At 64.2% G+C, this 114550-nt stretch carries 93 protein-coding genes, 2 tRNA genes and 2 pseudogenes (1 of these 97 cut by a window edge); 40 read left to right on the top strand and 57 right to left on the bottom strand.

Annotation, left to right across the window (positions count from 1 at the left end; genetic code table 11):
* Together RUGAMON1_RS29040 and RUGAMON1_RS29035 are read right to left on the bottom strand one after the other, a co-directional pair.
* On the bottom strand, window positions 1–581 hold the 5' portion of the coding sequence (locus RUGAMON1_RS29040) for a putative bifunctional diguanylate cyclase/phosphodiesterase (RefSeq protein ID WP_445233772.1). 1711 nt of this gene lie to the left of the window's left edge; only the first 581 of its 2292 coding nucleotides appear in the window; its start codon is at window positions 579–581; the stop codon falls past the left edge of the window.
* Window positions 582–673: 92 nt separating this feature from the next.
* Entirely contained in the window at window positions 674–1306 is a 633-nt protein-coding gene (locus tag RUGAMON1_RS29035) for a GIN domain-containing protein (protein WP_445233771.1), read from the bottom strand.
* Between the two features lie 240 nt (window positions 1307–1546).
* Between RUGAMON1_RS29035 and RUGAMON1_RS29030 the strand changes: the two genes are divergently transcribed.
* Window positions 1547–2854: an MFS transporter gene (locus RUGAMON1_RS29030; RefSeq protein WP_445233770.1), complete on the top strand. Its 1308-nt coding sequence runs from the start codon at window positions 1547–1549 to the stop codon at window positions 2852–2854.
* Between the two features lie 95 nt (window positions 2855–2949).
* Here RUGAMON1_RS29030 and RUGAMON1_RS29025 read toward each other — a convergent pair whose 3' ends face one another.
* The 8 genes from RUGAMON1_RS29025 to RUGAMON1_RS28990 all read right to left on the bottom strand — a co-directional run bounded on the left by RUGAMON1_RS29025 (window position 2950) and on the right by RUGAMON1_RS28990 (window position 17942).
* Window positions 2950–3237 (bottom strand): PsiF family protein, encoded by a 288-nt coding sequence (locus RUGAMON1_RS29025; protein WP_445233769.1) that lies wholly within the window; start codon window positions 3235–3237, stop codon window positions 2950–2952.
* Between the two features lie 103 nt (window positions 3238–3340).
* Window positions 3341–6694 (bottom strand): DUF4214 domain-containing protein, encoded by a 3354-nt coding sequence (locus tag RUGAMON1_RS29020; protein WP_445233768.1) that lies wholly within the window; start codon window positions 6692–6694, stop codon window positions 3341–3343.
* A 92-nt stretch (window positions 6695–6786) separates the two neighbouring features.
* Complete coding sequence (locus RUGAMON1_RS29015; protein ID WP_445233767.1) at window positions 6787–9912, bottom strand: alpha-1,6-glucosidase domain-containing protein; 3126 nt, start codon at window positions 9910–9912, stop codon at window positions 6787–6789.
* A 176-nt stretch (window positions 9913–10088) separates the two neighbouring features.
* Window positions 10089–11615 (bottom strand): tryptophan halogenase family protein, encoded by a 1527-nt coding sequence (locus RUGAMON1_RS29010; protein WP_445233766.1) that lies wholly within the window; start codon window positions 11613–11615, stop codon window positions 10089–10091.
* A gap of 10 nt (window positions 11616–11625) precedes the next feature.
* Window positions 11626–12630 carry a cupin-like domain-containing protein gene (locus RUGAMON1_RS29005; protein WP_445233765.1) on the bottom strand — a complete coding sequence of 335 codons (1005 nt, stop codon included), beginning with the start codon at window positions 12628–12630 and terminating at the stop codon, window positions 11626–11628.
* A complete protein-coding gene (locus RUGAMON1_RS29000; RefSeq protein ID WP_445233764.1) occupies window positions 12623–13324 on the bottom strand; it encodes a SapC family protein in 702 nt (233 codons plus the stop codon). Before RUGAMON1_RS29000 ends, RUGAMON1_RS29005 begins: the two co-directional genes overlap by 8 nt.
* Before the next feature lie 15 nt (window positions 13325–13339).
* A complete protein-coding gene (locus RUGAMON1_RS28995; RefSeq protein WP_445233763.1) occupies window positions 13340–14863 on the bottom strand; it encodes a tryptophan halogenase family protein in 1524 nt (507 codons plus the stop codon).
* A gap of 91 nt (window positions 14864–14954) precedes the next feature.
* Window positions 14955–17942, bottom strand: a complete 2988-nt coding sequence (locus RUGAMON1_RS28990) for a TonB-dependent receptor (protein WP_445233762.1) — start codon at window positions 17940–17942, stop codon at window positions 14955–14957.
* A gap of 207 nt (window positions 17943–18149) precedes the next feature.
* On the opposite strand from RUGAMON1_RS28990, the gene RUGAMON1_RS28985 reads away from it, so the two are divergent.
* The 4 genes from RUGAMON1_RS28985 (at window position 18150) to RUGAMON1_RS28970 (ending at window position 23460) form a co-directional block, all read left to right on the top strand.
* Window positions 18150–18974, top strand: a complete 825-nt coding sequence (locus tag RUGAMON1_RS28985) for a polysaccharide deacetylase family protein (protein ID WP_445233761.1) — start codon at window positions 18150–18152, stop codon at window positions 18972–18974.
* The gene (locus RUGAMON1_RS28980) at window positions 18953–20014 is read left to right on the top strand and encodes a LacI family DNA-binding transcriptional regulator (protein WP_445233760.1); all 1062 of its coding nucleotides are present in this window, start codon (window positions 18953–18955) and stop codon (window positions 20012–20014) included. The genes RUGAMON1_RS28985 and RUGAMON1_RS28980 overlap by 22 nt, the downstream gene beginning before the upstream one ends.
* A gap of 222 nt (window positions 20015–20236) precedes the next feature.
* Entirely contained in the window at window positions 20237–22846 is a 2610-nt protein-coding gene (locus RUGAMON1_RS28975; protein ID WP_445233759.1) for a TonB-dependent receptor plug domain-containing protein, read from the top strand.
* 74 nt (window positions 22847–22920) lie between these two features.
* Entirely contained in the window at window positions 22921–23460 is a 540-nt protein-coding gene (locus RUGAMON1_RS28970) for a DUF2058 domain-containing protein (protein WP_116992614.1), read from the top strand.
* Here RUGAMON1_RS28970 and RUGAMON1_RS28965 read toward each other — a convergent pair whose 3' ends face one another.
* The 5 genes from RUGAMON1_RS28965 to RUGAMON1_RS28945 form a co-directional block, all read right to left on the bottom strand.
* Entirely contained in the window at window positions 23461–23880 is a 420-nt protein-coding gene (locus RUGAMON1_RS28965) for a YidB family protein (protein ID WP_445233758.1), read from the bottom strand.
* A 95-nt stretch (window positions 23881–23975) separates the two neighbouring features.
* Window positions 23976–24653, bottom strand: coding sequence for a type 1 glutamine amidotransferase domain-containing protein (locus tag RUGAMON1_RS28960; RefSeq protein ID WP_445233757.1), 678 nt, complete (start codon window positions 24651–24653; stop codon window positions 23976–23978).
* Between the two features lie 30 nt (window positions 24654–24683).
* A complete protein-coding gene (locus tag RUGAMON1_RS28955) occupies window positions 24684–25841 on the bottom strand; it encodes an iron-containing alcohol dehydrogenase (RefSeq protein WP_445233756.1) in 1158 nt (385 codons plus the stop codon).
* Between the two features lie 118 nt (window positions 25842–25959).
* Window positions 25960–26571 carry a TetR/AcrR family transcriptional regulator gene (locus RUGAMON1_RS28950; protein ID WP_445233755.1) on the bottom strand — a complete coding sequence of 204 codons (612 nt, stop codon included), beginning with the start codon at window positions 26569–26571 and terminating at the stop codon, window positions 25960–25962.
* Window positions 26572–26605: 34 nt separating this feature from the next.
* Window positions 26606–27172: a PEP-CTERM sorting domain-containing protein gene (locus tag RUGAMON1_RS28945; protein WP_445233754.1), complete on the bottom strand. Its 567-nt coding sequence runs from the start codon at window positions 27170–27172 to the stop codon at window positions 26606–26608.
* Between the two features lie 129 nt (window positions 27173–27301).
* Between RUGAMON1_RS28945 and RUGAMON1_RS28940 the strand changes: the two genes are divergently transcribed.
* The 5 genes from RUGAMON1_RS28940 (at window position 27302) to RUGAMON1_RS28920 (ending at window position 32226) form a co-directional block, all read left to right on the top strand.
* Window positions 27302–28396, top strand: coding sequence for a histidine kinase (locus tag RUGAMON1_RS28940; RefSeq protein WP_445233753.1), 1095 nt, complete (start codon window positions 27302–27304; stop codon window positions 28394–28396).
* Window positions 28386–29537: a sensor histidine kinase gene (locus RUGAMON1_RS28935; RefSeq protein ID WP_445233752.1), complete on the top strand. Its 1152-nt coding sequence runs from the start codon at window positions 28386–28388 to the stop codon at window positions 29535–29537. The genes RUGAMON1_RS28940 and RUGAMON1_RS28935 overlap by 11 nt, the downstream gene beginning before the upstream one ends.
* A complete protein-coding gene (locus RUGAMON1_RS28930) occupies window positions 29473–30282 on the top strand; it encodes a LytR/AlgR family response regulator transcription factor (protein ID WP_445233751.1) in 810 nt (269 codons plus the stop codon). Before RUGAMON1_RS28935 ends, RUGAMON1_RS28930 begins: the two co-directional genes overlap by 65 nt.
* A 121-nt stretch (window positions 30283–30403) precedes the next feature.
* Window positions 30404–31357 (top strand): alpha/beta fold hydrolase, encoded by a 954-nt coding sequence (locus RUGAMON1_RS28925; protein ID WP_445233750.1) that lies wholly within the window; start codon window positions 30404–30406, stop codon window positions 31355–31357.
* Window positions 31358–31401: 44 nt separating this feature from the next.
* On the top strand, window positions 31402–32226 hold the full coding sequence (locus RUGAMON1_RS28920; RefSeq protein WP_445233749.1) for an AraC family transcriptional regulator: 825 nt from the start codon (window positions 31402–31404) through the stop codon (window positions 32224–32226).
* Here RUGAMON1_RS28920 and RUGAMON1_RS28915 read toward each other — a convergent pair.
* Entirely contained in the window at window positions 32183–32806 is a 624-nt protein-coding gene (locus RUGAMON1_RS28915; RefSeq protein WP_445233748.1) for a LysE family translocator, read from the bottom strand. The two genes, RUGAMON1_RS28920 and RUGAMON1_RS28915, sit on opposite strands and share 44 nt — an antisense overlap.
* A gap of 83 nt (window positions 32807–32889) precedes the next feature.
* Window positions 32890–34494: an alpha-amylase family glycosyl hydrolase gene (locus RUGAMON1_RS28910; protein WP_445233747.1), complete on the bottom strand. Its 1605-nt coding sequence runs from the start codon at window positions 34492–34494 to the stop codon at window positions 32890–32892.
* Window positions 34495–34699: 205 nt separating this feature from the next.
* On the opposite strand from RUGAMON1_RS28910, the gene RUGAMON1_RS28905 reads away from it, so the two are divergent.
* The gene (locus RUGAMON1_RS28905; RefSeq protein WP_510167303.1) at window positions 34700–36310 is read left to right on the top strand and encodes a sensor domain-containing diguanylate cyclase; all 1611 of its coding nucleotides are present in this window, start codon (window positions 34700–34702) and stop codon (window positions 36308–36310) included.
* Between the two features lie 9 nt (window positions 36311–36319).
* Here the strand turns inward: RUGAMON1_RS28905 and RUGAMON1_RS28900 are convergent, their stop codons facing one another.
* The 4 genes from RUGAMON1_RS28900 to RUGAMON1_RS28885 form a co-directional block, all read right to left on the bottom strand.
* Entirely contained in the window at window positions 36320–37054 is a 735-nt protein-coding gene (locus RUGAMON1_RS28900; RefSeq protein ID WP_445233746.1) for a hypothetical protein, read from the bottom strand.
* 16 nt (window positions 37055–37070) lie between these two features.
* A complete protein-coding gene (locus RUGAMON1_RS28895) occupies window positions 37071–37829 on the bottom strand; it encodes a helix-turn-helix domain-containing protein (RefSeq protein WP_445233745.1) in 759 nt (252 codons plus the stop codon).
* 197 nt (window positions 37830–38026) lie between these two features.
* Entirely contained in the window at window positions 38027–38362 is a 336-nt protein-coding gene (locus RUGAMON1_RS28890) for a collagen-like triple helix repeat-containing protein (RefSeq protein ID WP_445233744.1), read from the bottom strand.
* A 101-nt stretch (window positions 38363–38463) separates the two neighbouring features.
* Entirely contained in the window at window positions 38464–39162 is a 699-nt protein-coding gene (locus RUGAMON1_RS28885) for a glutathione S-transferase family protein (RefSeq protein WP_445233743.1), read from the bottom strand.
* Window positions 39163–39254: 92 nt separating this feature from the next.
* Between RUGAMON1_RS28885 and RUGAMON1_RS28880 the strand changes: the two genes are divergently transcribed.
* Together RUGAMON1_RS28880 and RUGAMON1_RS28875 are read left to right on the top strand one after the other, a co-directional pair.
* A complete protein-coding gene (locus tag RUGAMON1_RS28880; RefSeq protein ID WP_445233742.1) occupies window positions 39255–40220 on the top strand; it encodes a GlxA family transcriptional regulator in 966 nt (321 codons plus the stop codon).
* Between the two features lie 116 nt (window positions 40221–40336).
* Window positions 40337–41500, top strand: a complete 1164-nt coding sequence (locus tag RUGAMON1_RS28875) for a sensor histidine kinase (protein ID WP_445233741.1) — start codon at window positions 40337–40339, stop codon at window positions 41498–41500.
* Here RUGAMON1_RS28875 and RUGAMON1_RS28870 read toward each other — a convergent pair.
* The gene (locus RUGAMON1_RS28870) at window positions 41439–41756 is read right to left on the bottom strand and encodes an antibiotic biosynthesis monooxygenase family protein (protein WP_445233740.1); all 318 of its coding nucleotides are present in this window, start codon (window positions 41754–41756) and stop codon (window positions 41439–41441) included. The genes RUGAMON1_RS28875 and RUGAMON1_RS28870 overlap by 62 nt on opposite strands.
* A gap of 152 nt (window positions 41757–41908) precedes the next feature.
* Between RUGAMON1_RS28870 and RUGAMON1_RS28865 the strand changes: the two genes are divergently transcribed.
* Entirely contained in the window at window positions 41909–42763 is an 855-nt protein-coding gene (locus tag RUGAMON1_RS28865) for a LysR substrate-binding domain-containing protein (protein ID WP_445233739.1), read from the top strand.
* Between the two features lie 19 nt (window positions 42764–42782).
* Here RUGAMON1_RS28865 and RUGAMON1_RS28860 read toward each other — a convergent pair.
* From RUGAMON1_RS28860 to RUGAMON1_RS28850, 3 genes and pseudogenes are all read right to left on the bottom strand, one after another.
* Window positions 42783–43175: pseudogene (locus tag RUGAMON1_RS28860) on the bottom strand (nuclear transport factor 2 family protein); the annotation flags it as partial.
* 51 nt (window positions 43176–43226) lie between these two features.
* Window positions 43227–44612: pseudogene (locus RUGAMON1_RS28855) on the bottom strand (FAD-binding oxidoreductase); the annotation flags it as partial.
* A 203-nt stretch (window positions 44613–44815) separates the two neighbouring features.
* Entirely contained in the window at window positions 44816–46237 is a 1422-nt protein-coding gene (locus RUGAMON1_RS28850) for an aspartate kinase (protein WP_445233738.1), read from the bottom strand.
* Between the two features lie 195 nt (window positions 46238–46432).
* On the opposite strand from RUGAMON1_RS28850, the gene RUGAMON1_RS28845 reads away from it, so the two are divergent.
* Window positions 46433–47389, top strand: a complete 957-nt coding sequence (locus RUGAMON1_RS28845) for an MYG1 family protein (RefSeq protein ID WP_445233737.1) — start codon at window positions 46433–46435, stop codon at window positions 47387–47389.
* Between the two features lie 42 nt (window positions 47390–47431).
* On the opposite strand, the gene RUGAMON1_RS28840 is transcribed toward RUGAMON1_RS28845, so the two are convergent.
* On the bottom strand, window positions 47432–47812 hold the full coding sequence (locus tag RUGAMON1_RS28840; protein WP_445233736.1) for a hypothetical protein: 381 nt from the start codon (window positions 47810–47812) through the stop codon (window positions 47432–47434).
* On the bottom strand, window positions 47809–48411 hold the full coding sequence (locus RUGAMON1_RS28835) for a lysozyme family protein (RefSeq protein WP_445233735.1): 603 nt from the start codon (window positions 48409–48411) through the stop codon (window positions 47809–47811). Before RUGAMON1_RS28835 ends, RUGAMON1_RS28840 begins: the two co-directional genes overlap by 4 nt.
* A 308-nt stretch (window positions 48412–48719) precedes the next feature.
* Here RUGAMON1_RS28835 and RUGAMON1_RS28830 point away from each other — a divergent pair, with 308 nt between their 5' ends.
* The gene (locus tag RUGAMON1_RS28830) at window positions 48720–49127 is read left to right on the top strand and encodes a hypothetical protein (protein ID WP_445233734.1); all 408 of its coding nucleotides are present in this window, start codon (window positions 48720–48722) and stop codon (window positions 49125–49127) included.
* 374 nt (window positions 49128–49501) lie between these two features.
* Window positions 49502–50356 carry a hypothetical protein gene (locus RUGAMON1_RS28825; RefSeq protein ID WP_445233733.1) on the top strand — a complete coding sequence of 285 codons (855 nt, stop codon included), beginning with the start codon at window positions 49502–49504 and terminating at the stop codon, window positions 50354–50356.
* Window positions 50357–50553: 197 nt separating this feature from the next.
* Here the strand turns inward: RUGAMON1_RS28825 and RUGAMON1_RS28820 are convergent, their stop codons facing one another.
* The 3 genes from RUGAMON1_RS28820 to RUGAMON1_RS28810 all read right to left on the bottom strand — a co-directional run bounded on the left by RUGAMON1_RS28820 (window position 50554) and on the right by RUGAMON1_RS28810 (window position 52491).
* Window positions 50554–51402, bottom strand: coding sequence for a hypothetical protein (locus tag RUGAMON1_RS28820; RefSeq protein WP_445233732.1), 849 nt, complete (start codon window positions 51400–51402; stop codon window positions 50554–50556).
* The gene (locus RUGAMON1_RS28815; protein WP_445233731.1) at window positions 51402–52172 is read right to left on the bottom strand and encodes a hypothetical protein; all 771 of its coding nucleotides are present in this window, start codon (window positions 52170–52172) and stop codon (window positions 51402–51404) included. Before RUGAMON1_RS28815 ends, RUGAMON1_RS28820 begins: the two co-directional genes overlap by 1 nt.
* Before the next feature lie 243 nt (window positions 52173–52415).
* A tRNA-Phe gene (locus RUGAMON1_RS28810) sits at window positions 52416–52491 on the bottom strand.
* Window positions 52492–52613: 122 nt separating this feature from the next.
* On the opposite strand from RUGAMON1_RS28810, the gene RUGAMON1_RS28805 reads away from it, so the two are divergent.
* Window positions 52614–54014, top strand: a complete 1401-nt coding sequence (locus RUGAMON1_RS28805) for a M20/M25/M40 family metallo-hydrolase (protein ID WP_445233730.1) — start codon at window positions 52614–52616, stop codon at window positions 54012–54014.
* A gap of 9 nt (window positions 54015–54023) precedes the next feature.
* Here the strand turns inward: RUGAMON1_RS28805 and RUGAMON1_RS28800 are convergent, their stop codons facing one another.
* From RUGAMON1_RS28800 to RUGAMON1_RS28775, 6 genes are all read right to left on the bottom strand, one after another.
* Window positions 54024–55343, bottom strand: a complete 1320-nt coding sequence (locus RUGAMON1_RS28800; protein ID WP_445233729.1) for an alpha-amylase family glycosyl hydrolase — start codon at window positions 55341–55343, stop codon at window positions 54024–54026.
* Window positions 55340–57706, bottom strand: a complete 2367-nt coding sequence (locus RUGAMON1_RS28795; protein WP_445233781.1) for a S9 family peptidase — start codon at window positions 57704–57706, stop codon at window positions 55340–55342. Before RUGAMON1_RS28795 ends, RUGAMON1_RS28800 begins: the two co-directional genes overlap by 4 nt.
* A gap of 142 nt (window positions 57707–57848) precedes the next feature.
* Complete coding sequence (locus RUGAMON1_RS28790; protein WP_445233728.1) at window positions 57849–59255, bottom strand: MFS transporter; 1407 nt, start codon at window positions 59253–59255, stop codon at window positions 57849–57851.
* Between the two features lie 108 nt (window positions 59256–59363).
* Complete coding sequence (locus RUGAMON1_RS28785) at window positions 59364–59936, bottom strand: hemerythrin domain-containing protein (protein ID WP_445233727.1); 573 nt, start codon at window positions 59934–59936, stop codon at window positions 59364–59366.
* A 362-nt stretch (window positions 59937–60298) separates the two neighbouring features.
* Window positions 60299–61009 carry an SDR family oxidoreductase gene (locus tag RUGAMON1_RS28780; protein ID WP_445233726.1) on the bottom strand — a complete coding sequence of 237 codons (711 nt, stop codon included), beginning with the start codon at window positions 61007–61009 and terminating at the stop codon, window positions 60299–60301.
* Between the two features lie 77 nt (window positions 61010–61086).
* Complete coding sequence (locus tag RUGAMON1_RS28775) at window positions 61087–61665, bottom strand: TetR/AcrR family transcriptional regulator (protein ID WP_445233725.1); 579 nt, start codon at window positions 61663–61665, stop codon at window positions 61087–61089.
* A 102-nt stretch (window positions 61666–61767) separates the two neighbouring features.
* Between RUGAMON1_RS28775 and RUGAMON1_RS28770 the strand changes: the two genes are divergently transcribed.
* The 3 genes from RUGAMON1_RS28770 (at window position 61768) to pepN (ending at window position 66923) form a co-directional block, all read left to right on the top strand.
* Window positions 61768–62031 carry a hypothetical protein gene (locus RUGAMON1_RS28770; RefSeq protein WP_445233724.1) on the top strand — a complete coding sequence of 88 codons (264 nt, stop codon included), beginning with the start codon at window positions 61768–61770 and terminating at the stop codon, window positions 62029–62031.
* Between the two features lie 88 nt (window positions 62032–62119).
* Window positions 62120–64186, top strand: coding sequence for a S9 family peptidase (locus tag RUGAMON1_RS28765; RefSeq protein ID WP_445233723.1), 2067 nt, complete (start codon window positions 62120–62122; stop codon window positions 64184–64186).
* 103 nt (window positions 64187–64289) lie between these two features.
* On the top strand, window positions 64290–66923 hold the full coding sequence (gene pepN, locus RUGAMON1_RS28760) for an aminopeptidase N (RefSeq protein ID WP_445233722.1): 2634 nt from the start codon (window positions 64290–64292) through the stop codon (window positions 66921–66923).
* 50 nt (window positions 66924–66973) lie between these two features.
* Here pepN and RUGAMON1_RS28755 read toward each other — a convergent pair whose 3' ends face one another.
* From RUGAMON1_RS28755 to RUGAMON1_RS28740, 4 genes are all read right to left on the bottom strand, one after another.
* Complete coding sequence (locus RUGAMON1_RS28755; RefSeq protein ID WP_445233721.1) at window positions 66974–67372, bottom strand: hypothetical protein; 399 nt, start codon at window positions 67370–67372, stop codon at window positions 66974–66976.
* Between the two features lie 29 nt (window positions 67373–67401).
* Window positions 67402–68415, bottom strand: a complete 1014-nt coding sequence (locus RUGAMON1_RS28750) for a hypothetical protein (protein ID WP_445233720.1) — start codon at window positions 68413–68415, stop codon at window positions 67402–67404.
* Window positions 68416–68483: 68 nt separating this feature from the next.
* On the bottom strand, window positions 68484–69503 hold the full coding sequence (locus RUGAMON1_RS28745) for a hypothetical protein (protein WP_445233719.1): 1020 nt from the start codon (window positions 69501–69503) through the stop codon (window positions 68484–68486).
* A 68-nt stretch (window positions 69504–69571) separates the two neighbouring features.
* Window positions 69572–70720: a TIGR04552 family protein gene (locus RUGAMON1_RS28740; RefSeq protein WP_445233718.1), complete on the bottom strand. Its 1149-nt coding sequence runs from the start codon at window positions 70718–70720 to the stop codon at window positions 69572–69574.
* 178 nt (window positions 70721–70898) lie between these two features.
* Between RUGAMON1_RS28740 and RUGAMON1_RS28735 the strand changes: the two genes are divergently transcribed.
* Window positions 70899–72305, top strand: coding sequence for a GntP family permease (locus RUGAMON1_RS28735; RefSeq protein ID WP_445233717.1), 1407 nt, complete (start codon window positions 70899–70901; stop codon window positions 72303–72305).
* On the opposite strand, the gene RUGAMON1_RS28730 is transcribed toward RUGAMON1_RS28735, so the two are convergent.
* Together RUGAMON1_RS28730 and RUGAMON1_RS28725 are read right to left on the bottom strand one after the other, a co-directional pair.
* Window positions 72247–73038 carry a DNA-formamidopyrimidine glycosylase family protein gene (locus RUGAMON1_RS28730; protein WP_445233716.1) on the bottom strand — a complete coding sequence of 264 codons (792 nt, stop codon included), beginning with the start codon at window positions 73036–73038 and terminating at the stop codon, window positions 72247–72249. The two genes, RUGAMON1_RS28735 and RUGAMON1_RS28730, sit on opposite strands and share 59 nt — an antisense overlap.
* A 66-nt stretch (window positions 73039–73104) precedes the next feature.
* A complete protein-coding gene (locus RUGAMON1_RS28725) occupies window positions 73105–73998 on the bottom strand; it encodes a DUF2167 domain-containing protein (RefSeq protein WP_445233715.1) in 894 nt (297 codons plus the stop codon).
* Between the two features lie 181 nt (window positions 73999–74179).
* Between RUGAMON1_RS28725 and RUGAMON1_RS28720 the strand changes: the two genes are divergently transcribed.
* The 7 genes from RUGAMON1_RS28720 (at window position 74180) to RUGAMON1_RS28690 (ending at window position 85004) form a co-directional block, all read left to right on the top strand.
* On the top strand, window positions 74180–75841 hold the full coding sequence (locus RUGAMON1_RS28720; protein WP_510167302.1) for a M28 family metallopeptidase: 1662 nt from the start codon (window positions 74180–74182) through the stop codon (window positions 75839–75841).
* A 100-nt stretch (window positions 75842–75941) separates the two neighbouring features.
* Window positions 75942–78716, top strand: a complete 2775-nt coding sequence (locus tag RUGAMON1_RS28715) for a M16 family metallopeptidase (RefSeq protein ID WP_445233714.1) — start codon at window positions 75942–75944, stop codon at window positions 78714–78716.
* 207 nt (window positions 78717–78923) lie between these two features.
* Window positions 78924–79553, top strand: coding sequence for an FxDxF family PEP-CTERM protein (locus RUGAMON1_RS28710; RefSeq protein WP_445233713.1), 630 nt, complete (start codon window positions 78924–78926; stop codon window positions 79551–79553).
* A 144-nt stretch (window positions 79554–79697) separates the two neighbouring features.
* Window positions 79698–80567, top strand: a complete 870-nt coding sequence (locus RUGAMON1_RS28705) for a Tll0287-like domain-containing protein (RefSeq protein ID WP_445233712.1) — start codon at window positions 79698–79700, stop codon at window positions 80565–80567.
* An 8-nt stretch (window positions 80568–80575) separates the two neighbouring features.
* Window positions 80576–81241 (top strand): toll/interleukin-1 receptor domain-containing protein, encoded by a 666-nt coding sequence (locus RUGAMON1_RS28700; protein ID WP_445233711.1) that lies wholly within the window; start codon window positions 80576–80578, stop codon window positions 81239–81241.
* Complete coding sequence (locus RUGAMON1_RS28695; protein WP_445233710.1) at window positions 81228–83363, top strand: hypothetical protein; 2136 nt, start codon at window positions 81228–81230, stop codon at window positions 83361–83363. Before RUGAMON1_RS28700 ends, RUGAMON1_RS28695 begins: the two co-directional genes overlap by 14 nt.
* A 120-nt stretch (window positions 83364–83483) precedes the next feature.
* Entirely contained in the window at window positions 83484–85004 is a 1521-nt protein-coding gene (locus RUGAMON1_RS28690) for a family 43 glycosylhydrolase (RefSeq protein WP_445233709.1), read from the top strand.
* Window positions 85005–85021: 17 nt separating this feature from the next.
* Here the strand turns inward: RUGAMON1_RS28690 and trhP are convergent, their stop codons facing one another.
* From trhP to RUGAMON1_RS28670, 4 genes are all read right to left on the bottom strand, one after another.
* Window positions 85022–86380, bottom strand: coding sequence for a prephenate-dependent tRNA uridine(34) hydroxylase TrhP (gene trhP, locus RUGAMON1_RS28685; RefSeq protein WP_445233708.1), 1359 nt, complete (start codon window positions 86378–86380; stop codon window positions 85022–85024).
* A gap of 80 nt (window positions 86381–86460) precedes the next feature.
* Window positions 86461–89139, bottom strand: a complete 2679-nt coding sequence (locus RUGAMON1_RS28680; RefSeq protein ID WP_445233707.1) for a bifunctional acetate--CoA ligase family protein/GNAT family N-acetyltransferase — start codon at window positions 89137–89139, stop codon at window positions 86461–86463.
* A gap of 18 nt (window positions 89140–89157) precedes the next feature.
* Window positions 89158–90087 carry a histone deacetylase family protein gene (locus RUGAMON1_RS28675; RefSeq protein ID WP_445233706.1) on the bottom strand — a complete coding sequence of 310 codons (930 nt, stop codon included), beginning with the start codon at window positions 90085–90087 and terminating at the stop codon, window positions 89158–89160.
* Window positions 90088–90291: 204 nt separating this feature from the next.
* Window positions 90292–91047, bottom strand: coding sequence for an SDR family NAD(P)-dependent oxidoreductase (locus tag RUGAMON1_RS28670; RefSeq protein ID WP_445233705.1), 756 nt, complete (start codon window positions 91045–91047; stop codon window positions 90292–90294).
* 142 nt (window positions 91048–91189) lie between these two features.
* Between RUGAMON1_RS28670 and RUGAMON1_RS28665 the strand changes: the two genes are divergently transcribed.
* Window positions 91190–92131 carry a LysR family transcriptional regulator gene (locus RUGAMON1_RS28665; protein ID WP_445233704.1) on the top strand — a complete coding sequence of 314 codons (942 nt, stop codon included), beginning with the start codon at window positions 91190–91192 and terminating at the stop codon, window positions 92129–92131.
* Window positions 92132–92264: 133 nt separating this feature from the next.
* On the opposite strand, the gene RUGAMON1_RS28660 is transcribed toward RUGAMON1_RS28665, so the two are convergent.
* Window positions 92265–94178: a M61 family metallopeptidase gene (locus RUGAMON1_RS28660; protein ID WP_445233703.1), complete on the bottom strand. Its 1914-nt coding sequence runs from the start codon at window positions 94176–94178 to the stop codon at window positions 92265–92267.
* Between the two features lie 389 nt (window positions 94179–94567).
* Window positions 94568–94643: transfer RNA gene (locus tag RUGAMON1_RS28655), tRNA-Phe, on the bottom strand.
* A gap of 189 nt (window positions 94644–94832) precedes the next feature.
* On the opposite strand from RUGAMON1_RS28655, the gene RUGAMON1_RS28650 reads away from it, so the two are divergent.
* The 7 genes from RUGAMON1_RS28650 to RUGAMON1_RS28620 all read left to right on the top strand — a co-directional run bounded on the left by RUGAMON1_RS28650 (window position 94833) and on the right by RUGAMON1_RS28620 (window position 103340).
* The gene (locus RUGAMON1_RS28650; RefSeq protein ID WP_445233702.1) at window positions 94833–96059 is read left to right on the top strand and encodes an FAD-dependent monooxygenase; all 1227 of its coding nucleotides are present in this window, start codon (window positions 94833–94835) and stop codon (window positions 96057–96059) included.
* Between the two features lie 40 nt (window positions 96060–96099).
* The gene (locus tag RUGAMON1_RS28645; protein WP_445233701.1) at window positions 96100–96828 is read left to right on the top strand and encodes a DsbC family protein; all 729 of its coding nucleotides are present in this window, start codon (window positions 96100–96102) and stop codon (window positions 96826–96828) included.
* 38 nt (window positions 96829–96866) lie between these two features.
* The gene (locus RUGAMON1_RS28640) at window positions 96867–97325 is read left to right on the top strand and encodes a (2Fe-2S)-binding protein (protein WP_116992558.1); all 459 of its coding nucleotides are present in this window, start codon (window positions 96867–96869) and stop codon (window positions 97323–97325) included.
* A gap of 11 nt (window positions 97326–97336) precedes the next feature.
* Window positions 97337–99556 (top strand): xanthine dehydrogenase family protein molybdopterin-binding subunit, encoded by a 2220-nt coding sequence (locus tag RUGAMON1_RS28635; protein WP_445233700.1) that lies wholly within the window; start codon window positions 97337–97339, stop codon window positions 99554–99556.
* Window positions 99557–99561: 5 nt separating this feature from the next.
* Window positions 99562–100128, top strand: coding sequence for a nucleotidyltransferase family protein (locus RUGAMON1_RS28630; protein ID WP_445233699.1), 567 nt, complete (start codon window positions 99562–99564; stop codon window positions 100126–100128).
* Window positions 100129–100141: 13 nt separating this feature from the next.
* Window positions 100142–101962 carry a M61 family metallopeptidase gene (locus tag RUGAMON1_RS28625; RefSeq protein ID WP_445233698.1) on the top strand — a complete coding sequence of 607 codons (1821 nt, stop codon included), beginning with the start codon at window positions 100142–100144 and terminating at the stop codon, window positions 101960–101962.
* Window positions 101963–102188: 226 nt separating this feature from the next.
* Entirely contained in the window at window positions 102189–103340 is a 1152-nt protein-coding gene (locus RUGAMON1_RS28620; protein WP_445233697.1) for a GGDEF domain-containing protein, read from the top strand.
* Here RUGAMON1_RS28620 and trpC read toward each other — a convergent pair.
* The 7 genes from trpC to rpe form a co-directional block, all read right to left on the bottom strand.
* The gene (gene trpC, locus RUGAMON1_RS28615; RefSeq protein ID WP_445233696.1) at window positions 103337–104137 is read right to left on the bottom strand and encodes an indole-3-glycerol phosphate synthase TrpC; all 801 of its coding nucleotides are present in this window, start codon (window positions 104135–104137) and stop codon (window positions 103337–103339) included. The two genes, RUGAMON1_RS28620 and trpC, sit on opposite strands and share 4 nt — an antisense overlap.
* A gap of 7 nt (window positions 104138–104144) precedes the next feature.
* A complete protein-coding gene (locus RUGAMON1_RS28610) occupies window positions 104145–104810 on the bottom strand; it encodes a LysE family translocator (RefSeq protein WP_445233695.1) in 666 nt (221 codons plus the stop codon).
* Window positions 104811–104821: 11 nt separating this feature from the next.
* A complete protein-coding gene (trpD, locus tag RUGAMON1_RS28605) occupies window positions 104822–105859 on the bottom strand; it encodes an anthranilate phosphoribosyltransferase (protein ID WP_445233694.1) in 1038 nt (345 codons plus the stop codon).
* Between the two features lie 66 nt (window positions 105860–105925).
* The gene (locus RUGAMON1_RS28600) at window positions 105926–106489 is read right to left on the bottom strand and encodes an anthranilate synthase component II (RefSeq protein ID WP_445233693.1); all 564 of its coding nucleotides are present in this window, start codon (window positions 106487–106489) and stop codon (window positions 105926–105928) included.
* A 1-nt stretch (window position 106490) separates the two neighbouring features.
* Complete coding sequence (gene trpE / locus RUGAMON1_RS28595; RefSeq protein ID WP_445233692.1) at window positions 106491–107987, bottom strand: anthranilate synthase component I; 1497 nt, start codon at window positions 107985–107987, stop codon at window positions 106491–106493.
* A 213-nt stretch (window positions 107988–108200) separates the two neighbouring features.
* A complete protein-coding gene (locus tag RUGAMON1_RS28590) occupies window positions 108201–108884 on the bottom strand; it encodes a phosphoglycolate phosphatase (RefSeq protein ID WP_445233691.1) in 684 nt (227 codons plus the stop codon).
* A gap of 2 nt (window positions 108885–108886) precedes the next feature.
* The gene (gene rpe, locus RUGAMON1_RS28585; RefSeq protein ID WP_020704684.1) at window positions 108887–109552 is read right to left on the bottom strand and encodes a ribulose-phosphate 3-epimerase; all 666 of its coding nucleotides are present in this window, start codon (window positions 109550–109552) and stop codon (window positions 108887–108889) included.
* Window positions 109553–109743: 191 nt separating this feature from the next.
* Between rpe and apaG the strand changes: the two genes are divergently transcribed.
* On the top strand, window positions 109744–110118 hold the full coding sequence (gene apaG / locus RUGAMON1_RS28580) for a Co2+/Mg2+ efflux facilitator ApaG/CorD (RefSeq protein WP_020704685.1): 375 nt from the start codon (window positions 109744–109746) through the stop codon (window positions 110116–110118).
* Window positions 110119–110260: 142 nt separating this feature from the next.
* Window positions 110261–111490, top strand: coding sequence for a murein transglycosylase A (gene mltA, locus RUGAMON1_RS28575; protein ID WP_445233690.1), 1230 nt, complete (start codon window positions 110261–110263; stop codon window positions 111488–111490).
* Here the strand turns inward: mltA and RUGAMON1_RS28570 are convergent.
* Together RUGAMON1_RS28570 and RUGAMON1_RS28565 are read right to left on the bottom strand one after the other, a co-directional pair.
* Window positions 111487–111924, bottom strand: coding sequence for a universal stress protein (locus RUGAMON1_RS28570; protein ID WP_445233689.1), 438 nt, complete (start codon window positions 111922–111924; stop codon window positions 111487–111489). The genes mltA and RUGAMON1_RS28570 overlap by 4 nt on opposite strands.
* Window positions 111925–111987: 63 nt before the next feature.
* Window positions 111988–113226, bottom strand: coding sequence for an MFS transporter (locus RUGAMON1_RS28565; protein ID WP_445233779.1), 1239 nt, complete (start codon window positions 113224–113226; stop codon window positions 111988–111990).
* A gap of 166 nt (window positions 113227–113392) precedes the next feature.
* On the opposite strand from RUGAMON1_RS28565, the gene RUGAMON1_RS28560 reads away from it, so the two are divergent.
* Complete coding sequence (locus RUGAMON1_RS28560; protein ID WP_020704690.1) at window positions 113393–114169, top strand: enoyl-CoA hydratase; 777 nt, start codon at window positions 113393–113395, stop codon at window positions 114167–114169.
* The last annotated feature ends 381 nt before the right edge of the window (window positions 114170–114550 follow it).

The following is a 114550-nucleotide window of genomic DNA, read 5'->3' as shown; positions in this document are numbered from 1 at the left end:
AGCTCGGCGTTCAGCGCCGACAGCTCCAGCTGGTGGTCTTGCAGTTCGGTGAAGGAGCGCGCCAGGTGTTGCAGCAGCACGGCGCAGGACAGCGTCAGCACCGCCGTCATGAACATGAAGTTGAGCGTGATGATGGCGGCCTTGAGGAAGCCGTAGTCCGGCATGCCGTCGATGTGCAGCTGGGAGTTCTGTTCGAAGCCGACCACCATCACCGCCAGCCCGGCCACGCCCAGCGTCCACAGCGCCGGACGCAGGCCCAGCAGCAGCGCCGCCAGCACCGGGATGGCCATCAGGTAGATCTGGCTGACCGGCCCGACCTTGAGCAGCAGGCCGATGCCGACCACGAAGGCGACCATCAGGAAGTTGATCACGCGCACGGTGTAGGGCAGGCGGCGCAGGCGCCAGATGCCGGCCAGCCACAGCAGCGCGACGATGTCGATGACGACGATAGCCCAAATGCCTTCGCTGGCCGCCAGCAGGATGCTGGGAATGGCCGTGGCCGTGCCCAGGGCGAACACCACCAGCAGCAGCTTCGCAAAGATTTGCGCGCGCCAGTGCGCGATGTCGTTCGGCACAGCCACCGTGACAGCCTCCTAGGTGCGTTTGCGGTTCCCTATCGTCGATAGTACCCGCAATCTCCCGGCGTGTCAGTAGGGCAAGTTATGCCGCCGGCTCAGTCGCGGGCGTTGACGCTGCCGATGCCGGCCACCGATTTGTTGACGGTCTTCGGATGGCCGTAGTAGTCCAGTTCGCCCATGCCCTTGGCAACCGCGTTGAGCAGCTCGGTGGCGTGCACGCTGACGTGGCCCACGCCTTCGAAATTGACGTCGACCCGCTCGGCGACTAGCGATCTGGTATCGAGTTCGCCGACGCCCTTGGCGTTGACGCGCAGGTACTTGACCTTGCCGTTGGCCACCAGGTGGCCGGCGCCCAGGTAGCCGATGTCGAGGCGGTCGGTGTTGACCTTGTTGAGGATGGTTTCGCCCGCGCCTTCGACCTTGACCCGGCTCAGCGACGGCACCGTGATGGTGATGCGCGGCTCGTTCTTGCCGGACTTGAAGCTCTTGTCGGGCATGGTGATCAGCAGTTCATTGCCCACCACCTCGGTCTTGAGCGAGCCGACGAACTGGTCGTCGCCGCTGACCACCACCGACTGGGCCTTGCCCACTTCCACCGCCATGGCGAAGGCGCCCTTGGCGTTGATGGCGACGAAGGACGCCAGTTGGCGGGTCGATTCGGCGGCCGACGCGGCGGCGCTCAGGGCGAACAGGGCGGGGATCAGGACGGCAGCAGCGGTACGGCGCATGGAATTCCTCGGTGAGTTGTTAATTTAAACAGGATGAATTTTACTTAAGCTGGCCGCCGCTGCCGACAACTTTGCGATAAACGGTCAAAATCCGGGGATGTGTTGCATTATGGCTACGTTCAATGGTGGGCAAGAGGGGCGCGATTGAAGGCGGAATGAAAGAAAAGCGGCGTATGATCGCCAAAAGACCGGCGGACCCGATCCTCCCTGTATCAATAAAGTGACAAGCGCGAGACAGCCATGACTTCTTCTACCATCCCCCACTCCCAGCAGTCGCACTTCAGCACGGTGTTCCGCGTGGTCAGCGGCAACTTCATGGAGATGTTCGACTTCTTCCTGTTCGGCTTTTACGCCAACGCCATCGCCAAGGCCTTCTTCCCCAGCGGCGATGAAGTCGCCTCGCTGATGATGACCTTCATGACCTTCGGCGCCGGTTTCCTGATGCGTCCGCTCGGCGCCATCATCCTGGGCGCCTATGTCGACCGGGTCGGCCGCCGCCAGGGCCTGATCGTCACCTTGGCGCTGATGGCGCTGGGCACCCTGCTGATCGCCTGCGTGCCGGGCTACGCCGCGATCGGCTACCTGGCGCCGGCGCTGGTGCTGACCGGCCGCCTGCTGCAGGGCTTCTCGGCCGGCGTCGAGCTGGGCGGGGTGTCGGTCTACCTGTCGGAGATGGCGACGCCGGGCCGCAAGGGCTTTTATGTGAGCTGGCAGTCGGCCAGCCAGCAGGTGGCGGTGGTGGCCGCCGCCGCGCTGGGCTACGCGCTGAACCAGTGGCTGACGCCGGCCGAGGTGGGCGCCTGGGGCTGGCGCATTCCCTTCTTTGTCGGCTGCCTGATCGTGCCGGTGCTGTTCGTGATCCGCCGCTCGCTGCAGGAGACCGAGGAATTCAAGGCGCGCAAGCACCGCCCGGAACTGAAGGAAATCTTCCGCTCCATGCTCAACAACTGGGCGCTGGTGATCTCCGGCATGATGCTGGTGGCGATGACCACGGTGTCGTTCTACCTGATCACCGTCTACACGCCGACCTTCGGCAAGAACGTGCTGCACCTGTCGACCACCGATGCGCTGATGGTGACCTTGTTCGTCGGCGTCTCCAACTTCTTCTGGCTGCCGGTGATGGGCTCGCTGTCGGACCGCGTCGGCCGCCGTCCGCTGCTGATCTGCTTTACCGTGCTGGCGATCTGCACCGCGTATCCGGCGCTGCACTGGCTGGTGCAGTCGCCCAGCTTCGGCCGCATGCTGGGCGTGGAGTTGTGGCTGTCCTTCCTGTACGCCAGCTACAACGGCGCGATGGTGGTGGCGCTGACCGAGGTGATGCCGGTCGAGGTGCGGACGGTGGGCTTCTCGCTGGCCTACAGCCTGGCGACGGCGGTGTTCGGCGGCTTCACGCCGGCCATCGCGACCGGGCTGATCGAATACACCGGCGACAAGAGCGCGCCGGGCTGGTGGATGACGTTTGCCGCCGTCTGCGGTCTGTGCGCCACGCTGGTGCTGTATCGCCGCCAGGCGCGGCAGCAACAGCACTCGGCCGGCGCGACGGTCTAGCGTCGATTACCCCGCACCGCCAGGCGGGGTCAGACCCCGTGCGGGGTCTGACCCCTAAGTGGTGGGGCTAGCCTGCCGCGTAAAGCATGCGGGGTTTATTTGCTGCTCAGGCATTCCTTCATGAAGCCCTTGCGCTCGTCGCCTTTTTTGCCGGTGGCGTCGGCATTACATTTTTTCATCTTCTCCTGCTGGGTCACTTTCGGCGCCGGTGCCTCGGCCTTGGCGCTCAGGCATTCCTTCATGAAGGCTTTGCGCTCATCGCCTTTCTTGCCGGTCGCATCGGCGTTGCAGGTTTTCATCTTGCTTTGCTGGGCCGTCGGCTCGGCCGCGGAGACGGCGCCGCACAGGGAAAGGATCAGGCTGGCAACGAACAGTTTTTTCATTTTCATTTCCTTGAAAGTTGAACGGAAGGATGGACAGCGTTTGCTTGCCGCATCCAGACTATACGACAGTTGCCGCTAATCGGCCACGACCGGAGAGCGGCGCCTAGCCGGCGGCCGGAATGTATTCGAAGCCGTTGCTGATCTGTCCGATCAACGCGGCCTGGTTTTCCGCGCTGTCGCTGAAATACCCCAGGGCGTCGCCGCGGCTGGTGCCGTTGTGCAGTGCCTGCAGCCAGAACTCCTTGCCGCCGGCGTCCGGCGTCCGGTGCAGCACATTGCTGTACAGCTGGGTGAGGTAGGCGTCGTCGCTGAGGTTGCTGCCGTACAGTTGCTGGAATTCGGCGCTGTCGGCAAAGTAGCCGGCGGCGGCCATCATGCTCAGGCCTTTGTCCATCGCATTGATCCAGAAGCCCAGGCCGCCCAGGTCCGGCGCGCGATTGAAGGCGGCCTGGTACAGGCGGTAGGCCTGGCCGCCGACGCCGTTGACGTCGAGCGCGATGTTTTTATCCTGGAAAGACAGCCGCTCGACGCCGTCGAGGATGTCCTTGCCGCCGCCGAGTTTGCTGATCTCGGCGTGGCCGTCGTGCTGGACGATGTTGTACTGGGATTTGCGGTTGTTATAAATCGCAGTGTCGATGCCGGCACCGCCATGGATCGCGGCGCCGGTGGACTGGCCGAGCAGCAGATCGTTGCCATCGGTGCCTGCGCTTGCGGCGGCGACGGTGGTGAAGGTGGTGTGCAGGCCCGCAAAACTATTGCCGGCCATGTCGCGGATGGCGTTGGACGCAATATCCAGCGTGTAGCTGGCGCCGGGGGCGAGATGCCACTGCGTGGCCAGGTCCAGGTGGGTGCCGACAGTCCGGCCGGCCGAAGACTGGTCGAAGCCGACTTCCGTGCCGGCGGCGTCTCGCAGCACAATGCCGCTGGCGTCGGACACCTTGATCTGCTCGGTAAAGTCCAGCGTCAGGAAGTGATAGATGCCTGCGGCAGCACCGGTGGCGGGCGGCGTCGCCAGTTGCGGCGCGGCGTCCATCTTGCTTGCCGCCAGCGTGTAGCCGCCGGTGGCGTTGATGTCGGTGACGTTGGCATGCACGGCCAGGTAGTAGTCGCCGCTGCCGGCGGCCTTGTAGCCGAACGACCATCCAAACGCGCCGCCGCTGCGGACGAGCTCCGTACCATTGGCGCTGTACAGCGATACGCCGTAGCTGTATTTCGCATTCAAGCCCTGGCTGCCGCTGGTCAGCAAGTCAAACTGATAGGACTCGCCCTGCTGCAGGGTCACCTTGAGCATGTCGACGTCGCCGGCGAAATTGAGTGCGCCGTTCAGCCGGGCGCCGATCGCCAGGCTGGCGACATTGGCGTTGTCGCGGTAGTGGCCATAGTCGTCGCTGCCCAGCGACGTGGCGGTCAGCTTGTAGCCGTTGGCGCCATATTCCGGACGCTCGTCGACGGTCAGGTAAATGTCGCCGGTGTTTTTTGCAAGATAGACCTGGTAGGTGCTGTCGCTGTAGCTGAGGCGCAGGGTATCTACATTGAGCATAGTCTGCCGCGCGTCCGTGCCCTGCAGATTGGGCATCTTGGCGCCCGGCGCATGGTCCAGCTGGAATCCGTAGTACTGGCCCGCGACCACGGCAACCCGAAAGACGTCCTGGTCGCTGGGGACTGCCAGCATGCCGCTAAAGGCGACGCCCGGATCGAGCCGGGTCGCGTCGGCCGGCTGATTGCCGACGTCGTCGGGCGTGCCCAGTGCGGCGCTCACGATATAGCCGCCGGTTGGCTGGCCAGCCGCGACTTCGACGTAGTAGGTGCCGGCTGCGGCAGCGCGATACGACAGTTGCGGACCAGTGGCGTTGAGGTTGCTGTCCAATCTTGCCAGCACATGGCCTTGCGCGTCGACGACATTCATTTGGGTGTAGAAGGAGCCGCTCAACAATGCCGATCCCGCGGCATTTTTCAGCGACATTTCGTAGGTCGCGCCAGCCTTCATATCAATCGCGAACCAGTCGCGGTCGCCGCTGCGTTCCAGCGTCCCGCTGGCGCTGCCGTCGACGGCGAGCTTGCCGGCTGCCGTGGCGTTGGCGCCGAAATCGTCGGTCGGCGCGGTGGCGACCAGCGTGTAGGTGCTGCCTTTGTTGCCGGAGACGGTGACGTAGTAGTCGCCCGTGGCGTTCGGCGTGAAGCTGGTGTTGACCTGTTGATAGTTCGACGCGCCGATGACATGGCCGTCCTGGTCGGTGATCCTCAGCGAGGTGGAGGACAGGGCCGGTGCGGCGTTCAATGTCAGCAAGTAGGTGGTACCGGCCTGCAACGCGACTTTGACGACGTCGACATCGCTTTGGAAGTTGATCGAGCCTTCGATGGGGCTGCCCAGCGTGAGCTGCGTGGCGCTGGCCGCGGTGTCGCCATAGTCGTCCGGGACGGGATTGGATGCCTTGATGGTGTATGGACCGCGTCCGGCGTGCTGGTAGTTGTCGACCGAAACGATCACCGAATAGGTGGCGCTGGCCGTTGCGGTGAAGGTTAAGGTTTGGGCGTTGACCCCGTCAAATGAGGATTGCGAATCGGCGATCTGCTTGCCTTGATCGTCCAGGACGGAAAAGTGCAGGATATCTTCGTCGCGTGGATCACCCGATAGATCCAGCGTGTAGATTTTCCCGGCGGTCAACTGGATGTTGAAGCGGTCCTGGTCGAAAGCGTACTCCAGCTTGCCCGTGGCCTGGCCGCCAGGCGTCAGGACGCCGGCGCTGCTGTTGTTGGTGGAGTAGTCGTCGACTATGTTGACCGCGCGCAGCGAGTAGTCGCCCACGATGTTGCCGCCGACGGCGATAAAATAATCCCCGCTGGTAGTGAGTTCCAATGGGTCGTAACCATCGGCCAACTGCTTGCCGTTGACGTCATAGATCCCGAAGACAGTCGGCAGGACTGCATTTTTCGGATAGGTGAAGATGTAGTGCTGGCCTGCTTCGGCATGGAATTTGTACCAGTCTACATCGCCGGCGACGTCGAAGCGGCCGGTCACTGTGCCGCCCGGGGCCAGCACGCCGGTGGTATGGATATCCGCCGAAAGGCTGTCCGCTTGCTGGATCGCGGCGGAGACCGCGTAGTGGACATTGGCGGGCCCCAAGCCGGTGCCATACAGATAGTATTCGGCCGAAACGAAATAGTCGCCGCCTGCGGTCGGCGTGTATTGGATCGCCGGGCCGCTGTCGTTGCCGCCCATGCTCCAGTCTGTCAACATGGTGTTGTGGGCGTCGTATAGCCTCAATACCGCAGTGTTCAAATTGGCGTAGGAGCCGGGTGCCGACGTCATCGCGAATACATAGGTGGTTCCGGCATCCAGGTGGATCTTGAACCAATCGAAGTCTGGCTGGTATTCAAACGTGCCAAGTGCGGTGCCGCCGACGGCCAGCGTGCCGGTGGTGGACGGGTTGCTGCTGTAATCGTCGGTGTCGGACATGGGGTGAAGCGCGGCGCGTTGGAGAAGGTAAGCTTTTCATTTTAACATTTTTGTTACTCTGAAAACTCACCAATACCCACGCGCCGCCCGGCTTAGTCGGCGCTGGCCTCCTCCACGAACACCACGGCAGTGCGCGCGGCGACGCTGAACTTGCCGCCGGCGCTGACGTAGTTGCCCACGCGCGCGCTGCGGCCGCCGTCGGCGCCCAGCTGGATGCGGTGCACGCTCAGCTTGCGGCCCGCCAGTTCCGGCACGGCGATGCTCTTGCCGACCTTGTCGACGTTGAACAGCACCACCACCATCTTGTAGCGGGCGCCGTCGTAGCGGCTCGGATGCTGGCCGTCGATGCTCATGACGATCAGCCCCGGCACCTGCTGCGGCCCGGTGTTGTAGAAGCGCAGCCGCTCCGATACGTCCTGCGCCGTGCGCAGCCGGAACAGGCTGCTGTCCTGGCGGATCGCCAGCAAGTCGTTGACGGCGTTGCGGGCGCTGACGATGGCCACGTTGTCGGCCTTCAGCAGCGGGTTGGCCAGCAGCGGCGACATCAGCGGCCAGTTGTCCTGGTTGACGCTGGCCATCGGCAGGCCGACGCCGAAGTTGTTCGACTGGTAGCTGTAGTCGAGCTTGTTGAACCAGTCGCCGGCGTCGTAGCTGTCGCGGTCCATCGACTTCGAACGCAGGATTTCCTGGCCGGCGTGCAGGAAGGGCACGCCCTGCGCCAGCACGTTGATGGCCGCGCCCAGCGTCTGCACTTTCACGCGGTCGGCCATGCTGGTGCCGACCGGCAGCTTGTAGGCGTTCAGGTCGTACAGCGTCTGGTTGTCGTGCGCCTCGACGTAGTTGATGGTCTCGGCCGGATTGGCGGCGAAGCCCGCCTGCTGGCCGAAGTAGTCGATCTGCGAATTCTTGCGCAGCGTGCCGGTGCGGTCGACGAAGCTGTAGTCGCGCAGCGTGCCGGACAGGCCCACCTTGACCAGGTCGCCCAGGCGCAGCAGGTCGTCCTTGGTCTGCGTCGATTGCGCGTTCGGATCGGTGTAGACGCCGTTGATGAAGCCTTGCTGGCTGATCAGGCTGGAGCCGCTGTCGCAGCAGCCGCCGCCGCGCACGGTGTCGCGGATGCGGTCGTTGAACGAGCCGATGCCGCTGCCGAACATATTGGCCTGGCGCGCCTGCACGAAGCGGGCGTCGTTGCCGACCGTGCCGAAGTTCCAGGCTTCGCCGTACAGGTAGATGTCGCGCCCGGCCGCGCTGTTGACCGCCGTTTGCAGCTGCTTCATCACCGCCAGCGGCGTGAAGCCCATGATGTCGAAGCGGAAGCTGTCGACCTTGTAGTCGCGCGCCCAGGTGCTGACCGAATCGATCATCAGCTTGGCCATCATGGCGTTCTCGGACGCGGTGTCGGCGCAGCAGCTGTCGTTGGTGATGCCGCCGCCGGCGTTGAGGCGGTAGTAGTAGGCCGGCACGATCTTGTCGAGCACCGACAGCGGGCCCTGCTGCGAAGCGCTGGTGTGGTTGTAGACCACGTCCATCGTCACCCGCAGGCCTTGCTTGTGCAGGCCCTGCACCATGGCGCGGAACTCGCGCACCCGCACCGCGCCGTCGTTGGCGTTGGTCGAGTAGCTGCCTTCCGGCGCCGTGTAGTGGACCGGATCGTAGCCCCAGTTGAAGCAGTCGCCGCCGCGCGTGGCTTCCACCGCCGCCTGCTGCGCGCTGGAATCGGCGGCGGCGTTGGGGATGGCCGGCGTGGTGCAGCCGGCTTCGTTGACGCTGGCGTAGTCGAACGACGGCAGCAGGTGGATGTGGGTCAGGCCGGATTTCTGCATCAGGCGCAGGTGGCGCATGCCGTCCGAATCCTGGTCGGTGAAGGCCAGGTACTTGCCGCGGTGCGCGGCCGGCACGCTGGCGTCGTTGGCGCTGAAGTCGCGGATGTGCAGCTCGTACAGGGCGATGTCGGTCGGGCCGTCGAGGCGCGGCACAGGATGGTGGTCCCAGCCGTCCGGCTTGAGCGCGGCGCTGTCCAGGTTGGCGACGAAGCTGCGCTGGCTGTTGGCGTTCAGGCTGAACGAATACGGATCGGTGACGCTGTTGTCGACCAGCGTGTTGCCGGCCCAGCGCGACAACACCTGCACCTGGTAGGTGTAGTAGTAGCGGTTGACCCAGCTGGCGTCCGGCGCGGTGTAGCTCCAGACGCCGCTGGCGGCGTCGCCGCTCATGGCGCGGCTCAGCGTGCTGGCGCTGGTGGCGTCCGGGTACAGCTTGAGGCTGACCGACTTGGCGGTCGGCGCCCACACGCGGAAGGTCGGCACGCCGTTGCGGTCGTAGCTCAGGCCCAGCGTGGCGCTGGCGGCGGCCGGGGCGAACACGCTGTCGAGCATGCCGCTCATTTGCAGCGAGGTCACTTGCAACAGCTTGCCGTTGGCGTCCAGCTGGGCGATGGCGAACTGGTTGCTGGCCTTGGCCGCGATGCCGGCCGCGTCGGCGTCCGCCATGGTCAGCGCGGTGGCGCCGGCCAGGTGCGGATACTTTTGCTGCAAGGCTGCCGGCAAGGTTCCCGTGCTCAGCGCGATGCTGCCGTCGGCGCCGGTGACGCCGGCGCTGCTGGAGCCCAGGCCGCCATTGGCGGCGTAGTACAGCTTGTAGCTGCCGCCGGCGGCCGCGCCCGGCCAGGCCAGGGTCGAGGCCGACAGCCAGTGCGCGCTGGCGTTGTTGAGGTTGCCGTAGCTGATGGCCGGCGGCGCGTTGTAGACGGTGCAGTCGCCTTCCAGCATCCAGACTTCCTGGCCGTTGCTGGCGATGTCGGGACTGAAGTTGGCCGACTGGTCGTTGCCGCAATTCTTGTTGCCGCTGCCGTCGGTCACCAGGAACCAGATCGCCGACTTGCCGGTGTTGACGGGGATGTCGACGTAGCCGCCGAAGTCGTCGCTCTGGGTCATCATGAAGCGGCCGCTGATCCAGCCGGGGCTAGGGTTGACCGGGCCGTCCCACGAGTACACGCCCCACTGGCCGGCGTCGCCGGCGGCGCGGTGGAAGTGCATGCGAATGTTGGCCGGCGCCGGCGGCGCCGCCACGATGCCGGCGACCATCTTGCCGCCCAACAGTTTGGCGCTCGGGGCGGCGGTGCTGGCGCTGTCGCTGCCACCGCAGGCGGCCAGCAGCGCGAGTACGCCCGTGGCCGTGATAACTTTCAGATGTGAAACTAAACTACAGTGCAGTTTCATGCTGGTCTCCATATTTTTGTCGGTATTTACCTCCAATCGTCTGCGGACTGGATGGGTCTGTAATATTACTACTTAAAAAATGTGGAAATGATAAATATTCTGCGGAGTGTTGTTGGCCGTGGACAGGCAAAAAAAACGCCACCCGAAGGTGGCGTTGAGGAGCGGGGCCGGGAAGATCAGGCGGCCTTGGCCGATTCCGGGCGGCCGCAGTAGCGCTCCACATAGGCTTGGTGGGTCGGCAGTTGCACCACGATGCGGTCCACCCGCGACTTGATGCCGCCGAGGAAGTGCTTGAGTTCGGCGTCGCCCATCAGGTCGGCGGTTTGGTGGTGCGAGCGCGGCATGATGCCCTGGCCCAGCATCACCTGGATCCACGAGTTCTCGGCGAACAGCTCGTTCGGCACGCGGAACACGCGGCCGGTTTCGCGGAACAGGGCGATGCGGTGTTGCAGCGAGGCGGGGATGCTCATCTCGCGCGCATCGATCCAGAACTGCGAGTCGGTGCGGTTGTTGACGTGGTAGTGCAGGATGATGAAATCGCGGATGTGCTCGATTTCGTCGTTGCACTGCTGGTTGTATTCGTCGATGTCGGCCTGGCTGATGCCGTCGGTCGGGAAGGTCTGCATCAGCCGCACCACGGCGCGCTGGATCAGGTGGATGCTGGTCGATTCGATCGGCTCCAGGAAGCCGCTGGCCAGGCCGACCGCCACCACATTGCCTTTCCACGTGTGCTGGCGCTGGCAAGGCTTGAACTGGATCACGCGCGGCGTGACCAGCGCCTTGCCTTCGATGTTGGACATCAGCTGTTTCATCGCCGCGTCGTCGTCCAGGTGGCGGCTCGAATAGACGATGCCGTTGCCGACCCGGTGCTGCAGCGGAATGCGCCACTGCCAGCCTGCCTGGTGCGCCATCGAGCGCGTCAGCGGCACGGCGTCGCCCACCGACTCGGTCTGCACGGCGATGGCGCGGTCGCAGAACAGCCATTGCGACCAGTCTTCCATCGGCTCCTGCATGGCGTCGCCGATCAGCAGGCCGCGGAAGCCGGTGCAGTCGATGAACAGGTCGCCTTCGATTTCCTGGCCCGATTCCAGCACCACCGAGCGCACGTCGCCGTTGTCCTCGTGCTTGGTGTAGCGCACGATCTTGCCTTCGATGCGCTGCACGCCGCGCGGTTCGCTCAGGCGCCGCAGGTATTTGGCGTAGCGGCTGGCGTCCAGGTGGTAGGCGTAGTTCATGCCGTTGTCCGGCAGGTGGGCGAAGCGGTTTTCCAGCGAGGCCTTCAGCTCCAGGCAGTAGTCGCCGTAGTCGCCGGCCAGGCCGCGCTCGACGCCCTTGTGCCAGAAGTGCTGGAAGCCGGCGGTCCAGTGGTCGGTCCCGGTCATGCCGAACGAGTGGATGTAGTCCTGCTTGACGTTGCGCCAGCCTTCGAAGCTGATGCCCAGCTTGAAGGTGGCCTGGGTCTCGGCCATGAATTCCTGCTCGTTGATTTCCAGCAGATTGTGGAAATTCATCAGCGTCGGGATGGTGGCCTCGCCGACGCCGACCGTGCCGATGTCGTCGGACTCGATCAGCTTGATGTCGAGCCGTTTGCCCAGCACCTTGGCGATGCCGGCCGCCGCCATCCAGCCGGCCGTGCCGCCGCCGACGATGACGACGCGCTGTACCGGCCGGCGCTGCTTGGGGTCTCGTGTGCCTGGGTTCATCGATGTCTCCTTAGCGGTTCATTTTTTTAAGTGTCTGGGCGCGCAGCACGCGCGCGGCCTCGTCGTTGAGCGGCGCCAGCACATGGCGGGCGTGCTCGGGGATATGGGCGGCCGTGGTCTCGTCGGCTTCGAAGATGTAGTGGCGGAAGATCTCCTGCCAGGCCTTGCGCTGCGCCGCCGGCAGGTCGCGCATGGTGAGGAAGGCCAGCATCAGCGCGCTGGTCGGCGTGTCCATGTAGTCGGGCGACTGGCTCCACCAGTAGTTGACCAGGACGTTGAACGGATCCAGCGCTTCGATGTGGTGCCACCACATGCTGGGGATGAAGATGGCGTCGCCCGGTCCCAGTTCGGCGGTGCGCGCGTGCGCCAGCGCCTCGGCGAATTTCGGATATTTGTCGAAGTCCGGGTTCAGCAAGTCGACCAGGCTGACGGCCTGGCCGGCCGGCGTGAAGTCCAGCGGACCGATGTACAAATTCTTCAGCTGCGCCGGCGGGAACAGCGTGAAGCGGCGGTGGCCGGCCGCCACCACGGCCAGGTTGTCCGGCACGTCGTAGTGGGCGGCGATGCGGCTGCGGTTGCCGATCCAGATGCTGGCCAGCGCGTCGCGACCGCCCAGGTTGATGTCGTTCTGCTCGCGGAAGCCGGGCAGGCAGGTGTCCACCGTGGTCGAGCCGACGTAGACCGTGGCCGGCGTGGCGTGGTGGCGCTTGGCTTCGATCTCGTCCAGCACGGCGGTCAGCTTGGCGTGCACCGGGTAGAAGTTGAAGCCGCTCATGTCGGCGTTGTAGAAGAAGCGGCCGCCCGCTTCCGGCGGACCCAGCATGGCGCCGACCGTGGCGTCCCGGTAATGGCTGCGCAGGTAGGCGTCGCCACCGCGTTCGGACGCCAGCGCGGCGCGCACCATCGGCCAGCTGGCGGCCAGGCCGCGCAGCACCAGGGGTTCGGTGGCGGTGAGGATGTCGTCGCCCAGGTCGTTCACGCCCAGGCCGCTGATCTCGCGCAGGGCTTCAGGCATGGGCGGCATTCTTGCGGTCGATCAGCATGCGGAAGTTCGACAGCGAGGCCAGCACCATGTAGATGCTGTGCAGGTGGCCGGCCTGGTGCAGCGCGGCCACGGCGTCCGCGCCCAGCGCCGACAGCTTGTCCTCGTTGATGGTGTAGAAGCCGACCAGGCGGTTCTGCGAGCCGTCGTTCAATTCGACGTCGAGCACGAAGCTTTCCAGCAGCTCGTGCTGCAGCAGCGCGGCCAGCAGGGCCGGCGTCTGTTGCAGGCCCTGGTGGATGGCCAACAGCATCGAGCTGGCCCGTTCCAGGAACTCGCTGTTGCCGCCGTGCGGCATGAACACCGGCTCGCCCTCGGTGCGGCTGACGCGCGGGCTGTTGGCGTCGATGTGCACCATCAGCTCGCTGCCGTTGACGCCTATCATGAAGGGCTGGCGCTCTATCATCATCGGCACGTAGGGCGCGTCCCAGCGCTCGCCGTCAAGGAACAGGTTTTCCTCTTCGCGGAAGCCGAACAGCGCGATCGGTTCGAAGCCCAGGCCGTCCGTGGTCTTGCGGAAGACGATGGGGTAGCAGGCTTGCACGTCGCGGAATTCGGCCGGGAAGGTGACGACCGACATCTGGCGCTCGCCGAACTGCGCGCCGCGGCGGGTGATGACGCGCAGATCCTTGTGGTCTACGTTGTTGAGCAATACGGTATTCGACATGTGGTCTCTCATTTTTTAGATTTTCTGCAAGCCGTGGCGCTTGATGTGATTGATCAGTTCGCGGTTGTCCGGCAGTGCGCCCAGCATCTTGTGGGTCAGCGCGGCCGCCTCGCGGAAATAGCCGTCGGCCAGCGCTGCCTGCCGTGGCTGTGGGTTGATGAATTCGCTGCGGAAGCCCATGCCGTACAACACGTACTGGTAGCTGGCCGACGGGAACACTTCTTCGATGCGGTTGAAGTCGTTGCGCGACGGCGCGCGGTGGCGCCACAAGGTCAGCAAGTCGTTCAGCCGCGCGGGGATGGCGGCGGTGTTGTCGCGCCAGTAGTCGCTGTCGCGGCGCTGGCTCAGCACGTAGTGCAGCTTGAGGAAATCGATCACCCGTTCCCAGCGGTAGCTAAAGGCTTCGTTGAAACGTTGGGCGACGATGTCCATCGCCGCGCGCGTGGCCGGCAGCTCGTCGCTGACCATGGCGGCCGACATTTCCACCAGCGCCAGGGCCGATGCTTCCAGCGGCTCGATGAAGCCGGCCGACAGGCCGATGGCCACGCAGTTGCGGTGCCAGAAGCGCTGGCGGTAGCCGGGGTTGAAGCTGAGCTTGCGCGGCTGCGGTATGTCCCGCGGCCCGCCGGTGGCGGCGATGTAGCGGCGCAGCTCGGCCTCGGCCTGGTCGTCGCCGATGTGCGCGCTGGAGTACACGTGGCCGACGCCGCGCCGGGTCGGCAGGCCGATGTCCCAGATCCAGCCGGCGCTTTGCGCGGTGGACGAAGTTTGCGAGGCGATCGGGTAGTTGTCGTCGGGGTAGGGGATCTGCACCGCCAGCGCCGAGTCGTTGTACAGCACGTGTTTCTGCGACAGGAAGGGCACTTCGTAGTGTTTGCCCAGCAGCAGCGATTGCATGCCGGTGCAGTCGATGAACAGGTCGCCTTCGAGCGCGCCGTGCGTCTGCGTTTGCAGCGCGGCGATGTCGCCGTTGTCGTGGCTGTTGATGCCGACCACGTTGTCCGGCACGTACTGCACGCCCAGTTTTTCCAGGCAGTGCTGGCGCAGGAAGACGCCGAACTTGCCGGCGTCGAGGTGGTAGCCGTAGTTGGCCACCGAGGCAAATTCCGGCGTCACCACCTGCTTGGGCGCGCGGCCGTTGACGCACAGGTGCGGCTGGTAGCTGACCAGGTCGGCGAACGGAATGTTCGGATGCTGCGCTTGCCATTGCTCCGGCAGGTTCACTTCGCCATAGCCTTGCGGCAGCACGAAGGGATGGAAGTAGTAATCGTTGTCTGCGCCATTCACCCAACAATTGAAGCGCGAACCCTGCTTGAACGAGGCGTCGCATTCGCGGAAGAAATCGGCTTCGGACACGCCGATGCGGCGCAGCGTATCGCGCATGCTGGGCCAGGTGCCTTCGCCGACGCCGATGGGCGCGATGTCGGGCGATTCGATCAGGGTGACGTGCAGGGACGAGCCCTGGTGGTCGGCGGCGATCAGTCCGGCTGTGAGCCAGCCGGCGGAACCGCCCCCCACGATCACGATGCGTCGGACCATATTGCTCGCCTTGATTTGAGGATGAGATGGCTTAAAGTCTAACCGAAAAGGGCCGCTGACTGGCAGCGGCCCCGGAACGATCAACTACCGGTTAAAACTTGTAGCGGGCGCCTATCATGTAACGCGGACCCTGCTGCGTGACCGATTCCAGCTGTTGCCGGGTGCGGCTGTGCGTGCGCTGGATCGAGTTGCCGACGTTGATGCCCTCGAACTGGAAGCTCAGCTTCTCGTTGAAGTTGTAGCCGATGCTGACGTCGACCTGGCCGTATGCCTCGACGTACTGAGGATTCGGGCCGGAGCCGTCAAACGTCGACGACAGGAACTCGCCGCGCCAGTTGTAGGCCAGGCGGGCGGTGAAGTTCTTGTCCTCGTAGATGCCGACCACGTTCGAGGAGTTCGACAGGCCGACCAGCGCGAACTGCTCGCCGAGCTTGGCGTTGTCGTACTTCAGGCCCGAGTGCACATAGGTGTAGTTGGTCGACACGCCGAAGCCGCTGTTGCCGAACATGTGCTGCAAGTTCACCTCCAGGCCGTTCAGGCTGGCCGCCTTCTGGTTGGAATAGGAGTTGATCTTGAAGTTGGCGATCGGATCGCTAGGCTGGCCGACGATCACACCTGTGGTGTGGATGTCCTTATCGGTCCCGGTGTCGGGGCCGCGCGTGACGCCCGGCGCGCCGTCGTGGTTGCGGAAGATGAAGTCGCGGATGCAGGTGGTGTCGGCGCCGGCGCAACCGCTGGCCAGCGCTTCGTTCCAGTACTTGCCGCCCACCGGCGTGTGCAGGTTGAACGGCGTGGCGTCGAACTGCGACTGGCCGGCGTAGTTTTCCAGGTTCTTGCGGAAGTAGCCCAGCGAGAAGAAATTCTGCTTGCCGTAGTACCACTCGTAGGACAGGTCCAGGTTCTTGGACTTGACCGGCTTGAGCGACGGATTGCCCTGGCTGCCGGTGCCGCCGTCGGCGCGGGTCAGCGAGTTGAGCGTGGTGCCGCCCTGGATCTGGTCGTAGCGCGGACGGCCGATGGTTTCGCCCAGGCTCAGGCGTACCTTCTGGTCCTTGGTGATTTCGATGTCGGAGTCGAAGCTTGGCAGCAGGTTGTGATACTTGCCGGTCAGCGTGGTGAAGGTCGGATCGCCGAAGGTGATCGGCAACTCGTTCTGCGACACCCAGCTGATGCCGACCGCGGCCGGCACCAGCGCGGTCGAGAGGACGTCGGTGGTCTCGTAGCGCAGGCCGATCGAGGTGCGGATCGGCAGCTTGGTGTCCCAGTCGGTGTTGAACTGGATGAAGGCCGACTTCGATTTCTCAGCGGTGCGGGCGTCGTTGTCGAAGGTGGTCTTCGGCAGGTACAGCGCCGGCTTGCCGGAGGCGTCGGACGCCAACTGGCGCACCTGGGCGAAGTTGAAGGTGTAGAACTGGTTGAACAGATTGCTGTTGCCGCTGCCGTCGACATGGTCGAAGTACTGCGCCACCGACGCCGGATGGAACACGCTGGCCGGATAGTCGGACGGCTTGGTGGCGCCGCTCCAGGTGTCGCGCTGCTGGTTGGAGAAGGCCGAACGGTTCTTGACCTCGGACGCGGTGGCGCCGAATTTCAGCTCGGACGCTTCCAGCACTTTCCAGGCGCCCTTGAGCTGGGTCTGGTCGACTTCGCCCTTCATATAGCCGTTGGTGAACACCGAGCCGGTGACCTGCTGCGGCGCGGCCGTGAAGTCGGCGCCGGCGATGGTCAGGACCGGGAAGTCGCGGCTGAAGTCGGCCGTGGTGTTGGCGCGGCTGAAGCTGGCGGTGCCGAGCGTGTTGCTTGAACCGAAGGGGCTGTCGGCCTTGGACTCGGCGGTCGAGTGGTGGGTGTCGAGCTCGAAGCGCAGCTCGTTGGTCGGCTTCCAGACGGCGTTGAAGCCCAGCGATTTGTTCTGCGTCTTCGTGGCGAAGTCGGCCGCGCCCATCGCGATGTCCGACGTGCCGACCGTGCTGCCCGCGCGGGTGGCGATGATCTCCTGGTAGAGGATCGGGCTGGAAACCGGGCCCTTGGTCCAGGTGCTGGCCGACGGGCCGAAATTGAACCAGGCCGAGAGATCGTTGCGCTTGGTCTGGATCTTGTTCTCGGAGTAGGTGTAGTCCAGCGTGGTGACCAGCTTGTCGGTCGGCTTGTACTGCAAGGTCAGCTGGGCGTTGGTGCGCTGGCGTTTGACGCCGTTGAAGTTGTAGTTCAGGTTTTGCGGCACCGAGTACAGGTCGGTCGGGCCGGGCCGGTCGTTGATCAGCTTGGCGCCATCGGTTCCGGGCTGCGGGATCGTGCCCCAGTTGTTTTCATCGCCACGGAACGGACCCTTCCAGCCGTTGGAGACAGCCGCGTTGTTGTAGCCGAGGTTGCGTTCCTGGTAGCTGCCGGTCAGCGCCACGCCGAACTTGTTGTTGTCGAAGGTGTTCGAGTACAGGCCGGAGAGCTCCGGCGTGGTCGAGCGGCTGGCCTTGACGTCGCCCGGCAGGTTGCCGTTGGTGCTGTCGTACACGCCCTTGACGCCGACGCTGGAATGCATGCCGGGACGGTCGAACGGCCGCGCGGTCATCACGTTGACGGTGGCGCCGATGCCGCCGGTCGGCGTTTCGGCGCGGCTGGTCTTGTACACCTGCAGCTGGGAGATCGCTTCCGACGCCAGGTTGGCGAAGTCGAAGGCGCGGCCGTTGAGGTCGCCCAGGTTGGAGGTCGGCATCTGGCGGCCGTTCAGCAGCACCAGGTTGAAGTCGGGGCCGACGCCGCGCACGGTGATCTTCGAGCCTTCGCCGATCGAGCGGTCGATCGACACGCCGGAAATGCGCTGCAGCGATTCGGCCAGGTTGGTGTCGGGGAACTTGCCGATGTCCTCGGCCACGATGCCGTCGACGATGCCGTCGGAATTGCGCTTCAGGTTCATCGAGGACAGCAAGCTCTGGCGAAGGCCGGTGACGACCACGCTCTGGACTTCCGGTTCCGCTGCCTTGACGGACGCTTCCTGCGCCAGCGCCTGCCCGGCCGCCGCCGCGCAGGCACTGGCCACCGCCAGGCTCATGAGTTTCTGTCGTGCCTTTGGATAATGCATGTGATCTCCTGTGTTTTTATGAACAGCTCGTGTACCGCTACCCTCAACCCAGATTTGGAAAGGTTTCCATTTCATGTGGCAAATATAGCACCGAACGAATTTCAAAGTCAATTTGCAATGCCGCATAAGTCGGGGCCGGTTTTCGTTGACAGAGGAAATCAAGCCGTGCACCATGTCTGGGAACGTTTCCAAAAAGAGACACTTTGCATGCATACACTCCATTTTCTTGCGTTGGGCGCGCTCTGGCTGGGCGCGGCGACGGCGGCCCCGACCTCGAGTCCGGCCTTGGCCTGGCCGCACGGCGCCCGCGCGGCCGTCAGCCTGGCCTACGACGACGCCCTCGACTCGCAGCTCGACCACGCCATCCCGACGCTCGACAAGTACGGCCTGAAGGGCAGCTTCTACCTGCAACTGTCCAATCCCACGGTCGCGCGGCGCATGGCGGCGTGGCGCCGCGCGGCCAGGCACGGCCATGAGCTGGGCAACCACAGCCTGTTCCACCAGTGCTCGCTGGCGGCGCCCGGCCACGACTGGGTGCAGCCGCAGCGCAACCTCGACACCACCAGCGCCGCGCAGATGCGCGACCAGGTGCTGGCCGCCAACACCATGCTGTACGCCATCGACGGCAAGCGCGCGCGCACCTACACCGTGCCTTGCGGCGACACGCTGGCCAGCGGCGTCGACTACCTGCCGCTGATCGCGCCGGCGTTCGTGGCGATCAAGGTGGGCGGCGGCGACGGCGTGACGGCGTCGATGGCGGCGCTCGATCCGCATGCGGTGACGGTGCTGGCGCCGGTCGGCCTCAGCGGCAAGGAATTGATCGCCATCGTCGAGCGGGCGGGGCGGCAGGGCACCATGGTCAACTTCACCTTCCACGGCGTCGGCGGCGATTACCTGAGCACCTCGAACGCCGCCCACGAGGAGCTGGTCCGGTATTTGGCGGCACATCGCCGCTTGTACTGGACCGACACTTTTCTAACCATCATGACCTACGTGAAAAGGCAGCAGCCGTGGCCACCATCAAAGACGTAGCCCGCCTCGCGGGTGTAGGACTGGGAACCGCTTCGCGCGTGGTCAGCGGCAAGGGTTCGGTATCGCCGGCCACGCTGGCCAAGGTCAAGGCGGCCATCGAGCAGCTGGACTTCCGGCCCTCGCACGCGGCGCGCACGCTGCTGTCGGGCTCGAGCCAGATGATAGGCGTGTACATCCCGGTGCTCAGCGGCACCTTCTACACGCCCATCCTGCAGATCATCGACAACGAACTGCGCACCGCCGGCCTGCACATGGTGGTGGCCTTCGGCGCCGGCCTGGGCGGCGCGCGCCAGCAGGCGATCGAGGGCATCGCCTTCCTGATCGAGCGCGGCTGCGACGGCCTGATCCTGATGACCAATGTGCTGCAGGAGGAAGACATCGCCGCGCTGCGGTTCAAGCACGAGCGCATGGTGGTGCTCAACCACAGCTTCGACAGCATCGCCGGCCAGTGCTTCACGGTCGACCACACGCTGGGCGGACGGATGGCGGCGCGCGCCTTGCTCGATCATGGGCACCGGCAGATCGCCGTGGTGGCCGGCCCGGCCAGCCTGCCGGACAACGTGGTGCGGGTCAACGCCTTCCTCGCCGAGCTGCAGGCCAACGGCGTCGACACCGGCCAGCTGTGGATGACCGAGCGCGACTTTTCGCCGGCCGGCGGCTGGTCGGCGGCCAAGGAGTTGATGGACTCCAAGCACCCGTGCAGCGCGCTGTTCTGCGCCAACGACGAGATGGCGGTGGGCGCGCTGTCGTATTTCCAGGAGGCCGGCATCCGCGTGCCGCACGAGCTGTCGGTGATCGGCTACGACGATACGCCCAGCGCGGAATTCTCGGCGCCGCGCCTGACCACGGTGCACATGCCGTGGCGCGAGATGACGCAGAACGGCATCAACGCGCTGCTCAACAGCTGCTACGACTTGCAGCGCCCCGTCACGCGCGGCTATCCGGTGACGATGACCTTGCGCGCGTCGCTGTCATCGCTGTCATCGCTGGCGGCGCCGCCGGCGGCGGCCAAGCCGGCACGGCGCCGCAAGCCGGCCTGAGCGCGCCCGCGCCGCACCTGGAAACAATGTTCAAATGCCAATGGGAAAACGTTTTCATAGTTGTTAATTTGCCGCATGAATCTGGATTCATGGCGAAGTTTAGTGGAAACAATAGACGGTTAGTAATGATGTCTATACATTCAGCCGTAGCAACAATCATCAGCCAGCTCCCAAGTTGCTATCAACAGCTACTCAACATTACGAAAATAAAAGAGATCGCACATGAAGAAGAATTTCCCATTTGCAGCGTTGTTGTTGTCCGCCAGCCCATACGTCCTGGCTCAAGCCCAAGCCCAGGCCACCGCCGTCGCCCCAGCCGCGGCAGCGCAAACTGCCGCCGCGGCCGATGCGACGCCGGACGATATCCAGAAAGTGGTGATTGTTTCCACCGGTAGCCGCGGCGCCCAGCGCACGCTGGTCGACACCCCGGTGCCGATCGACATCATCGGCGCGCGCGATCTCGGCAAGACCGGCCAGGCCACGCTCGATAAATCCCTGCAATTCCGCGTGCCGTCCTTCAATACCGTGCAGACTCCGGTGAACGACGCCACCTCGCTGCTCGATCCTTACGAGATCCGCAACATGGGCCCGAGCCGCGTGCTGATCCTGGTGAACGGCAAGCGCAAGAATTCCAGCGCGCTGATCTACACCCAGACTTCCCCGGGCCGCGGCGAAAGCGGCGCCGACATTTCGGCGATTCCGGTCGACGCCATCAAGCGCATCGAAGTGCTGCGCGACGGCGCCTCGGCCCAGTACGGTTCCGACGCGATCGCCGGCGTGGTCAACATCATCCTCAAGGACAATGCGGAAGGCGGCTCGGCCACCCTGCGCACCGGCATGACCCACGAGAACGACGGCAAGATGGGCGGCCTGTCGCTGAACCAGGGCCTGCCGCTGGGCGGCGACCGCGGCTTCTTCAACTACACGCTCGACGTCTCCAAGGTCAACCTGTCCAACCGTCCGGGCATGGTCGACGCCCGCGGCGAGGCCAGCGACTTCAGCGACCCGGCCAACGGCGTTCCATTCTCGGCCGTGCTGCCGCAGGCGCAGGCCTTCCTCAAGACCCATCCGGACGCCGGCAACATCAACGGCTCGCCGGCGACCCGCTCCGCCAAGGCCGAGTTCAACACCCGCTACGACCTCAGCGATACCACCAGCCTGTACGCCAACGCCGCCTACGTGAACAAGAAGGTCAACTCCTTCGCCAACTACCGCACGCCGTACTGGCGCCCGACCGACTACGGCCTGCTGCACCCGGCCGGCTCCACCTATGTCGGCTATGTGCCGACCTTCGTCGGCACGCTGGACGACTACAACGCCACCGGCGGCAGCAAGTTCCTGATCGGCGACTGGAACGCCGATGTCAGCCTGACCTACGGCGGCAACAAGCAGGGCTACGCGGTCGGCAACTCGGTCAACCGCGGCATGCAGGAAGACTACCTGAACCACGTTATCAGCACGCCGTCGCCGACCAGCTTTGACGCCGGCGGCGTCAAGTTCAGCCACTGGGTGCTGAACGGCGACATCTCCAAGCAGCTGAGCAAGGACGTCAACTTCTACGCCGGCACCGAGCTGCGCCACGAGAACTATGAAACCATCGCCGGCGAGCCAGCCTCGTACTACGGCAGCGGCGCCGATTCGTACGCGGGCAACTCGGCGACGAACTCCTTCCCGTCGTCGCGCTCGAACTACGGCGCTTATGCCGGCGCCACCTGGGACATCTCGCCGGCGTTCCTGATCGACGCCACCGGCCGCTACGAGAAATACACCGACTTCGGCAGCGCCTTCGTGTGGAAAACCTCGACCCGCTACAAGATCAGCGAGCAGGTCACGCTGCGCGCATCGGCCTCGACCGGTTTCCGCGCGCCGTCGCTGGCGCAGATCTACACGCAGAAGGCGCAGTACTCCTTCGTGCCGGGCGCCGGCATCCAGGTCTCCGGCCTGGTCAACAACGTCTCGAGCGCGGCGACCGCGCTGCAGGTGCCTAAGCTGAAGGCCGAGAAGTCGAACAACATCACGCTGGGCCTGGGCTTCAAGCCGGACAACAACACCAGCCTCACGATCGACTACTACAACATCAAGGTCAAGGACCGCATCATCCTGAGCACCGAAATCAAGCCAACCGGCAATCCCGCCAATCCGCTCGACAAGCAACTGAACGCGTTCGGCATCGTCTCGGCCAGCTTCTTCGTCAACGGCCTGACCAGCCGTACCGAGGGCCTCGACTACGTGGCTTCGCGCAAGAACATTCCTTTCGCGGACGGCAAGATGACGCTGAACCTGTCGGGCAACGTGTCGCTGAAAAATGAACGTGATGGCGAAGTCAACAACCCCGGCCTGATCGCTTCCGCCGGCCAGTCGGTGCTGAACGCCACCACCGAAGCGCTGATGTTCACCTCGCGTCCGAAGTTCAAGACCATCATCGGCGCCGACTGGGACTACAAGCAGCTGAACCTGTCGCTGAACAACACCGTGTTCGGTCCTACCCACTTCCGCAACGCCGGCATGGATGAGAACCTGGAAGTGGCGTTCAAGACCAAGATGGTGACGGACTTCGCGGTCACCTACGCTCTGACGCCGAGCACCACGCTGTCGTTCAACCTCAACAATATGTTCAACACCACGCCGAGCTGGCACTTCAATGCCCGCAACGCCAAGGGCCAGGCCATCCTGGACAGCAAGGCAGCGGACGCCACCACCGGCATGACGCCGGTCGAGGCGCAGACCAACCTGGTGACCTTCAACGGCCGCTACTCGATGGTGACCTACGATGGCTCGCAGTTCAGCCAGCTGGGCCGCACCTTCGCCGCCTCGCTGAACTATCGCTTCTAAGCGGCACGCCGCAGCTATAATGAGGTCCGCAGCTCCGCAAGGGGCGGCGGACCTTTTTTTATGGAGTGGTACACATGGTTTCGTTACAAGATCAATTGCTGAAGGCCGGCCTGGTGGCCAAGAACAAGGTCAAGGTCGCCAATCAGGAAAAGAGCAAGCAGAAGAAGGAAGAACGCCGCTCCGGCACCCAGAGCGTCGACGAAGCCAAGCTGGCCGCGCAGGAGGCGCAGCGCAAGCTGGCCGAGCGCAACCGCGAACTGAACGCGCAGCGCGACGCGGCCGCGCAGCAGAAAGCCATCCTGGCGCAGATCGCGCAGATGGTGCAGCAGAACCGCCAGGACAAGGGCCGCAACGGCGACATCGCCTACAACTACACGCACGGCAGCAAGATCGAGCGCATGTTCGTGACGGCGGCGGTGCGCGAGCACCTGGTGGCCGGCCGGCTGGTGATCGTGGTGCTGAACGGCGTGGCCGAACTGGTGCCGCGCGTGATCGCCGACAAGATCGCCGAGCGCGACGCCACGCTGGTGGTGCGCGTCAACAAGAGCACCACCGCGGTGGAGGAAGACGATCCGTACGCCGCCTTCCAGATTCCCGACGACCTGATGTGGTGATCAGGCGCTCATTCGCGCCTTCAGCAGGTTCAGGCCCTGCGCCAGCAGGCCGTCGGCCGGCACTTCGCCGTGCGGCGTCAGCTGGTCGATAATCTGCGGCAGCAGGCCGGCCAGGCCGGACGACACCTGCTGCGGATCGATGCCGGCCTGGCCGGCGATCTGCTGCAACTGCTCCGGGCCCAGCGCATCCACCAGCTGGCCGCCGGAAATAGGCTGGTTGGCGCCGGTGCCGACCCACGACATGACCTGGTCGGCCAGGCCGCTTTGCTTGAGTTTTTCCAGCACGGCCGGCACGCCGCCGGCGTTATCTATCATCGCCATCACACCCGACAGCAAGTTCCCTTGCTGCGCTTCGCCTTGCTGGCCGCTACCCAGCGATCCCAGTACTTGTCCTGCCAGTTGATCCAGTAAGCTCATCATGTTCTCCCGTGGGGTAAGGCAATGGAGATATCATTTTTGCACTGAATCAATGTCGGGGCAAGCAACTTTTGCGGCGGCGCAGCATGGCGGCCGTGTCAGGCCAGCAGCTTGAGCAGGGCCGCCGCCGCCGCTTCCGACGAGGCCGGATTCTGGCCGGTGACCAGCAGGCCGTCGGTGACCGCGTACGGCTGCCAGTCGCCGACCTTGGAGTAAATGCCGCCGTGTTCCTTCAGCATGTCCTCGACCAGGAAGGGCACGACCTTGGTCAGGCCGACCGCTTCTTCCTCGGTGTTGGTGAAGCCGGTCACCTGCTTGCCGCGCACCAGCGGGCTGCCGTCGGCCGCCTTCACATGGCGCAGCACGCCGGGCGCGTGGCACACCGCCGCCACCGGCTTGCCGGCCGCCAGCATGGCTTCGATCAGCGCGATCGAGGCGCGGTCTTCGGCCAGGTCCCACAGCGGGCCGTGGCCGCCCGGATAAAACACGGCGTCGAAGTCGGCCGCCGAGACCTCGGCCAGCTTGCCGGTGTGGGCCAGCACGGCTTGCGCGTCGGCGTCGGCCTTGAAGCGGACGGTGGCCGGGGTTTGCGATTCCGGCGCGTCGCTTTTCGGGTCCAGCGGCGGCTGGCCGCCCAGCGGCGACACCACCGTCAGTTGCGCGCCGGCTTCCTTCAGCGCGTAGTACGGCGCGGCGAATTCTTCCAGCCAGAAGCCGGTCTTGTGGCCGGTGTTGCCCAGCTGGTCGTGCGAGGTGAGTACCATCAGGATGTTCATGTCGGGTCCTTGTGTGTGAAGTGGAGGGGCTTACAGTGCAGCTTCAAGAATGCGGCGGCTGCGCGCCAGGTCGATGTCGCGGTGTTCGCCCAGGCTGGTCATGCCGTGCGCGGCCAGCTGCGCCAGCACGGCGTCGACCGCTTCCTGTCCCAGCTGGTAGGCCGACAGGCGGGTCGGGATGCCGAGGCCCTCGAAGAACGCGCGGGTCTGGGCGATGGCGGCGTCGATGCGTTGCTCGTCGCTGCCGTCGCGGATGCCCCATACGCGCTCACCGTATTGCAACAGCTTCTCGCGCTTGGTGGCGCGCTGCACGTCCAGCAGCGACGGCAGCACCAGCGCCAGCGTGCGCGCGTGGTCGATGTCGTACAGCGCGGTCAGCTCGTGGCCGATCATGTGGGTGGCCCAGTCCTGCGGCACGCCCGCGCCGATCAGGCCGTTCAGCGCCAGGGTGGCGGTCCACATCAGGTTGGCGCGGGTGGCGTAGTCGTCCGGCGCGGCCAGCGCCTGCGGCGCGATCTCCACCAGCGTCTGCAGCAAGCCTTCGGCAAAGCGGTCCTGCGCCAGCGCCTGCACCGGGTAGGTCAGGTATTGCTCGACCGTGTGGACGAAGGCGTCGACCAGGCCGTTGGCCACTTGCTTGCTTGGCAGCGTGAAGGTCTTGGACGGATCGAGCACGGAGAATTGCGGGAACAGCAGCGGGCTGCGGAACGGCAGCTTGGTGTGGCTGGCCTTGTGGGTGACCACGGCGCCGTTGTTCATTTCCGAGCCGGTGGCGGGCAAGGTCAGCACGGCGCCGAAGGGCAGGGCGCGGCGCACCTTGGCGCCGCCGCTCTGGGCGATTTCCCACGGTTCGCCGTCGTACAGCGCGGCGGCGGCGACGAACTTGGTGCCGTCGATGACCGAACCGCCGCCGACGGCCAGCAGGAAGTCGATCTCGTCGCGGCGCACCTGCTCGACCGCGCGCATCAGCGTTTCGTAGCTGGGGTTGGGTTCGATGCCGCCGAATTCGCGGACGGCGCGGGCGCCCAGCGCGCGACGCACCTCGGCCAGGGTGCCGTTTTTTTCGGCGCTGGCGCCGCCGTACAGGATCAGCACGCGGGCGCTGTCCGGCACCAGCCTGGACAACTGGGCGACGGTGTCGGCGCCGAAGACGATCTTGGTCGGGTTGTGGAATTCAAAATTCTTCATGCTAACTCCTATTATTAGACTGGTCGTCTAGTGATGCAGTAAAAAAACGGGGTCAGGTCTGACATTCGGACACGTGCCCAGCCGTAGCGGCCACTACGGCTGGGCACGTGTCCGAATGTCAGATCTGACCCCCGTGGGTGTTGGCTGGCAGGTCCAGCATGGTTAGCGTGGTTTGCCAGGCGGCGTGCAGCGCGCTGGGCTCGCGCCGCAGCTTGGTCAGCAGGGCGGCACCCAGCCACAGCTGGTACAAGGCCAGCGCCGTGAGCTTGGCGTCGGCGACCTGGCGCAGCGAACCGTCGGCCTGCGCCTGCTCGACGCACACGGCCAGCCGGGCGACGATGCGGTTGGTGCCCTCCAGCAGGGTGACGCGCATGGCTTCCGACATGTCCGCCACTTCTCCGCTGAGCTTGACCACCAGGCAGCGGCAATCGCAACTGTCGGCGTCGAGGTCGTTCCAGCTGGCCCAGTAGTCCATCAGCGAGCGCGCCGCGCTTTGGCCGGGCCGGCTCAGTATGGTTTCCATCTGCGCCAGGTATTGCCCGATATAGTCGTCCAGCAGCGCCTCGCCAAACATCTCCTTGGACTTGAAGTAGTGGTAGAAGGAGCCCTTGGGTACGCCGGCCGCCGTCAGGATCTCGTTCAAGCCCACGCCGGCAAAGCCTTTGCCGGTGATGATGGTCTTGCCCGTGTCCAGGATGTGCTGGCGGACGTTGTTGTGTTCTGTGGTCATGGTGGACGCATCATAACACAATTAGACCAGTCGTCTAGTATTGTGTGTTGACGCCTGCCTGGCGGCGGCGGGCCACCGCGCCGACCACGCCCAGGCCGGCGAGCAGCATGGCGTAGGCGTCAGCTTCCGGCACGGCGCGCACCACCAGCTGTTCCGCAAAGGCGGTCGCGCCCGGCGCGCCGGCCCAGGGCCCGAACGGCTGGCCTTTGCCGTCCCGCCAGTCGCAGTTGCTGTAGCTGTTGCTGAAGTAGGGCGCGGCGCAGGCGGCGGCGCCGGTCAGCTCGCCGTTGATCGCCGAGAAGTAGGCGCCGCTCATGGGATCCGTGCCGCCCAGCGGCACGTTGGCGCCGGCGAACAGGAAGTCGGTGGCCAGCGGGGCGTCGGCCAGTTCCGCGGCGGTCGGCAGGCGCCAGCCGAATTGCGACTGGTAGGACAGGTCCAGGCCGCTCGAAGCGGGCAGCGGCGAGGCCCATGCCCAATCCAGCTTGTTGCGGGTGATGTAGGCGTTGCTGGCGACCGGCGCGTTGACCTGGGCCGCGACGGCGGCGCCGACGGTGGCGCACAAGGCGATGGCCATGGTCAGGCGTTTGACAAAAATCATGACTTCCTCAAATTAAGTGGCGGCGAAAGAAGAAAAAATGTTACATCGACAACTGCCAAAAAACAATTAGAATAATTGAATTAAAATTAAGTTTATGCCACCGCAGCAGGAATCTACACAGGAATCGCCATGCCGCAGTCCGCCGCCATGCCCAGTCTAGCCAAGCTGTACGCCTGGCTGCCGCCGTTTGCCGCGGCGGCGCTGGCCTGGAACCTGCTCGCGCTGTCCGGCGCGCTGGCCAGCTATGGCGACGCCCAGCAGCATGGCGCGCTGCACGCCTCGTTCGCGCTGACGCTGCTGCGCTTTGTGGCGCAGCACGCGCCGCTCGTGGTGCTCAGCCTGATGCTGGCGGTCGGCTTCTGCCGCGCGCAACGGCGCTCGCCGCAGCTGGCGCAGCTGCTGCCGGCCTATCTCGGCATGCTGGCGCTGGGCGTGCCCTTGCTGTGTATCTGGCAAAGCGCGATCAACGGCATTTTCAGCGGCAAGGGCCTGGCTGCGCCGCTGGACCTGCTCAGGCAGCAAAGCGCGCTCAGCTGGTGGTTCCAGACCTTGCTGCTGACGCTGGCGTTCTGCGCGCACCTGGCCTACAGCGCCTGGCGCCACGCGCACGCGCAGGCGTTGGCCTGGCAGCTGGCGCAACAAGGCAACCTGGCGCTGCGGCTGCGCTTGTTGCAGGGCCAGCTGGAACCGTATTTGCTGTCGGGCGCGCTGGCCGGCATCGCCCGGCTGAACCGCCGGGGCTTGCGCGAGCAGGCCACGCGGGCGCTGGCGCGCTTGAGCGACCTGCTGCGTTATGCGCTGCGCGCCAGCCGTTCGGACTGGCAAAGCGTGGCCGATGAAGTGCGCTTCCTGCGCGACTATGTCGACCTGCAGCGCATCTGCCGCGACGCCGGCCTGCAAGTCGACTGGCAGCTGGAGGCGATCGACTGGAGCGGCTACCGCTGCCCGCCGCTGCTGCTGTTGCCGATGCTGGAGCAGGCGCTGGAGGCGGCGCCGCAGCGGCTGACGGTGCGCATCGGCCGCCGGCAAACGAGCGCGGGCAGCCTGGTGCTTGTCGAGCTCAGCTATCCGCATGGCGCCCGCGTGGGCAAGGCGTCGGTGCTGGCCGAGCTGGAGCAGCGCCTGGCCATGCAGTACGGCGGCGCGGCCACGCTGGGCATGCAGGCCGACGGCGACCTCACCCATCTGCGCCTGGCCTATCCGGTGGCGCATCATGATGATTGACGCCATCGCCCTGCCGCCAGCCGCGCCGGCGTCCGCCTGGCCGGCGCCGCGCGTGCTGCGCCGGTGGCGGCCGTGCCTGCTGATCCTGCTGGGCTGGGAACTGCTGGCGCTGCTGGAAGCGCTGGCCAGGGCGATCGACGCCGGCCACGCCGGGCGCGCGCTGGCGCTGCCGGCCCTGTTGTCGACGCTGATGCTGCAATACCTGCCGCTGGTGTGCAACAGCTGGCTGCTGGCGCTGGTGTTCCGCCGCTGGCCGGAGCGGCTGGCGCGGCGCGCGGCATTGCTGCTGGCGCTGTTGCTGTCGATGGCGGTTTTCCTGCCACTGCTGACCGGCATCGATATCCTGGTCGAGCTGCTGCGCGACGGCCGCCCGCTGGCCGACTTCCCCGCCATGCTGGGCCAGGTCGGCCGCATGACCTGGTGGTACAACCTGTTCGTGGTGGGCCTGGCCTTCCTGGCGCAGGCCGGCTACAGCGCCTGGCGGCGCGGCCGGCAGCAGGAACTGTCGACGCAGCGCGCGCAAACGGAAAACCTGCAACTGCGCCTGGGCCTGTTGCAAGGCCAGCTCAAGCCGCACTTCCTGTTCAATGCGCTCAACAGCATCAGCGCGCTGGTGCGCACCGCCGATCCCGCGCTGGCCGGCCAGGCGCTGGGCCATCTGGCTGAACTGCTGAACTACGTGTTGGCGGTGGGCCAGGGCAAGCCAGCCAGCGTCGCCGACGAGCTGCATTTCCTGCGCGTCTACCTGGCGCTGCAAAGCCTGCGCTATGGCGACCGCATGCAGCTGGACTGGGCGATCGAGGAACGCGACTGGAGCCGCTATCCCTGTCCGCCGCTGCTGTTCCAGCCTCTGGCGGAAAACGCCGTGCATCACGGCGTGGAGGCGCACCAGCAGCCTTGCCGCATCCACATCGGGCTCGAGCATGCCGCCGGCATGCTCTGCCTGCGTATCGCCAATCCGGTGCTGGCCGCCTCGCGCGCCGGCACCGGACTGGGTTTGAGCATGACGCGTGAACGCCTGGACATCCTGTACGGGCCGCGCGCTGAACTGAACATAGACGCCGATGAACACCACTATGCTATCGAACTACGCTTCCCCGTCGACGGACCGGCCCAGGACGGTGCTGATCGTCGACGATGAACTGCCGGCCATCGCCAACCTGGAATGGCTGCTGGCCCGGCGCCCGCAATGGCGCCTGCTGGAATCGTGCCGTTCCAGCGAGCAGGCCAGGGCGCGCTTGCGCACCGCGCCGGTCGACCTGATCCTGCTCGACATCCAGATGCCGGACCAGTCCGGCCTGGAGTTCGCGCGCGAGCTGTGCCAGCGGCCGGGCGCGCCGCTGATCGTGTTCGTCACCGCCTACGACGAGCATGCGCTGAGCGCTTTCGATATCTTCGCGCTGGACTACATGCTCAAGCCCTTCGACGACGAACGCTTCGACTTGATGCTGCGGCGCGCGGCGCTGATGCTGGAGCTGAACCAGCAGGCGGCGATGAACAGCGCGGTGCACGCCTACCTGCGCGACCGCGCGGCCGACGAGGTCGGGTGCAGCGCGCCGGTCTTGCAGCAGGTGGTGGTGCGCACCGCCGCCGGCCTGGAGCGCATCGCCATCGACGATGTGATGTGGCTGGGCGCGGCCGGCAACTATGTCGAGCTGCATCTGGCCGGGCGCGTGGTCCTGCACCGCAGCACCATCACCGCCATCGTCGAACGCTTGCCGGAGCAGGAGTGGGTGCGCGTGCACCGGACCGCCGTGGTGCGGCGCAGCGCCATCGCCGGCCTGCGCAGCGACAGCGACGGCTACTACGCGGTGCGCCTGGCACAGGGCGATACGGTGCGGGTCAGCGCGCGTTATCTCAAGCAGGTGCAGGCCATGTTCGCCTGAATGCGCGGCGCCTGCGGTTCGTCCCAGAACTGGCGCGATTGATCACATAGTCGTAGCCGACGGTTTTACCTTCGTGGCAAGCTGGCCTCACCTTATGGCTTACCTCAGGAGGAACACCAGAATGAAGCAGATCGTTATGACTATGCTGGCGCGGATGGCGGCGATGATGCTCGCCTGCGCCGTGCTGGGCGCGGGCGTGCAGGCACGGGCGCAGTCGCTGGAAACGGACAAGTCGCTGGAACACAGCATCAAGATCGTGCGTGTCCACAATCTCGATTTTCCCGTACTCGACGTCGGCAAAGGGCCTGTCGTCTTGCTGTTGCATGGCTTCCCCGATTCGCACCGCGTGTGGCGCAATCAGGTGGCGCCATTGGTGCGCGCCGGCTACCGCGTGGTGGCGCCGGACCTGCGCGGCTACGGCGACGCGCCGATCCTGCCGGCGGTGTCCGACTACACCATCGGCAAGGTGCTGGGCGACGTCACCGGCCTGCTCGATGTGCTCAACATCCAGCAGGCGCGCGTGGTCGGCCATGACTGGGGCGCGGTGGTGGCCTGGTATCTGGCGGCGTTCTATCCGGACCGGGTGGAGCGGCTGATGGTGATGTCGGTGGGCGCGCCGTGGAATCCGGAGTTCAACAGCATGGCCCAGCGCGAGAAATTCTGGTACTCGCTGTACTTCCAGTTCGAGGGCGTGGCGGAAGCGCGCTTTCAGCAGAACGACTTTGCTTTCTTCCACGCGCTGAGCCGTGACGAAGGCGATGTCGACGCGGCCATCGCGCACTTCAAGCTGCCGGGGACCTTGACGGCGGCGCTCAACTGGTACCGCGCCAATTCGAAGCCGTCCATGCCGCCGCCGGACGGCACGCCGGTGCCGCCGACGCCCAAGGTGCATTGCGATGTGCTGGGCGTCTGGAGCGAGCGCGACCACTACCTGACCGAGGAGCAGATGCAAGCCTCGGCCGACGATGTCACCGGCAAGTGGCACTACCAGAAAGTGGACCGCGCCGGCCACTGGATGATGCTGGAACGGCCGCGCCAGGTCAGCGAGCTGATGCTCGACTTCCTGGCGCGTTGAGCGGGACGCCGGCGGCCAGCCGCGTCATGCGGTATGCTGGCGGGATGCCGCATTCGAACCCCAAGCCCGGTCCCCGTTTCTGGCGGGACGCCAACCTGCCCTACATCGAGGCGCGGGCGGTTGGCGATGGGCGCAAGCTGGGCTACGCCAGGCACTCGCACGAGACTTTTTCGATCGGCGTGATCCGCGACGGGCACACCAACTACCTCAACCAGGCGTCGCGCCAGCTGGTGGGGCCGGGCGCCGTGGTGCTGATGAATCCGGGCGACGTCCATGCCTGCAACCCGGTGGGCGACCAGACCTGGTCGTATCGCATGCTGTATGTCGACCGCGCCTGGCTGGCCGGCTTGCAACAGGAATGGGGCTTCAGCGCCAACGGCGATTTCCGTCCCTTCGCCGCGACCATGAGCACGGCGCCCGCGCTGTATGTGGGATTCAACCATTTTTATGAGGTGCTGACGGCCGCCGCTTCCGACCATCTGCAGCGGCAGTGCGCGGCCGTGACCTTCTTCGAACAGGTCCAGTCCGGCCTCGATCCGGCCGCCATGGTCGAACGCGAAGCCAACCGCAAGCTCGAACGCGCGGCCGACTACATCAACGACAATTGCGCCGCCGCGCTCAAGCTGGAGGACATCTGCGGCGCGGCCGGGCTTTCCCCCTCCTACCTGATCCGCGCCTTCCGCAAGCGCTACGGCATGACGCCGCACGCCTACCTGCTGAACCGCCGCATCCAGCTGGCGCGCGGCCTGCTCAAGGAGGGCAGGGCGATTGCCGAGGTCGCACTGGAGACGGGCTTTGTCGACCAGGCGCACTTCCAGCGCATCTTCAAGCAATTGCTGGCGGCGACACCGGGACAGTACCTGCGCTGAACAACAGGTAGGCGGCGCTGGCCGCCAGCAGCAGCGCCATGGCGCGGTTAAACCGGCGCATCACGGCGGGATCGCTCAGGCTGCGGCGCAGGAAGGTGCCGGCATAAGCCCAGCAGGCGATCGACAGGTAGCAGATCACGAAATACAGCGCCGCGAACTGCCACACCAGCAGCGCGTCGCCGTCGGCGGCAAACGCGCCCATGCCCGCCACGGACGCCACCCACGCTTTGGGATTGAGCCATTGCATGGCCGCGCCGGCCGCCAGCGACGGCCCCCTGGCGGCGTCCCCGGGCGAGAGCGCGCCGTCGTCGCGCGCCAGCTTCCACGCCATGTACAGCAGGAAGGCGACGCCGGCCAGTTGTATCGCCCGCGTCAGGGCCGGCAGTTGGATCAGCAATTCATGCAGGCCCAGGCCGGTCAGCAGCAGCAGTGCGGTGAAGCCGACGGTGGCGCCGGTGACGTGGCGCATGCTGGCGCGAAAGCCATGCTGCGCGCCGCTGCTGAGGGCGACGATGTTGACCGGGCCGGGGGTAATCGACGAAGCCAGGGCGAAGGCTGCCATGGAAATCAGGATGCTCATAGTTGCGGGTCTCCGGTAAGAATGAATCATGCCGGAGCGACGATACGCGGCGCGCGCATCGTCGTATTGTAGAAAACAACCCTTCAGCAGGCGCGGATCACGCAGCCATGCGCGGCCAGCCTGCCGCGCGCCAGGTCCCAGCCGTCGGCATACAGGACTTGGCCGGCCGAGTCCGCCAACGTCACCGGCTGGTCCGACAGATTGGCCAGCACGGTGATGGCGTCGCCGCCGCTGCCGCGCCGCATGCCGATCACGCCTGGCGGCAGTTTCTCGATGAACGCGGTGGCGCCCTGGCGCAAGGCCGGGTGCGCGCGCCGCAAGGCCAGCAAGGCGCGGTAGTGGCTGTGCATGGCGGGGTTGAAAGCGCTCCAGTCGAGCCGGTAGCGGTCGAACAGCACCGTCCAGTCGCGCCAGCTGGGTTCGTCGAATTCCTGGCCCATCAGGATGTGCGGTACGCCATCCATGGTCAGCACCAGCGCCGCCGCCGCGCGGTGTACACCGGCGCCGAGCACCTTGCTGGCGCGCGCTTGTTCCTTGTCTTCCAGCCAGCGCATGCGCAGCGCGCCGCGCGGGAAGCTGTAGGTCGACTCCTGCCAGTACCGGGCGAAGGCGTGGGCGTCGGCCTGCCCGCAGGCCACGCGGCGCAGCATCTCGCGGGTGCCGCCTTCGTAGGTTAGGTCGCAGCTGTGCAGGTGGTGGAATTCGTCGCAGGACTGCGAGACCAGCGCGATGTCGGGCCGCAGCGCCGCCAGCGCGGTGCGGATCTCGGCCAGGAAATCGGTGGGCGTGATGTCGGAATCGTCGAAGCGCAAGCCGTCGAAGCCGTAGCGGCCGATCCAGCGCTGCATGGCCGCGATCAGGCTGCCGCGCAGCGCGCGGTTGCTGAAGTCGAAGCCGGCGAAGTACTCGCGCTGCGGCACCGCGTAATACACCTGGCCGCCGGCGTCGCGGGTGTACCAGTCGGGATGGGCGGCGGTCCAGGGATGGTCGGCGCTGCTGCGGTTGAGCGTCCAGTCGAACAACACGCGCATGCCGCGCGCGTGGATGGCGTCGACCAGCGCGTGCAGGGCGGCCTCGTCGCCCAGTGCCGGATCGATGGCGTCGAAGTCGAGCACCGCGTACGGATCGCCCAGCGCGCCGCGCCGGCCGCGGTGGCCGATGGGATGGATGGGCATCATCCAGATCACGTCGACGCCCAGCTGCTCCAGGTAGTCGAGGCGGGCGCGCACGCCGTCGAAATCGCCGCCGAAGGCGGGCACCGACAGCTGGTAGATCACCGCCTCGTGCAGCCACGCCGGGCTGGCCAGCGCCTGATGGCGCCGGTACAGCGGGCCGGCCGCGTCGGCTTTCAGGCCGCGCCGGCGCATCAGCACGTCGCCATGCTCGTCGACCGTCAGGCAGGAGTTGTTCTGGCCGTCCTCCGAGATCCAGGGATTGGCCGGATCCGGTATCCAGTGCGCGCCATCGACCACGAGTTTGTACAAGTGGCGGCCGGCGGCGATCGGCAGCGTGCATTCCCAGTGGCCGGGCGCCACTTGCTCGAACTGGCAGGCGTCGCCCACCCAGCAGTTGAAAGTGCCGGCCAGCGCGACGCTGCGCAGCTCCGGCGCGCCCCGGTAACGAAAGCGGACGCCTTGCGCGCAGCGTTGGGGGAGTTGCTCTGGGGAGGTCTCGAATTGGATGTTCATTGTGTTATTCAACTACAAAAATGTATTTAAGTAAATATATATCCCTTGAATCCATGTAATTCAATGAACTTTCAATGTAGTTTAGGTACTTTGTGTGGATTGCTTGATATGGCGCAAATGCTGTGATTATTCGAGAGTTTCCACTGAGCAGAAAGCGCACATACTTAACGTCTTGCCCGCTAGATTATTCTTCGAGGTGACACCAATGATGTTCAGCAACATGTCGGAACGCCGCTTTGGGTCGCCGTTCGCCCGCCTTCCTCCACGATTGCCTGTCATGTACCTGGCCATTTTCTTTGTTGTCCTGGTGTGCATCTCGCTGGTAGGCGTCCAGGTATGGCTGACCGCGCACGCCCGCAGCGTGCAGCTGAACGAATCGGAAATCGCCGCCGCCAACCTCGCGGAGGCCGTGGGCCAGCATGCTTATGACACGATCAAGGAAGCCGATACGGTCCTGGTCGGGCTGGTGGAGCGGCTCGAAAACGACGGGAAACTGGAGCCTGAGCTCGACCGCTTCCATAAGCTGCTGGTGCACCGCGTTGCGGAGTTGCCGCAACTGCACGGCTTATTTGTCTACGGCGACGATGGCCGCTGGCTGGTCAATTCCCGACCCGAGCTGCTGCAGGGGAAAAACAACTCGGATCGCGAGTATTTCATCTACCACCGCGAGCATGCGGATCGGGGCGTGCATATCGGCCCGCCCTTGCGCAGCAAATCGACCGGCGATTGGATCGTCACCGTGTCGCGCCGCTACAATCAGCCGGACGGCTCTTTTGGTGGCGTAGTGCTGGCGGCCATCAATATGGACTACTTCCAGAAGTTTTTCGAGCGCTTCAAAATCGGCGAGGACGGCGCGATTCAGCTGGCGCTGGATGACGGCATCATGCTGGTGCGGCGGCCGTTCAACGAAAAATCGCTGGGCCGGGATATTTCGAAACTGCCGCTGTTCCACGATTACTTGCCCAAGGCGCCAGTCGCGACCGTGATGTTTACGTCGGCACAAGACGGCGTGACACGGATCAATAGCTACCGGCGTTTGGAACAATACCCGCTGGTGGTCTCGGCCGCGCTGTCCAAGGACGAGGTGCTGGCGCAATGGCGGGCCGATGCTTATCTCTACGGCGCCGGCGTCGTCATCCTGGTGCTGGGGATAAGCTTGCTGGGAATCCGGCTGGTGCGGCAGATTAATCTGCGGACACAGGCTGAAGCGGAACTGGTGCGTGCGCGCAATTCGCTGGTGACGCTGAATCAAACGCTGGAGCGCTTGGCGATGCAGGATGGCATGACCGGCCTGTCCAATCGCCGGCATTTCGATGCGACATTGAAGAGCGAATTCAGCCGGGCGATGCGCGGCGCCAGTTCGCTGGCGCTGGTCATGATCGATGTCGATTCCTTCAAGCAGTACAACGATATCTTCGGCCATGCGGCCGGCGACGAGTGCCTGAAGGCGATCAGCAAGGTGGTGGCCGACTGCAAGCACAGGCCGGGCGATATCGCCGCGCGCTACGGCGGCGAAGAATTGGCGGTGCTGCTGCCGGGGACGGATGTGGCGGGGGCGCTGGCGGTCGCCGAGCATATCCGCGCGGCGATCGAAGACCTGTACATCACGCATCCCGGCAGCGCCACCGGCTACGTGACGGTCAGCGCCGGGGTCGAATCGTTCGCGCCGGTGCGGTTCGAGACCGAGCCGGTCGACCTGGTCAAGGCTGCCGACCAGGCGCTGTACCGCGCCAAGTCGCTGGGGCGCAATCGCGTCCATTCGAACATCATCGAGCGGGAAGTGCGATCGGTCTCCAGCGTGGGGATGGCTGGATAGGCCGGGGCGCTATTCCCTGGAGGTCGGCGAGATCGTTTTGCTCACTTTGCCAGTCTCGTCCAGCATCTGGATTTCGGCCTTGCCATCGGCACTGACCAGCAGCTTCATGCGTGGGCGGCCCTGAGCGTCCTTCAGTTGCAAGGACGCGCCTTTGTCGCCGGTGTTGCCCAGCCAGATGCGGTTGTTGCCCAGACGGCCCTGTTCGTTCAGTTTCTGCCAATAGGCTCGCTGCTCGGACGGGGGCAACTTGCTGGCTGCCTCGTGAAAGCGGCTGTTGTCTTCCAGCGAAGTCACCGTATAAAGCGGAACGTCGTTGATCTTGATCACGGTCTGCTGATGGGTGGCGCTGTCGTTGTTCAGCAACTGCAGGGCCTGGTCCTGGCGGAAGCGGTCGAAGGTCAGCGACAAGCCGGACGAGACCTTGCCGTCGGCGGCGATGGCGCCTTTCTGGATCAAGCCGCCGTTCTCCGTGCCTTCCTCGTTGATGAACAGCATGCCCGCAAAGTCCCTGCGATCGGGCCGGGCGCCTTCCTTGCCCTGCACGAAGTCGCCGGGGAACTGCGCCTTGTTGGAAATGACGATGCGCTTGGTGCCGTCCGGTTCAACGATGTTGATACGGCCGACCGTGATCTCGTCGAATTTCTCGTGCCTGATCGGTTCCCTGGCCCCCGTCAGGAAAAATACCGCCGCCAGCGCGCTGGCCATCGTGCTTGCACCTGCCAGGAAGGTTCTGATTTGCGTCATGATGCGTCTCCTTTGTTTATTTCAAATCGTTTTGAATCGCCGCGCCGGCCTTGCGCATCCGCCATTCCAGCACCACGGTCAGCGCGCCGCAAAATGCCAGCAGCCCGCCCAGATATTGCAACACCCGGTTGAGCGGCGAATGCTCGTCGCGCACCGCGGCCAGTTCGAACTTGCGCCGGCCGTCGCCGGCGCTTTCGAAGAACACGCTGCCCCGGCTCTCCCGGGTTTCGACCGTCGCCAGCTTGACCCGCTCGGATTCGAACTCCGCCAGCAATCGGGCGCGCTCTTCGCGGCTGATGGTGTTGGCGATGACCCTCAGGTCCTGGATCTTTTCGAACTGGTCAAAAATGGTGTCCGATTCGTTCTTGAGCAGCACGCCTTTGGATATGTACTTGTAGCGATGGTTGGACGAGAAAATGCCGTCGTTGGCGGCCAACATCAGTGCGAAACCCAGGGCGCCCGCGGCGGCCGCGCCGAACAGCCATTTCCTGGCGTCGTGGACGCGGCGGGTGACGGCGCCGTTGAGGAATTGGCTGACCTCGGGGATATGGCGCAGCGAGGTGTGCAGCACGTTCTTGTCGATCCCGCCCAGGAATTCCCTGGCGTCGAGCTCCAGCGCGGTGACGATGGCGCTGAACATGTCGGCGGAAGGCTGCGATTTGTCGTTTTCCAGCTTGGACAGGTAGGACTGCTCGATGCCGATGGCGGCCGACATCTGCGGCTGCGTGAGATTTCTTTCCGTTCTGATTTGCTTGAGTCGCTCGCCAAAATTCATCGCGGGGGGCCTTTTTCAAATTGTGTGGGCATATTCTTGAGGATTCACCCATGAATGAGAAGGTGAATATGCTTGAATATCGACGAATATTGCGGTTTTGGCAGTAATTTTTCGATGGACGTAAAAAAGGGCTGGTCAGTTCGCACTGACCAGCCCTTTTTACGGGCGGCGCCGATTGGTCGACGCCGCTGGCGGAATTAACGTTGCGGGACGACGATCACGGTGTCGCCGGTTTTGCCTTTGGCGCCGGTGTCGCCCTTGACGCCGTCGTAGCCGGGAGCGCCGACCTCGCCTTTGGCGCCGGACTCACCCTTGGCGCCGTCCACGCCAGGTGCGCCGCTGTCGCCGGCCTGGCCGGTGGCGCCGGTGGCGCCGGGGCGGGCCTCAGCGCCGGTGGCGCCAGTCGCACCGGTAGCGCCGGGCGCGCCGGCGGGGCCGGCGACGACTTGCACCACAGGTGGCGGCGTCTGGCGCTGGCAGGCGGTCAGGGCGAAGGTGGAGGCGAGGGCGAGCAAGATCAGGGTATGTTTCATGATGTATCCTTTGGCAGTGACTGCGCCGCGGCATGCGGAGGTCTGAATGCAGCATGCGCCAGTCTGCCGCGCCGGTCCGTGCGATTCAGTACATAGCGGACTCACCCAGTGAAATGCGCCGAGATGGGCTGTTCGGTGGCGTCAAGCACAAACTCGCGCAGGTCCGCGAAGGCGGCGCCGAATGCCGGCCGCTGCGAGATGCGTGCGATGTATCGCTGGAATATGTCGTCGCCACACAGGCCATAGCCGCGCGCCCAGACCACCGCGTGTCCGACGATGCAATCGGCCGCGGTAAATTGCTGCCCGCAGACGAAGGGCGCCTGCGCCAGCCGCGCGGCAAGCTGGGGTTCGACCTCCTGCTGGAACTTCCTGCGGTATCGCGCCACCGTGCGCGGGTCGCGCTCCGATTCCGGCAAGACATGCTCGTGGGCGCGGATCTGCCACAGCATCATGTCCATCCAGGTCGATCCGAAGTGCAGCATTTGCAGGTAGTCGGCGCGCTCGGGCGACGCCGCCGGGGCCGGCGCCAGACCGGCATCGGGGTAGGCGTCGGCAAGCAGGGCGACCATGGCGGCGCTTTCGAGCATGTGCTGCGAAGAACCGTTGTCCCAAGTAATCTCCAGCACCGGCACGTTATGGTTGGGATTGAGACGCATGAACTCGGCGGAATACTGCACGGCGCCGCACAGGTCTATTTTCTCGACGCCGAACGCGTTTCCAACGACCTCATGCAACATCCATTTGGTGCGGGCGCTTCGGCTGGCGGGGTAATGGTACAGTTTTAGGTGTTTAATTAACAAGATTGTCTCCCGGGATCGAATGCCACAGTCTGGCCTCTGGCAGCTTGCCGGTGAAGTATCATATTTGACATTTTCTATGTCAAAATGGACAAATGAAGATCATCACTGTTCTGGTGTTGGACGGCCTGTTCGACAGCAGCTTGTCGATTACGCTCGATACCTTGCATGCGGCGCAGTCCATTCTTGCGGCGCGCGGCGGTGCGCCGCAAGTGCAGGTCAGGACCATCGCCGCCAGGTCGTACGTCACCACCGGCGCCGGCATGCGGCTGAAGGCCGACCTCCAGCTCAAGACAGCAAAACAGGAAGTAGCGGACTGGATCATTGTTCCAGGCCTGGGCCACCGTTCGGATCGGGAGCTCAGCGAAGGGTTTGCGCGCAGCGATACCATGCAGGCGATGCGCTGGCTGGCCGCGGCGGGAGCGGGCAAGGCCAGGATAGCGGCCTCATGCAGCGCGGTGTTTCTGCTGGCGCAGGCCGGTTTGCTGGACGGCCGCAAGGCGACCACGGCATGGTGGCTGGCCCAGGCATTCCGGGCGCGCTATCCGGCGGTGCTGCTCGACGAAGCGCGCATGCTGGTGCGCGACGGGCCATGCCTGACTGCGGGCGCGGCCTTGTCGCAGCTGGATTTGATGCTGGCCGTCGTGTCCGACGTGTTTGGCGAGTCGGTGGCGCATTTGTGTTCGCGCTATCTGCTGATCGACCAGCGCGCTTCGCAGGCGCGCTACATGATGCGCGACCATCTGCAGCATGAAGACCAGACGGTGATTGCGGCGGAGCGCTGGATCGATGCGCATCTGGCGCAGCCGATGACGGTGACTGCGCTGTCTTCCGAACTGGCGCTGTCGCCCAAGACGCTGGCGCGGCGCATCGCGGCGGCGACCGGCGTATCGCCGATCAAATTCATTCAACGGCGGCGTTTGTCGCGTGCCGCGCATTTGCTGGAAACGACGGCGCTGTCGATCGAAGCGGTCGCGGCGCAGGTCGGTTACCAGGACAGCACCGCCTTGCGTAAATTGATCAAGCGCGAGTTTGGCGTCACGCCGAGCACCTTGCGCTGACCCGCCCGGTCCACCGGAAGGTCAGCCAGGCGGCAACTTGGGTGCTACTGTGTTACTGTGGCTCACCAGACTGTTGTCTCTGAGATCGTTTTTTTTTGCTGTGAAAGAGTATCAACATGAGCCTGTCGGCTTTTATACGTTCCGATATGACGGAGATTCTTACCGAGTGGACGGCTTTTGCGAAAAAAGCCGCACCGCTCGGTGGGGAGATGTCCGACCTGGCTTTGACCGATCATGCCGAGGCCATTCTTTGCGCCATTGCTGACGATATTGAGAAGCATCAGAGCATGCAACAGCAATACGAAAAGTCCCAGGGCGGCGAGGCGGACGACGGCGACGAGGAGAGCGCCGCGGCGATACACGGACGGCTGCGACAGGCGAGTAATTTTTCGCTCTTGCAACTCAGTTCGGAATTTCGAGCGCTGAGGGCGACCGTCTTGCGTCTGTGGTTGCCCCGCGTCCATCAAATGTCGGAAACGACGATACAGGAGATGGTCCGGTTTAACGAGGCGATCGATCAGGCGCTGGCGGAATCGATAGTGACCTTCTCTGCCCGGGCGGACCGCACGCGGGATTTGTTCCTCGCCGTGCTAGGGCATGATTTGCGGGCGCCGCTTGCCACCGTTTCATTGGCCGGCGAGCTGCTCACGCGGGCAGCGCTGCCCCACGAACAGGTCGCTCCGCTGGGGCAGAAAGTCAAGCGCAGCGCGATGCTGATGAGTTTGATGGTCACCGATCTGCTGGGATTTACTCGTCTGCAGATGGGGGCGGGCATGCCGACCAAGCGGTCGATGATCGATGCGGAGGAAGTGTGCAAAGCGGCGGCGGCCGATGCGGGCGCGATGTACCCGGGCAGCGCCATCGTTTTTCAGTCCAGCGGTAATTTGACTGGCGCGTTTGACGCCGTTCGCTTGCAGCAATTGTTGACCAACCTGTTGATCAACGCCGCCCAGTACAGCGCAAAAAGCCATGACATTACGCTGCTGGCAGCCGGCGACGAGCAGGCCATCACGTTCAAAGTGAGCAATCGGGGGCCGGTGATACCGGAGGAGTCGCTTAAAACCATCTTCCAGCCGCTGGTCCAGCTGGATCCGGATAGCGACGACGATGCCAGGCCGAAGACCAGCCTGGGTCTCGGCCTGTTCATCGCTCATGAGACTACGACGGCCCACGACGGCAAGATCACCGTGACGTCCAACCTGGCCGAGGGCACGGTCTTTACGGTTCGTTTTCCCCGCGATGACGAAACGCGCTTTCGCGCTGCAGATGGCAAATCTTGACGTTGTATTCTGAAAAAAAGCTGCCGCGTCCCTGCTTTTTCGCGGCGACGTGTTCCGGATGCGCGGCCCAGGTCCGCATGCCTTCCTCGGTTTCAAATTCGACGATGGTGACCCGCTCGCCGTCCTGAGCGGTGAAGCCCTTGTGCGAAACATGGCCGGGGATTTCTTTTGCCAGCATGCTCATGCGGCTGGCCCATTCCAGGTACTCGGCCTGGTGCTCTGGATTCAAGCGCGATCTGAAGACGACGACTATCATTTTTCCTGATCCTCCGGTGATCGAATGCCAAGTTGCGCCTGAGCGCCTCGCATCAAGCGGCATGGTGCAAGGATGATAGGCGTGGACTCAAAATAAGGAAAACGAATGATTTTGATAGAATCAATCAATTATTTTGATGAAATGGCGGCATCGTGGGTAACGACATCGACCTTGCTTTGCTGCGCGCCTTGCTCGCCATCGCCGAAGGCGGCAGCTTCACGGCGGCTTCGCGCCGGCTGAACCTGACGCAATCGGCGGTCAGCATGCAGATCAAGCGCCTGGAAGAGATCGCCGGAGGCGTGCTGTTCGAGCGCAATTCGCGCAACGTGAGCTTGAACCGCCGCGGCGAATTAATGCAAAGCCATGCCCGCCGCATGCTCTCGCTGAACGATGAAATGCTGGCCCACATGCGCGACGATTGCTATACCGGGCTGGTACGGATAGGGGCAATCGAGGATTATGCGGCGCAAGCGATGCCGGCCATCCTGGCGGCCTTCATGGCGGCGCATCCGACGATCGCCGTGGAAGTGGAAACCGGCTTCACGCCGGCCCTGCTGGAGCGCCTGGGCGATGACTTCGATATGGTGTTGGCGATGCACCCGGCGGGCGCCGCGCGCGGCGAAGTCATCCGCCGAGAGCGCGCGGTGTGGCTGGGTTCGCGCCGGCATGCCTGCCACGAGCAGGCCGTGCTGCCCCTGGCATTGCATCCGCCTGGCTGCCAATTCCGGGCTGCCGCATTGACGGCGCTCGATCAGGCCAGGCGGCGCTGGCGGCTCGCGTATCTGTCGCAAAGCATGGGCGCCATCGACGGCGCCGTCGCCGCCGGGCTGGCCATCACGGTGGGGAAGGCGGGGTTGCAGGCCCATGGTTTGGATCGGCTGACCGAGGCCGACGGCCTGCCGCCCTTGCCCACATTCGAGATCGCCCTGCATCGGGCGCCGCGACGGCAAAGCGCCGGCGCCACCGCGCTTGCCGAGCTTCTGCTCGCAACCGAAGCAGCGGCGTGAGGATGTTCAATCACCGGCCTTAATGATGCAGTTCGGTGGCGGCCGATGGCTGAGCCGTTGGCCCGGGCTGGAACGCTCGTTCGCTTGCCGCCGTGTCGTAGAACGCCTCAAACCGCGCCACTTTGCCGTCCCGCAAAGTAAACACGTGGACCCAGGAACTGTCGTACGCGCGGCCGGTTGGCTTGGCCAGCCAGCTCGCGTCGCCGACGACGACCACCTTGTCGCCCTCGGCGATGAACTGTTTCGGTTCAAAGCGGAGGGTCTGCACGGAGGCGTCGAGCTTGGCGAAGAACTGCGCAATGCCCGACTTGCCGTGGAAGTTGCCGGAGAAAGGCAGCAGCTCCGATTCCGGCGTGCTCCACTCGGCGGTTTCGTGATAGCGGGTCAGCAAATGCTGGATGTCGCCGTTTTGGTAGTCCTGGTAACCCTCGATCACCACTTGCTTGTTTTCCTCCGTCGCGGACGAAGCCGGGTGGATGTTCTGGTTGGTCCGGAACAGATTGTCGGGATCATATTGCCGCTTGATCTGCGCCAGGCGCTGATAGTTTGCGCCGTACGCGTCGGCGGTGCGCCCGCTCTCGTCCTGGGTCAGGAAGTTGACATAGACGCTGCCGGTTGCGTAGGGCGCGGAGGCGTTGAAAAAGTCGCGCGCCCAGGCTATGCAGCGGGCGTCGTCGGCCGGATCCTCCCAGCGCGTGTGCACGTTCATCACATACAGCGCGTCGCGGTGCGGATAGGCCGTGTCGCCCGGCGCGGGCCGGCCCGCCTGTCCGCCCAGCAGTCCGAGGAATATCTCGCATTGCGGCGTCGGCAGCTTGCCGGCGTAGTGGATGACGGTGTCGATGGCCTGATCGCTGAGCTGCGTGAAATTATGCGATTTCCAGTAGTTGCGCGCCCCTGGCGTCAGCAGCGGATCGAAGGCCTGCTGCCAGGCGACGTAAGGCATGGCGCCGACATGCATGCCCAGCGGCGCGCCGAACCGGGCGATGCGATCGATCGCATGCTGCACGGCATCCGGCGGCTGGCGCGAGAAGATGGGCAGCACCAGCACGTCCTGTCCATGCACCGCCGGCGGCAGGAAGGGCAGCGGCGGCGCCTGGCGCAGGACGGCCCAGACCGTGAGCTCGTCCGGCATCTGGTCGACGAAAGCGCGGTACTGCGCCAGCACGGCCTTGGCCTGGGCCAGCGGGAAAACGACCAGCCCGGCCGTGACGTCGGGGCCGACCGGATGCAGTTGAAATTCAAACCGGGTGACCACGCCGAAGTTGCCGCCGCCGCCACGGATGGCCCAGAACAGGTCGGGGTGTTCGGTGGCGCTGACGTGCAGCCGCCGGCCGTCGGCCGTGATCAGGTCGGCCGCCAGCAGATTGTCCGCCGCCAGGCCCAGCGTTCGGCTGAGCCAACCGAAGCCGCCGCCCAGCGTCAGCCCGGCGACGCCGGTGGTGGAGTTGATCCCCAACGGCGTGGCCAGCGCGTACGCCTGCGCTTCGTGATCGAAGTCGTGCAGCGTGGCGCCGCCTTCGACGTAGGCGCGGCGCTGCTCCGGATCGATCTGGACCGAGTTCATGGCCGACAGATCGATCACCAGTCCGTCGTCGCACAGCGCGCTGCCGGCGATGTTGTGGCCGCCGCCGCGCACGGCAAGGCTGAGGCCATGGTCGCGCGCATAGGCCAGCGCGGTGCGGACGTCGGCCGTGCCCGCGCAGCGCACGATAGCGGCCGGGCGCCGGTCTATCATCCCGTTCCAGAGCGCGCGCGCGGCGTCGTAGCCGGCATCGCCGGCTTGTAATAGTTGTCCTCTGAGCGAGGCGCGAAGTCCATTCAGTTGATCGTTCGTTCCAGTATTCATAGCGCATCTCCAGGTCGCGGCTGACGTTGATGTCTCGACGCGCAAGCCGGTGCTGACACGATCGGGCGGCGCGTGCTTCATCATAGGAAGCGGGTGCGCGCTCACGCAAGCACAGGAGTTTGAAATACAGGAGCTTTCAATACAGGGGAACGGCCAGCGCCAACATGGCGCGATCCTGGCGGCGCCGTGCCTTGCCGGCTTGGTTAAGCGGCTACGCCGGGGCCTGGTCCGAAGAATTCAGCGTGGATGAGGCGCAATGCCAGGCGCCGGTCGTTGCGGTCGACCAGCATATAGGCCGCCACTTCGCTGGCGCCGGCGGCCGCCAGCGTGACGCGCACGCCGCCGGCCAGCGCCGCCGACAAGGCGCGGCTGGCGATCGCGCTGCCGACGTTCGAGGCGTCGAGCACGCCGTCGCCGACCACCGCCACGATGGCGACCGCGTCGTTGCGGCTCACTTCGACCACGCCGGCCATGTGATGCGCCGCCAGCGTCTGGTAGGCCGCGTCGAGGTGTTCGCGCGCCAGCAAGACGTTGATCGCCGTCTGCGCCGTCAGCACGCTCTTGATGTTGATGCCGTTGCGGTCGAGCGCGGCGGTGACTTCGGCCAGGATGCCGGACTTGAAGCCGACCCCGGGACCGTGCAGCTTGAGGATGGCCACGTCGTCGCTGGACGAGACGCTCTTGACGACATCGTGGGTGACGGTGCGGGCGTCGTCGATCACGGTGAACGCGTGCAGGCCGAGGTCGGGGCGGGTGATGTTCAGGATGCGGATCGGGATCGCCTGGTCGAACAGCGGCTCGACCGTGCGCGGATGGAGGATCTTGGCGCCGAAGTAGGACAGTTCGGCCGCCTCCAGGTAGTGCAGCTTGGCGATCGAATGCGGCGCCGCGACCGCGCCCGGGTCGGCGCTGAGGAAGCCGTCCACGTCCTTCCACACGTCGAGCGACTCGGCGCCGATGCAGCGCGCGATCGACGCCGCCGAATAGTCGGAGCCGCCGCGCCCGAACAGGGTGGTCTTGCCGTCCGCGCTGACGCCGTAGAAGCCGGGCACCACCACCACGCCGTCGCCGGCCAGGGCGGCCGCCACCGGCCCGGCGCTGGCCTCGAAATCGCAGGCGGCGTTGCCGAACACGCCGTCGGTGACCAGGCCGATATCCTCCGGCAGCGCTTCGCGCGCGGCGACGCCGCGGCTTTGCAGCACCGCCGTCAGCAGCAGACTGGACAGGCGCTCGCCATAGCTGAGGATGACGTCGTTGACGAAGTCGGGGACGTCGCCGATGTAGTGGATGCCGGTCAGGAAGCGTTCAAGCTGGTCCAGGCGGGCGTTCAGGGCGGCCTCGGTGCGCGTGCGCTGCAGGGGATCGGCGATGTTCGCGTTCAGGATCTCCTTCTTCAGGGCGCGCAAGGTCAGCGTGTAGTCGCGGCTCTCGGTCAGCGCGGACAGCGTGCCGGCGCCCTCCTTGGCGGCCTGGACGCAGGCGACCAGGGCGTTGGTGATGCCGAAAAATGCCGACACCACCAGCACCAGCGGGCGCTGGTAGGTTTGCACGACATTGACCACGCGATCGATATCGTCCGGGCGGCGCAGGTTGGAGCCTCCGAACTTGACGACGATTTTCTTCATGTTTTCTTCCTGGACGGGCGCTGCGACTATCGGGCCTTGCGGTGCGGCTTGAAAGTATGGGCGAGCGGCCGCTGCTTGTCAAAGTGCGGGCGGTATCCGGCGCCACCGGGATTTGCCGGCCTTTGCCGGCCTTTGCCATCAGTGCCACGGCCGCGACGGTATATCATGGCGGTTGTTTCAACGATAGGACCAGGCATGATCATAGCGACTCACAGCGGCAAGTTTCACGCGGACGACGCGTGGGCGGTCGCCGTACTGAAGGTGTTATTCCCCGACGCGGACATTATCCGGACGCGCGACCCTGCGGCCATTGAGGCGGCCGACTTTGCCGTCGACGTCGGCGGCATCTGGGACCCGGCCAGCGGCCGCTTCGACCATCATCAAAAAGGCTTCAGCGGCGCGCGCCAGAGCGGCGTGCCGTATGCCAGCGCGGGCCTGGTGTGGCGGGAATACGGCGCGCGCTGCGTGGCGGCGCTGGCCCTGGGGCATTGCGGGCACCAGCTGACGGACGATAAGGCGCGGGAAATGGCCTATGGCATCGATGCGGATGTGGTGCAGTACCTCGATTTGTCGGATGTGGGGGCGGCCAAGAGCGCGCCGGGCGGGTACGGACTGTCGGCCGTGATCTCGGGCTACAACACCAACTGGCTCGACGAGCAAAGGCTGGGCTACGGCGGGGCGGCGGATGCGTACCGGCTGGACCAGTTCCGCCGTGCGATGGCGGTGCTGACCGACGTCATGCTCAATGCCGTGAGATACCGGCTGGGCGCATTGCTGGCGCTGGAGCAGGTCCGGCAAGGGGAGGTGCTCGATGGCGGCCAAGTGCTGTTCCTGAAAAACGGCGCGCTGCCGTGGGGCCAGGTGGTACGCAAGGAAATGCCGAAGGTGCTGTTCGTCATCAGCCATAACGTCGCCGAGCAACGTCACATGTTGCATACCGTCTCGGTCAGCCCCGAAAGTTTCGAGGCGCGGGCCGACTTGCCTGAAGCGTGGGCGGGATTGCGCGACGCCGAGCTGGCGGCGGTCACCGGCGTGCCGGATGCTGGGTTCTGCCATAACGGCAGGTTTATCGCGTCTGCCAAGTCGTATGAGGGGATACGTGCGATGGCGGTGCTGGCGCTGGAGGCCGTCGCTGCAGGCGGGGCGGGCTAAGCGGCGCTGCACACGGAGCCAGCGTGTCTGGTTATGGGGGCGTTATTTTGCGGAAGAAGGCATTGCTGGTGGCTGCGGTTCCGGGCACTCCTCAGTCCAATGGACGACTTTCATGTACTTCACCTTCTCGCCAATGGTAAACACTGAAAGGCACGCATCACCGCGCTTGTAGCGCAAGACGCAGTTTGAATAATCGATGCTGCAGGAGTCGAACTCCTTAATATTCATTTTGGCGAGTTCATGCTCAACACCCATGAGGGCGTAGTTATCATGAGCATGGATATTGATTGGTTTCCATTTCTCCTTTAGCAGCAGCTTGCGCGCAGCAGTGAATGACATGTCCTTCTGCAGCGTAGCTGGAGCCCCAAACGCGATGAGTGGAAGGAGCGCAAAAAGGGAGAGTAGTTGTCGTGTCGCGATCATTTGACGGTACCTCCAAAGCGCTTATAGTCAGATTCGAATTTATCAAACGAGACCGACGGTTGTTTTGGATAATATCCCGCCTTTCCCTTTCCTTGGGGAAGGGCCGACCATCGATGTGACGCCTTGTCTAACGCGGCGTTGATGTCGCCGGACTTAATACTTTCGGCGACCTTAATCACTCGAAGGATTTCGACCGCGATCAGGTCTTGTGTCTCGGGCGTGAAATCGCTCAGCCCCATGTTGCCCCCCATCTCACGCCAAGTTTCGATGTTTTCTTGATACATTCCTGCGGCTGTTGTTTTGCCTCCGACTCCGGGACTTGGATGAGTGGAATAATCGGCGAGGCGCCATGGATCGTTTTTCTTCCCCCGAACGGCTCCATACTTGAAGTCGTAACCGCCGCCCTCCGCTTCCGCAATGGCCTTAAGAAACGCCTGCATGTTTGCATCTTTCAGATACTCCCGATTTTCTGCCAGCCGTTGCTCCTTCTCGCGTTTTATCCTGACCACCTTGACCTCAGCGTCTTCACGAGGAGTGGTCCTTCTCGTTGCACGATGATGCAAAATGCGACCGGATGGCGACGTCAATGTTGAGCACATTTTTTTCATCCTATAAAAAGATGTCGACCAATTCAGGCGCGGTGGCTTCTGAAAGCAGATGAGTGTGACCGGAGACGTCCGTAGTACCAAATTCGACCGTTCCATTCGGCCGCTTGAATGCATACTCGGTGTTGCGCAGCGGCTCATGGGTATAGGCCCGTTAGAGCCGCGTTAGATTCGACGCAGCGTTGCCATTTGGAACTAACTATGCAAAAAAGGAGGGATTGCGATTTCCAAGACGATTTTTTGGTCGTTTTCTCTGGTTATCGGCCTGTGATATCCTTTGAGCAATACAATGAGGGACAAAAATGGAACCGCGACTTTTTCGATTAACAGTAGTGCTAGCTGCCTTGGCATTTTTGCTGTTCGCTACCTTGGCGGGGGTAACGGCAAAAGATTATTTCAGCGAAACGTCGAACGCGGAGGGATGGCGCATGAGAGCGCGCCTGGAAGAGTTAGAGAAGAAAGAAGCGGCAGCGAACCCTACACCTGTCCCTATGAAGCTATATCCTTTTAATGGCGAACTCGATGATCCAAATTATCAATTCGATTGGAAGAAGATGGAGAGCGACAGCAAAAGGATGGCGGCCAACGCTTACGGGCAAATGATCCATTTTTTATTGGCAGCACTTTACCTTCCCGCGACAATCTTCAGCTTCTTCTATACCGTCCGATGGATTTTGGTAGGCAAGCTCCGACCATGGATACCGAAGTGAGTCCATCCCCGCAAGCGAGGCAAGTTTCTTAAACGCACGCATAAGTTCATAGCCACTTCGTAACGGTGCGAAAGCAACGACAGTACCGTCGTATACATCCCTATGTGTTGATCCGAGAAGTGACCGATCAGAGCTGCCGCGCCTTCTATTCCCGCTCGGAGGCGCTGCTATACCGGGAGAAGGACAGGTCGAAGGGGAGTATCGGCGCGATGTTGGGCGTCCCTTCATGCTGACAATGGACGAGCGCGGCATTTTCTTACACGGCTGGGAGGTTGACAGACACGCGGAAGGGCAGCTCTGCCAGTGTGTTCAGATTTGGCTGATAAAGCCACTCGGCTAGAATGGCTGGCATCTTGAGGCGCTAAGGGAATGCGATGCTGATTTTAATGGACTTGAAGGCCGATTTTAACCAGCTGACTACGAACGGCCTCCTTGGCTTAGGGTGCATACCAAACCCGTCGCACGACGCGGTTACGCGATATAACTTGCTCCACACGCACACTGAGCGGATGGTTTTGCCGGTCCCTTACAAGATCGCGATCTCCACTCAACTTGTCGCGAACCCCCAGTTCAAGGCGCTCGCGGGTGTCATCAATGAAATTACTGCCCGGCTGAAAGCCGGCACAACGGTTGCGCCTTACCTTTCGAACTTAGCGAAATTAGGTGGCCAACGCGACAACCTGCTGACATATTGGGGGATTCATCACCTTCACCTAAGCAGCATCTGTACGCTTGATGCCAAAGGGAAAGTGAAACGCGCCGATTACCTTTTGTTCGTCCGCTTCTACCAGGGCGTTGCGCACCTCATCCAGATTGAGTCGCACAAGAAGGATGATAGTTTCGAGGACGTTAAATTACTCGAAATCGCTGATTCAAACTGGCCCTATCTTCACGATGTTTTTCGCGAAGTGACTGTCGATAATCACGATGCCGCCACTATCAAAACGTTGCGAAAGAAAAACATTAACCATTACCTGAAGGTAAATGGACGTGTCCTCTCGCCGACCTTTGGAGTTATGGCTAACGGGGTCTCAGCGGAGGCGCTTTGGCATTTTGACTCACAATACATCCAGTTGGATCGACTGGAGTCGGAGATACGTCGGAATTACCTTCACTACTTCAGTAACCGAAGCTGGATAGCCCACGTCGCATTGTTAGGTTTTGATGCTGAAGGATACGATCTCTGTGAGAAGTTCAGTGGCCAGAACAACAAGGCGCTAAGGGTATAAAACTGGCATCTAGCGCCAAATATCCCGCAATTTTTCAGCTTCTCACTGTGCCAAAAGTCCCGCGAACGAGTGCCAAATCCGGCGCCGCGCTATAAGCGACAACGCCAATCACGATGGATTGGCGTTGTGCAAGGTAGGTTTTTGGTGGCACGGGGGCGGAGTCGAACATCCCGACACAAGGATTTTCAATCCTCTTCTTACGCTGCCAGTGCCCACTCCCGTATCTTGAGTGCGACATCCGCAGGTTCATTGCTGCAAAACTGTACCACCCCCGCATCTTCAACTTCTTTCAATAAGTCGGAGGTTTTTTTTGCCGTTACGACCTCTGCTGAGGTTGTAGGTTCGGGAAGGACGACAAAAAGTGCAGGTTCTGTTTTTCGCTGCGATAACCTATGAGCGATTGTCATCTGTAACAGAGACGAGTGAATATGATTCTGTACTGTCGAAAAGGATGCATATCGCGCGGAAACGATATTTCCGTAACTATTTCCGTTGTCTAATCCGATTTGGAGACTTTTACTGCCGATCACAACTGAGCGGCCAGGAACGAAAGGATCGGGGTTTCCGTGGAAAGATTTCAGTGTCTTTAGCATTATGGCGTAGGCCCAATCATCGTCCATAGGCGCGTCCCTATGCTGGATGTCTTGCCAAATCGCGCCGGCCTGCCGCTTAAGCAAACTCGCTAGTTCAACATTTATGTCATGAGTTGCAATGTAACCGCATGGCACTACGCGTAAATGGGGGGTACCACTGTCCAAAGACTCTAGCGCTTTATGGAAGCTCGACCGGATCGCTATTTCTGATCCTTCAAAAAGGTCCCTGGTATCAGATGACGTAATGGCGTCGCCATATAAGTGACTTAGCTTTGAAAGCGATGGAAGCCACTTTAAATGAGGTTCGATATCGCCGTCGATTGCAGCGGCAACGCCAACGATGAATTCTTGCTGGCTGCCCAAGTCTGGACGAAACGCAATGGTAGCCCACTCTCCAGCAAGGAGAGGCTGAGGTGAAGGCGTTGCTTGCTTTAGAAGTTCTAGAAGATTCATCAGATTAACCTCTCACAACTGGCTGCAAATGCCGGCCCTGTTGCTCTTCCCCTCATATATTCTACGATCGTATCGATTTCATCGTTGCCAAGCAAGCTAGGCAGCAATGATGAAATTTGAACTAGAATGCCGTCCCAACTAGACTGAGCTTTTTCGTATTCCATGATTGCATCTGCTCGCCATTTTGCTAACTGTGACCCGTTCAAAAAGTTTTGTGCAAGTAATGCCAATTCGTTCTTTGGATTCGGGTCTGGCCATGAGGTATGCCAATATATGCTCCCTCCGACGCAGCCTTGGTCGATGGCTAAGTATTTCAGGTCATCTTCATACAAGAAGTTGCCCTCATGTCGATCATTGTTACCTGTAACATGATCTACTGTTGCAAGTCTCACACAGAAGGTGCTCTTGTAGAACGCATCGCTTTGCTTTCTTGAGAAACTCGAAAGCTTTCTGATATACCGAAATGGTTGCGAATTTTGCTCAAAGGATGTGATCCAGCAAGCAGTCAAACCAGTGTTTGGGTCAATGAAATCGCTTAAATCTCTTTCGAGATTTGGTAACTCACGCTTCGACAGAAGCAGAATACCACCTCTTTTGGGTTGTCGAATGCCACGTAGAGCATTGGCGATGTAGCCTATTGTCTCGTTAGCGACGCCGCAGCTATTTGTTTCGTAGAGTTTAATGACGGCATCTTCCGATTGAGTACCGTCAGGCCAGAGCACTCGGCCAATGAAGATTGGCTGCGCCGCTTTTTCAGCGCCAGCCAGCATACTTCCCAAGGGCGCCGAGAAACCGCGATAAGAGTCAGGGGCTAATATGGGAATCATCTGGTCGAAATCTCGAGTGTAGTAAGGGAAAATGGGGGGGCATAGCGAAAAAGAGTGCTCCCTAAGTGCGACCATCCTCAAGCATCTCGGGCGCAGTATCAAGATACTAGCAGAGTGCGCTCGAACAATGCAAAGAGGGTTACAAGCCTATGCATGTAACCCTCTTTGAATATACTCTAATTTTCTTGGTGGCCCGGGGCGGAATCGAACCACCGACACAAGGATTTTCAATCCTCTGCTCTACCAACTGAGCTACCAGGCCAAGGGCCGCAATTATAGCAGACGCTCCCAGGGGTTTGGCAAGACCCAACTATCACTTTTATTGACAGTAACAATTCATGGGTATAAATTTAGTCGCTTTGGCATGAACTCGATAGGGACACTATGAAGCGGGCGACTTGGTTGGTGGCGGGATTGACGGTGGCGGGCGCGGTGCATGGCGCCGAATTGACGCCGGTGCAAAAGCAGATGCGCGAGATTTACCAGGAACTGGTGGAAACCAACACCACCAATTCGACCGGCTCCTGCACGGTGGCGGCCAACAAGATGGCCAAGCGCCTGAAGGCGGCCGGCTACAAGGACGCCGACCTGCACCTGATCGTGCCGCCGGGCGGCCCGGCCAAGGGCAACCTGGTGGCGCGCATCAAGGGCGACGGCAGCAAGAAGCCGCTGCTGTTGCTGGCCCACATAGACGTGGTCGAGGCCAACCGCGCCGACTGGGTGCGCGATCCGTTCAAGCTGGTCGAGGAAGACGGCATGTTCTACGCGCGCGGCGCTTCCGACGACAAGGCCATGGCCGCATCCTTCGTCGCCAACATGATCCGCTACAAAAAGGAAAAGCTGGCGCCCAAACGCGACGTCGTCATGGCGCTGACTTGTGACGAGGAAATGGTGCCCAGCAAATTCGACGGCGCCGAATACCTGTTCAACCACCACCGCGCGCTGATCGACGCCGAGATCGCGCTGAACGAAGGCGGCAGCGGCCTGCTGGACAAGCAGGGCAAGCCGGTGCGCCACGGCATCCAGGCCGGCGAAAAAATCTACCAGACCTTCCAGCTGGAGGTGACCAATCCCGGCGGCCACAGCTCGGCGCCGTATCGCGACAACGCCATCTACCACCTGGCCGAAGGCCTGTCTCGGCTGGGGCAGTTCGCCTTCCCGTTCAAGCTGTCGGCCGTCACGCGCGCCTACTACGAACGCATGTCCACCGTGGAGCAGGGCCAGGTCGCCGCCGACATGAAGGCCATCCTCAGCGATCCGCCCGACGCGGCCGCGCTGGAGCGCCTGTACGCGGTCAGCCCGGTGCACAACTCCACCGTGCGCACCACCTGCGTGGCGACCAAGGTCGATGCCGGCCATGCCGACAACGCGCTGCCGCAGCGCGCCCGCGCCACCGTCAATTGCCGCATCCTGCCGGACGAGAAGGTGGATGACGTACAGGCGACCCTGCAACGCGTGGTGGCCGACGAGCAGATCAAGATCACCCGCATCGGCGAAGGCCTGAGCGCGCCGATGCCGCCGCTGACGCCGGCCCTGATGAAGGCGGTGGAAGAAATCAGCAACGATATGTGGCCGGGCGTGCCGGTGATCCCGACCATGTCGACCGGCGGCACCGACGGCCGTTTCCTCAACAGCGGCGGCATCTGGACCTATGGCATCAGCGGCATGTTCGCCGGCCCGGAGGGCAGCGGCGCGCACGGCTTGAACGAACATATCCGCGTCAAGTCGCTGTACGATGGCCAGGAGTACCTGTACCGCCTGGGCAAGCGGCTGGCCACCGAATAAGGCCGGGCTTTACTCCGGCACGACGATGCGCCAGCGCCAGGGCTTGAGCACGGCCTGGCCTTCGTCGCCGGCCAGCTTGTACTTCTGCAGCGTGGCGGTCGGGTTGACGATCACCCGCACATTGTTCTTGCCCTGCGCGCGCTTGAAGGCGAACAGCTGCTCGTTGCCGACGTCGAGCAGCTGCACCGCGCCGCCGCTGGCGCCGTTCCACAGCGCCGGGTTTTCCTTCTTCAGCTGATTCAGGCCGGCGTAGAAGCCTTCCAGCTCGTAGCTCTTCCAGTCGACCGGATCTTTTTCAAAGAACTCCAGTTTCTTCTCCAGCCGCGCTTCCTGGCCGTTGTAGACCAGCGGGATGCCGGGCAGGGTGTAGCTCAGCACCGCCATCGCGCCATAGGCCGGGCCGTACAGCTCCTTGTCCGTGCCCTGCCACGAGTTGATGTCGTGGTTGTTGGTGAACTGCAGGCGGTAGGCGTCGCGCGGATACGCCTTGGGCGGATTGGCCACGAAGGCTTTCAGTTCGGCCGCCCCGGCCTGGCCCTTGCCGATCTTGACCATCAGCGCGTTCAGCGGCCAGTCGTAGCTGGCGTCGAACGCCTTCTCGTGCAGCGCCGGCTCGTTCCATTCGGCCAGCATGAACACCGGCTTGATCTTGTCCAGCTGCGCGCGCGCCTGGTTCCAGAATTCGGTCGGCACCAGGCCGGCGGCGTCGCAGCGGAAGCCGTCGATGCCGGCCTCGCGCACCCAGAAGGCCATCGCGTCCGTCATGCCCTTCCATAGGTCCTTGTTGCCGTAATCGAGGCCGATCACGTCGGTCCATTCCTCCATTTCGCCCGCTTCGTTCTTGAAGGTGACGGAGTGGATTTCGCCCTTGTCGTTCTTCTTGTACCAGTCCGGATGCTGGGTCGCCCACGGATGGTCCCAGGCCGTGTGGTTGCCCACCCAGTCCAGGATCACGTGCATGCCCAGCGCGTGCGCCTGCTTCACCAGCTTGCGCAGGTCGTCCATGCTGCCGTAGTCCGGATTGACGGCGGTGTAGTCCTGCACCGCGTAGTAGCTGCCCAGCGTGCCCTTGTGGTTCTTGCGGCCGATCGGATGAACCGGCATCAGCCACACGATGTCCACCCCCATCTGCTTCAGGCGCGGCAGCGTGGCGGCGAAGGCGTTCAGCGTGCCTTCCTTGCTGTACTGGCGCAGGTTGACTTCGTAGATGTTGGAACTGCGCGACCAGGCCGGGTGCTTCACGGTGGCGGTTTCGGCATGGACCGCGATCGGCCCGTACATCAGTGCGGACAATGCGGTCAGCGGCAGCAGGGCGGCAAGCTTTTTCATGGTGCTCCTTGTGGTTTCAGCGTGCGTTCGAACAGCTGATAGATGCGGCGGTATTCGTCGTACCAGCTTTCCGGATGCACGAAGCCGTGACGCTCCAGCGGATACGGCGCCAGTTCCCAGTTGTCCTTTTTCAGTTCGATGAAGCGCTGCGCCATGCGCACCGAATCCTGGAAGAACACGTTATCGTCGATCATGCCGTGGGCGATCAGCAGATTGCCTTGCAGCTTGTCGGCATATTCGATCGGCGACGAGATCTTGTACGCGTCCGGGTCCAGCTCCGGCGTGTTGAGGATGTTGGAGGTGTACTCGTGGTTGTAGGTGGTCCAGTCGGTCACGGGACGCAGCGCCGCGCCGGACTTGAACTGCTCCGGTGCGCGCAGCATCGCCATGAAGGTCATGAAGCCGCCGTAGCTGCCGCCGTAGATGCCGACGTTTTTAGCGTCGCCCTGCTGGTTGGCCACCATCCAGTTCAAGCCGTCGATGTAGTCTTCCAGTTCCGGATGGCCCATCTGGCGGTAGATCGCGGTGCGCCACTTGCTGCCGTAGCCGAGCGATGCGCGGTAGTCCATGTCCAGCACGATGTAGCCTTTTTCCACCAGCAGGTTGTGGAACATCTGCTCGCGGAAGTAGACCGGATAACGCTTGCTGACGTTTTGCAGGTAGCCGGCGCCGTGCACGAACATCACCACCGGATATTTTTCACCCGCTTCCAGCGTGGCCGGGCGATACAGCTTGGCCCACACCGGATCGGCGCCATGGGTGGACGGCACGGCGACGATCTGCGGCGTGATCCACTGGCGCGCCTTGAAGTCGGCGCTGCGGGTGTCGGTCAGCTGGGTGGCGGCGCCGCCGCTGCTGGCGACGGTGGCGATCTGGGTCGGCATGTAGGCGCTGGAGTAGCGCACCAGCAGCTTGCGGCCGTCCGGCGACAGCGCGAAGCTCTCGACGCCGCCCAGCGACGTCAGCTCGTGCAGGGCGCCGTCCCTGGTGGCGGCGGAACACACCTCGTAGGTGCCCGGCAGTTTGGGATTGCACAGGAAGTAGGCGGTGCTGCCGTCGGCGTTCCATTCGATCTCGCTGGTCTCCCATTTTCCCGAGGTCAGCGCGCGCGCCTTGCCGTCCGCCGTTTGCGTGTACAGGTGGGCGTAGCCGCTTTCCTCGGACTGGTACCACAGCGTGCTGTTGTCCGGCTGCCAGCCGAAATCGTTGCCGCGGTTGTTGACCCAGGCGGCGTCGCTCAGGTGGTGCACCGGTTTCAGTGTGGCGCCGGCCAGGTCGACGGTGGCGATCCAGCGGTCCTTGTTGTCGATCGCCTGCGCCATCACGGCCACCTGCGCGCCGTTGGCGCTCCAGCGGATCGAGTCTTCGCGGTTTTCGAAACGCAGGCCGCGATTGCCTTTGAGCGGATCGAGCTTGTGCGCGGCGCGCAGCTCGGCCAGCGGGTCGACGGCGATGCCGGGCAGGGCGTCGAACGAGAGGTCGGTCACTTTGCGGGTCGACAGTTCAACCAGTTTCAGTTGCTGCGGCAGCGGGCCGGTGTCGCTGACGCGCTTGCGCTGGTCGTCGCTTTCTTCGTAGCCCGATTCGGTCACGTACTTGGCCAGCTTGCCGACGCGGCGCTTGTCGCCGTCCTTGGCGCTGGTGACCACCAGCAGGTAGCGGCCGTCCGGCGACAGCGCGCTGGTGTCGATCACCACTTTCTCGCCGAGGTAGACCGGCAGCGGCGCGCGGGTGGGGTCGGCGCTGCGTTCGGCGTTGCGGCGGTCGCGGGTGGCGTCCTTCTCCTCCTTCAGCCGCGCCAGCGTGGACAGCAGGCGCAGTTGCAGGTCGCGGCGGCTGTCGGCGTCCGGCGCGGCGTCCGGGTCCTTGGCGGTGCGCAGCAGCGCCACCGGCGCCACCAGGCGCTCGGCGCGGCTCCAGCTGAACCAGTCGCTGCCGACGCGGAACTGCACGTGGGCGCCGTCGGCGGCGTACTGCGGATCGACGGCCGGCGTGGTGCCGCGCAGGATTTGCGTCAGCGCGCCGGTCTTCAGGTCGCGCTCGAACAGGTCGCCGTTGCGCAGCAGCAGGGCGCGCGTGTGGTCGCGGTTGTAGACGGGGGCGGCGGCGTCAAGGTTGGCCAGCTGCCTGTCGTCGGCCAGCTTGGCGGCGCCCAAGCTGGCATTGGCGATCTGGAAGGTGTCGCGCAGCGGCGAGCCGGCGCGCTTTTGCTTGTAGTAGACCTGGCGGCTGTCCCAGCCCCACCATGCGGCTTCCACCGGATTGCCGATCCAGTCGGGATTGGCCATCGCCTGCTCCAGCGTGATCGGGGTGGCGCCGGTGATGGGGACTGCGCCGGCGCTGGCGGCGAACGAGCCGGCCATGGCGGCGGCTAAAAAAGGCAAGACAAAACGCATCGGTAGTTTCGCTTTGAGGTTGGGTGAGCGGAAGCGCCGGATCACGGCGCGTCCACGATTCTAGCCCAAGCTCCAGTGTGCTGTAATGCTTATATGTTCAGTTGCGTCTTCAGTTGCGGGCCATCTTGTCGCTGCTGCCATGGCGCGCGTCGGGGCCGCCGTGGCGCGGCGCCAGCCGCAAGGCCAGCAGCAGGATGGCGCCGGCCGCCAGGTACATGGCGATCAGCACGGCCAGCATGGCGGCGCTGCCGCCCCACGCCAGCAGGCGCGCGCTCAGGACCGGGGCGAACGCGCCGCCCAGCAGGCCGAAGCTGAGCACCAGCGCGATGCCGGCCGGCGCGCGCCGGCGCGACAGCAGGTCGGTGGCGATGGCGATCAGCAGCGGCGCGGCCGAGGCGATGCCCAGCGACGCCAGCACCAGCCCGGCCAGCGACCAGGCCATGCCGTCGTTGGCGGCCAGCGCCAGCGCCAGGCCGCCGGCGGCCAGCACCATGCAGGCGACGAAGTGGCCGCGCCGCTCGCGCCGGCGGTCCGAATCGTAGCCGACGGCGATCATGCCGAGCACCCCGGCCAGGCTGGAGACGGCGGCCAGCAGGCCAGGCTGCATATGGCTCGCTTCGGCCCAGCGCTGCATCAGCGCGGGTGACCAGGACAGCAAGGCGTAGCTGGCGCCGATCAGCAGCAGGTTGGCGGCGGCCAGCAGGCACAGGGCGCGGTCGCGCAGCAGCGAGGCGATGATGTCGGCGGTCGAAGGCGGCGCGGCGTCGTCCGGCGCCGGCTGGCCGGGCGCCGATGCCGCCAGCAGCCGCGCTTCGTCGCGCTCCAGGTCCTGTTCGATCATCAGTTGTTCGAACGGCGACAGCCAGTCGGCGTCGTCGGGGCGCTCGTCCAGGTAGCCGTAGACGACGGCGCCCAGCAGCACGGCCGGCAGGCCTTGCGTCAGCAGCAGCCATTGCCAGCCCTGCAGGCCGGCCGCGCCATGCAGGGCGGCCAGCGTGGCGTCGCACAGCGGACCGGCGGCGACGCCGGCCAGCAGCGCGGCCGAGGCGAACACCGCGAACGCGCGCGCGCGGCGCGGCGCCGGATACCACCAGCACAGGTAGAGGATCACGCCGGGGAAGAAGCCGGCTTCGAACGCGCCCAGCGCGAAGCGCAGCGCGTACAGCTGGAACGGCGTGCGGACGAAGGCGGCGGCGGCCGACAGCGCGCCCCAGCACAGCATCAGGCGCAGCAGCGTGCGGCGGGCGCCGGTTTTTTCCAGCAGCAGGTTGGCGGGGAGGGCGAACAGGCAGCAGCCGGCGAAGAACAGGCCGGCGCCCCAGGCGTAGACCTGGTCGTCGAAGCCCAGGCTGGCCTGCATCTGCCGTTGCGCGTAGCCGAGGTTGATGCGGTCCAGGCAGGCGACCGCGTAGCACAGCATCAGCAGCGGCAGCAGGCGCCAGCTTATTTTGCGGTAAATGGCGTCCAGGCCGGCGGCGCCGCGCAGGTGCAGTACGGTGGCGGAATGGGTCTGCATGCAGACGATATTAATCCGCACGATATTGCTTAGGCAAGCTTTAGCGGCGCGCGGCGGAACTCAAAACAACAGTGTTCGGCACTGTTCCGGCAGCGCGCTTGCGCCAGCTCAGGCGGTCGCTGCGCCGGGACCCGCGTCGTAGATGCGGGCGCGGCGCGGACGCAGCTCCGGCTGGGTGGCGGCGCCGTTGTCTTCCTGCGCCAGGAACTGGCTGCCGATCTCGAACCATTCTTCGCTGGAGATCACTTTCTGCGCCAGCGGCAGCAGCTCCTGCTCCTCCTTGTCGAGCCGCTTGAGCAGGTTCTGGCAATACAGGTCCACCGTGCGGCACAGGAACTTGCCTTGCGATGCGCTGCGGCGCATGGCGCGGCGCAGGCATTTGTGCACGGCGTTGAGCATGGCGCCGCCGAGCCGGCTCAGCGATTCGAGGTCGTTCATCAGCGCGCCGCAGTTGGCGTCGGCCGCGCGCACGGCCGGCATCAGGCAGACCTCGACTTTGCGCTGGTGGCGCGTCTCGGCAAAGGTGGTCAGTTCCTTGAGCTGGGATTCGATGAACACAGGATCGATTTCCTGCGGGCGACGCGCGATCGTCTGCACGTATTGCAGCAGACGGGCGATGAAGTGGCGTTCTTTTTTTTGTTCGATCGATAGTGTCAATAAGACATAGGTGGCAGTGAGCATAACGTTTCCCGTATTTCGTCTGACTTCGGCTGCGCGGCAAGCGTTGAATGGCGGACGCGCCCGAGGTGAAGACCGCTACCTTAGCGCTGTGTCGGACTCATTCAACGTCGATTTACAATTGTTCACAACTGGTCGTGTGGCAATAACAGTATCGAAATAAAATCGCGAAGATTACCGGCGGGGAAAACGAGTTGACTACACGCCAAGCCGGTCGTGAGCGTGCGTACTCTTCCTGACTGAGAGGGAAATTATGCACCCATTTTGCGCATGAAAATACGTGATTTATTGCGTCGATCAAAAATATTTTGTATCTGGCCGCGGCGATGTTTCGCCGCGGCCAGATTGCTGCGCTGCGGCGGCGGTCAGGCTGCGCGCGGCTGGCCCAGGTAGGCGCTGCGCGGCGCGGTGAAGCCCTGCTTGACCTGGCGCGCGGTGTCGTCGGTCAGCACTTCGTCCTGGCCAGCTTCCAGCGCGGCGACGATGAGGCGGGCGACCTCGGCCGGGGCCGACTTCGGCGCGTCCACGCCGTCGGTCATGTCGGTGTCCATAAAGCCCATGTGGGCGCCCAGCACCTGGGTGTTCTGCGCCAGCAGTTCGGCGCGCAGGCCGTTGGTCATGGCCCAGGCGGCGGCCTTGGACACGCTGTAGGTGCCGCTGGTCGGGATGGTGATCCAGCTCAGCGCGGACAGGATGTTGACGATGGCGCCGCCGCCGTGGCGCTTGAGCGTGGGGGCGAAGGCCTGGCTCAGCGCCATCGGGCCGAACAGGTTGGTGTCCAGTTCGGCGCGCGCCGAGGCGACGGCGTCCGGCGTGCAGACGTCGCTGCCGGAGTAGATGCCGGCGTTGTTGATCAGGATGGTCAGGTCGGGGATGGCCTGCGCGGCGGCGGCGATGTCGGCCGCGTTGGTGACGTCGAGCTTGATCGGCGTGACGCCGGCCAGGGTGACGCTGGCGGGGTTGCGGGCGCCGCCATACACCTTGCGCGCGCCGGCGGCGAGTGCGGCTTGCGCCAGGGCCTTGCCCAGGCCGCGGTTGGCGCCGGTGATGAGGACGACGGCATCTTTGATGTTCATGGTAATTCCTTTCGGTGGGTAAAATTAACGCACAACAATATGACCGGTCATCTTAAAAACCGGCGAAAAAAAAAGCGTCACAGCAAAATACGGTTCAGCACCATGTCGGCGTAGCGGTCCAGCGGCGCGCGGCCGTGCGACGCTTTGGCGTGCAGCACCGCGCCTTGCCAGGCGTCGATGACGAAATGGGCCAGTTCCAGCGCCGGCTGCGGCGCGGCGATGCTGCCGTCGCGCTGGCCCTCGGCGATCACCACCGACAGGGCGGCCGCCCATTCGTCGTAGGCCAGGCGCAGCGCGTCGCGCATGGCCGGGATCTGGGTCGACAGCTCGCTGCTGAAGTTGCCCAGCAGGCAGCCGCAGTTGTAGTCGGTGGCGGTGTTGGCGCCGATCAGCAGGTCGAAATACGTCCGCAGCCTGGCCTTGGGCGCCCGGCTGGCGTCGTCCAGCACGTCGAGATAGCCGGCCGCCGCCGCGCGGTAGCGCTGCAATACCTCCAGCCCCAGCGCTTCCTTGCTGGCGAAGTGGTTGTAGAACGAACCCTTCGGCACTGCGGCGGCGTCCGTGATGTCCTGGACGCTGGTGGCGTTGAAACCCTTGCTGTGAAGCAGGTTCAAGCCGGCGGTGACGATTTGCTCTTTGACGTGTGGTTTGGCCATGTGCTAAATATGACCGGTCGTCTTAAAATAGTCAAGAAGAATTTTTTGGGGCGGTATATGCTGTGCGTCATCTATTGCTAATTTTTTGACAAGGTGGGTTATATGCTATCGAAACAAATCCTGGCCACGCTGTTGGGTGGTTTGGCTGTCGCATGGCTGGCGGGCTGCGCCACCACGGTGGACACTGCCGAAGCGCCGACGGCGTCGCAGGCGGCGCCTGCCAAGTGCCGGCGGGCGGACGCCAGCACCGGCACCTCGATCGCGCGCCGCGATTGCGCGATCAATCCGGACGTACAGACCGTCCGCGCCGACGAGCTGGAGGAATACAAGCGCAGCAACCTGCCGTCGTCGTCGGGCCTTAAGTAACAGTTTTGCTTGCTGCACCGCGATCTTGGTATCATGCCGACAGCCGGCCACCAGCCGGTATTTTTCTTATAACGTCGGAGATCACCGAATGAGACTATCACTGCTGCTGTTGGGAACCGCTGTCGCGGCTTCCAACGCCCTGGCCGCGCCGCGCGGCTTCACCGTTGAAGACATGGTCAAGATGGAGCGCGTCGGCAGCCCGGTGCTGTCGCCGGACGCCAGCCGCGTCGTCTACACGGTGCGTTCCACCAACCTGGACAAGAACCGTGGCAACACCCAGTTGTGGATGCTGGACCTGCGCGCGCCCAAGGCCGCGCCGGTGCGCCTGACCCAGGCCGACGCCAGCAGCAGCGATCCCGAATGGTCGCCCAACGGCGACGCGGTGTACTTCCTGTCGGCCCGCTCCGGCTCGCAGCAGGTGTGGCGCCTGCCGCTGGCCGGCGGCGAGGCGGCGCGCGTGACCGACCTGGCGCTGGACGTGGAAAACTTCCGGCTGTCGCCGCAGGGCGACCGCCTGGCGCTGAGCCTGGCCGTGTTCCGCGATTGCGCCGACCTGGCCTGCACCAAGGCGCGCCTCGATGCGCAGGGCAAAAATAAGGCCAGCGGCAAGGTCTACGACAAGCTGTTCGTGCGCCACTGGGACACCTGGGCCGACGGCCGCACCAACGTGCTGTACGCGGCGCGGATCGACGCCAGCGGCAAGGTCAGCGCGCAGCCGGTCAGCCTGTCCGGCACGCTCGACGGCGACGTGCCGTCCAAGCCGTTCGGCGACCACGACGAATACCATTTCAGCCCGGACGGCAAGACCGTGGCGTTCTCGGCGCGCATCGCCGGCAAGACCGAAGCCTGGTCGACCAACTTCGACGTCTACACCGTGCCGGCCGAAGGCGGCGCGGTCAAGAACCTGACCGCCGACAACCAGGCCTGGGACACCCGGGCGATCTACTCGCCGGACGGCAAGACCCTGGCCTACCTGGCCATGGACAAGCCGACCTTTGAGGCCGACCGCTTCCACCTGGTGTTGCTCGACGTCGCCAGCGGCAAGAAGCGCACCGTCGCCGACAGCTGGGACCGCTCGATCGCCGACTACCGCTGGACCCCGGACAGCAAGACCCTGCTGGCCAGCGCCGACGATATCGGCCAGCACCGTCTGTTCGCCATCGACGCCGCCAGCGGCAAGGTGACGGCGCTGACCGGCAACGGTTATGTGAGCGGCTTCGACGTCGCGCGCGACACCGTGGTCATGGCGCAGGCCAACCTGGCGTCAGGCGCGCAGCTGTTCAAGTTCAAGCTCGGCGCCGTGGCCAATGCGGCCGACAAGGCGCAGCAGCTGACCACGCAGAACGCGCAGGCGCTGGCCGACGTCAAGTTCGGCGAGTACGAGCAGTTCTCCTTCACCGGCGCCAACGGCGAGACCGTCTACGGCCACGTGATGAAGCCATGGAACGCCCAGCCCGGCGTCAAATACCCGATCGCCTTCCTGGTGCACGGCGGCCCGCAGGGCAGCTTCGGCAACTCGTGGAGCTACCGCTGGAATCCGCAGGTGTACGCCGGCGCCGGCTACGCCACCGTGTTCATCGACTTCCACGGCTCGACCGGCTACGGCCAGAAGTTCACCGACTCGATCAGCGGCGACTGGGGCGGCAAGCCTCTGGAAGACCTGCAAAAAGGCCTGGCCGCGGCGGTGCAGAAGTTCCCGTGGCTGGACCGCGAGCGCAGCTGCGCATTGGGCGCGTCCTACGGCGGCTTCATGATGAACTGGATCGAAGGCAACTGGTCCGACGGCTTCAAGTGCATCGTCAACCATGACGGCGTGTTCGACACCCGCGGCATGGCCTACGCCACCGAAGAGATCTGGTTCACCGAATGGGAAAACGGCGGCGCCTACTACGACGTGCCGGAACTGCACGAGAAGTTCAACCCGGCGCTGAAAGTGAAGAACTGGAAAACCCCGATGCTGGTGGTGCAGGGCGACCTGGACTTCCGCATTCCGACCACGCAGGGCCTGGGCACCTTCACCGCGCTGCAACGGCGCGGCATCCCGAGCAAGCTGCTGATGTTCCCGGATGAAAACCATTGGGTGCTGAAGCCGGCCAACTCGCTGCTGTGGCATCACACGGTGATCGACTGGCTCGATACCTACCTGAAGAAGTAACCCCGCCGTTGGGGTCAGACCCCGCAGGGGTCTGACCCCGGTTTGCCGTGCGGGGTGCAAGCGCCGCCATCCCGCAGACGGCTCCCCCATTCCAGGAAAACACATGAAAAACACTCTGATCGTGGCCGCCGTCGCGCTGGCCTATGGCGCCGCGCAAGCCGCCGCCTCGGCCCCCCTGCGCGCCGAGAACGCCTTCCTGTCGCAAGCCGACGCCGCCGCCCGTTCGGCGCGCGTGGCCAATGTCGACTACACGCTGGACTTCACGCTGACCGGCAAGGAAACCTTCTCCGGCACCACCACGCTGAGCTTCGACCTGAGCGACGCCAGCGCGCCGCTGACCATCGACCTCGACAAGGCCACCATCCTCAGCCTGGCCGTCAACGGCAAGGAAGTGGCGCCGCAATACAACCAGTGGTTCATCACCATCGCCGCGACCGAGCTGAAGTCCGGCCGCAACAGCGTCACCATCAGCTACACGCGTCCGCACAGCACCAACGGCGAAGGCTTGCACCGCATGGTCGACCCGGTCGACAACCGCGTCTACACCTACTCGCATTTCGAGCCGGCCGCCGCGCACCAGATGTTCCCGGTGTTCGACCAGCCCGACCTGAAGGGCACGTACGAAATCACCGTCACCGCGCCGGCCGACTGGGTGGTGTCGTCGACCAGGCGCGAGACCGGCATCCAGGACATCGGCAACACCCGTCGCTGGACCTTCCCGCGCACCAAGAAGCTGAGCTCGTACAACTTCTCCATGCACGCCGGCCCGTACAAGGTGTGGGAAGACCACGGCGGCCCGTACCCGATGCGCCTGTTCGCGCGCCAGTCGGTGGCGTCGCAGGTGTCGCCGCAGGACTGGTTCAACTACACCCGGCGCGGCCTGAAGTTCTTTGACCAGTACTTCGGCGTGCCCTACCAGTTCGAGAAATACGACCAGCTGCTGGTGCCGGACTTCCTGTACGGCGCGATGGAAAACGCGGCGGCCATCACCTTCGCCGAGCGCGGCTTCCTGTACAAGGACGAGATGACGGCGGCGCAGAAGCAAAGCCTGGCCGGCGTCATCATGCACGAGATGGCGCACCAGTGGTTCGGCGACCTGGTGACGATGAAGTGGTGGAACGGCCTGTGGCTGAACGAAAGCTTCGCCTCCTTCATGGGCACGCTGGCCACGGCCGAGTCGACCGAGTTCAACAACGCCTGGCAGGGCTTCTACTCGGGCGCCAAGCAGAGCGCCTACGTGCAGGACCAGCGCGTGACCACGCACTCGATCGAAACGCCGGTGCCGTCCACCGCCAACGCCTTCGACAACATCGACGCCATCACCTACTCCAAGGGCGCGTCGACGCTGAAGCAGCTGCGCCACCTGCTGGGCGAGGAAGTGTTCCGCCAGGGCGTGCACAACTACCTGGTCAAGTACTCGTACCAGAACGCCAGGCTGGACGACTTCATCGGCAGCCTGGGCGAGGCCGCGCACCGCGACCTGAGCGGCTGGACCAGGCAATGGCTGTACGAGCCGGGCGTCAACACCGTCGCGGCGGAATTCAGCTGCGCCGGCGGCAAGATCAGCCACTTCAACCTGCGCCAGAGCGCGCCAAGCAAGGCGATGCCGACGCTGCGCGAACAGCGCGTGCAGATCGGCCTGTTCAACCTGGGCGCGGACGGACTGAAGCTGGGCAAGAACGTGGCCGTCACCTACAAGGGCGCCAATACCGCCGTGCCGGAACTGGCGGGCGCCGCCTGCCCGGACCTGGTCTATCCGAACTATCAGGACTGGGGCTATGCGCAAGTGCAGCTGGATAAGAAATCCTTCGCCACCGCGCAGGCCAGCCTGGGCAAGGTCGACGATCCGTTGCTGCGCTCGATGCTGTGGCAAAGCCTGTGGGACGGCGTGCGCGCCGCCAAGCTGCCGCTCAACGAGTTCCTGAAATCCGTGCTGGCCAATGCGCCGGGCGAGAAGGACTACACGCTGCTGGGTGACGTCACCAGCAAGATCCGCAGCGCCAAGGCCTACCTCGATGAGATGGGGCCGTCGGTGGCCGGCTACAAAGGCCAGATGACGACGCAGCTGGAGCAGATGGCGTTCGCCGCCACCCAGGCCGCCAGCGGCGACAACAACTTCCAGCGCCGCTGGTTCTCGACCTACCTGGACATCGCCAGCACCCCGGCCGCGCTGGCCCAGCTGGCCGACATCCTCAGCGGCAAGCTGGTGGTGCCGGGCCTGAACGTCAGCCAGGACGTGCGCTGGGACATCGTCAACCGCCTGAATCGCTATGCCCATCCGGGCGCGGCGGCCTTGCTGGCGGCGGAACAGGAACGCGACAAGTCCGACAGCGGCCAGGCCGCCGCGCTGGGCGCCACCGTGGTCCAGCCTGACGCCAAGGTCAAGGCCGAATGGCTGGCCCAGATCACCGACCCGCAAACCAAGCTGCCGTTCTCGAAGATCCGCCGGGCGATGGAAAACATGTATCCGGCCGAGCAGGGCGCGTTGGGCGAGCTGAGCGCCAGTCAGCGCCTGGCCCAGCTGGGGCAGGTCGACAAGGCCGCCGGCCCGGTCTTCATGCGCTCCTACGCCAACATGATGATACCGGCCGGCTGCACGCCGGCCAGCGTGCAGCGCCTGCAGGCGGCGGTCGGCAAGTTGAAGGACTTGTCGGCCGGCACCCGGCGCGCGCTGCTGGTGACGCATCAGGAAGATGAACGCTGCGTGGCCATCAAGAAGGCGATGACCGCCAACTAACATCGGCAGTTGAAGAAAACGACCCGCGCGCCGCAAGGCCGCGGGTTTTTTTATGGCTGGGCGACTTCCACGTTCAGCACGCAGCGGCCGGCGCGGCAGACGGCGCCTTGATCGACCGCCAGCATGCAGTTCGACAGCACGTGGCCGCGCTTGTCTTCCTCGGCGCGGGCGGCGGCGTGCTGCGCGACCAGTTGCTTGAGCTCGGCGCCGTCCTGCGCGCGGTCGGACCAGGCGATGTAGCGCTCCGGTCCGCCGCATGCCTTGGCGCCGACGGCGATGGTGTGGCATTGGCTGTCGCGGTCGCAGCCGGTGTCGGCGTTCCGGGCCTGGATTTTTTGCCACAGCGACGCGGCGTCGGGATTGACGGGCGGCGTGGCGTTGCAGGCGGTGGCGATCAGTACCAGCGCGCCGGCGGCGGCCAGGCGCAGGGGGAGGAATGTGGTTTTCATGTCCACATCATGATCCTGTCCGGCAGGCTTTACAAGCGTTCGCTCAAGCGTGCCTTGCGCGCCATGCCGTCCGGACCGAACAGGATGACGAAGTCGGCATAACGCGGGCCGCCATCCCTGGCCGGCATCAGCGACGGATAGCGGTAGCGCCACACCTGGTAGCCGCTGTCGAAACGGATCACGCTGGCCGGCCCCAGCGCGGCCTGCATCTGCCGCATGCTGCGATGGTCGTCGGCCACGGCGGTGTCGGCGGCCCCGGGCGGGTCGTCCTGGTAGCTCAACTCCAGCAGCGTGTCGTCGGACCAGCCGCGGTCCCACAGCGGCGCGTAGAAGCTGCGGTCCAGCAGCACCTGGCAATCGCAGAAGGGCAGCGTGTCCGGCGTCTGCGTGCCGCCGGCGTACAGCATGTCGAACGGCAGCGCCGCGCTGCGGGCGCCGTCGCGCAGCGTGACGGCGAACAAGGGACGCTCGCTGAAGAACAGGTAATTGCCTTGCGGCGAGGAGCAGACGCGGTCGGCGTCGGTGAACAGTTCGCCCAGCCAGGCGAACAGCTGGTCGTTGTTCGACAGCAGCCCGGCCTGCACGCCGACCTTGCATTCCAGCCGCAGATCGCCCAGCCGCCGCATGCCGTCCGGCACGCCGGGGCTGCGCACGCGTGCGCGCCAGGTCAGCGTGCGGGTCTTGCTGCTGGCGACCAGTGCCGCGTCTTCCTTCAGCGCCTGGGCGTTGAGTTCCAGCGTGAAGGTGTGGTCCGGCGCCACCGGGACCGGCAGCGACAGCGTGTCGCCGGCCACCCGCAGGGTGATGCCGTCGAGCCGGGTGGTTGGCAGGCGCGGCAGCAGTTCGAAGCGCAGCGTGGCCTGCGGCGCCAAGGCATGTTCGCGTTCGAAGCGTTGCATGCCGGCGATCATCTTGCGGTAGGATTTGTCGACCGGGTCGCGCGTGGCCGAGACGGTCACGCGCGGCGGCGCGGCGTTCTGGCCGTGGGCGGCGCCGGCCAGCGTCGCGGCCAGCAGCCATGCAGAAATCCGCAGGTTCATCATCCAGCTCCATCAGGCTGTAAAGCCCGATGGTAAAGCGTAGCGCGCCTCGGCGCCGCACGGTTAGCCGCTTAAATGTGGGTCAGCGTCCAACTGCCGCCCGTGCCGTCGGGGAATTTCCACGTGCCTTGGAGACTCAGCGCCGTATTGAGGCTGCCACTGAATTGCGGCCCGCTGGTGGTGCCGAGATAGAGTGCAAGCGTCATATTTCCGCTGGCGTCGATATTGCCCCGGATGTTAAAGCCGCCGTCGCAATCCGCAGCGAACACGCCGGCCGTTGTCATGGAACCGATGCAGTGGCCGTTGTAGGCGCCCGTGTACGTGGCGGCCCACGGGCCGGCGAAGCGTTCGATATTGAGCGCGGAACGCCGGGTCTTGGCTTGCGAATAGCCCTGCAGTTCGAAGCTGGAGGTGGACGTGTAAGTCTCCCCGGTGTCGGTGAAGAGTGTCGTCGACTGATTGGTGGACTTGATGGCGCGGTGCGTGTCGACGTCGAGCCAATTCGTGTAGACCTCGGTGACCGACATGCCGTTCGCATATTTGAAATTGCGGGTGGTGTTCACCTTCACCGTATTGAAGGTACCCGCCGGCACCGTCACCGATTCCAGCGCGAGCACGTTGGTGCTGGCCGAATTGGAAATCGAGTGGTTATGGGTGCAACCCGGCGTAAAAGTGTAGGCCACACTGCTGGTCCAGCTGGCGCCCACGACAAGATCGTGCCTGGCGCTGCTGTAAGTCTGGACATAACTCTGAGTGCAACCACCGTTGACGTAGCGGTCGCTGTCGCCGTTGGCCTGGTAGTGGCGCAGCACGCGCAGCGCGTCATCGTCGCCGACGGTGACATCGGTCCATGCGCCGTCCGCTTCAACTTCGTTGACCACGTCGGTGTACCACGAGGGTGCCGACGTTTGCTGGCCGGCACCGGGCGTGGTACTGGTGTCGATCACCTTGTAGGAATAGAAATCGCCGACGGACGGCGTCAGGCCCGCTTGTGGAGCGGGCGCAGGGGGAGCGGGCGTGGGAGGAAGCGGCGGCGTGGCCGGGGAGCTCCTGCCGCCACAGGCGGTCAGCCCGATGGCGAGGCTGAGCATGGATAGGCTGCGTAACATGATGTCCTTTTGAAGTGAGGACGCATCTTACGTATCTGGCAACGGATTGTCTAGTTTGTAACCTGTTGCCCGATCCAGCGCAGCAGTTCGCGGCCGAACACGCGGGTGCGGGCGGTGTCGAGCTGGCGTTTCTTGTAGGCGTCGTGGCTGGCCGGGCCGGTCAGGCTGCGCTGGTAGCTGGCCTCGTCCATCAGCTGGATCTCGTACTCGAAGAAGAAGCCGACGTCGTAGTCCTGCTCCGGCCCGGCGTCGAGCTGCTGCACGTGGATCATCTTGCGCACCGTGACCTGGATGCTGTTGAAGCCGCTGCCGCTGTGCGGGTTGTCGCAGCGGGTTTGCGGCTGCGCCAGCTCGGCCAGCTCGGCGTCCATGGTTTGCAGCAGTTCGGCCGGATACTCGTCGCTGTGCTCGAGCTGGGCGCGGTACTTGTTGAAGATCAGCTTGGCCGCCTCCAGGTCCAGCAGGGTGTTGCGGGTGCGTTCGGCGTCGACGTTGGTGACCGACAGCAGGTGCGCCCGCTGCAGCGTGCGCAGCGCCAGCAGGCATTCGAAGCGGGTGGCGAACACCAGCCGCACGCCCAGGTGGTCGAAGATGTCGGCCGCCAGGTAGGCGGCTTTTTGCAGCAGCTTGAGCAGGATGCTGCTGCGGCCCTTGTTGTCCTTGCGGTCGTAGTGCAGCATCGGCAGGCAGACTTCGCCGTCGGTCAGGTAGTGGCGGCCGCCGTCGTGGCGTATCACTTCGTCCAGCGTGCCGAACACCTGGGCGCGGATGGCGTGGAAGTGGCGCAGCTTGAGGTTGTTGTCGATGTAAAAGATGCCGTGCATGACCTTCAGCACTGCGCACGACCACATGCGCCGCACGTCGACGTGCTGGCCGCGCAGCGAGGCGTACACCAGCAGTTCCAGCGGGTCGGCGGGGTGGGCGACGTCGGCCGGGATCAGCGCCGCCTGCTCGGGCGTGAGGAAGCTGCCGGTGATGAAATCGATGGCCTCGCGGTGGGCGCGCTGGATCAGCGCGGTCGCGGCCGGCTGCTCCAGGTCGAAGCCGTACTCGCGCACGAACTGGTGGGCGTCGTGCAGGTTGCGCAACGCCAGCGCCCCCAAGTCGATCGCCGAGACGCCGTTGGCAATCGCGTTGAGATAACTCCAGTTCAGCGAGAACTTGCCCCCGCTCTTGAGCGAGGCTTTGAGTCCGGTCATGGCATCAGACAGAGGCGGCGATGATTCAGTATCGCAGTCTGTTTGATCAGCGTCAATGCTGCACCGCCGCACCCGGCGCGCCCGCCTGCGACAATGCGGGTTCTGCTTTCAGTCCAGCTACACCGGCGCCGGTTTATCTCTACAATGTGCCGATCTCATTTGAATCGACGGAGCCCGCATGTCCTTCCTGATTGTGCTTGCCGCACTGGTGTTCCTGATGCTGGCCGCCTACCGCGGCTACAGCGTTATTTTGTTCGCGCCGGTGGCGGCGCTGGGCGCGGTGCTGCTGACCGACCCGGGCGCGGTGGCGCCGGTGTTCAGCGGCATCTTCATGGAAAAAATGGTCGGCTTCGTCAAGCTGTACTTCCCGGTGTTCCTGCTGGGCGCCGTGTTCGGCAAGCTGATCGAGCTGTCCGGCTTTTCCGAAGCCATCGTGGTGGCGGCCATCAAATACATCGGCCGCTCGCGCGCCAACGCCGTCATCGTCGCCGTGTGCGCCTTGCTCACCTACGGCGGCGTGTCGCTGTTCGTGGTGGTGTTCGCGGTCTATCCGTTTGCCGCCGAACTCTACCGCCAGAGCAACATCCCCAAGCGCCTGATGCCGGGCGCGATCGCGCTCGGCGCGTTCTCGTTCACCATGGATTCGCTGCCGGGCACGCCCCAGATCCAGAACATCATCCCCACCACCTTCTTCAAGACCACCGGCTGGGCCGCGCCGTGGCTGGGCGTGATCGGCTCGCTGTTCATCCTGGTGGTCGGCCTGAGTTTCCTGGAGTGGCGCCGCCGCTCGGCCATGGCCAAGGGCGAAGGCTACGGCGCCAGCGCCGCCCAGGACACCGCCCGCGCCGCCAAGGCCGGCACGGGCCTGCCGCATCCGCTGCTGTCGGTGGCGCCGCTGCTGCTGGTGGGCGTGGCCAACTTCATGCTGACCAAACTGATCCCCGGCTGGTACGGCGACAGCTATGCGCTGACCATCGAAGCCTTGCCCGGCCTGCACGCGCCGGTGGCGGTGCCGATCAAGACCGTGATCGGCATCTGGGCGGTGGAGGGCGCGCTGCTGCTGGGCATCCTGCTGGTGGTGGCGACCGCCTTCGGCCGCATCCGCAACACCTTCGCCGAAGGCACCAGGGCGGCGGTCGGCGGCGCGCTGCTGGCGGCGATGAACACCGCGTCCGAGTACGGCTTCGGCGGCGTGATCGCTTCGCTGCCGGGCTTCCTGGTGGTCAGCGACGCCTTGCGCAGCGTGCCCAATCCGCTGGTGAACGCGGCGGTGTCGGTCAGCTCGCTGGCCGGCATCACCGGCTCGGCCTCGGGCGGCATGAGCATCGCGCTGGCGGCGATGGCCGACACCTTCGTCAAGGGCGCGCAGGCGGCGCAGATTCCGCTGGAGGTGCTGCACCGGGTGGTGGCGATGGCCAGCGGCGGCATGGACACGTTGCCGCACAACGGCGCCGTCATCACGCTGCTGGCGGTCACCGGCCTGACCCACCGCGAATCCTACAAGGAGATCTTCGCCATCACGCTGATCAAGACGACGGCTGTGTTCTTTGTGATTGCCGTGTACTACCTGACCGGCCTGGTGTGACGTACTGTTGCTGGCACTGCTCGCAGTAAAAACTGCGCCGCTGCGTCTTGCCCAGGTGGGCGCGCCGCAACGGGATGGCGCAGCGCGGGCACACCTGCCGGGTGTGCGCCAGCCAGTGCTGCTTGAGCACGTAGGCCTTCTTCCATGTCAGGAAATCGAAACTGTAGACGCGCGCCTGCTCGACCAGTTCGCGCAGCTTGGCCGGCGGCAGGTCGCCGACCCTGGCCAGCGGATGCAGGTGGATGCGGAACAGCACTTCGTTCTTGATGATGTTGCCGACGCCGGCAAAGATGGCCTGGTCGAGCAGGGCGTCGCACACCAGCGTGTCCGGCGCGGCGCGCAGCTTGGCCAGCGCCCGCTGCGGATCCCAGGCGTCGGCCATGACGTCGCCGCTCCAGTCGTACTGCTGGTCGAGGTCCGATTCGATCTGCTTGACCGAGCAGGCGTAGAAATTCAATTCCTCGCCATCGTCGAACCCCAGGCTCAGGCGCGGGCTGGTTTCCTTGCGCTCGTTGATGCGATAGCTGCCGAACATCATCAGGTGGATGCGCAGCGCCGTCGCCGGCAGCTGGATCAGGAAGTGCTTGCCCCAGCTGCGCAAGGCCACGACCTGCTGGCCGGCCAGCGCGTCGAACGCGACCGCCTTGCTGTTGCCGCTGGCGTGGACGATGGTGCGGCCGGCAAAGCCGGCGGCCTGCTCGCGCAGGATGACGATCGATGGTCCTTCGGGCATGGCGTGCTCCAGGCGCGGTCAGGCGTCCAGTGTGCGCCGCCGCGCGCGGGCGGACCGTGCGCTAGCTCACCGTAGCTGGCCGGCGCCGCCCAGTTCGGGGGCCGCTGTGCGGCGGCCGCGCAGCTTGTACAGCCAGGCGCCGCCGGCGGCCACGGCGAGCAGCATGACTTGCTTGAACGCCAGCAGCAGCGCGTACAGTTTGGCGAACAGGCCCGGCTTGGCCGCGACGCCGCCGGCCACCAGCGCCGCCAGGCCGTACTCGGCCACCTTGTCGGTCTTGCCGTCGAAGTCGGCGTAGCGCTTGCCCGGCGTGAAATCGGTGAAGGCGGTGACATTCTTCATCTCGCTGCGGACCTGGTCGATCTGGTCCATGCCGGCCACGGCGTTGAGCACCAGCACGCCCTCGCGGCCCAGCACCCGGACGTGGTAGTTCAGGCCGTTTTCGTTGCTGCCCTCGGTGTGCAGTTCCTTGGCCCAGAGCAGCTTGTGCCGCGCCGGGTCGTAGCTGGGCTGCTCGGCCCAGCCGATCAGCGTCATCGCCGCATAGCCCTGCTCGCGGCGCGCGGTGTTGTTGTCGGCCACCGCGTCCTTCAGCTGCGCCAGCAGTTCGGCGTAGTCGATGCTGCCGGCGTCGTTGTCGCGCACGTGGCCGCCCGGTTCGTAGCTGACGATCACCCCCCAGCCGGCCGCGCCCAGCGGATCCACATCGGCCGGCACGATCATGCCCAGCGTCGGCGCGCCCGGCGGATTGCCCCAGCCGTCGATCAGCAGCTTGTTGCTGTCCTCCGGGTTCAGATAGCGGAAGTGCGGCGGCAGGTCCAGCGTGGCGAGGCCGCCCGGCAGCGTGACCTTGCCGGTCTGGAAATGCAATTGAGCCAGCCACTGCGCCGCATCGGCGGCGCCGGCCGGCAGCGCTGCGCACAGGATCAGGCACAACACGGCGGTCAGGGCACGGCGCATCGTCACTCCTTGTCAGAAAAGCCATATCCTACAGGAAAGTGTTAAGTATTTGGTAATTATTTCCTGTCGTGTGCGGCGTGGATGAAACGGTCCGCCCCGCATGCGCCTGCCTGATTGCCCGTGAGTTGATTTCATGTCAGTATTGCCTCGCAGTTTAATTAAAATAATTTCGGAGACAGATTTGAAAAACACCATGCTCATTTGTTCGCTGGTCGCCGCCGCTACCGCACAGGCAGCCAGCAGCGTTCCGGAGTTCGATGCCAGGCATTTGTCGCAAGACGTCAAAGTGCTGGCGTCGGATGAATACGAAGGCCGCGGCCCGAATACGGCCGGCGAAACCAAGACCGTCAACTACCTGATCGAGCAGTTCAAGGCCGCCGGCCTGCAGCCGGCCGGCGACCTCCTCAAAGGCCAGAAGACCCAGCGCAGCTGGACCCAGGATGTGCCGCTGGGCCGCTTTGAAATCAAGGGCCCGGTCAAGCTGGTCATCAGCGACGGCGCCACCCGCCAAGAACTCAAGCAGGGCGACGACATGGCCGTGCGCGCCGCCATGAACGGCAGCAAGCAGGTCGACTTCCGCAACGCGCCGCTGGTGTTCGTCGGCTACGGCGTCAACGCGCCCGAGCGCAAGTGGGACGACTTCAAGGGCTTCGACCTGCGCGGCAAGCTGGCCGTGGTGCTGATCAACGATCCCGATTTCGAGACCGGCATCGGCGACTTCGGCGGCAAGGCCATGACCTACTACGGCCGCTGGACCTACAAGTATGAAGAAATGGCGCGCCGCGGCGCGCTCGGCACCATCATCGTGCACGAGACCGCGCCGGCTTCCTACGGCTGGGCCACGGTGAAGAACTCCAACACCAACGTCATGTACGACATCGTGCGCAAGCAGCCGGCCATGGCGCACGCGCCGATGGAGGCGTGGATCCAGCGCGACCTTGCCATCGACCTGTTCAGGCGCGGCGGCCAGGACTTCGAGGCGCTGAAGAAGCAGGCGCAGACCCGCAACTTCAAGCCGGTGCAGCTGAAGGGCGTGAACCTGAGCGCCAGCTACGCGGTCGACGCCCAGACCATCGTGTCGAAGAACGTGGCCGGCCGCGTGATCGGCAGCAGCGCGCCGGAACAGACGGTGATGTACAGCGCGCACTGGGACCACCTGGGCGTCGGCCTGCCGGACGCCAAGGGCGACAAGATCTACAACGGCGCGGTCGACAACGCCACCGGCATCGCCGCCCTGCTGGAACTGGCGCGCGCCTACGGCAAGGCGCCGGCGCCGCAACGCAGCGTGGTGTTCCTGGCGGTGACGGCGGAGGAGAAGGGCTTGCTCGGCTCCGAGTACTACGCCGCCTATCCGCTGTATCCGCTGGCCGAGACGGCCGGCGTGATCAACATGGATGCCCTCAGCCCGTACGGCCCGGCACGCAACTTCACCATCTCCGGCAGCGCCAAGCTGGACCTGCTGGACCAGCTGATCGCCAAGGCCAAGCAGATGGACATGGCGTACGCGCCCGATCCGAAACCGGAAGCGGGCCACTTCTTCCGCTCCGACCACTTCCCGTTCGCCAAGCGCGGCGTGCCGGCGATTTCCTTCGGCTCCGGCGACGACTGGATCGACGGCGGCCTGGCGGCCGGCCACAAGGCGGAAGAGGACTACAACACCAACAACTACCATCAGCCGTCGGACGAGTGGAGCGCCGCCTGGCCGTTCACCGGCATGGCGCACGACCTCGGCCTGTTGTACGGCCTGGGCCGCGACCTGGCCGATTCCAGCGCCTGGCCGAACTGGGCGCAGGACGCCGAATTCCGCGCCACCCGCGACGCCAGCTCGGGCAAGCGCAAATAGTCGCCAATTTAACTAAAAAGCAATAGAATACTTGCGCACCCGCTTCAATGCCGGTGCGCTTTTTTTTTGCAGCCTGCCTTTCCTACCGAGGAGATTCCGCATGACCCTGTCACTACGCCGCACCATCCTGGCGGCTTCGATTGCGCTGTTGTCCGCCAGCGGCGCGCTGCACGCCGCCGAGCCGGCCAAGTCCGTCAAATCCGATATCGCCATCCCCGACATCCCGTACACCAAGTTCGTGCTGAAGAACGGCCTCACCGTGCTGGTCCATGAAGACCACAAGACACCGGTGGTGGCGGTCAACACCTGGTACCACGTCGGTTCCAAGAACGAGAAGGCCGGCAAGACCGGTTTCGCCCACCTGTTCGAACACCTGATGTTCAGCGGCAGCGACCACTTCAACCAGGGCACCTTCATCAACGCCATGGAGCGCATCGGCGCGACCAACCTGAACGGCACCACCAACACCGACCGCACCAACTATTTCGAGAACGTGCCGACCTCGATGCTGGACTACACGCTGTTCGCCGAGAGCGACCGCATGGGCCACCTGCTCGGCGTGCTGGACCAGAAGAAGCTGGACCTGCAGCGCGGCGTGGTGCAGAACGAAAAGCGCCAGGGCGAGAACCAGCCGTACGGCGTGGCCTACCAGCTGCTGACGGAAAACACCTGGCCGGCCGGCCACCCGTATTCGTGGACCGTGATCGGCTCGATGAAGGACCTGGACGCGGCCTCGATGACGGACGTGCAGGAATGGTTCAAGACCAACTACGGCCCGAACAATGTGACCCTGGTGCTGGCCGGCGACATCACGCCGGAACAGGCGCGCGAGAAGGTCGAGAAATACTACGGCGAGATCCCGGCCGGCCCGCCGCTGGCCAAGCATGAGGCGTGGATCGCCAAGCGCAGCGGCACCCACCGCGGCACCGTGCAGGACCGCGTGCCGCAGGCGCGCATCTACCGCGTGTGGAACGTGCCGGGTGCCAACACCGCGACCGAGCCGCTGCTGGACCTGGCCGCGCACGTGCTGGGCAGCGGCAAGACCTCGCGCTTCTACAAGCGCCTGGTGTACAAGGACCAGCTGGCCACCAGTGCCAGCGCCAGCAACGACTCGTCGGAAATCGCCGGCCAGTTCGACCTGACCCTGACCGCCCGTCCCGGCGTCGACACCCGCAAGCTGGAGCAGGCCGCAGACGAAGAGCTACGCGCGCTGATGAAGTCCGGCCCCACCGCGGCCGAGCTGGAGATCGCCAAGACCGCGCTGCTGGCGCGCTACACCCGCATCGTCGAGCGCGTCGGCGGCTTCGGCGGCAAGAGCGATCTGCTGGCCTCCTGCAGCACCTACACCGGCAACCCGGACTGCTACAAGGACTACCTGAAGGCCATCAAGGCGGCCACGCCGGCCGCCATCAAGCAGGCCATGAACGAGTGGCTGGCCGACGGCGATTACGTGCTGGAGGTGCAGCCCTTCCCGACCAACCTGTCCGCCGGCGCCAAGCTCGACCGCAGCGCGCCGCCGGCGCTGGGCCAGCCTGAGTCGCTGAAGCTGCCGGCCATGCAGAGCGCGACCTTGTCGAACGGCCTGAAGGTGGTGCTGGCCGAACGCCACAGCGCGCCGGTGGTCAACCTGTCGATGATGGTCGACGCCGGCTACGCCTCCGACGCGCAGGACCTGCCTGGCCTGGCCAGCCTGTCGCTGCGCATGCTGGAAGAGGGCACGCCGGCGCGCGGTTCGCTGAAGATCAGCGAAGAGTTCGAGGCGCTGGGCGCCGAGTACTCCGCCTACAGCAACCTGGACGGCGCCTTCGTCCAGCTCAACGCGCTCAAGGCCACCTTGCCGAAGGCGCTGGACATCTACGCCGACGTGCTGCTGCATCCGGCCTACGCGCAGAACGAGCTGGACCGCCTGAAGAAGGACCGGCTGGCGGCGATCGCGCGCGAGAAGAGCAATCCGCAACTGATGGCGCTGCGCGTGATGCCGGGCCTGATCTACGGCCAGGGCCATGCCTACGGCCTGCCGCTGACCGGCTCCGGCACCGAGGCCGCCGTGGCGCGCATCAGCCGCGACGACCTGGTCAAATACCACCAGACCTGGTTCAAGCCCAACAACGCCACCTTGCTGGTGGTGGGCGACACCACGCTGGCGGAAATCACGCCGCTGCTGGAAAAAACCTTCGGCGGCTGGAAGGCCGGCGCCGTGCCGAAGAAGAACGTGGCCCAGGTCGCGCCGGCCGACAAGCCGGTGGTCTACCTGATGGACAAGCCGGGCGCGCTGCAAAGCGTGATCTACGCCGCGCAACTGGCGCCGCCGCGCAACGCGCCGGAGGCGGTGCCGCTGCAAGTGGTCAACAACATCTTCGGCGGCAGCTTCAGCTCGCGCATCAATATGAACCTGCGCGAAGACAAGCACTGGTCGTATGGCGTCAACGCCGGCCTGCAGCCGGCGGTGGGCCAGCGCCTGTACCTGAGCACCTCGCCGGTGCAGACCGACAAGACCGGCGCGGCCCTGCAGGAACTGGTGCAGGAGTACGCCAACATCGCCGGCGCCAAGCCGATCACCGCGGCCGAGCTGAGCAGCGCGCAGGAAAACGAAACCCTGCGTCTGCCGGGCTCGTTCGAGACGGCCGGCCAGCTGGCCGGCGCCTACGGCACCATCCTGCAATACAAGCTGCCGGCCGACTACTTCAACACCTTCACCGGCACCGTGCTGGCGATGACGCCGGAGCAGGCCAACGCGCTGGCGGCGCGCACCATCACGCCGGGCAAGCTGACCTGGCTGGTGGTGGGCGACCTGAGCAAGGTGGAAGCCGGCGTGCGCGCCCTGAACCTGGGCGAAGTGCGCAAGATCGACGCCGACGGCAAGCCGGTCCAGTAAGCGTTAAGCTTCAAACGCGAAATTCAGTCAAAAAATCCCCGCCTGGCGCGGGGATTTTTTTTGTGGCGCGGATGCTGCGGAATATTTACTGCATTGCAATTTATGTTGTATTTTGATAATTTTAATGTACAAAATGCATCGAATATGATCTACTCGAATCTCTAGTCTTCATCCGGTTTTTGTCCCACTTCGCAAGGAGCACCAGTTATGAACAAGAAGATTCTCGCCGCGCTGGCCGCGGCCTCGGCCGCATTGAGCATGGGCGGCGCCGCACAGGCCGCCAACCTGGTGGTCAACGGCAGTTTTGAAGACCCCGGCTTCAGCCTGCCGGCGGGCTCCTACTGCTACCTGGGCGGTCCTTACGATTGCGGCAGCGTCAACGGCTGGACCGGCAGCTTCCCGCTGATGCTGTCGACCAGCGGCCCGTGGGGCAATCCGAACACCCCGGACGGCAATGTGCTGGCCGGCATCCAGGGCACCAGCTTTATCCAGCAGACGCTGAACCTGGCCCCCGGCACCTACACGCTGTCCTGGATCGACGCCGGCCGCGGCAATTATGGCGGCCCGACCGAAACCTACCAGGTCGTCGTCGGCGGCAACGTGATGAGCGTGGAGTCGGTCAACTTTGGCGCGGGCTGGACGGCCAAGTCGCTGACCTTCAGCGCCGCCGGCGCCACCACGCTGAGCTTTGCCGGCCAGACCAACTACGACGCCACCGCCTTCATCGACAATGTCGCGGTCACCGCCGCCGTGCCGGAACCGGGCACCTACGCGATGCTGGTGGCCGGCCTCGGCCTGCTGGGTGTGGCTGCCCGCCGTCAGCGCGCGCGCCGGTAAAGCCAGCCTGAACCGCAGCACAGGAAAACCCCGCCGGCGTTGCGCCGGCGGGGTTTTTTTTATTGCCGCGTAGTGAAAGATGAAAGTGTTGTCATAATTTCATGATAGTATTTAATCATTCTTTTGCGCACGGGTACATGAATCATGAAGCTGCTGTACAAATTCAACCTGTTGCTGCTGCTGGTATTCGGGCTGGGCTGGTTGGCCACCGCCGCCATGACCCGCAGTGTGCTGGGCGAAAACGCCCGGCGCGAAGTGGTCTCCCACGCCAGCCTGATGATGGACGCCGCCATGGCGGCCCGCGAATACACCACCAACGAAGTCAAGCCGCTGCTGGCCGAAGGCATGCTGGCGGCCTTCCTGCCGCAGTCGGTGCCGTCCTACGCGGCCACCCAAAGCTTCAACAAGCTGCACCAGACGCACCCTGATTTCAGCTACAAGGAAGCGGCGCTCAACCCCACTAATCCGCGCGACCGGGTGGCCGACTGGGAGGCCGACGTGGTGCGGCAATTCCGCGACCACACCGAGCTGAAGGAAGTGATCGGCGACCGCCAGACGCCGTCCGGCCCGTCGCTCTACCTGGCGCGGCCGATCCGCATCAGCGACGGCCGCTGCCTGGCCTGCCACAGCACGCCGGCCGCCGCGCCGCAGACCATGAAGGCGCTGTACGGCGTCAACAACGGCTTCGGCTGGAAGCTGGGCGAGACCATCGGCAGCCAGATCGTGTCGGTGCCGCTGGCGGTGCCGCAGCGCGAAGCCGAACGCGCCTACACGCTGATCATGGGCGGCATGGCGCTGACCTTCGGCGCGCTGCTGCTGGCGCTCAACGCCATGTTCTACCTGCTGGTGCTGCGGCCGGTGCGGCGCATCGGCCGCATCGCCGACGCCGTCAGCGCCGGCCAGATGGATGCCGAGCCGTTCCCGGCCGGCGGCAGGGACGAGATCGCCGTGCTGGGCCAGGCCTTCAACCGCCTGCGCCGCAGCCTGGAAAAAGCCATGGCCTTGCTGGCCTGAGGCGCGCGATGGGCGTCGACGTTTTCCTCAGCCATTCGCACGTCGACAAAGTGTTTGCCGACGCCATCTGCCATCGGCTGGAGGCGGCCGACATCCGCTGCTGGGTGGCGCCGCGCGACATCCGTCCCGGCGACGACTGGGCCGAGTCCATCATCGACGCGATGGACCAGGCCAAGATGCTGGTGCTGATCTTTTCGGCCAGCGCCAACAACTCGCCGCAGGTGCGGCGCGAAGTCGAGCGCGCGGTCAACAAGGGCTTGATGGTGCTGCCGTTCCGCATCGAGAACGTGCCGCTATCGAAGAGCCTGGAATACTTCATCAGCACCCAGCACTGGCTCGACGCCATCACCGGCGACCTGGAGCAACACTTGGACGAACTGAGCCACTGCGTGGCGATGCTGCTGGAGCGCTTGCCGCAGACAGTGCCGCCGGCGCCGGCCGCCCCCGACGCGGCGGCCACCGCCGCCACCGCCGCCATCGTCATCGCGCCGGCCGTGCTGGCGGCGATCGAGCGCGCGCTGGCGCTGGAGCTGGGGCCGATCGCCGGCCACCTGGTGCGGCGGGCGATGCTGGCCGCGCCGTCGCGCCACCAGCTGGTGGCGGCGCTGGCGCAGGAAATCGACGACGCCGCCGAACGCCAGCGCTTCCTCAGCCGCTGCCATGCGGCCGGCTGACGACGCGCCATCGCCCTACGCGCTGCCGTTCGTGGTGGCGATCTCCGGCCATCGCGACCTGCATCCGGACGACGTGCCGGCGGTGGCCGCCCAGCTGTACCGATCCATCGAGCTGATCGCGGCGGCGCTGCCGCACACGCCCATCCATTTTCTGTCGGCCCTGGCCGACGGCGCCGACCAGCTGTTCGCCGAACAGGTGCTGGCCTTGCAGCGCGCCTGCGCAGCACGCGAGGGCGAGGGCCGCCGCCGCATCGAGCTGGTGGTGACTTTGCCGATGCCGTTCGACGACTACTGCCGCGAGCAGGCCGGCGGCGCGGCCGAGGCGCTGCGCGATCCGGCCGGCTTCGAGGCCGAGCGATTGGCCTTCGGCGCGCGCTTCCAGCGCTACAGCGCCTGCGCCGGCAAGGTGTTCGTGATTCCGCCGGCGCCGCCGGTCGCGCTGCTGGGGACGCCGATGACGCGGGCCGACGCGGCCTATGCGCAACTGACGCGCTACCTGGGCATCCACGCCCAGCTGCTGCTGGCCGTGTGGGATGGCCAGAGCGGCGGCGAACAGTTTCCACGCCTGCCAGGCGGCACGCTGGACCTGGTGCATGCGCTGTTGCACGGCGTCGAGCGGGATCCGCACCGGCGCAGCCGCCGCCGCTTCGCCGAGCCGGCGCGCGGCAACCTGCTGCATATCTACAGCCGCCGCGCCCAGGCTACGTCGGACGGCTTGCCCGCCGCGTCGGCGGCGGACGGCGCGCGGCTGCTGCGCGCCGGCGCGCGCGACGGCGAGGCCGTGGCGCATTGGGATGCGCCGCAGCCGGAGTGGCCCGGCGTGCTGGCGCCGCCGCTGCGCTCATGGCTGCGCGCGCCGATCCGCGCCTGCGAACGCTGGGCCGAGCACCGCGCCTGGCGCGACGCCGTCGCCCACACCGAACGGCGGCTGGGGCGCGTGCCCGATGCGCCGGCGCTGGCGGTGCTGTACCGGACGCACGCCGCCGGCCGCGAGATCGACCTGCTGAATCGCCTGCACGGCCAGGCGCTGCTGGCGCACGACGGCGACGCCGCGCGCCGCTACGCCGCCAGCCTGGAGGCCAGCGGCGGCGCCTTCCTGGCCAGCCTGGGGCAGGGCGGGACGGCGGGCCTGCCGACTGGGTCGCCGGCTGCGTTGCCAACGGGCTTGCCAACCGCGTCGCCAACCGCCTTGCCGGCCGCCTTGCCGGCCGCCTTGAGCCCCGGCCTGGCGCCGCTGCTGCAAGCGTTCCGCGTGGCCGATGTGCAGGCCGAGCGCGCCAAGCGCTGGTGGCGCTATCGCTGGCGCTTCATGGCGCTGGCGGTGATCATGGCCTCGGCCGCGCCGACGCTGCGCCTGACCAGCGCCATCCACGGCGAGTTGGTGGAGTCGGTGGTGTACACCTCGGGCGCGATCTGCGCGGTCGGCACCTATCTGTGGGTGGCGCTGTCGCGCCGGCGCAATGCCTATCTGGACTACCGCGCGCTGGCCGAAGGCTTGCGCTGCCAGATGTACTGGCTGTGCGCCGGCGAGCCGTCGCTGGTGACCGACCACTGCGCGCAGCGCGCCGGCGGCGGCATGGGCTGGGTGCGCCAGGCGCTGGACGCCTGTCTGGTGGCGCCGCCGGTGCCGGGCCTGGCGGCGCGCGGCGTGCTGCGCGGCTGGATCGACGACCAGCGCGCCTACCTGAGCGGCGCCGGCAACCGCTGGCGGCGGCGCCAGCACGCGCGCGCGGTCGCGTTCGGCAACAACATGCTGCTCAGCGGCTTGATGATGTCGGTGACTGCGCTGGCGACGACATTGATCTTCGGCCGCAGCCATATGCTGCCGCTGATCCTGCTGCTGGCGGGCATGAAGCTGGCGACCGGCATCGGCGCCGCCTGGCTGTCGCTGGCCACCAAGATGGGCCACGGCGAAACGGCGGCCCAGGCCGAGCAGCTGCACAAGCTGTACGGCCGCGCCGACGCGGAACTGGTCCGCAGCGAAACGGCGCCGTGCTCAAACGCGGAAAAAGAACACCAGGCGCGCGACCTCGCGTTCGCCTTGGGCAAGGCCGTGCTGGACGAGAACGCCGGCTGGCTGGCCGCCTACCAGCAGCGCCGCCTGAACTGGCACGGACGCTAAGCCGATACCGAAGCGCGTATCGGCGGCGGTAAAAATGTGATTGGAGGGTTTTTCATCGGACCAGTAGCATCGATGAAAAATATAAATAAAGATTGCCCCTCAATCGCAACGGAGACAACCATGAAGCGTCTACTGTCATGCATGGCCATGCTGTTCAGCCTGGCCGGTTCAGCCTTTTCCGCGCACGCCGCCATCACCATGAACACCAGCGTGCAATACAAGCTCAAGAACGTCAACAGCGGCCTGGTGCTGGGCATCGACGGCGCCAGCCAGGCCGCCGGCGCCAAGGTGGTGCAGTGGGCCGACAACGGCACCGCCGACCACCTGTGGCACTTCATGCCGATGGGGAACGGCCAGTACAACATCGAGAACATGCTGACGCACCAGGTGCTGGGCGTGGCCAACGCCGGCACCGCCGACGGCGCGCAGATCGTCCAGTGGTCCGACAACGGCACCACGGACCACCTGTGGACCATTACCCAGGCCGCCAGCGGCAACTTCCTGATCCAGAACGTCAACAGCGGCAAATACCTGGAGGTGTTCCAGGCCAGCAACCTGAACACCGCTACCATCGACCAATGGGCGTCGACCGGCTGCACCTGCCAGGAGTGGCAGCTGGTGAACACGCAGACCAGCCCCTACCCGGCGCCGCGCACCGTCGCCGGCGCCGGGATCTTTGTCCACGATCCCTATATGCTGAGGGATGGCAGCGGAAAATACTGGCTCTATGGCAGCCACCAGACGCTGGCCACGTCGACCGACCTCACCACCTTCACGCCCTACACCAGCTGCACCGCCACCCAGATGGGCGGCTACGCGCCGAACTGCCCGCCGATCGGACCGGACTTCAGTTCATGGAGCGGGCTGCAGACGCCCAAGGGATGGAACAGCGGCGCCAACACCGACATCTGGGCGCCCAGCCTGCTGGTCGCGAACGGCACTTATTACCAGTACTACTCGATACCCTACCTGCCCAGTTCGGGCGCCGAGGCGGTGATCGGCGTCGCCACCAGCACGGCGCCGCAGGGGCCGTGGACCGACAAGGGATTCGTCACCAAATCCTGGACCAGCAGCAGCACGCCGCCGTCCGGGTTCAAGAAGACGACCGACAACGCGATCGATCCGGCGCCGTTCACCGACGCCAGCGGCAACTGGTGGATGGCCTGGGGTTCGTGGACCGACGGCACCCATCTGATGCAACTCAATCCCGCCACCGGCCTGCAGTCCACCAGCAACACCACCGTGTACACCATCGCGCAGCGCGGCTCGCCGACGTCGGCCGAGGAAGGCCCGTTCATCTACTACTACAACGGTTTCTACTATTATTTCGCGCCGATCAACGCCTGCTGCAGCAGCACCTCGCCGTACCGCACCATCGTCGGCCGCTCGACCAGCGTGACCGGGCCGTATGTGGACCGCGGCGGCGTCGCGCTGACGGCGGGCGGCGGCACGATACTGCTCAGCACCCACGGCAACATCGTCGGGCCGGGTGGCGGCAGCGTGTTCACCGACGCCGGCCACAACAACCGCCCGACCTTCGTCTACCACTACTACGACGGCAACAACAACGGCCGGCCGACGCTGGGCATCAACCCGCTCGGCTTCACCAGCGACGGCTGGCCCTACGTGATGGCGAACTAAGCCGGCCGCGCCGGCGGCTACAGGTAGCGCGCCAGCAGCGCGCCGTCCAGCGCCGGGTCGAGCTCGATGTGCACGAAGTGGCCGCTGCCCGGCGCCACCGCGAGGTCGGCGCCGTCGTCGGCGCGCATGCGCGCCAGCGTCAGGTCGCGGTTGCCGCCGGGATGGATCACCTCGATCCGGTCGCCGACGGCGAAGCGGTTCTTGACCTCGACCCGCGCCCAGCCGTCCGCCACGCCCAGCACGTCGCCGACGTACTGGCTGCGCTCGGCCTCCGAGGCGCCGCGCATATAGTTCTGGTGCGCCTGCGTGTGGTGGCGCTGGTAGAAGCCGTCGGTGTAGCCGCGGTTGGCCAGGCCCTGCAACTGGCCCAGCAGGCCGATGTCGAACGGCCGGCCGGCGACGGCGTCGTCGATCGCCTGGCGGTAGACCTGGGCGGTGCGCGCCGCGTAGTACAGCGACTTGGTGCGGCCCTCGACCTTGAGCGAGGTCACGCCTATCTTGACCAGCCGCTCGATGTGCTCGACCGCGCGCAAGTCCTTGGAATTCATGATGTAGGTGCCGTGTTCGTCTTCGAGTATCGGCATCAGCTGGCCCGGCCGTTCGGCCTCCTCGATCAGGTAGGGCTGGTCGGCCAGCGGATGGCGCGGCTGCTGGTGCAGCGACGACCACGGACGGTTGGCGTCCTCCAGCGCCTGCCGGAACTGCAGCGGGATGATGCGCGTCGGCCCGAGGTCGCCGCTGGCGTCTTCAAAGGCCGGCTGCACCTTGTAGTCCCAGCGGCAGGAGTTGGTGCAAGTGCCCTGGTTGGGGTCGCGGTGGTTGAAGTAGCCCGACAGCAGGCAGCGGCCCGAGTAGGCGATGCACAGCGCGCCGTGCACGAACACTTCCAGCTCCATCTCCGGGCAGCGCTGGCGGATTTCCTCGATCTCGTCGAGCGACAGCTCGCGCGACAGGATCACCCGCGTCAGCCCCATGCGGTGCCAGAACTTGACGTCGGCCCAGTTGACGGCGTTGGCCTGCACCGACAGGTGCACCGGCACCTCGGGCCATTGGTCGCGCACCATCATGATCAGGCCGGGATCGGCCATGATCAGCGCGTCGGGCTTCATCGCGATCACCGGCGCCATGTCGTGCAGATAGGTCTTGAGCTTGGCGTTGTGGGCGAAGATGTTGGAGGCCACGAAGAACTGCTTGCCGCGCGCGTGGGCGCCCTCTATGCCCTCCTGCAAGGCTTGCAAGGTCGAGAAATCGTTGTTGCGCACGCGCAGGCTGTAGCGCGGCTGGCCCGCGTACACGGCGTCGGCGCCGAAGTCGAAGGCGGCGTGCATCTTGGCCAGCGAGCCGGCGGGGAGGAGGAGTTCGGGAGCGTGGAGCATGGCGGTTGGGCAAAAGCTGCACAGTCTAGGCCGGCCGCCGCCAGGTTTCCTTGTCCTAAATCAAAATTTTCCGGGTGGGCTCACAAGCTCTTGCTGCACAGCCGGAAGTCGGGATCGTCCTCGTACGGACGGATCTGGAAGCCCAGGCTGGTCATCAGCTTGAGCATGCCGCTGTTCTTGCACAGCACCAGGCCGTCGATCTCGCTCAGGCCCTTGTCGCGCGCCACGTCCATGATGCCCAGCATCAGCCGCGTACCCAGGCCCTGGCCGCTGTAGCGGTCGTCCACCAGCAGCGAGAATTCGCAGCTGCTGAGGTCGGGGTTGGCGATGTAGCGCGACACGCCGATGATGCTGTCGGTCTCGACGAAGTCGCCGTCCGGGCCCGGCGCGCGCTGGGTCAGCACCGCCACCAGCGCCATCTCGCGGTCGTAGTCGATCAGCGTGTAGCGCGCCAGCATCGGCACCGACAGCTCGCGCAGCGAGGAGGCGAAGCGGTAGTAGCGCGATTTTTCCGACAGCCCGCGCACCAGCTCCTGCAGCATCGAGGCGTCGTCCGGCTGCACCGGGCGCAGCGTGTACTGGCCGCCGCCGCGCATCGGCCATTCCTGGGTGTAGCTGGACGGATAGGGCAGGATCGCCAGGTGGCCGTAGCCGTGCGCCGACGGCGGCGCGGCGTCGATCACGATGCGGGCGTCGACCGCCAGCGCGCCGTGCTCGTCGACGATCAGCGGGTTGATGTCCATCTCGCGCAGCTGCGGCAGCGCGCACACCATTTCCGACACCCGCAGCAGCATCTGTTCGACCGCCTCGCGCTGCACCGGCGGCGCGCCGCGCCATTCGCCCAGCATCTCGGCCGAGCGCACCCGGCCGATCAGGCGCTGCGCCAGGAACAGGTTCAGCGGCGGCAGCTCGACCGCGCGGTCGTCGATCAGCTCGATCATCGTGCCGCCCGCGCCGAAGGTGATCGCCGGCCCGAACAGCTGGTCGGTGACGACGCCGATATACAGCTCGCGGCCGTGGCGCTTGCCGGCCATCTTCTGCACCGTGACGCCGTTGATGCGCGCCTGCGGCAGCAGGCGGCGCACGGTGGCCATCATGTCGCCGTGGGCGTCGCGCACGGCGGCGGCGTTGAGCAGGTTGAGCACCACGCCGTGCACGTCGGACTTGTGGGCGATGTCGGGCGAGTCGATCTTCAGCGCCACCGGGTAGCCCAGCTGGCTGGAGATCAGCATCGCCTCGCCGGCGCTGCGCGCCAAAATCGTTTGCGTGATCGGGATGTGGAAGGCCGCCAGCAGCGCCTTCGATTCCATCTCGGTGAGCACCTTGCGGCGCTCGGCCAGCACGCCCTCGATCAGCAGGCGGGCGCCGTCCAGGTCCGGCTCGGCCAGCTGCGACAGCGGCGGCGGCGTCTGGTGCAGCAACTGCTGGTTCTGGTAGAACGAGGCGATGTTGGAAAAGCCGTCGACCGCCGCCTCCGGCGTGCGGAAGGTGGCCACGCCGGCGGCGTGGAGCAGCTGGCGCGCCTCGGCCACCTGGCGGTCGCCCATCCAGCAGGTCAAGAGCGGCTTGCCGAGGCCGGCGTTGAGGGCGCCGACCGCCTGCGCCACCGCCGCCGGATCGCCGCCCAGCTTGGGCGAGTAGATCACCAGGATGCCGTCCACCTGGCTGTCGTGGCCGCAGGCCTGGACCGCCGCGACGAAGGCGGCGGCATCGGCCTCCTCGGACAGGTCGAGCAGGTTGGCCAGCGTGGCGTGCGGCGGCAGGCTGGGCGCCAGCGCCTGCGCGCCGGCTTCCGACAGCGTCGCCAGTTGTAGGCCCAGCTCGGCGATCCAGTCGGCCGCCAGCACGCCGGGGCCGCCGCCGTTGGTGACCACGGCCAGCCGCGGCCCGACCGGACGGTAGCGCGAGGCCAGGCATTTGGCCGCCGAGAACAGCTGCACGAAAGTCTTCACCCGCACCGCGCCGGTGCGGCGCAGCGCGGCGTCGAACACCTCGTCGCTGGCGACGATGGCGCCGGAGTGGGTCAGCGCCGCCTGCGAGGCGGCCGCCACCTTGCCGGCCTTGAGCACCACCACCGGCTTGGTGTTGGCGGCGCCGCGCAGCGCCGACAGGAAGCGGCGGGCGTCGGTCACGCCCTCCATGTAGATGACGATGCTTTGCGTGGCCGGATCGGTGGCCAGGAAGTCCAGCGTCTGCGCCAGGTCGACCGCGGTGTTGGCGCCCAGCGAGACCACGGTGGAAAAGCCCACCGCGTTCTGGCTGCCCCAGTCGAGGATGGCCGAGGTCAGCGCGCCCGATTGCGAGATCAGCGCCAGGCTGCCCGGCTGCGCCAGCTGGCCGGCGACGCTGGCGTTGAGGTTCAGGCGCGGCCGCTGGTAGCCCAGGCAGTTCGGCCCCAGCAGGTGGATGCCGTGCTTGCGGGCGATGCCGTGCAGCTCCCTGGCCAGCGCGCCGTCGACGCCGGCCGACAGGATCAGCGCGGCGCGGCACTGGATGCGGCCGGCCACTTCCAGCGCGAAGCTCAGTTCATCGTTGGGCAGGGCGATCACGGCCAGGTCGGCGCGCGAGTGGGCCAGGTCGGCCAGCGTGCCGCTCATGCCGACGTCGAGGTAGGTCACCGGCCCGGTGTAGCCGCCTTGCTCCAGCTGGGCGCGGATGCCGCGGCCGTAGCAGGTCTGGCTGTCGGGCTGGTCGGCCTTGCCGGCGAACACGACGATGGACTTGGGCGAGAACAGCGGCGTCAGGTAGTGGGTTTCCATGGATGCTTTCGTGAGGGCTTAGTCGTCCATGCCTAGCAGGACCTTGACATGGGCGGCGGCGCTGCGCGCCAGCGACGACAGATCATAGCCGCCTTCCAGGCAGGAGACGATGCGGCCCTGGCTGTGGCGCGCGGCCACCGCGACGATCTGTTTGGTGATCCACGCGTAGTCGGCTTCGACCAGGCCGAGATTGCCCATGTCGTCGTCGCGGTGGCCGTCGAAGCCGGCCGAGATGAAGATCAGCTGCGGGCGGAAGCGCTCCAGCGCCGGCAGCCATTGTTCGCTCACGGCCCGGCGCATCAGCTCGCCGCCCGAGCGGGCCGGCAGCGCCACGTTGACCATGTTGGCGCCGCGCGGCGTGTTGCCGCAGAACGGGTACAGCTGGTCCTCGAAGATGGAGCACATCAGCACGCGCTCATCGTCGCGCAGGATGTCCTCGCTGCCGTTGCCGTGGTGGACGTCGAAGTCGACCAGCGCCACCCGTTCCAGCCCGTGCACATTGAGCGCGTGGCGGATGCCGACCGCGACATTGTTGAAGAAGCAGAAACCGCCGGCGGCCGCGTATTCGGCGTGGTGGCCGGGCGGGCGCACATTGCAGAAGGCGGTGCCGGCGCCCTCGGTCAGCACCAGGTCGGCGGCCAGCACGGCGGCGCCGGCGGCGCGCAGCGCGGCCCGGTAGCTGTGCGGGTTCATGCTGGTGTCCGGGTCGACCTGCACCGTGCCTTCCAGCGGCGAGAGCGCGGCGAGGTCGCGGATGTACAGGCTGGAGTGCGCCTGCGCCAGCTGCTGTTCGGTGGCCAGCGGCGCCTCGCAGGGCTGCATGAAGTCGAGCAAGCCCTTGATCAGCAGCATGTCGCTGACCGCGCCGATGCGCTCCGGACATTCGGGATGCTGGTCGCCCATGGCGTGCTTCAGGCAATCCGGGTGCGAGATATAGGCTGGCAGCATCGTGACCTTGGTTGGTGTTGACGAGGATGAAACGAATATAACTTGAATCGAGTGTAATGAGCGCAATCAAATTTTTCGTTGATCCAGGTCAAAGCCAGCGTTATGCGGCGACAGGGCGGCGCGGCGCGGTCGCCTGGCGTTGCTTGCTGCTCGGCTGTCGTGGTTGCCATGAGTGGGCGTTGCCCACCCAAATCGCCGCGACGCCTAGATCTGGCGCATGCCGCCGTCAACGAACAATTCAATGCCGTTCACGAAGCTGGAATCCTCGGACGCCAGGAAGACTGCTGCTTTGGCGATCTCGTCGGGATCCCCGACGCGGCCCATTGGTATCAACGAAGCTAATTGGTCCAGGAATCCTTGCTGTTCATCAACATCGGTGCCGACCAACTCCACTAAGCCTGGCGTCTTGATGGGGCCAGGGCTGAGGGTGTTTACACGGATCTCGCGGCCCTTCAGATCGAGGATCCAGTTGCGCGCAAAGGCGCGTACGGCGGCCTTTGACGCGGCATACACGCTGAACGCTTCGGTGCCGCCGCTGGCTGCGGTCGAGCCAGTCAGTATCACCGACGAGCCTTTGCCCAGCAGCGGCAACGCAGTCTGCACGGTGAACAGCGTGCCCTTGACATTACGGGTAAACGTGTCGTCAAAGTGCTCTTCCGTGATCTGGCCCAGAGGCATAAGGGAGCCGCCGCCCGCGTTTGCCACCAGCACGTCGAGCTTACCGTGTTTCGCTTTGACGTGATCGAACAGGAAATGCAACTGGCCTATGTCGGCTGAGTCCACGCGTGCGCTCTCGGCGCTGCCGCCGATCGCTTGCACTGCCGCGTCGAGCTCGGCTTGGCGGCGACCGGTGATATAGACCTTTGCGCCTTCGCGCACAAAGCGCTTGGCGATGGCCAATCCGATGCCGGTGCTGCCACCTGTGATAACAGCTACTTTTTCTGCCAATTTGAGTGTCATGATTTTCTTCCCTTAATAATTTCGGAGGTTGTACTTGATAGACCGTACATTCAGTGTGCAGGGAAAACGCCTAAAAAATTAGATATGGGAAGCTCATATCATCTATGCTCTGATTGCATGAATCATCAATTGAGTTTCTTAAATGAATAAATTGCTTTGGATGCATTGCTTCGTGCGTGCAGTCGAGACGGGTAGCTTTTCTGCGGTGGCGCGCGAACTGGACATAGGTCAGCCGAATGTCAGCCGCCATATTGCTTCGCTCGAAAAGTTGCTGGGAACCCGTCTGATGCACCGTTCAACGCGCCATCTGGTGGCGACGCCGGACGGTCAGCGTTACTACGCACAGGCGCGTCAGGCGCTCGACGTCATCTCTCAAGCCGAGTCTGATCTGCGCGGACCGAGCAACCCTCACGGCCTGCTGCGCGTGGCCTGTGCGCATAGTCTTTTGACAGAAATAATAATGCCCGCGCTACCGACGTTTTTGGCTCGCTTTCCGGAGGTGCAATTGGAATTTCGGCTCGGCGACGGTTTTATCGATTTGGTCGCCGAAGGGGTGGATATCGCTATTCGCGGAGGCGTCCTCAAGGACAGCGCTCTGAGGGCCCGGCGCATCGGCAGCTCTGAGCGTGTTTTTGTTGCGAGTGCGGCTTACCTGAACGAGCATGGCGAACCCCGCCAGCCTGCAGATCTGCTGCGGCATCAATGCATCATTTATACCTTGATGGTCGGTGGCGGGGGGGCTTGGCCATTCAAAGACAATGAGGTGCAGGTGACTGGCCGTTTGCGCCTGAACAGTCTTGAGGGGGTGCGCCGCGCGGTCCTGGAAAATGTCGGCATCGGCTATTTGCCATCGTGGATGGTGGCGGAGCAGCTTCACAGTGGGGTGCTTAGGCCATTGCTGACCGAACACGCACGCAAGCCTACACCTCTTAACGCCGTGTATTCGGGAGAGCGGCTGCTCGCTCGGCGCGCTGAGGTCTTCATCGAGTTCATCGGCACCGTTTTCGCCGGCGCTCCGGGGCTGAATGGGAGTTCAGTGCACAGCGCTATGCCACGCGCGCTCTGCGAAAACCTGCTTAAGTGAACGGCATGACTGCTTCGGCGGGTTTTTGCATGGGGGCCTTCTCATCAGAGAATCGCAAAATAAAAATGCCGCCCGGTCTAAGCTGAGTGGCATTTTCGCCTGCTACTGGCCTTTTTAGCTGAGCTGACCTGGCTTATTTCATCGGTGCCAGAATCTCGCTCAGGCGGTCCGGGGTGCCGGGGACGCGTTCCAGGCGCGGGTATTTCAGGCCGTCGTGGTAGTCCAGCGATACGGTACGGTAGCCGCTGCCTTTCTTGACCAATAAGTCGATCTTCTTGTCCGTGCCTTTCGCCGCCTTGATGGCTGCGATCAGCACGGCCGGCTTGTAAGTCTGGCCATTGACGGCGACCAGCGCGGTGCCGCCCGCCAGGCCGGCCTTGAAGGCCACGCCGCCCCACATCATTTGGCTTAGCTTGCCGTCCTTGTCCAGCGAGAAACCAAGCGAGTAGCTGAAGTCGGTAGTCTTGCGCTCTTCTTCGATGACTTTGAGGATCTCGGGCTGGGTATCGGTGTAGATCAGTTTCCAGCCGCTGCGGGTCAGGCCGTCGAGCGGCGCGGGACCGTGACCGTCCAGGCGCGCGTGCAGGTAAGCCGCCCAGTCATAGGGCTGCACCGCGTTCAACACCGCGACCACATCCTTGAACGAATACGCCAGCGCAGTATGGCGACCATGCTCCACGCCGAACAAGCCGCGCGCGAAGTCGTTCAGCGAGCGCTTCTCGCCGGACAGTTCGCGGATCCTGGTGTCCACATCCAGCCAGATCAGCAGGCCTTCCGAGTAGTAGTCCTCGCCGCGCTGGTAGTTGGGCCAGCCCAGCGGGCGGCGGTTGTTGATTATCGGGGCGTAGGTGGTGTCCTGCAGGGCGCGCCAATCGCGTCCGGCCATGTTGTCAAAACGTGCGGCGATGGCGGCTAGCAGGTCCTTCGAGCTTTGCTGTTCGACCAGGCCGGAACGCGCAGCCAACACTTTGCCCCAATACTGGGTCTGGCCTTCGTACACCCACATCAGACTGTCGTCCAGCGCCGTGTTGAAGTTGGCCACAGCCTGGCCGTCAGGACGACGGAATTTGCCGTTCCACGAATGGGTGTATTCATGCGCCAGCAAATCGCGCTCCGCCTCGCTTTTCTTCCAATCCGTGAAGTAGGCGGTCTCGGCGCTGTTCTCGCTGGATTGATGATGCTCCAGGCCGATTTCGCCAAAGTCTTCGCTCAGAGCCAACAGGAAGTCGTAGTGCTTGTAATGGTGCGCGCCGTACAGCTTGGAGGCTTGCTGGATCAGCGCGCGGTGGATGGCTATCTGTTCGGGTTTCGCTTCCAGGCTTTCTGCGTCGTCGGCCACGATGGTCAGGTTGACTGGTATCTTTGCGCCGGGGGCCAGATCGAAGCGCTTGAGGTAGCGGCCGGCGAACAACGGCGAGTCGACCAGCGTTTCCAGGTCTGTGGGTTTGAATGAGGTATCGGCGCCATCGCGGCTGCTCGTTTCCAGCGCGGTACCGAAATCGAAGCCTGCCGGCAGCTTGAGATTCGGTTGAACCGTGATCTTGCGGGTGGCGTAGCCGGCCGGGTAGAGCACCATGGCATTCCACTGCACGCCGACGATATTGTCGGTCATGGTAATGCGGCCCTGCTCGTCGTGAACCGGCGACAGGAACTGGTAAGCAGCGGTCAGCGTGCTCACGCCGGCCGGTATGTCGAGGTGGAAGGCGAATACATTGACTGGATCGCGTTTCCATTCGATCGCTTTGCCGTTGCCAGTGAATTTCAGGCCAGCGAGCTGATTCAGCGGACCACTCGGATTATGATTGCCGGGTAACCATTCCGGGTATAGCAAGGTCAGCGGGCCGGCCTTGACTGGAATACTTTCCCGGATCTGGAAGATTGCCTGCCCGGTATTGGTGCCGTCCACATGCAATACGATGGTGCCGGGATACGGTGCATCAAGAGAGGGCGTAGCGGCGTGGGCGGCAAAGGTGGCGCCAACCAGCAAGGCCAGCAGGCCTTTAAAACGCAGCAGGAGTGGGCTGGAGAGTCTGGCGGTATCGTTCATGGAGAGTGGGGTAATGACACAGGTGAACAAGCACGGAACGAAGAAAAATGCGGAACCGCATGAGGGCGGATGGATAATATCAGCAAATTCTGAGGCAACCTCTTGTTCATGTTGGCTGCGGGGCGATCTTGGCGATGTTCATCACATGGCGTTGAGGGTGTCGTTGACAGTTGCAATAGAAGTCGACCAGCTTGTTCCGAATTGTCGCAACATCGTCACCCTTGCGGGTCCGTGTTTTTTTGACTATGCGGAGTTTTTTTGGGCTCTGAATGGCGGGCCGAAAGTAACTGGTGTTTACTTGGACCGGAAATAGACCGGACAGGGGAACTGTGAATCTCACAAACAAAAACGCCCACTTGCAGGAGTGGGCGTTGCGTGAGGCATGTTCTTGGTGGCCCGGGGCGGAATCGAACCACCGACACAAGGATTTTCAATCCTCTGCTCTACCAACTGAGCTACCAGGCCAAGGAGCAGAATTATAGCAGGCTTGAGTGGAATTGCAAGGGTGAATTTTTCAGGCCGGTTTTTCGCCGGAAAGCAGGGCGGACGAATTCCGCCTGCTGGACGCCGCCACCGCCGATGGCCGGCTGCTGTGCTTCTCGAAGTAAATCGCGGCGGGCCGTGCCTTAGCCCTACAAACGCTATAATGTTTGGATGACTAATCCATCCTCCCCCGCCACGCTGCGCGTTATCGAGAGTGATATTTGTATCGTTGGCAATGGCGCTATTGCCAAGACCGCCGCGCTGGGCCTGGCCCAGGCCGGTTTTAGTGTAACCCTGCTCGGTCCGCCGTCGCATCCGGCCGCTCCGGCCGTCAATACCGCCGATCTCGGCTGGGATGCGCGGGTCTACGCGCTGAACCATACCGCCCACAATCTGCTGTCCTCGCTGAAGGTATGGCATGCGCTGGACCAGGCGCGCGTGGCGCCGGTGGACGCGATGATCGTCCACGGCGACGGCGCCAACGCCGGCGGCCTGGCCTTCGACGCCTACGGCGCCCACACCGGCACGCTGGCCTGGATCATGGAAGACCGCAATCTGGGGCAGGCGCTGGACGCCGCCCTCAAGTTCGCGCAGAACGTGCGCTTCGTCGAAGGCCGCGCCACCGGCTTGCTGCGCGCCGACGACAGCGCCACCGTGCACCTGGACGATGGCGCCTGCATCAAGGCCGAACTGGTGGTCGGCGCCGACGGCGCCCAGTCCTGGGTGCGCGGCCAGTGCGATATCGGCCTCGATTACCGCAGCTACAACCAGCGCGCGGTGGTCTCCAACTTCGCCTGCGAAAAACCGCATCACGGCGCCGCCTGCCAATGGTTCACCGGCGCCGAAGGCATCGTCGCGCTGCTGCCGCTGCCCGGCAACCAGGTGTCGCTGGTGTGGTCGGCGCCGGAAGCGCTGGCCGATACGCTGCGCGCCGAATCGGCGCAGCAGATCGCCGACCGCCTGGCCGTCTACGCCGCCGACCGTCTGGGCGCGCTGACGCCGTTGCAGCCGGAGCTGGTGCGCGATTTTCCATTGCGTTTGCTGCGCCCGCACGCCATGAGCGCGCCGCGCGTGGCGCTGGTGGGCGACGCCGCCCACGTGGTGCACCCGCTGGCCGGCCACGGCATGAACCTGGGTTTCGCCGACGTCGCGCAGCTGATCAAAACCCTGAGCGAGCGCGAAGCGCAGCGCAGCATCGGCGACACCCGCGTGCTGGCCCGCTACGAGCGCGCCCGCAAGGAAGACGTGCTGCTGATGCAGCTCACCACCGACGGCCTGGCGCGCCTGTTCGGCGCGGATATGGAGCCGCTGCGCGTGGTTCGCAATTTGGGATTAAACTTGCTGGATAAATTACCGGTGCTGAAGCGCCGCCTGATCTCCCATGCGATGGGGAAGTAGGCCGGCGCCTGTCGGTTCGTCTGTAGTCATTGGAGATGTTATGAGAATGAGTAAGACCGTTTTGCTGTTGTTGTCGGCGCTGATGGCGTCCTGCGTGGGCGCGGAGACCCCGCCGTCCACGGATGCGATCAAGAAGCTGGTCGAGCCGCGCCTGGGATCGAACGTCAAAGTCGATTCGATCAAGGAAACGCCGTACGCCGGCCTGTATGAAATCCGCGTCGGCAACGATATCCTCTACACCGACAAGACCGGCACCTATCTGTTCTCCGGCCACGTGTTCAACCTGACCACCAGCACCGACCTGACCAAGGAACGCCTGGAAGAGATCAACAAGATCAAGTTCTCCGACCTGCCGCTGGACAAAGCCATCAAGACCGTCAAGGGCGACGGCAAGCGCGTGATCGCGGTGTTCGAAGATCCGAACTGCGGCTACTGCAAACGCTTCCGCCAGACCACGCTCAAGGAAACCGACAACATCACGGTCTACACCTTTATGTACAACATCCTGGCCGATGATTCGTTCACCAAATCGAAGAACATCTGGTGCTCGCCGGACCGCAGCAAGGCTTGGGAGGATTGGATGGTCAACAACAAGGCTGCGCCTGATGCGGCGGAGAAGTGCGAATCGCCGAACCAGGAAGTGCTGGACCTGGGCCACAAGTTGAACGTCTCCGGCACCCCGGCCATCTTCTTCGCCGACGGCACCCGCGTGCCAGGTGCGATCGACACCAAGGCGCTTGAAGAGAAGCTCGCCAAGATCAAGCAGTAAGTCTTACCAAACCAGCGCATCGTCCATAGGAGAACTGAATGATTACATTGAATATCAACGGTAAAGACATGCAGGTAGACGCCGATCCCTCGACGCCGATACTGTGGGCCTTGCGCGACAACCTGAATATGACCGGCACCAAGTTCGGTTGCGGCGCGGCGCTGTGCGGCGCCTGCACCGTGCACCTGGGCGGCCAGCCTATCCGCTCGTGCGTGACGCCGATTTCGGCCGCCGCCGGCCAGAAGATCACCACCATCGAAGCGATGGAATCCGATAAAGTCGGCAAGGCCGTGCAGGAGGCGTGGGTCAAGCTGGACGTGCCGCAGTGCGGCTACTGCCAGAGTGGCCAGATCATGAGCGCGACTGCTCTGCTGCGCACCAATAAAGCCCCATCCGACGCCGATATCGACAACGCCATGAGCGGCAACATCTGTCGATGCGGGACGTACCAGCGCATCCGCGCAGCCATCAAAGACGCAGCTAAAACCATCGCCTAAAGGAGAATGTCATGCGTATCGAATGGCTCAATCAGGAATCGATGGCGGATGTAGGAACTTCAGGCGGCGTGTCGCGCCGCAGCTTCATGAAGGCCGGCGCGGTGGCGGGCGGCGGTTTGGTGCTGGGCTTCTTCATGCCTGGCGCGGGACGCTTCGCCAATGCGCAGCAGCCTCCGGCCAAGGTGTATGAACCGAACGCCTTCCTGCATATCGCGCCGGACAACAGCGTGACGGTGCAGGTCAACCGGCTGGAATTCGGCCAGGGCGTGCAGACGTCGCTGCCGATGCTGATCGCGGAAGAGCTGGACGCGGACTGGTCGAAGATGAACGGCGCGCTGGCGCCGGCCGGCGACCAATACAAGGACCCGGCGTTCGGCATCCAGATCACCGGCGGCTCGGGCAGCATCGCCCACTCCTACACCCAGTACCGGGAGATCGGCGCCAAGGCGCGCGCGATGCTGATCGGGGCGGCGGCGCAGGAGTGGAAGGTGGCGCCGGACCAGATCAAGACGTCGAAAGGCACGTTGACCGGGCCTGCCGGCCAGAAGGCCACCTACGGCGCCATGGCCGATGCGGCGATGAAGCAGCCGGTGCCTGCCACCGTGAAGCTGAAGGATCCCAAGGACTTCAACTTCATCGGCAAGCCGACCAGGCGCCTGGACGCCAAACTCAAATCGACCGGCAAGCAGGTATTCGGCATGGACTTCAAGGCGCCACACAGCAAGGTCGCCGTGGTGGCGCGGCCGCCGGTGTTCGGCGCCAAGGTCGCCAAGTTCGACGCCTCGAAAGCCAAGGCGATCAAGGGCGTGCTCGAAGTGCTGGAAGTGAAGACGGATCGCGGCGGCAGCGGCGTGGTGGTGGTGGCCGACGGCTACTGGCCCGCCAAGATGGGCCGCGACGCGCTGGTCATCGACTGGGACACCAGCGGCGTCGAAAAAGTCAGCAGCGACAAGCAGCTGGCCGAGTACAAGGCGCTGGCGCAGAAGCCCGGCCTGCCGGTGCGCAAGGCCGACACCTCCAAGCTGGCCGGCGCGGCGAAGAAAATCTCCGCCGTCTATGAATTCCCTTACCTGGCGCACGCGCCGATGGAGCCGCTCAATTGCGTGGTCGATCTGCGTCCGGACGGCTGCACGGTGTGGGCCGGCTCACAGTTCCAGACGATGGACCAGGGCGCCATCGCCGCCACCGCCGGTTTGAAGCCGGACCAGGTGGTGCTGAACACGATGATGGCCGGCGGCGGTTTCGGCCGCCGCGCCGTGCCGACGTCCGACTACCTGGTCGAAGCGGTCAACATCGCCAAGGTGTGGCAGGCCAGCGGCAAAAAGGACCCGATCAAGGTGGTCTGGAGCCGCGAGGATGACATCAAGGGCGGCTACTATCGTCCGTCGCATGTGCACCGCGCCGATATCGGCGTCGACGACAAGGGCAACATCGTGGCGTGGGATCACGTCATCGTCGGCCAGTCCATCATCGCCGGCACGCCGTTCGAGCCGATGATGGTCAAGGACGGCATCGATTCGACCATGGTCGAGGGCATGGGCGAGCCGTATGAGGTGCCGCTGAACCTGAGCGCGCATTCCGTCAAGGCCAACGTGCCGGTGCTGTGGTGGCGCTCGGTCGGCTCCACCCATACGGCCTTCGTGATGGAGACGCTGATCGACGAAGCCGCGCATGCGGCCAAGATGGATCCTGTCGCCTATCGCAAGAAGCTGCTGGGCGAGAAGGGCAAGCGCCATATCGCCGCGCTGGACCTGGCGGTCGCCAAGTCCGGGTATGGCAAGAAGGCTTTACCTAAAGGCCAGGCCTGGGGCGTGGCGGTGCATGAATCGTTCAACACCGTGATCGCGTATGTGGTGGTGGCATCCGTGAAGAACGGCACGCCCAAGCTGCACCGGGTCACGGCGGGCGTGCATTGCAACCAGCCGGTCAACCCGCTGACGATCGAAGCACAGATCCAGGGCGCGGCCTTGATGGGCCTGGGCATGACCTTGCCGGGCGCAGCGATCACCCTCAAGGACGGCGTGGTGGACCAGCAGAACTTCAGCGACTACACGGTGGCGCGCATGACGGACATGCCGGTGATCGACGTCCACATCGTGCCGTCGAACGCTCCGCCGACCGGCATGGGCGAACCAGGCTTGCCGCCGCTGGCGCCGGCCTTCGCCAACGCGTTGTTCAAATTGACCGGCAAGCGTCTGCGCAAGCTGCCGTTCGATCTGGCCAGCGCCTGAGCTGAATGGCGCTGGTAGGAATATTGCTGGCAGCCGGGCGGGGCAAGCGGTTCGACCCGTCCGGCGTACAAAACAAATTGCTGCAACCGTTAAAAGACGGCGACGCCGTGGTCGCCGCCAGTGCCAAAAATATGCTGGCGGTGCTGCCGCGCGTGGTTGCCGTGGTCCGCTCCGGCGACGACCAGGTGGCTGCGCTGCTGGGCAAGCTGGGATGCGAAGTGCGGGTCTGCGCGGATGCCGATCTGGGCATCGCCGCCTCGCTGACGATGGCGGTCGACTACACCAAGGGCGCGGAAGGCTGGCTGGTAGGCTTGGGCGACATGCCCCACGTGCAGCCGGAGACCATGCGCTCTCTGGCCGCGACGATCGAACGGGGCGCGCGCATCGCGGCGCCTGTCTTTGAAGGGCGACGCGGCAATCCGGTCGCCTTCAGCAGTTATCATTTGCCGTTGCTGCTGGCGCTGGAAGGCGACCAGGGCGCGCGCGACATATTAAAAAGCCATGCGGTGAGCGAGCTGATAGTCGACGATATCGGCGTGGTGCGCGATATCGATACGCCGGGCGATTTGTAAAACAAGGATAGAGATGAAGAAAACGAACAAGAGCAATCCGGCGATCGCCTACAGCATCGTCGGACATGATTTGGCCGCCCACCTGTTCCACGTCACGCTGACGGTGGACGCGCCGGCCGAAGGCGGCCAGGTGTTCGCGCTGCCGGCCTGGATACCGGGCAGCTACATGATCCGTGAGTTTTCGCGCAATATTGTGCGCATCCGCGCCGAGTCGGACGGCCAGCCGGTGGCGCTGACCAAGCTGGATAAGCACTCCTGGCAGGCCGCCCCGCTGAAGGACCATGCGGCCTCGCTGACGGTGCATTACGAAGTCTATGCCTGGGATATGTCGGTGCGCGCCGCGCATCTGGACCAGAATCACGCCTTCTACAACGGCACCAGCGTGTTCCTGCGCGTGCTGGGGCAGGAGGACCAGCCGCACGTGGTGGACATCCAGCGGCCGGACGACGAAGCGGCCAAGACCTGGCGCGTGGCGACCTCGCTGCCGGAGTTGAAAGCGAAACGTTATGGTTTTGGCACGTACATCGCATCCAACTACGACGAGTTGATCGATCATCCGGTGGAGCAGGGCGACTTCGCGCTGGCGACCTTCAAGGCGCACGGCATCCCGCACGACATCGTCATCAGCGGCCGGGTGCCCAACCTGGACCTGCCGCGCCTGAGCGCCGACCTGAAAAAGATCTGCGAAACCCAGATCGCCTTCTTCGAGCCGAAGGCCAAAAAGGCCCCGATGGACCGCTACGTGTTCATGACGCTGGCCGTCGGCGACGGTTACGGCGGCCTGGAACACCGTGCTTCGACGGCGTTGATCTGCGCCCGCGCCGACCTGCCGAGCACGGCTGCGGCCAGCAAAGATATCAGCGACGGTTATCTGCAATACCTCGGCCTGTGCAGCCATGAATATTTTCATACGTGGAATGTGAAGCGCATCAAGCCGGCCGCATTCGCGCCGTATAACTTGCAGGTCGAGAATTATTCGCCGTTGCTGTGGTTGTTTGAAGGCTTTACCAGTTATTACGATGATTTGATGCTGGTGCGCGCCGGCGTTATCGCCGAACCGGCTTATTTCAAATTGCTGGGTAAAACTATCGGTAGCGTATTGCGCGGCAGCGGCCGTACCAAGCAAAGCGTGGCCGATTCCAGTTTTGACGCCTGGGGTAAATATTATCGCCAGGATGAAAATGCGCCGAATTCGATCATCAGCTATTACACCAAGGGTTCCTTGATTGCGTTGGCTTTGGATTTAAGCATACGCGCTAAAACCGGCGGCAAGAAATCGCTGGATGATGTGATGCGCGCATTATGGCAGCGTTATGGCCGCGATTTCTATCAAGGCGGCGGACGCGGAGTTACTCCGGCCGAAGTGGAAGCATTATTCGATGAAATCAGCGGCGGCCGGTTCAAGCCATTCTTCGATAAATATATCCGTGGCACCGAAGATTTGCCGCTGGCTAAAATGCTGGCGCCATTCGGTGTTAAATATAACGACGAGCGCAAATCGACCAAGCCCGGCCTCGATGTTAATCTCGGTAAGGACGGTAACGACTGCAAACTGTCCAGCGTGCATGAGAATGGCGCCGCACATCAGGCGGGATTATCGGCCGGCGATATATTGATGGCGATCGACGGATTGCGTGTCACCGCCAGCAATCTGGAAACGCTGCTTTCCCGCTACGGCGTCGGCTCGGAAATAGAGATACACGCGTTCCGCCGCGACGAGCTGATGACATTCAACGCGACATTACAAGGCGACCGGGTTCCCGGTATTAGCCTGTCGCTGGACCCGGCCGGCAAGAAGTCCACCGGCCCCTTGCGCCCCAGCGCGGCGCGGTAATTCCTGAGTCCGGGGCGAGTCCCCGGATTTTTTTGCCCTATCCATGCCAGATTTTGGCATGTACTAACCAGATTCCGGCATGTATTGAGGCGCTGCGGGGGCGCTGCGGTGTTGTCGGCGGTTTAAATTTACGCGGTGCTCTGGTTCTGGTTTAGAATTTGGCTGAGTTTTCTGCCAGAGGATAGACCCGCAAGTGATACTGCTTGATCCCACCACGATTATCCTGATGTCGACGCTGATGGCCGGCGCGATGAGTGTTGTCCTCTATACCGCCCATTTGAGTTTCCCCACGGAGATTAAAGGGCTGAATTATTGGGCGGCGGGATTAATATCGTTGGCATGCGGCGCAGCCTTGTTTAGCCTGAGATATAGCGCACTGGGCGAAACATTTGCCCTGCTCAGCGCCAATTCCGCCCTGATTTGGGGCGTGGGCTTCGGCATGATCGGTACTCAGCTATTTTATGGTCGGGCGCCGACCTGGTGGTTATTCCATCTGATTTGGGTGCTGGCTATGCTGGGGGTCGGCTATTGGTTGATTATTCAACCGCATTTCGCCGCGCGTGTCGCTGTATTCTCCTTCCTGATCTCCGCTTTTTATATAAACCAAGTGATTCTGGTTTGGCGTTACGGTGAGCGCCATTTCTCTACTAAATTCTTTGGCATATTGCTGCTGTTGCAGGCGCTGGTAGTATTAACGCGCGGCTTGCTGGCGGTATTATATGGCGGTGCCCAGGTTAATTTAATGAGCATGGGACCATTCCAGAGCCTTTATCTGGCAGCCGGTCATTTCATGGTTCTGCTGCTGGCGGTCAGTTTTAAAGCCGTTGCCACCCGCCGTTTGCAAGGCATACTGGAACGCCGATCCACGCTCGATCCGCTGACCCAGGTATTAAACCGCCGTGGTTTTGCCGATATCTATGCCAAAGAACATGCGCTGATGCGGCGTGAATCCACCGCCATGACCATGCTCAGCATCGATCTGGATTATTTTAAGAAAATTAACGACTGCCACGGCCACGCAACCGGTGACCGGGTTTTAGTCGATGTGGCCGCCGTGATCGGCAAAGCGCTGAGGGTTTCCGATCACGTGGCCCGATTCGGCGGAGAAGAGTTTATTGTCCTGCTGCCCGTGACGGGGCTGGACCGTGCGCTGCATATCGCGGAACGCATCCTGAGCGCCGTGCGCGAGCCCGGCCGTCCAGGATTGCCCGCCTACACCGTCAGCATTGGTATTGCTTGCCAGACAAGTGCCGATGAAGATCTGGACGGCATCCTGATGCGGGCGGACGAGGCGCTGTATCGCGCCAAGGAACGCGGGCGCGACCGTCTCGAGATCGCGCCGGGGACGGCGCCGCCTTTGCAGGCGGTAGTGGCTTAGCTAAACAGGCGCGCCAGTTCGGCGCCCGGATCGGCCGCGCGCATGAAGGCTTCGCCGACCAGGAAGGCGTGGACATTGGCTTCGCGCATGCGTTTGACGTCGTCCGGCACCATTATGCCGGATTCGGTGATCACCAGTTTTTCCTCCGGAATGCGGTCCAGCAGGGCCAGCGTGTTCTCCAGCGAGACCTCAAAAGTCCGCAAATTGCGGTTATTGATGCCCAACAGCGCGGTTTTCAGGCGCAGCGCGGCGGTCAGTTCGTCGCCGTCGTGGGTTTCCACTAGCACGCCCATGCCCAGTTCGAGGGCGCAGGCTTCCATTTCCGCCATCAGGCCGTGGTCCAGCGCCGAGACGATCAGCAGGATCGCGTCGGCGCCCATGGCGCGCGCTTCGTAGATCTGGTACATGTCGATCATGAAATCTTTACGCAGCACCGGCAAGGTGCAGGCGGCGCGCGCCTGCTGCAAATACGCCACCGAACCCTGGAAGAACTGCTCGTCCGTCAGCACCGACAGGCAGGCGGAGCCGTTGGCTTCATAGCTGGCGGCGATGTCGGCCGGGCGGAAGTCGGCGCGCAGCACGCCTTTCGACGGCGAGGCCTTTTTCACTTCGGTGATCACACCGGCGTGGCCGGCGGCGATCTTGCCGCGCAGGCTAGCTTCGAAGCCACGCAGGCCGGCGCGCAGTTCGGCGTTGCTTTCCACGTCGGCGCGAAGGCTGGCCAGGTCGCGGTATTTTTTGGCGGCGGCGACTTCGTCGGCTTTGACTGCAAGGATTTTGTTCAGGATGTCGGACATGATAAGCCTAAGATGAATGTTGTTCGGCCAGCGCCAGGCGCAGGCCGAGTGCCAGGAACAGGCCGCCCGTCACGCGGTTCAGCCACAGCGCCACCAGCGGTTTGACCTTCAGGCGCGCGCTGGCAAAGGCGGTGAAGACGGCCAGGCCGTTACACCACAACATACCGTTGAAATTGAAAATGCAGCCCAGGACGATGAAGGCCAGCGGCTTGCTGGTGGAATCTGCCGAGATAAACTGGGGCACGAACGCCAGGAAGAACAAGGCCACCTTCGGGTTCAGCACATTGGTCAGGAAGCCCTGGACGAAGATTTTACGATACGCCAGCGGCTGGGCGGCGGCGCGCACGGCCGTTTCAGCTTCCGCCGCGTCATCGGCTTGCGCCCGCAGTTTCGCGCGCAGCATGCCGATGCCGACGTAGACGATGTAGGCCGCACCTATCCACTTGACCGCCGTGAAGGCGGCGGCGGACGTTGCCAGCAGCGCCGACAAGCCCAGCGCCGCGGCGAAGATGTGGATCATGGTGCCGGCGCCGATGCCCAGCGCAGCGGCCGAACCGGCGCGCCAGCCCTGGGTGGCGCTGCGCGTCATGATCAACAGCGAATCGGGGCCGGGCATGATATTGAGCAGCAGCCCGGAGATTACAAACAAGGTCAGATCGTGGATGCCGAACATGCTGGCCTCCCTTAATTGGTTTTGCCGAGGCTTTGCGTGACCTCGACGAACTGCTGGACCTTGCGCATCGCATCGCCGGAGGTGATGGCCACGCGCGCGCGCGCCAGTCCGTCCTCGATCGAGCTGGCCACGCCGGCCGCGTACAGCGCGGTGCCCGCGTTGAGCGCGACGATGTCGTAGGCCGCGCCGGGTTCTCCGCGCAGCGCTTCCATCATCTTGGCTTTCGATTCGGCCGCATCGGCCACCTTCAGATTGCGGCTGGCGATCATCTGCAGGCCGAAGTCTTCGGGATGGATCTCGTATTCGCGGATCTCGCCGTTCACCAGTTCGCCGACCATGGTGCCGGCGCCGAGCGAGACTTCATCCATATTGTCGCGGCCATAGACCACGATGGCGTGCTGCGCGCCCAGGCGTTGCAGCACGCGCACCTGGATACCCACCAGATCGCCGTGGAACACGCCCATCAGGATATTCGGCGCGCCGGCCGGATTGGTCAGCGGTCCCAGGATGTTGAAGATGGTGCGCACGCCGAGCTCCTTGCGCACCGGCGCCGCATGCTTCATCGCCGCATGGTGGTTTGGCGCGAACATGAAGCCGATGCCGGTCTGCGCGATCGATTGCGCGATCTGCTCCGGTTTCAGGTTGATGTTGGCGCCCAGCGATTCGATCACGTCGGCGCTGCCGGACGACGACGACACGCTGCGGCCGCCGTGCTTGGCCACGCGCGCGCCGGCGGCGGCGGCGACAAACATCGAAGCGGTGGAGATGTTAAAGGTGTGCGCGCCGTCGCCGCCGGTGCCGACGATGTCGAGCAGGCCGGTGGTGTCGGCCATCGGCACCTTGGTGGAGAACTCGCGCATCACTTGCGCGGCGGCGGCGATTTCGCCGATGGTTTCTTTTTTCACGCGCAGGCCCATGGTCAGGGCGGCGATCATGGTCGGCGACATTTCGCCGGACATGATCTGGCGGAACAGGTGCAGCATCTCGTCGTGGAAGATCTCGCGGTGTTCGATGCAGCGCAGCAGTGCTTCTTGATGGGTGATAGGCATGGCTATTCCTTCTTCAATTTTTTGGCATGGGCGGCGCAGGGCGCGCGCCGGGGCGAACTACGCTGGTCAGCGGACCAGGAAGTTCTTCAACAGTGCGTGGCCGTGTTCCGACAGGATGGACTCGGGGTGGAACTGCACGCCCTCGATGTCGTATTCCTTGTGGCGCACGCCCATGATTTCACCGTCGTCGGTCCATGCCGTCACTTCCAGGCAGGACGGCAGCGAGCTGCGCTCGATAGCCAACGAGTGATAACGGATCACTGTGAAAGGCGAGGGGAGGTTTTTGAAAACGCCCACGCCCGTATGCGCGATTAAAGAAGTTTTGCCATGCATGACCTGCTTGGCGCGTATGACCTTGCCGCCGAACGCTTCGCCGATGGCCTGGTGGCCAAGGCACACGCCCAGTATCGGCTTCTTGCCGGCGAAGTGCTTGAGCACCTCGATCGAGATACCGGCTTGCGACGGATCTTTCGGACCTGGCGATATGCAGATGTGGTCCGGGTTCAGTGCTTCGATTTCCGCGATCGTGATTTCGTCGTTGCGGTACACGCGTACATCCTCACCCAGTTCGCCGAAGTACTGCACGATGTTGTAGGTGAAGGAGTCGTAGTTGTCGATCATTAGCAGCATCTCAGAACTCCCCATCCAGGCCATCTTGCACTTGTTCGGCGGCGCGCAGCACGGCGCGCGCCTTGTTTTCAGTTTCCTGCCATTCCATCTCAGGTATCGAGTCGGCGACGATGCCGGCGGCGGCCTGCACGTACAGCATGCCGTCCTTGATCACGCCGGTGCGAATGGCGATCGCGACGTCCATCTCGCCGCCGAAGGACAGGTAGCCGCAGGCGCCGCCGTAGATGCCGCGCTTGGAGATTTCCAGTTCGTCGATCACTTCCATCGCGCGCACTTTCGGCGCGCCGGTCAGCGTGCCGGCCGGGAAGGTGGCGCGCAGCACGTCCAGGTTGGAGAGGCCGGATTTCAGCTTGCCTTCCACATTGGAGACGATGTGCTGCACATGCGAGTATTTTTCGATGACCAGGCGGTCGGTGACCTTGACGCTGCCGATCTCGGAGATGCGGCCCAGGTCATTGCGCGCCAGGTCGATCAGCATCACGTGTTCGGCGATCTCTTTCGGATCGGCCAGCAGTTCCTTGGCCAGTTCGGCGTCGCGCTCAGGCGTCGAACCGCGCGGGCGGGTGCCGGCGATCGGGCGCAGCGTGACTTTCTTGTCGCCGTCCGGCAGCGTTTCGTTGCGAACCAAAATCTCCGGCGAGGCGCCGACGATCTGCATGTCGCCGAAATTGTAGAAGTACATATACGGCGACGGATTCAGCGAACGCAGCGCGCGGTACAGCGTCAGCGGTGAATCGACGTAAGGCTTGCGCAGGCGCTGGCCGATCTGCACCTGCATCAAGTCGCCGGCCATCACGTATTCGTGGGCCTTGGCGACGGCCTTCAGGTATTCCTCTTTCGGGAAGTCGCGCGTGATGTCGGTGCGTACCGAGGCGCTGGTCACCGGCGCGTCGACGCCGCGGCGCAGCATCATGCGCAGGTCTTTCAGGCGCTGGCGCGCTTTGGAATACGACTCCGGCTGCGTGGTGTCGGCGTAGACGATCAGATACAGCTTGCCGGACAGGTTGTCGATGACGGCCAGTTCTTCGGTCACCATCAGCTGGATGTCGGGCAGGCCCAGGTCATCCTTCGGCTGGCTGTTGGCCAGCGTCTTCTCGATGTGGCGCACGGTGTCGTAGCCGAAGTAGCCGGCCAGGCCGCCGCAGAAGCGCGGCATGCCGGGACGCAGCGCGACCTTGAAGCGCTTCTGGTAAGCCTCGATGAATTCGAGCGGGTTGCCTTCGTGGGTTTCGATCACGGCGCCGTTCTTGACGATCTCGGTGCGCGTGCCGAAGTTGCGCAGCACGGTCGTCGCCGGCAGGCCGATGAAGGAGAAGCGGCCGAAACGCTCGCCGCCCACCACCGATTCAAGCAGGAAGGTGTTCTTGCCGCCGTTCTGGGTCTGGGCCAGTTTCAGGTACAGCGTGAGCGGGGTTTCGAGATCGGCAAAGGCTTCAGCGATCAGTGGAACGCGGTTGTAGCCGTCGGTGGCCAACGATTTGAATTCGAATTCGGTCATGTCTTCTCTCCATGCCGCCAAGGGTGTGGGTGTGGGTTTGGCGGTGAGTTGTCAAAAAACCTGTCGGGTGCGCGTGCACCGGCGACAGCAATCAGTTTGGCTGAGTTTGCCAGGATTGCCAGCGTCGCCAAAGCCAGGCCTCAATCGAGCCGGTTTGGTTGACATTGTGTTTTTTGGAGAGAGACATTTTGGGCAGGTTAGTTCAGCTAAGGGTTAGTTTTGCGAACGAATCAGGCTAGACGCTTCTAGCAATGTGGCTACTATACCATCGGAATCGGTTTTGTGTATAGCTTCTCCGTGATTGTAACCATAAGGCACCGTCAGCACCGGGCAGCCCGCTGCCCGCGCGGCTTGCGCGTCGTTCGAGGAGTCGCCGATGGCCACCACCTGCGCCGGTGCCAGGCCGAAATCGGCGCACACCGTTTGCAGCGGCAGCGGATCGGGCTTTTTGCGCGGCAGCGAATCGCCGCCGTAGACCACCTCGAAGAAACCGTCCAGGCCTTTGAGCTTGAGCAGCGGCGTGGTGAACGAGATGGGCTTGTTGGTTACACAGGCCAGGCGCAGGCCCTGCGCTTGCATCGCCGTCAGGCCTTCGATCACGCCCGGATACAGGGCGCTGTAGTTGCCGTTGATGCTCAGGTAGTGGCGCTGGTAGGCGTCCATCGCGGTCTCGAAATGCGCTTCCACGCGGGCCGCGTCCCAGTCCAGTCCGAGTACGGAGCGGATCAGGTTTTCCGAGCCCTTGCCGACCATCAGCGCGATCTGGTCCTGCGTAATCGGTTGCAGGTCCAGTTCCGCGCGCATGCCGTTGAGGGCGACGTGGAAGTCGGGAATCGTATCGAGCATGGTGCCGTCGAGATCGATGATTGCGGCGCGTACGCCTGCCAGCACGCTCATGCTTACACCGTCGCCAGTTGGGCGCGCATGGCGTCGATGACGGCCTTGTAGTCCGGCTTGCCGAAGATGGCGGAGCCGGCCACGAAGGTGTCCGCGCCTGCCGCCGCGGCGGCGGCGATGTTGTCGATCTTGATGCCGCCGTCCACTTCCAGCAGGATGTCGCGGCCGGATTCGTTGATCAGGCGGCGCGCTTCGGCAATCTTCTTCAGCGCCTGCGGGATGAAGGACTGGCCGCCGAAGCCTGGATTGACCGACATGATCAGGATCATGTCGATCTTGTCCATCACGTGTTCCAGGTAGCTCAGCGGCGTGCCCGGGTTGAACACCAGGCCGGCCTTGCAGCCGTGGTCGCGGATCAGTTGCAGCGAACGGTCGATGTGGTCCGACGCTTCCGGGTGGAAGGTGATGATGTTGGCGCCAGCCTTGGCGAAGTCCGGGATGATGCGGTCGACCGGCTTGACCATCAGGTGCACGTCGATCGGCACTTGCACGTGCGGGCGGATCGCTTCGCACACCAGCGGGCCGATGGTCAGGTTGGGAACGTAATGGTTGTCCATCACGTCAAAGTGAATGATGTCTGCACCGGCGGTGACGACGTTGCGGACCTCTTCACCCAGGCGGGCGAAATCGGCGGACAGAATGCTGGGAGCGATGCGGAAAGTGGTCATGGCTGTGGGCTGGCAAGAAAAAGATGCGCTATTTTACGCTGCCCGGCGCGACTGTATCGGTTTTGCGGTGGTTTTCAGCCGCGCCGTCCTTGCATACGGGGCGGATTTGCGGTGCAATGGGGGTCTGACGATATACAATCGCCAATTTTGCATAGAGCGATTACGCTTTTACCAAGCTTTAAGGAATCTCGATGGCCACTTACGAATTTACTGTGTCGGTCAGAACTCAGTACCTGCCGGATCAGTCGGACCCGGAACGCACCAACTTTGTGTTTACCTATTCAATCACGATCAAGAACACCGGCACCGTGGCGGCGCAGCTGATCTCGCGCCACTGGGTCATCACCGACGCCAACAATCATGTGGAAGAAGTGCGCGGACTGGGCGTGGTCGGCCATCAGCCGTTGCTGCAACCGGGCGAGCATTTCGAATACACCAGCGGCACGGCGCTGCAAACCCAGCAGGGCTCGATGGTCGGGGAGTACTTCTGCGTGGCCGAGGACGGCCACCAGTTCGAAACCAAGATCCCGGAGTTCGTGCTGTCGCTGCCGCGCACGCTGCACTGATTACTCTTGTTCGTTTTCCTTGGCCGGCGGGGGCAGCTTCTTAGTCTTGCCCTTGCCTTGGTACATGGTCCACCAGACGATGAACACCAGCAGGAAAAACGCCACGCATGCTTCTATCATCAATACCCACATAGCCATCCTTATGTCATTAACACGCCGTAGTCTACTCGTTCCGCTGACCGTCGTCGCGGTTTCGCTGGCCGCCTGTACCACCACGCCGCTGCCGCCCGATAAAACACCGGCGCCGACCGTGACGCCGCCGGCGCCGGTGGTGCCACCTGTGCCACCTGTGCCGCCAACGCCGACGCCGGTTCCGCCCAAGCCGGCCGCACTGCAAATGGTGCCGACCACCTTCGCGTCGCTGCCGGGCTGGGACAAGGATGATGTGCGCGCGGCCTGGCCGGCGTTCATGTCCTCGTGCTCGGTGCTGGTCAAGCAGCCGAGCTGGAAGGAGTCGTGCAGCATCGCGCGCACCGTCAACGCTGGCGATGAGCAGGCGATCCGTACCTTCTTCGAGGCGTTCATGGAGCCGAACCAGGTGGTCGCGCCGGACGGCGCCACCGACGGCCTGGTCACCGGCTACTACGAGCCGCTGCTGCGCGGCGCGCGCAAAAAGGGCGGTCCGTATCAGACGCCGCTATACAAGGTGCCGGACGATATGCTGACCATCGACCTGGCCAGCGTGTATCCGGAGCTGAAGGGCATGCGCCTGCGCGGCAAGCTGGTTGGCAAGAAAGTGGTGCCGTACGCCACCCGCGCCGATATCGAGAAGGCCGACTTCGGCGGCAAGGAGCTGCTGTGGGTGGACGATCCGGTGGAGTCCTTCTTCCTGCAAGTGCAGGGTTCGGGCCGCGTGCAGCTGACCGATAGCCAGGAAACCGTGCGCGTGGCGTATGCGGACCAGAACGGCCATCCCTACAAGTCGATCGGCAAATACCTGGTGGAGAAGGGCGAGTTGACGCTGGAGCAGGCGTCGGCGCAGGGCATCAAGGCGTGGGTCGCCGGCCACCCGACGCGCATGCAGGAGCTGTTCAATGTGAATTCGAGCTATGTGTTCTTCAAGGAGGAGCGGCTGCCGGATCCCAAGGTGGGGCCGAAGGGCGCGCTGGGCGTGCCGTTGACGCCGTCGCGTTCGGTGGCGATCGACGCGTCGCAGCTGCCGCTGGGCGCGCCGGTATTCCTGTCGACCACGATGCCGAACAGCGACATCCCCTTGCAGCGCCTGGTCATGGCGCAGGATACCGGCGGCGCGATCCGTGGCGCGATCCGGGTCGACTACTTCTTCGGCTTCGGCACCGAGGCGTCGGAGAACGCCGGCCGCATGAAGCAGCGCGGCAATGTCTGGGTGCTGCTGCCGAAGCAGCCGCTTTAACGCAACACCATCACGGGCAGCGTGGTATGGGCGAGCACCTTCTGTGTCTCGCTGCCCAGGAACAGCCGGTTCAGGCCGCGCCTTCCATGCGACGCCATCATGATGATGTCGCATTCAAACTTCTTCGCCGCCTCGACGATTTCTTCGTAGGGGCTGGGCGACATCGTGATCACTCCCTCGAAAGGAATCGCCTCGGCGTGCGCGGCGGCGGCGGCCTTGTCGATGTGGTGGCGTGCCGTGTTCTGCATCTGCGTGGCGAACTGGCCGGAATCGATCACCGCGCCGCTATCGCCCATGGACGCAAACGGCAGCGGCGTGATGACCGTGATGGCGACGATGCGCGCGTGATTGAGCTTGGCAAACTGGACCGCCATGGCGGTCGCTTTGTCCGACAGCTCCGAGCCGTCGGTGGGCAGCAGAATGGACTTGAACATGGCGCACTCCAATGATGGGACACTGAATCCAGCCTAATGATTTAGGCGGATGGACGGCGCACGTTAGGAGGCTGCCGGCGCCGCCTGATGCTGGGCGTTGCGCATCGCCGAGGACAGCGCCATCGCCACCGACAGCGCGATGCCCCCCACCGCCACGCAAGCCATGCCGGTGCGGATGCTGAAGTGCTCGCCGATATAGCCGGCCGTCAGCGCGCCGAGCGGCGCCGTCGCCACCGTCAGGAAGCGCATGGTCGACACCATGCGGCCCAGGTAGGCGTCGGGCGTGACTTTCTGGCGCATCGTCATATATGGCATAAAGAACAGCATCACGCCGCAGTCGAGGAACAGCGACAGGCTGCCGCACGCCACGGCGCTGGCGGTCGGGCTGCCGAACAGATTGGCCGGGATCATCGGCATGGCGGCGAACGCGAACGCGGTCAGGCCCAGGCCGATCTGCATGGTGACGCCGGCGCCAAAACGGGTATTCAGCGGTTTCAGCAGCAAGGAACTCATCAGCACGCCGATACCTCCGACCATTTGCGCCATCCCCAGCATGCCGGCGGTCATGCCCAGTTCCCGGGTGCTGAACAGCACGCAGAGCGCGGCGTAGCCATAGAACAGCATATGCCACACGCCCGCGCCCCAGGCCAGCGTGCGCAGCAGCGGCTGGCCCCAGATGAACAACAGCCCGTCGTGGATGTCGCGCAGCGGATGCTTGTGGGACGGCGCCGGCTTGGGATCGGTGGCGTTCAGGTTGCGCAGCAGCAGGATGGAGATGACAAAACCGACGGCGTTGACCAGCATCGCAAAGGGGGCGGTCAGCCACTGGATCAGGATGCCCGCGATGCCGGGCGCGATCAGCCGCGCGGCCGAATCGGTGGCGGCAAACTTGGATTGCGCATCGGTCAGGCGGTCGCGCCCGATCAGGTTGGTGAGGAAGATCTGTTCCGCGCCGCCGCCCACCACCGAACAGGCGCCGCCGATGAAGGAAACCACATACATCCATTCGATGGACAGCAGGCCCAGCCAGTACGCCAGCGGGATGCTGCCCAGCGTCACGGCCATGACCGCCTTGCTGCCCAGCAGTACCGGCAGTTTGCGGTTGCGGTCGAGGAAGACGCCGGCCGGCAGGGCCAGCAGCGCAAACGGAATCGCCGCCGACGCGCCCAGCATGCCCATCTGCGCCGGCGTCGCGTGCAGCAGCAGGACGGAACACAGCGGCAGGGCCAGTGCACTGATATAACTGCCGAAGCCGTTGAGGATGGAACTGGACCAGTAGCGCATGAAGTCGCCGTTGCGCAGCAGGGCGTCATCGCTGAGCTTGTTGCTCAGCTTGTTGCTCAGGTGGCGGCGTAAGACGGTAAAAATAGGAGGCTCTTTAAAGCAGGTTGCTATGCGTCAATGATACCAGCGCGGGAGTTAGGCGCTACAATCCTTCAGGAATATTTCACTATGAAGGAGACACCTTATGCAATATGAAGATCTGATCGTTGAAGTGCACGACAAAGTTGCCCTGATCCGCCTGAACCGTCCGAAGGCGCTGAATGCGCTGAACGACCGCATGATGAACGAGCTGGGCGATGCCTTATATAAGTTCGACGCCGATCCGGCCATCGGCTGCATCGTGCTGACCGGCAGCGAGAAAGCCTTCGCCGCCGGCGCCGACATCGCCGCCATGGCGGACTACACCTATGTCGATACTTATCGCGACAACTACATTACCCGCAACTGGGAGCACATCCTGCGCATCCGCAAGCCGGTGGTGGGCGCCGTGGCCGGCTATGTGCTGGGCGGCGGCTGCGAGCTGGCGATGATGTGCGATTTCCTGATCGCGGCGGATACGGCCAAGTTCGGTCAGCCGGAAATCAAGGTCGGCGTCACGCCGGGGGCGGGCGGCACGCAGCGCCTGCCGCGCACCATCGGCAAGGCCAAGGCCATGGACATGCTGCTGACCGCGCGCACCATCGACGCGGCGGAAGCGGAGCGCATCGGCCTGGTGTCGCGCGTCGTCCCGGCTGACAAACTGATCGAAGAAGTGCTGACCGCAGCCAAGCAGATCGCATCGATGCCGACCTCGGTCGCGATGATGATCAAGGACTCCGTCAACCGCGCCTTCGAGACCACGCTCACGGAAGGTGTCAATTATGAACGCCGACTGTTCCAGTCTGCCTTTGGTACGCCTGCGCAAAAAGAAGGCATGCACGCTTTCCTCGAAAAGCGCTTGCCTAACTTCGACGGTCTTTGATATAGTTCGCCTCCCCGCAAAATGGCACATGCAAATGTGAAATGAGCGGGGAGAAAAGTAAGGGTTGACGAAACGATCTAAACGCTTCATACTCTTTCTTCTTCGCTGACGGACACAACGCTCCGCAGCAAGCGCAGTACCGAATAAGTTCTTTAAAAATTTACAGTCGATAAGTGTGGACGTTTGATGAAAGTGCACACGCTGCTTAGGCAGCGTGAAACTTAAAATATCAAATGTTCACAAGAAGTAATGAAATAGGCGCTATGAAAATAGTGGCCTGTCAGTATTTTGAGTGAGCGACCCCTTAGCAATAAGGGTGCTACGAGAGTAGCAAAAGTAACAGAGATTAAACTGAAGAGTTTGATCCTGGCTCAGATTGAA

Source organism: Duganella rhizosphaerae (genome assembly GCF_040364205.1).
Classification (GTDB): Bacteria; Pseudomonadota; Gammaproteobacteria; order Burkholderiales; family Burkholderiaceae_D; genus Rugamonas; species Rugamonas rhizosphaerae.
Note: the sequence above shows the minus strand (reverse complement) of the source record. Positions and strands in the feature narration are given on the sequence as shown.

Excerpts from the sequence above, each read along its gene's own strand:
- RUGAMON1_RS29035 (WP_445233771.1), bottom strand. The coding sequence starts at position 1,306 with ATGCGCCGTACCGCTGCTGCCGTCCTGATCCCCGCCCTGTTCGCCCTG.
- RUGAMON1_RS29030 (WP_445233770.1), top strand. The coding sequence starts at position 1,547 with ATGACTTCTTCTACCATCCCCCACTCCCAGCAGTCGCACTTCAGCACG.
- RUGAMON1_RS29025 (WP_445233769.1), bottom strand. The coding sequence starts at position 3,237 with ATGAAAAAACTGTTCGTTGCCAGCCTGATCCTTTCCCTGTGCGGCGCC.
- RUGAMON1_RS29020 (WP_445233768.1), bottom strand. The coding sequence starts at position 6,694 with ATGTCCGACACCGACGATTACAGCAGCAACCCGTCCACCACCGGCACG.
- RUGAMON1_RS29015 (WP_445233767.1), bottom strand. The coding sequence starts at position 9,912 with ATGAAACTGCACTGTAGTTTAGTTTCACATCTGAAAGTTATCACGGCC.
- RUGAMON1_RS29010 (WP_445233766.1), bottom strand. The coding sequence starts at position 11,615 with ATGAACCCAGGCACACGAGACCCCAAGCAGCGCCGGCCGGTACAGCGC.
- RUGAMON1_RS29005 (WP_445233765.1), bottom strand. The coding sequence starts at position 12,630 with ATGCCTGAAGCCCTGCGCGAGATCAGCGGCCTGGGCGTGAACGACCTG.
- RUGAMON1_RS29000 (WP_445233764.1), bottom strand. The coding sequence starts at position 13,324 with ATGTCGAATACCGTATTGCTCAACAACGTAGACCACAAGGATCTGCGC.
- RUGAMON1_RS28995 (WP_445233763.1), bottom strand. The coding sequence starts at position 14,863 with ATGGTCCGACGCATCGTGATCGTGGGGGGCGGTTCCGCCGGCTGGCTC.
- RUGAMON1_RS28990 (WP_445233762.1), bottom strand. The coding sequence starts at position 17,942 with ATGCATTATCCAAAGGCACGACAGAAACTCATGAGCCTGGCGGTGGCC.
- RUGAMON1_RS28985 (WP_445233761.1), top strand. The coding sequence starts at position 18,150 with ATGCATACACTCCATTTTCTTGCGTTGGGCGCGCTCTGGCTGGGCGCG.
- RUGAMON1_RS28975 (WP_445233759.1), top strand. The coding sequence starts at position 20,237 with ATGAAGAAGAATTTCCCATTTGCAGCGTTGTTGTTGTCCGCCAGCCCA.
- RUGAMON1_RS28970 (WP_116992614.1), top strand. The coding sequence starts at position 22,921 with ATGGTTTCGTTACAAGATCAATTGCTGAAGGCCGGCCTGGTGGCCAAG.
- RUGAMON1_RS28965 (WP_445233758.1), bottom strand. The coding sequence starts at position 23,880 with ATGATGAGCTTACTGGATCAACTGGCAGGACAAGTACTGGGATCGCTG.
- RUGAMON1_RS28960 (WP_445233757.1), bottom strand. The coding sequence starts at position 24,653 with ATGAACATCCTGATGGTACTCACCTCGCACGACCAGCTGGGCAACACC.
- RUGAMON1_RS28955 (WP_445233756.1), bottom strand. The coding sequence starts at position 25,841 with ATGAAGAATTTTGAATTCCACAACCCGACCAAGATCGTCTTCGGCGCC.
- RUGAMON1_RS28950 (WP_445233755.1), bottom strand. The coding sequence starts at position 26,571 with ATGACCACAGAACACAACAACGTCCGCCAGCACATCCTGGACACGGGC.
- RUGAMON1_RS28945 (WP_445233754.1), bottom strand. The coding sequence starts at position 27,172 with ATGATTTTTGTCAAACGCCTGACCATGGCCATCGCCTTGTGCGCCACC.
- RUGAMON1_RS28940 (WP_445233753.1), top strand. The coding sequence starts at position 27,302 with ATGCCGCAGTCCGCCGCCATGCCCAGTCTAGCCAAGCTGTACGCCTGG.
- RUGAMON1_RS28935 (WP_445233752.1), top strand. The coding sequence starts at position 28,386 with ATGATGATTGACGCCATCGCCCTGCCGCCAGCCGCGCCGGCGTCCGCC.
- RUGAMON1_RS28930 (WP_445233751.1), top strand. The coding sequence starts at position 29,473 with ATGCTATCGAACTACGCTTCCCCGTCGACGGACCGGCCCAGGACGGTG.
- RUGAMON1_RS28925 (WP_445233750.1), top strand. The coding sequence starts at position 30,404 with ATGAAGCAGATCGTTATGACTATGCTGGCGCGGATGGCGGCGATGATG.
- RUGAMON1_RS28920 (WP_445233749.1), top strand. The coding sequence starts at position 31,402 with ATGCCGCATTCGAACCCCAAGCCCGGTCCCCGTTTCTGGCGGGACGCC.
- RUGAMON1_RS28915 (WP_445233748.1), bottom strand. The coding sequence starts at position 32,806 with ATGAGCATCCTGATTTCCATGGCAGCCTTCGCCCTGGCTTCGTCGATT.
- RUGAMON1_RS28910 (WP_445233747.1), bottom strand. The coding sequence starts at position 34,494 with ATGAACATCCAATTCGAGACCTCCCCAGAGCAACTCCCCCAACGCTGC.
- RUGAMON1_RS28905 (WP_510167303.1), top strand. The coding sequence starts at position 34,700 with ATGATGTTCAGCAACATGTCGGAACGCCGCTTTGGGTCGCCGTTCGCC.
- RUGAMON1_RS28900 (WP_445233746.1), bottom strand. The coding sequence starts at position 37,054 with ATGACGCAAATCAGAACCTTCCTGGCAGGTGCAAGCACGATGGCCAGC.
- RUGAMON1_RS28895 (WP_445233745.1), bottom strand. The coding sequence starts at position 37,829 with ATGAATTTTGGCGAGCGACTCAAGCAAATCAGAACGGAAAGAAATCTC.
- RUGAMON1_RS28890 (WP_445233744.1), bottom strand. The coding sequence starts at position 38,362 with ATGAAACATACCCTGATCTTGCTCGCCCTCGCCTCCACCTTCGCCCTG.
- RUGAMON1_RS28880 (WP_445233742.1), top strand. The coding sequence starts at position 39,255 with ATGAAGATCATCACTGTTCTGGTGTTGGACGGCCTGTTCGACAGCAGC.
- RUGAMON1_RS28875 (WP_445233741.1), top strand. The coding sequence starts at position 40,337 with ATGAGCCTGTCGGCTTTTATACGTTCCGATATGACGGAGATTCTTACC.
- RUGAMON1_RS28870 (WP_445233740.1), bottom strand. The coding sequence starts at position 41,756 with ATGATAGTCGTCGTCTTCAGATCGCGCTTGAATCCAGAGCACCAGGCC.
- RUGAMON1_RS28850 (WP_445233738.1), bottom strand. The coding sequence starts at position 46,237 with ATGAAGAAAATCGTCGTCAAGTTCGGAGGCTCCAACCTGCGCCGCCCG.
- RUGAMON1_RS28845 (WP_445233737.1), top strand. The coding sequence starts at position 46,433 with ATGATCATAGCGACTCACAGCGGCAAGTTTCACGCGGACGACGCGTGG.
- RUGAMON1_RS28840 (WP_445233736.1), bottom strand. The coding sequence starts at position 47,812 with ATGATCGCGACACGACAACTACTCTCCCTTTTTGCGCTCCTTCCACTC.
- RUGAMON1_RS28835 (WP_445233735.1), bottom strand. The coding sequence starts at position 48,411 with ATGTGCTCAACATTGACGTCGCCATCCGGTCGCATTTTGCATCATCGT.
- RUGAMON1_RS28830 (WP_445233734.1), top strand. The coding sequence starts at position 48,720 with ATGGAACCGCGACTTTTTCGATTAACAGTAGTGCTAGCTGCCTTGGCA.
- RUGAMON1_RS28825 (WP_445233733.1), top strand. The coding sequence starts at position 49,502 with ATGCTGATTTTAATGGACTTGAAGGCCGATTTTAACCAGCTGACTACG.
- RUGAMON1_RS28820 (WP_445233732.1), bottom strand. The coding sequence starts at position 51,402 with ATGAATCTTCTAGAACTTCTAAAGCAAGCAACGCCTTCACCTCAGCCT.
- RUGAMON1_RS28815 (WP_445233731.1), bottom strand. The coding sequence starts at position 52,172 with ATGCTGGCTGGCGCTGAAAAAGCGGCGCAGCCAATCTTCATTGGCCGA.
- RUGAMON1_RS28805 (WP_445233730.1), top strand. The coding sequence starts at position 52,614 with ATGAAGCGGGCGACTTGGTTGGTGGCGGGATTGACGGTGGCGGGCGCG.
- RUGAMON1_RS28800 (WP_445233729.1), bottom strand. The coding sequence starts at position 55,343 with ATGAAAAAGCTTGCCGCCCTGCTGCCGCTGACCGCATTGTCCGCACTG.
- RUGAMON1_RS28795 (WP_445233781.1), bottom strand. The coding sequence starts at position 57,706 with ATGGCCGGCTCGTTCGCCGCCAGCGCCGGCGCAGTCCCCATCACCGGC.
- RUGAMON1_RS28790 (WP_445233728.1), bottom strand. The coding sequence starts at position 59,255 with ATGCAGACCCATTCCGCCACCGTACTGCACCTGCGCGGCGCCGCCGGC.
- RUGAMON1_RS28785 (WP_445233727.1), bottom strand. The coding sequence starts at position 59,936 with ATGCTCACTGCCACCTATGTCTTATTGACACTATCGATCGAACAAAAA.
- RUGAMON1_RS28780 (WP_445233726.1), bottom strand. The coding sequence starts at position 61,009 with ATGAACATCAAAGATGCCGTCGTCCTCATCACCGGCGCCAACCGCGGC.
- RUGAMON1_RS28775 (WP_445233725.1), bottom strand. The coding sequence starts at position 61,665 with ATGGCCAAACCACACGTCAAAGAGCAAATCGTCACCGCCGGCTTGAAC.
- RUGAMON1_RS28770 (WP_445233724.1), top strand. The coding sequence starts at position 61,768 with ATGCTATCGAAACAAATCCTGGCCACGCTGTTGGGTGGTTTGGCTGTC.
- RUGAMON1_RS28765 (WP_445233723.1), top strand. The coding sequence starts at position 62,120 with ATGAGACTATCACTGCTGCTGTTGGGAACCGCTGTCGCGGCTTCCAAC.
- pepN (WP_445233722.1), top strand. The coding sequence starts at position 64,290 with ATGAAAAACACTCTGATCGTGGCCGCCGTCGCGCTGGCCTATGGCGCC.
- RUGAMON1_RS28755 (WP_445233721.1), bottom strand. The coding sequence starts at position 67,372 with ATGAAAACCACATTCCTCCCCCTGCGCCTGGCCGCCGCCGGCGCGCTG.
- RUGAMON1_RS28750 (WP_445233720.1), bottom strand. The coding sequence starts at position 68,415 with ATGATGAACCTGCGGATTTCTGCATGGCTGCTGGCCGCGACGCTGGCC.
- RUGAMON1_RS28745 (WP_445233719.1), bottom strand. The coding sequence starts at position 69,503 with ATGCTCAGCCTCGCCATCGGGCTGACCGCCTGTGGCGGCAGGAGCTCC.
- RUGAMON1_RS28740 (WP_445233718.1), bottom strand. The coding sequence starts at position 70,720 with ATGACCGGACTCAAAGCCTCGCTCAAGAGCGGGGGCAAGTTCTCGCTG.
- RUGAMON1_RS28735 (WP_445233717.1), top strand. The coding sequence starts at position 70,899 with ATGTCCTTCCTGATTGTGCTTGCCGCACTGGTGTTCCTGATGCTGGCC.
- RUGAMON1_RS28730 (WP_445233716.1), bottom strand. The coding sequence starts at position 73,038 with ATGCCCGAAGGACCATCGATCGTCATCCTGCGCGAGCAGGCCGCCGGC.
- RUGAMON1_RS28725 (WP_445233715.1), bottom strand. The coding sequence starts at position 73,998 with ATGCGCCGTGCCCTGACCGCCGTGTTGTGCCTGATCCTGTGCGCAGCG.
- RUGAMON1_RS28715 (WP_445233714.1), top strand. The coding sequence starts at position 75,942 with ATGACCCTGTCACTACGCCGCACCATCCTGGCGGCTTCGATTGCGCTG.
- RUGAMON1_RS28710 (WP_445233713.1), top strand. The coding sequence starts at position 78,924 with ATGAACAAGAAGATTCTCGCCGCGCTGGCCGCGGCCTCGGCCGCATTG.
- RUGAMON1_RS28705 (WP_445233712.1), top strand. The coding sequence starts at position 79,698 with ATGAAGCTGCTGTACAAATTCAACCTGTTGCTGCTGCTGGTATTCGGG.
- RUGAMON1_RS28700 (WP_445233711.1), top strand. The coding sequence starts at position 80,576 with ATGGGCGTCGACGTTTTCCTCAGCCATTCGCACGTCGACAAAGTGTTT.
- RUGAMON1_RS28695 (WP_445233710.1), top strand. The coding sequence starts at position 81,228 with ATGCGGCCGGCTGACGACGCGCCATCGCCCTACGCGCTGCCGTTCGTG.
- RUGAMON1_RS28690 (WP_445233709.1), top strand. The coding sequence starts at position 83,484 with ATGAAGCGTCTACTGTCATGCATGGCCATGCTGTTCAGCCTGGCCGGT.
- trhP (WP_445233708.1), bottom strand. The coding sequence starts at position 86,380 with ATGCTCCACGCTCCCGAACTCCTCCTCCCCGCCGGCTCGCTGGCCAAG.
- RUGAMON1_RS28680 (WP_445233707.1), bottom strand. The coding sequence starts at position 89,139 with ATGGAAACCCACTACCTGACGCCGCTGTTCTCGCCCAAGTCCATCGTC.
- RUGAMON1_RS28675 (WP_445233706.1), bottom strand. The coding sequence starts at position 90,087 with ATGCTGCCAGCCTATATCTCGCACCCGGATTGCCTGAAGCACGCCATG.
- RUGAMON1_RS28670 (WP_445233705.1), bottom strand. The coding sequence starts at position 91,047 with ATGACACTCAAATTGGCAGAAAAAGTAGCTGTTATCACAGGTGGCAGC.
- RUGAMON1_RS28665 (WP_445233704.1), top strand. The coding sequence starts at position 91,190 with ATGAATAAATTGCTTTGGATGCATTGCTTCGTGCGTGCAGTCGAGACG.
- RUGAMON1_RS28660 (WP_445233703.1), bottom strand. The coding sequence starts at position 94,178 with ATGAACGATACCGCCAGACTCTCCAGCCCACTCCTGCTGCGTTTTAAA.
- RUGAMON1_RS28650 (WP_445233702.1), top strand. The coding sequence starts at position 94,833 with ATGACTAATCCATCCTCCCCCGCCACGCTGCGCGTTATCGAGAGTGAT.
- RUGAMON1_RS28645 (WP_445233701.1), top strand. The coding sequence starts at position 96,100 with ATGAGAATGAGTAAGACCGTTTTGCTGTTGTTGTCGGCGCTGATGGCG.
- RUGAMON1_RS28640 (WP_116992558.1), top strand. The coding sequence starts at position 96,867 with ATGATTACATTGAATATCAACGGTAAAGACATGCAGGTAGACGCCGAT.
- RUGAMON1_RS28635 (WP_445233700.1), top strand. The coding sequence starts at position 97,337 with ATGCGTATCGAATGGCTCAATCAGGAATCGATGGCGGATGTAGGAACT.
- RUGAMON1_RS28630 (WP_445233699.1), top strand. The coding sequence starts at position 99,562 with ATGGCGCTGGTAGGAATATTGCTGGCAGCCGGGCGGGGCAAGCGGTTC.
- RUGAMON1_RS28625 (WP_445233698.1), top strand. The coding sequence starts at position 100,142 with ATGAAGAAAACGAACAAGAGCAATCCGGCGATCGCCTACAGCATCGTC.
- RUGAMON1_RS28620 (WP_445233697.1), top strand. The coding sequence starts at position 102,189 with ATGTCGACGCTGATGGCCGGCGCGATGAGTGTTGTCCTCTATACCGCC.
- trpC (WP_445233696.1), bottom strand. The coding sequence starts at position 104,137 with ATGTCCGACATCCTGAACAAAATCCTTGCAGTCAAAGCCGACGAAGTC.
- RUGAMON1_RS28610 (WP_445233695.1), bottom strand. The coding sequence starts at position 104,810 with ATGTTCGGCATCCACGATCTGACCTTGTTTGTAATCTCCGGGCTGCTG.
- trpD (WP_445233694.1), bottom strand. The coding sequence starts at position 105,859 with ATGCCTATCACCCATCAAGAAGCACTGCTGCGCTGCATCGAACACCGC.
- RUGAMON1_RS28600 (WP_445233693.1), bottom strand. The coding sequence starts at position 106,489 with ATGCTGCTAATGATCGACAACTACGACTCCTTCACCTACAACATCGTG.
- trpE (WP_445233692.1), bottom strand. The coding sequence starts at position 107,987 with ATGACCGAATTCGAATTCAAATCGTTGGCCACCGACGGCTACAACCGC.
- RUGAMON1_RS28590 (WP_445233691.1), bottom strand. The coding sequence starts at position 108,884 with ATGAGCGTGCTGGCAGGCGTACGCGCCGCAATCATCGATCTCGACGGC.
- rpe (WP_020704684.1), bottom strand. The coding sequence starts at position 109,552 with ATGACCACTTTCCGCATCGCTCCCAGCATTCTGTCCGCCGATTTCGCC.
- apaG (WP_020704685.1), top strand. The coding sequence starts at position 109,744 with ATGGCCACTTACGAATTTACTGTGTCGGTCAGAACTCAGTACCTGCCG.
- mltA (WP_445233690.1), top strand. The coding sequence starts at position 110,261 with ATGTCATTAACACGCCGTAGTCTACTCGTTCCGCTGACCGTCGTCGCG.
- RUGAMON1_RS28570 (WP_445233689.1), bottom strand. The coding sequence starts at position 111,924 with ATGTTCAAGTCCATTCTGCTGCCCACCGACGGCTCGGAGCTGTCGGAC.
- RUGAMON1_RS28560 (WP_020704690.1), top strand. The coding sequence starts at position 113,393 with ATGCAATATGAAGATCTGATCGTTGAAGTGCACGACAAAGTTGCCCTG.